Annotated in this window: 117 protein-coding genes, 1 tRNA gene, 1 riboswitch and 4 other annotated features (2 of these 123 running past the window's edge); of the genes, 19 read left to right on the top strand and 99 right to left on the bottom strand. The window is 47.4% G+C overall.

The window, feature by feature from the left end:
• The 7 genes in view from argF to argC are tightly spaced (at most 24 nt apart) and all read right to left on the bottom strand, a layout consistent with a single transcriptional unit that may run on beyond the window.
• Positions 1-575, bottom strand: partial view of an ornithine carbamoyltransferase gene (argF, locus tag ACTRXG_RS03585; RefSeq protein ID WP_474262030.1) — the 5' portion only. 376 nt of this gene lie to the left of the window's left edge; the window shows 575 of its 951 coding nt (coding positions 1-575); it begins with the start codon at positions 573-575; the stop codon falls past the left edge of the window.
• A 3-nt stretch (positions 576-578) separates the two neighbouring features.
• Entirely contained in the window at positions 579-3743 is a 3165-nt protein-coding gene (locus ACTRXG_RS03580) for a carbamoyl phosphate synthase large subunit (RefSeq protein ID WP_474284054.1), read from the bottom strand.
• Positions 3736-4815 (bottom strand): carbamoyl phosphate synthase small subunit, encoded by a 1080-nt coding sequence (locus ACTRXG_RS03575; RefSeq protein WP_474262028.1) that lies wholly within the window; start codon positions 4813-4815, stop codon positions 3736-3738. Before ACTRXG_RS03575 ends, ACTRXG_RS03580 begins: the two co-directional genes overlap by 8 nt.
• Positions 4816-4839: 24 nt before the next feature.
• Positions 4840-5997, bottom strand: a complete 1158-nt coding sequence (locus tag ACTRXG_RS03570; RefSeq protein WP_474284053.1) for an acetylornithine transaminase — start codon at positions 5995-5997, stop codon at positions 4840-4842.
• Between the two features lie 13 nt (positions 5998-6010).
• Positions 6011-6799 (bottom strand): acetylglutamate kinase, encoded by a 789-nt coding sequence (argB, locus tag ACTRXG_RS03565; RefSeq protein WP_474284052.1) that lies wholly within the window; start codon positions 6797-6799, stop codon positions 6011-6013.
• Between the two features lie 21 nt (positions 6800-6820).
• The gene (gene argJ, locus ACTRXG_RS03560; protein ID WP_474284051.1) at positions 6821-8053 is read right to left on the bottom strand and encodes a bifunctional glutamate N-acetyltransferase/amino-acid acetyltransferase ArgJ; all 1233 of its coding nucleotides are present in this window, start codon (positions 8051-8053) and stop codon (positions 6821-6823) included.
• A gap of 16 nt (positions 8054-8069) precedes the next feature.
• Positions 8070-9101 (bottom strand): N-acetyl-gamma-glutamyl-phosphate reductase, encoded by a 1032-nt coding sequence (argC, locus tag ACTRXG_RS03555; RefSeq protein WP_474262024.1) that lies wholly within the window; start codon positions 9099-9101, stop codon positions 8070-8072.
• Between the two features lie 363 nt (positions 9102-9464).
• Here argC and ACTRXG_RS03550 point away from each other — a divergent pair, with 363 nt between their 5' ends.
• Positions 9465-10301: a Cof-type HAD-IIB family hydrolase gene (locus tag ACTRXG_RS03550; protein WP_474262023.1), complete on the top strand. Its 837-nt coding sequence runs from the start codon at positions 9465-9467 to the stop codon at positions 10299-10301.
• A 32-nt stretch (positions 10302-10333) separates the two neighbouring features.
• Positions 10334-10786: a GNAT family N-acetyltransferase gene (locus tag ACTRXG_RS03545; RefSeq protein ID WP_022793227.1), complete on the top strand. Its 453-nt coding sequence runs from the start codon at positions 10334-10336 to the stop codon at positions 10784-10786.
• A gap of 33 nt (positions 10787-10819) precedes the next feature.
• Here ACTRXG_RS03545 and ACTRXG_RS03540 read toward each other — a convergent pair whose 3' ends face one another.
• Entirely contained in the window at positions 10820-11386 is a 567-nt protein-coding gene (locus ACTRXG_RS03540) for a helix-turn-helix domain-containing protein (protein WP_474262022.1), read from the bottom strand.
• 67 nt (positions 11387-11453) lie between these two features.
• Here ACTRXG_RS03540 and ACTRXG_RS03535 point away from each other — a divergent pair, with 67 nt between their 5' ends.
• Positions 11454-12164 (top strand): AzlC family ABC transporter permease, encoded by a 711-nt coding sequence (locus ACTRXG_RS03535; protein WP_474279210.1) that lies wholly within the window; start codon positions 11454-11456, stop codon positions 12162-12164.
• Positions 12161-12463 carry an AzlD domain-containing protein gene (locus ACTRXG_RS03530; RefSeq protein WP_474284050.1) on the top strand — a complete coding sequence of 101 codons (303 nt, stop codon included), beginning with the start codon at positions 12161-12163 and terminating at the stop codon, positions 12461-12463. Before ACTRXG_RS03535 ends, ACTRXG_RS03530 begins: the two co-directional genes overlap by 4 nt.
• 34 nt (positions 12464-12497) lie before the next feature.
• Here ACTRXG_RS03530 and ACTRXG_RS03525 read toward each other — a convergent pair whose 3' ends face one another.
• The 5 genes from ACTRXG_RS03525 to ACTRXG_RS03505 form a co-directional block, all read right to left on the bottom strand.
• A complete protein-coding gene (locus tag ACTRXG_RS03525) occupies positions 12498-12968 on the bottom strand; it encodes a BsuPI-related putative proteinase inhibitor (RefSeq protein ID WP_474284049.1) in 471 nt (156 codons plus the stop codon).
• A 28-nt stretch (positions 12969-12996) separates the two neighbouring features.
• Positions 12997-13842, bottom strand: a complete 846-nt coding sequence (locus ACTRXG_RS03520) for a YitT family protein (protein WP_322526440.1) — start codon at positions 13840-13842, stop codon at positions 12997-12999.
• Between the two features lie 30 nt (positions 13843-13872).
• Complete coding sequence (locus ACTRXG_RS03515; protein WP_474284048.1) at positions 13873-14628, bottom strand: alpha/beta fold hydrolase; 756 nt, start codon at positions 14626-14628, stop codon at positions 13873-13875.
• Positions 14629-14792: 164 nt separating this feature from the next.
• Complete coding sequence (locus tag ACTRXG_RS03510; RefSeq protein ID WP_022793220.1) at positions 14793-15107, bottom strand: hypothetical protein; 315 nt, start codon at positions 15105-15107, stop codon at positions 14793-14795.
• 180 nt (positions 15108-15287) lie between these two features.
• The gene (locus tag ACTRXG_RS03505) at positions 15288-15659 is read right to left on the bottom strand and encodes a rhodanese-like domain-containing protein (RefSeq protein ID WP_474262017.1); all 372 of its coding nucleotides are present in this window, start codon (positions 15657-15659) and stop codon (positions 15288-15290) included.
• A 127-nt stretch (positions 15660-15786) separates the two neighbouring features.
• On the opposite strand from ACTRXG_RS03505, the gene ACTRXG_RS03500 reads away from it, so the two are divergent.
• Positions 15787-16686 carry a PucR family transcriptional regulator gene (locus ACTRXG_RS03500; protein WP_474284047.1) on the top strand — a complete coding sequence of 300 codons (900 nt, stop codon included), beginning with the start codon at positions 15787-15789 and terminating at the stop codon, positions 16684-16686.
• 1 nt (position 16687) lies between these two features.
• On the opposite strand, the gene ACTRXG_RS03495 is transcribed toward ACTRXG_RS03500, so the two are convergent.
• Both ACTRXG_RS03495 and ACTRXG_RS03490 read right to left on the bottom strand, forming a co-directional pair.
• Complete coding sequence (locus ACTRXG_RS03495) at positions 16688-17563, bottom strand: fumarylacetoacetate hydrolase family protein (RefSeq protein WP_474279218.1); 876 nt, start codon at positions 17561-17563, stop codon at positions 16688-16690.
• 21 nt (positions 17564-17584) lie between these two features.
• Positions 17585-18151 (bottom strand): hypothetical protein, encoded by a 567-nt coding sequence (locus tag ACTRXG_RS03490; protein ID WP_474279989.1) that lies wholly within the window; start codon positions 18149-18151, stop codon positions 17585-17587.
• A 162-nt stretch (positions 18152-18313) separates the two neighbouring features.
• Between ACTRXG_RS03490 and ACTRXG_RS03485 the strand changes: the two genes are divergently transcribed.
• Positions 18314-18754 carry a hypothetical protein gene (locus ACTRXG_RS03485; RefSeq protein WP_474262013.1) on the top strand — a complete coding sequence of 147 codons (441 nt, stop codon included), beginning with the start codon at positions 18314-18316 and terminating at the stop codon, positions 18752-18754.
• A 47-nt stretch (positions 18755-18801) separates the two neighbouring features.
• Here the strand turns inward: ACTRXG_RS03485 and accB are convergent, their stop codons facing one another.
• From accB to accC, 3 genes are read right to left on the bottom strand one after another with little or no spacing between them, the layout of a single operon-like run.
• Complete coding sequence (gene accB / locus ACTRXG_RS03480) at positions 18802-19287, bottom strand: acetyl-CoA carboxylase biotin carboxyl carrier protein (RefSeq protein ID WP_474284046.1); 486 nt, start codon at positions 19285-19287, stop codon at positions 18802-18804.
• Between the two features lie 29 nt (positions 19288-19316).
• The gene (locus ACTRXG_RS03475) at positions 19317-19949 is read right to left on the bottom strand and encodes a TetR/AcrR family transcriptional regulator (protein WP_474284045.1); all 633 of its coding nucleotides are present in this window, start codon (positions 19947-19949) and stop codon (positions 19317-19319) included.
• Positions 19950-19972: 23 nt separating this feature from the next.
• A complete protein-coding gene (gene accC, locus ACTRXG_RS03470; protein ID WP_474284044.1) occupies positions 19973-21334 on the bottom strand; it encodes an acetyl-CoA carboxylase biotin carboxylase subunit in 1362 nt (453 codons plus the stop codon).
• Between the two features lie 241 nt (positions 21335-21575).
• Between accC and ACTRXG_RS03465 the strand changes: the two genes are divergently transcribed.
• From ACTRXG_RS03465 to ACTRXG_RS03455, 3 genes are all read left to right on the top strand, one after another.
• The gene (locus ACTRXG_RS03465; RefSeq protein ID WP_474279220.1) at positions 21576-22433 is read left to right on the top strand and encodes a dimethylarginine dimethylaminohydrolase family protein; all 858 of its coding nucleotides are present in this window, start codon (positions 21576-21578) and stop codon (positions 22431-22433) included.
• Positions 22434-22451: 18 nt separating this feature from the next.
• Positions 22452-22742 (top strand): 4a-hydroxytetrahydrobiopterin dehydratase, encoded by a 291-nt coding sequence (locus tag ACTRXG_RS03460; protein WP_474284043.1) that lies wholly within the window; start codon positions 22452-22454, stop codon positions 22740-22742.
• Positions 22743-22931: 189 nt separating this feature from the next.
• Positions 22932-25247 (top strand): bifunctional diguanylate cyclase/phosphodiesterase, encoded by a 2316-nt coding sequence (locus ACTRXG_RS03455; protein ID WP_474284042.1) that lies wholly within the window; start codon positions 22932-22934, stop codon positions 25245-25247.
• Between the two features lie 40 nt (positions 25248-25287).
• Here ACTRXG_RS03455 and ACTRXG_RS03450 read toward each other — a convergent pair whose 3' ends face one another.
• Positions 25288-25731 (bottom strand): DUF2188 domain-containing protein, encoded by a 444-nt coding sequence (locus ACTRXG_RS03450; protein WP_474284041.1) that lies wholly within the window; start codon positions 25729-25731, stop codon positions 25288-25290.
• A 277-nt stretch (positions 25732-26008) separates the two neighbouring features.
• Here ACTRXG_RS03450 and ACTRXG_RS03445 point away from each other — a divergent pair, with 277 nt between their 5' ends.
• Complete coding sequence (locus tag ACTRXG_RS03445; protein ID WP_474262005.1) at positions 26009-26464, top strand: DUF948 domain-containing protein; 456 nt, start codon at positions 26009-26011, stop codon at positions 26462-26464.
• The gene (locus ACTRXG_RS03440; RefSeq protein ID WP_322526456.1) at positions 26457-26765 is read left to right on the top strand and encodes a YtxH domain-containing protein; all 309 of its coding nucleotides are present in this window, start codon (positions 26457-26459) and stop codon (positions 26763-26765) included. The genes ACTRXG_RS03445 and ACTRXG_RS03440 overlap by 8 nt, the downstream gene beginning before the upstream one ends.
• An 18-nt stretch (positions 26766-26783) precedes the next feature.
• Here ACTRXG_RS03440 and ACTRXG_RS03435 read toward each other — a convergent pair whose 3' ends face one another.
• From ACTRXG_RS03435 to ACTRXG_RS03405, 7 genes are all read right to left on the bottom strand, one after another.
• On the bottom strand, positions 26784-28508 hold the full coding sequence (locus ACTRXG_RS03435) for a pyruvate oxidase (protein WP_474284040.1): 1725 nt from the start codon (positions 28506-28508) through the stop codon (positions 26784-26786).
• 132 nt (positions 28509-28640) lie between these two features.
• Positions 28641-29132 carry a preQ(1) synthase gene (gene queF / locus ACTRXG_RS03430; RefSeq protein WP_474279228.1) on the bottom strand — a complete coding sequence of 164 codons (492 nt, stop codon included), beginning with the start codon at positions 29130-29132 and terminating at the stop codon, positions 28641-28643.
• Between the two features lie 13 nt (positions 29133-29145).
• The gene (gene queE / locus ACTRXG_RS03425; RefSeq protein WP_474284039.1) at positions 29146-29865 is read right to left on the bottom strand and encodes a 7-carboxy-7-deazaguanine synthase QueE; all 720 of its coding nucleotides are present in this window, start codon (positions 29863-29865) and stop codon (positions 29146-29148) included.
• Positions 29866-30306 carry a 6-carboxytetrahydropterin synthase QueD gene (gene queD, locus ACTRXG_RS03420; protein ID WP_474284038.1) on the bottom strand — a complete coding sequence of 147 codons (441 nt, stop codon included), beginning with the start codon at positions 30304-30306 and terminating at the stop codon, positions 29866-29868. It lies immediately after the preceding gene.
• Entirely contained in the window at positions 30303-30974 is a 672-nt protein-coding gene (gene queC, locus ACTRXG_RS03415) for a 7-cyano-7-deazaguanine synthase QueC (RefSeq protein ID WP_474262001.1), read from the bottom strand. The genes queD and queC overlap by 4 nt, the downstream gene beginning before the upstream one ends.
• Positions 30975-31143: 169 nt before the next feature.
• Positions 31144-31680 carry a dCTP deaminase gene (gene dcd, locus ACTRXG_RS03410; protein WP_474284037.1) on the bottom strand — a complete coding sequence of 179 codons (537 nt, stop codon included), beginning with the start codon at positions 31678-31680 and terminating at the stop codon, positions 31144-31146.
• Between the two features lie 155 nt (positions 31681-31835).
• Entirely contained in the window at positions 31836-32099 is a 264-nt protein-coding gene (locus tag ACTRXG_RS03405) for an IDEAL domain-containing protein (protein ID WP_474284036.1), read from the bottom strand.
• Positions 32100-32475: 376 nt separating this feature from the next.
• Here ACTRXG_RS03405 and ACTRXG_RS03400 point away from each other — a divergent pair, with 376 nt between their 5' ends.
• Complete coding sequence (locus ACTRXG_RS03400; protein WP_474261998.1) at positions 32476-32868, top strand: YhjD family protein; 393 nt, start codon at positions 32476-32478, stop codon at positions 32866-32868.
• A gap of 79 nt (positions 32869-32947) precedes the next feature.
• On the top strand, positions 32948-33601 hold the full coding sequence (locus ACTRXG_RS03395; RefSeq protein WP_322526465.1) for a potassium channel family protein: 654 nt from the start codon (positions 32948-32950) through the stop codon (positions 33599-33601).
• A 126-nt stretch (positions 33602-33727) separates the two neighbouring features.
• On the opposite strand, the gene ACTRXG_RS03390 is transcribed toward ACTRXG_RS03395, so the two are convergent.
• A complete protein-coding gene (locus tag ACTRXG_RS03390; RefSeq protein WP_474261997.1) occupies positions 33728-34201 on the bottom strand; it encodes an RrF2 family transcriptional regulator in 474 nt (157 codons plus the stop codon).
• A 131-nt stretch (positions 34202-34332) separates the two neighbouring features.
• Positions 34333-35691, bottom strand: a complete 1359-nt coding sequence (gene mgtE, locus ACTRXG_RS03385) for a magnesium transporter (protein WP_474261996.1) — start codon at positions 35689-35691, stop codon at positions 34333-34335.
• Between the two features lie 125 nt (positions 35692-35816).
• Positions 35817-35984, bottom strand: a riboswitch (M-box (ykoK) riboswitch).
• Between the two features lie 134 nt (positions 35985-36118).
• On the opposite strand from mgtE, the gene ACTRXG_RS03380 reads away from it, so the two are divergent.
• Complete coding sequence (locus ACTRXG_RS03380; RefSeq protein WP_474261995.1) at positions 36119-37015, top strand: LCP family protein; 897 nt, start codon at positions 36119-36121, stop codon at positions 37013-37015.
• 27 nt (positions 37016-37042) lie between these two features.
• Here the strand turns inward: ACTRXG_RS03380 and ACTRXG_RS03375 are convergent, their stop codons facing one another.
• Entirely contained in the window at positions 37043-37642 is a 600-nt protein-coding gene (locus tag ACTRXG_RS03375; RefSeq protein ID WP_474261993.1) for a CPBP family glutamic-type intramembrane protease, read from the bottom strand.
• Positions 37643-37717: 75 nt separating this feature from the next.
• Complete coding sequence (locus tag ACTRXG_RS03370; protein ID WP_474284034.1) at positions 37718-38356, bottom strand: SDR family oxidoreductase; 639 nt, start codon at positions 38354-38356, stop codon at positions 37718-37720.
• Between the two features lie 124 nt (positions 38357-38480).
• Here ACTRXG_RS03370 and ACTRXG_RS03365 point away from each other — a divergent pair, with 124 nt between their 5' ends.
• Genes ACTRXG_RS03365 through ACTRXG_RS03355 form a run of 3 tightly spaced genes read left to right on the top strand, consistent with a single transcriptional unit; the run spans position 38481 to position 39205 of the window.
• The gene (locus tag ACTRXG_RS03365; protein ID WP_474284033.1) at positions 38481-38705 is read left to right on the top strand and encodes a DUF1659 domain-containing protein; all 225 of its coding nucleotides are present in this window, start codon (positions 38481-38483) and stop codon (positions 38703-38705) included.
• A gap of 32 nt (positions 38706-38737) precedes the next feature.
• Positions 38738-38962, top strand: a complete 225-nt coding sequence (locus tag ACTRXG_RS03360) for a DUF2922 domain-containing protein (protein WP_474284032.1) — start codon at positions 38738-38740, stop codon at positions 38960-38962.
• 54 nt (positions 38963-39016) lie between these two features.
• Positions 39017-39205 (top strand): hypothetical protein, encoded by a 189-nt coding sequence (locus tag ACTRXG_RS03355; protein WP_474261984.1) that lies wholly within the window; start codon positions 39017-39019, stop codon positions 39203-39205.
• Between the two features lie 28 nt (positions 39206-39233).
• Here the strand turns inward: ACTRXG_RS03355 and ACTRXG_RS03350 are convergent, their stop codons facing one another.
• From ACTRXG_RS03350 to ACTRXG_RS03090, 53 genes are all read right to left on the bottom strand, one after another.
• A complete protein-coding gene (locus tag ACTRXG_RS03350) occupies positions 39234-40415 on the bottom strand; it encodes an FtsW/RodA/SpoVE family cell cycle protein (protein ID WP_474284031.1) in 1182 nt (393 codons plus the stop codon).
• Positions 40416-40607: 192 nt separating this feature from the next.
• Positions 40608-41060 carry a chemotaxis protein CheW gene (locus ACTRXG_RS03345; RefSeq protein ID WP_474261980.1) on the bottom strand — a complete coding sequence of 151 codons (453 nt, stop codon included), beginning with the start codon at positions 41058-41060 and terminating at the stop codon, positions 40608-40610.
• Positions 41061-41072: 12 nt separating this feature from the next.
• A complete protein-coding gene (locus ACTRXG_RS03340) occupies positions 41073-43043 on the bottom strand; it encodes a chemotaxis protein CheW (protein ID WP_474284030.1) in 1971 nt (656 codons plus the stop codon).
• 211 nt (positions 43044-43254) lie between these two features.
• Positions 43255-43911 carry a phosphate signaling complex protein PhoU gene (gene phoU, locus ACTRXG_RS03335; protein WP_474261976.1) on the bottom strand — a complete coding sequence of 219 codons (657 nt, stop codon included), beginning with the start codon at positions 43909-43911 and terminating at the stop codon, positions 43255-43257.
• A gap of 22 nt (positions 43912-43933) precedes the next feature.
• A complete protein-coding gene (pstB, locus tag ACTRXG_RS03330) occupies positions 43934-44752 on the bottom strand; it encodes a phosphate ABC transporter ATP-binding protein PstB (RefSeq protein WP_474284029.1) in 819 nt (272 codons plus the stop codon).
• Between the two features lie 28 nt (positions 44753-44780).
• On the bottom strand, positions 44781-45680 hold the full coding sequence (gene pstA, locus ACTRXG_RS03325; RefSeq protein ID WP_474261974.1) for a phosphate ABC transporter permease PstA: 900 nt from the start codon (positions 45678-45680) through the stop codon (positions 44781-44783).
• On the bottom strand, positions 45681-46631 hold the full coding sequence (pstC, locus tag ACTRXG_RS03320) for a phosphate ABC transporter permease subunit PstC (RefSeq protein WP_462865526.1): 951 nt from the start codon (positions 46629-46631) through the stop codon (positions 45681-45683).
• A gap of 85 nt (positions 46632-46716) precedes the next feature.
• Positions 46717-47715 (bottom strand): PstS family phosphate ABC transporter substrate-binding protein, encoded by a 999-nt coding sequence (locus ACTRXG_RS03315; RefSeq protein ID WP_474284028.1) that lies wholly within the window; start codon positions 47713-47715, stop codon positions 46717-46719.
• 183 nt (positions 47716-47898) lie between these two features.
• Positions 47899-48639 carry an MBL fold metallo-hydrolase gene (locus tag ACTRXG_RS03310; RefSeq protein ID WP_474284027.1) on the bottom strand — a complete coding sequence of 247 codons (741 nt, stop codon included), beginning with the start codon at positions 48637-48639 and terminating at the stop codon, positions 47899-47901.
• A gap of 67 nt (positions 48640-48706) precedes the next feature.
• Positions 48707-48991, bottom strand: coding sequence for a 50S ribosomal protein L27 (gene rpmA / locus ACTRXG_RS03305; RefSeq protein ID WP_022793178.1), 285 nt, complete (start codon positions 48989-48991; stop codon positions 48707-48709).
• Between the two features lie 6 nt (positions 48992-48997).
• Positions 48998-49336: a ribosomal-processing cysteine protease Prp gene (locus tag ACTRXG_RS03300; RefSeq protein WP_474261969.1), complete on the bottom strand. Its 339-nt coding sequence runs from the start codon at positions 49334-49336 to the stop codon at positions 48998-49000.
• 2 nt (positions 49337-49338) lie between these two features.
• Positions 49339-49647, bottom strand: coding sequence for a 50S ribosomal protein L21 (rplU, locus tag ACTRXG_RS03295; protein ID WP_322526483.1), 309 nt, complete (start codon positions 49645-49647; stop codon positions 49339-49341).
• Between the two features lie 11 nt (positions 49648-49658).
• Positions 49659-49731, bottom strand: a sequence feature (ribosomal protein L21 leader region).
• 38 nt (positions 49732-49769) lie between these two features.
• A complete protein-coding gene (locus ACTRXG_RS03290) occupies positions 49770-51284 on the bottom strand; it encodes an Rne/Rng family ribonuclease (protein ID WP_474284026.1) in 1515 nt (504 codons plus the stop codon).
• A 68-nt stretch (positions 51285-51352) separates the two neighbouring features.
• The gene (locus tag ACTRXG_RS03285; protein WP_022793174.1) at positions 51353-51526 is read right to left on the bottom strand and encodes a hypothetical protein; all 174 of its coding nucleotides are present in this window, start codon (positions 51524-51526) and stop codon (positions 51353-51355) included.
• Positions 51527-51734: 208 nt separating this feature from the next.
• Complete coding sequence (minD, locus tag ACTRXG_RS03280) at positions 51735-52532, bottom strand: septum site-determining protein MinD (RefSeq protein WP_319631120.1); 798 nt, start codon at positions 52530-52532, stop codon at positions 51735-51737.
• Positions 52533-52612: 80 nt separating this feature from the next.
• A complete protein-coding gene (minC, locus tag ACTRXG_RS03275) occupies positions 52613-53305 on the bottom strand; it encodes a septum site-determining protein MinC (RefSeq protein WP_474261965.1) in 693 nt (230 codons plus the stop codon).
• A 111-nt stretch (positions 53306-53416) separates the two neighbouring features.
• A complete protein-coding gene (gene mreD / locus ACTRXG_RS03270; RefSeq protein WP_474284025.1) occupies positions 53417-53941 on the bottom strand; it encodes a rod shape-determining protein MreD in 525 nt (174 codons plus the stop codon).
• The gene (mreC, locus tag ACTRXG_RS03265) at positions 53938-54879 is read right to left on the bottom strand and encodes a rod shape-determining protein MreC (protein ID WP_322526487.1); all 942 of its coding nucleotides are present in this window, start codon (positions 54877-54879) and stop codon (positions 53938-53940) included. The genes mreD and mreC overlap by 4 nt, the downstream gene beginning before the upstream one ends.
• Before the next feature lie 26 nt (positions 54880-54905).
• Entirely contained in the window at positions 54906-55949 is a 1044-nt protein-coding gene (locus ACTRXG_RS03260; protein ID WP_474284024.1) for a rod shape-determining protein, read from the bottom strand.
• A 327-nt stretch (positions 55950-56276) separates the two neighbouring features.
• Complete coding sequence (gene radC, locus ACTRXG_RS03255; RefSeq protein ID WP_474261959.1) at positions 56277-56960, bottom strand: RadC family protein; 684 nt, start codon at positions 56958-56960, stop codon at positions 56277-56279.
• Positions 56961-57002: 42 nt separating this feature from the next.
• Entirely contained in the window at positions 57003-57758 is a 756-nt protein-coding gene (locus ACTRXG_RS03250; RefSeq protein ID WP_474284023.1) for a prepilin peptidase, read from the bottom strand.
• A 103-nt stretch (positions 57759-57861) separates the two neighbouring features.
• Positions 57862-59154 carry a bifunctional folylpolyglutamate synthase/dihydrofolate synthase gene (locus ACTRXG_RS03245; protein WP_474284022.1) on the bottom strand — a complete coding sequence of 431 codons (1293 nt, stop codon included), beginning with the start codon at positions 59152-59154 and terminating at the stop codon, positions 57862-57864.
• A gap of 58 nt (positions 59155-59212) precedes the next feature.
• Positions 59213-61852, bottom strand: a complete 2640-nt coding sequence (locus tag ACTRXG_RS03240) for a valine--tRNA ligase (protein WP_474284021.1) — start codon at positions 61850-61852, stop codon at positions 59213-59215.
• Between the two features lie 40 nt (positions 61853-61892).
• Positions 61893-62108 (bottom strand) — a binding site (T-box leader).
• A gap of 49 nt (positions 62109-62157) precedes the next feature.
• Positions 62158-63471, bottom strand: coding sequence for a glutamate-1-semialdehyde 2,1-aminomutase (gene hemL / locus ACTRXG_RS03235; protein ID WP_474284020.1), 1314 nt, complete (start codon positions 63469-63471; stop codon positions 62158-62160).
• A 102-nt stretch (positions 63472-63573) separates the two neighbouring features.
• A complete protein-coding gene (gene hemB / locus ACTRXG_RS03230) occupies positions 63574-64566 on the bottom strand; it encodes a porphobilinogen synthase (RefSeq protein WP_474261949.1) in 993 nt (330 codons plus the stop codon).
• Positions 64567-64577: 11 nt separating this feature from the next.
• On the bottom strand, positions 64578-65324 hold the full coding sequence (locus ACTRXG_RS03225; RefSeq protein ID WP_474284019.1) for a uroporphyrinogen-III synthase: 747 nt from the start codon (positions 65322-65324) through the stop codon (positions 64578-64580).
• The gene (gene hemC / locus ACTRXG_RS03220) at positions 65324-66259 is read right to left on the bottom strand and encodes a hydroxymethylbilane synthase (RefSeq protein WP_474262073.1); all 936 of its coding nucleotides are present in this window, start codon (positions 66257-66259) and stop codon (positions 65324-65326) included. The genes ACTRXG_RS03225 and hemC overlap by 1 nt, the downstream gene beginning before the upstream one ends.
• A 35-nt stretch (positions 66260-66294) precedes the next feature.
• A complete protein-coding gene (locus tag ACTRXG_RS03215) occupies positions 66295-67125 on the bottom strand; it encodes a cytochrome C assembly family protein (protein ID WP_474261945.1) in 831 nt (276 codons plus the stop codon).
• A 15-nt stretch (positions 67126-67140) separates the two neighbouring features.
• A complete protein-coding gene (gene hemA / locus ACTRXG_RS03210; RefSeq protein ID WP_474284018.1) occupies positions 67141-68541 on the bottom strand; it encodes a glutamyl-tRNA reductase in 1401 nt (466 codons plus the stop codon).
• Between the two features lie 210 nt (positions 68542-68751).
• Entirely contained in the window at positions 68752-69333 is a 582-nt protein-coding gene (gene yihA, locus ACTRXG_RS03205) for a ribosome biogenesis GTP-binding protein YihA/YsxC (protein WP_322526498.1), read from the bottom strand.
• On the bottom strand, positions 69320-71653 hold the full coding sequence (gene lon / locus ACTRXG_RS03200) for an endopeptidase La (RefSeq protein ID WP_474261942.1): 2334 nt from the start codon (positions 71651-71653) through the stop codon (positions 69320-69322). Before lon ends, yihA begins: the two co-directional genes overlap by 14 nt.
• 232 nt (positions 71654-71885) lie before the next feature.
• Complete coding sequence (gene clpX, locus ACTRXG_RS03195) at positions 71886-73160, bottom strand: ATP-dependent protease ATP-binding subunit ClpX (RefSeq protein ID WP_022793156.1); 1275 nt, start codon at positions 73158-73160, stop codon at positions 71886-71888.
• Between the two features lie 327 nt (positions 73161-73487).
• Positions 73488-74825: a trigger factor gene (tig, locus tag ACTRXG_RS03190; protein ID WP_474284017.1), complete on the bottom strand. Its 1338-nt coding sequence runs from the start codon at positions 74823-74825 to the stop codon at positions 73488-73490.
• A gap of 144 nt (positions 74826-74969) precedes the next feature.
• The gene (locus ACTRXG_RS03185; protein WP_474284016.1) at positions 74970-75989 is read right to left on the bottom strand and encodes a tetratricopeptide repeat protein; all 1020 of its coding nucleotides are present in this window, start codon (positions 75987-75989) and stop codon (positions 74970-74972) included.
• A 149-nt stretch (positions 75990-76138) separates the two neighbouring features.
• Positions 76139-76729: a 3-isopropylmalate dehydratase small subunit gene (leuD, locus tag ACTRXG_RS03180; RefSeq protein WP_462865561.1), complete on the bottom strand. Its 591-nt coding sequence runs from the start codon at positions 76727-76729 to the stop codon at positions 76139-76141.
• A 12-nt stretch (positions 76730-76741) separates the two neighbouring features.
• A complete protein-coding gene (leuC, locus tag ACTRXG_RS03175; RefSeq protein ID WP_474261939.1) occupies positions 76742-78157 on the bottom strand; it encodes a 3-isopropylmalate dehydratase large subunit in 1416 nt (471 codons plus the stop codon).
• 17 nt (positions 78158-78174) lie between these two features.
• Positions 78175-79263: a 3-isopropylmalate dehydrogenase gene (gene leuB, locus ACTRXG_RS03170; protein ID WP_474284015.1), complete on the bottom strand. Its 1089-nt coding sequence runs from the start codon at positions 79261-79263 to the stop codon at positions 78175-78177.
• Between the two features lie 37 nt (positions 79264-79300).
• Positions 79301-80854, bottom strand: coding sequence for a 2-isopropylmalate synthase (locus ACTRXG_RS03165; protein WP_322526505.1), 1554 nt, complete (start codon positions 80852-80854; stop codon positions 79301-79303).
• A gap of 4 nt (positions 80855-80858) precedes the next feature.
• Positions 80859-81863, bottom strand: a complete 1005-nt coding sequence (gene ilvC, locus ACTRXG_RS03160) for a ketol-acid reductoisomerase (protein WP_474261936.1) — start codon at positions 81861-81863, stop codon at positions 80859-80861.
• 30 nt (positions 81864-81893) lie between these two features.
• Complete coding sequence (gene ilvN / locus ACTRXG_RS03155; RefSeq protein ID WP_322526507.1) at positions 81894-82412, bottom strand: acetolactate synthase small subunit; 519 nt, start codon at positions 82410-82412, stop codon at positions 81894-81896.
• On the bottom strand, positions 82409-84136 hold the full coding sequence (ilvB, locus tag ACTRXG_RS03150; RefSeq protein WP_474261935.1) for an acetolactate synthase large subunit: 1728 nt from the start codon (positions 84134-84136) through the stop codon (positions 82409-82411). Before ilvB ends, ilvN begins: the two co-directional genes overlap by 4 nt.
• A gap of 129 nt (positions 84137-84265) precedes the next feature.
• Positions 84266-84518: a binding site (T-box leader), on the bottom strand.
• 37 nt (positions 84519-84555) lie between these two features.
• Positions 84556-85461: a branched-chain-amino-acid transaminase gene (gene ilvE / locus ACTRXG_RS03145; RefSeq protein ID WP_474262072.1), complete on the bottom strand. Its 906-nt coding sequence runs from the start codon at positions 85459-85461 to the stop codon at positions 84556-84558.
• A 373-nt stretch (positions 85462-85834) separates the two neighbouring features.
• Positions 85835-85911, bottom strand: a tRNA-Arg gene (locus ACTRXG_RS03140).
• A gap of 72 nt (positions 85912-85983) precedes the next feature.
• Positions 85984-86514: a metallophosphoesterase family protein gene (locus ACTRXG_RS03135; protein WP_474279957.1), complete on the bottom strand. Its 531-nt coding sequence runs from the start codon at positions 86512-86514 to the stop codon at positions 85984-85986.
• Between the two features lie 41 nt (positions 86515-86555).
• Positions 86556-87152, bottom strand: coding sequence for an XTP/dITP diphosphatase (locus ACTRXG_RS03130; protein WP_474284014.1), 597 nt, complete (start codon positions 87150-87152; stop codon positions 86556-86558).
• Positions 87153-87929, bottom strand: a complete 777-nt coding sequence (gene rph, locus ACTRXG_RS03125; protein ID WP_474261932.1) for a ribonuclease PH — start codon at positions 87927-87929, stop codon at positions 87153-87155. It abuts the gene before it with no gap.
• On the bottom strand, positions 87898-88767 hold the full coding sequence (racE, locus tag ACTRXG_RS03120; protein ID WP_474261931.1) for a glutamate racemase: 870 nt from the start codon (positions 88765-88767) through the stop codon (positions 87898-87900). The genes rph and racE overlap by 32 nt, the downstream gene beginning before the upstream one ends.
• A 235-nt stretch (positions 88768-89002) precedes the next feature.
• Positions 89003-90724 (bottom strand): phosphoenolpyruvate--protein phosphotransferase, encoded by a 1722-nt coding sequence (gene ptsP, locus ACTRXG_RS03115; protein ID WP_474261930.1) that lies wholly within the window; start codon positions 90722-90724, stop codon positions 89003-89005.
• Positions 90724-90987 carry a phosphocarrier protein HPr gene (locus ACTRXG_RS03110; protein WP_298783538.1) on the bottom strand — a complete coding sequence of 88 codons (264 nt, stop codon included), beginning with the start codon at positions 90985-90987 and terminating at the stop codon, positions 90724-90726. The genes ptsP and ACTRXG_RS03110 overlap by 1 nt, the downstream gene beginning before the upstream one ends.
• 332 nt (positions 90988-91319) lie before the next feature.
• Positions 91320-92117 carry a succinate dehydrogenase iron-sulfur subunit gene (gene sdhB / locus ACTRXG_RS03105; RefSeq protein ID WP_322526515.1) on the bottom strand — a complete coding sequence of 266 codons (798 nt, stop codon included), beginning with the start codon at positions 92115-92117 and terminating at the stop codon, positions 91320-91322.
• Positions 92117-93895: a succinate dehydrogenase flavoprotein subunit gene (gene sdhA, locus ACTRXG_RS03100; RefSeq protein WP_474284013.1), complete on the bottom strand. Its 1779-nt coding sequence runs from the start codon at positions 93893-93895 to the stop codon at positions 92117-92119. Before sdhA ends, sdhB begins: the two co-directional genes overlap by 1 nt.
• A gap of 39 nt (positions 93896-93934) precedes the next feature.
• A complete protein-coding gene (locus ACTRXG_RS03095; RefSeq protein ID WP_474261928.1) occupies positions 93935-94546 on the bottom strand; it encodes a succinate dehydrogenase cytochrome b558 subunit in 612 nt (203 codons plus the stop codon).
• A gap of 387 nt (positions 94547-94933) precedes the next feature.
• Positions 94934-96283: a TrkH family potassium uptake protein gene (locus ACTRXG_RS03090; RefSeq protein ID WP_474261927.1), complete on the bottom strand. Its 1350-nt coding sequence runs from the start codon at positions 96281-96283 to the stop codon at positions 94934-94936.
• Between the two features lie 106 nt (positions 96284-96389).
• Between ACTRXG_RS03090 and ACTRXG_RS03085 the strand changes: the two genes are divergently transcribed.
• A complete protein-coding gene (locus tag ACTRXG_RS03085) occupies positions 96390-96776 on the top strand; it encodes a DUF2507 domain-containing protein (RefSeq protein WP_474284069.1) in 387 nt (128 codons plus the stop codon).
• Positions 96777-96830: 54 nt separating this feature from the next.
• On the opposite strand, the gene uvrC is transcribed toward ACTRXG_RS03085, so the two are convergent.
• The 12 genes from uvrC to ACTRXG_RS03025 all read right to left on the bottom strand — a co-directional run bounded on the left by uvrC (position 96831) and on the right by ACTRXG_RS03025 (position 111350).
• Positions 96831-98618 (bottom strand): excinuclease ABC subunit UvrC, encoded by a 1788-nt coding sequence (gene uvrC / locus ACTRXG_RS03080; protein WP_474284012.1) that lies wholly within the window; start codon positions 98616-98618, stop codon positions 96831-96833.
• Positions 98619-98719: 101 nt separating this feature from the next.
• Positions 98720-99034 carry a thioredoxin gene (gene trxA / locus ACTRXG_RS03075; RefSeq protein ID WP_022793132.1) on the bottom strand — a complete coding sequence of 105 codons (315 nt, stop codon included), beginning with the start codon at positions 99032-99034 and terminating at the stop codon, positions 98720-98722.
• Between the two features lie 110 nt (positions 99035-99144).
• Positions 99145-99735 (bottom strand): TetR/AcrR family transcriptional regulator, encoded by a 591-nt coding sequence (locus tag ACTRXG_RS03070; protein ID WP_474261925.1) that lies wholly within the window; start codon positions 99733-99735, stop codon positions 99145-99147.
• Positions 99736-99986: 251 nt separating this feature from the next.
• Positions 99987-100385 (bottom strand): DUF350 domain-containing protein, encoded by a 399-nt coding sequence (locus ACTRXG_RS03065; RefSeq protein WP_322526574.1) that lies wholly within the window; start codon positions 100383-100385, stop codon positions 99987-99989.
• A gap of 26 nt (positions 100386-100411) precedes the next feature.
• Positions 100412-102769: an endonuclease MutS2 gene (locus tag ACTRXG_RS03060; RefSeq protein ID WP_474261924.1), complete on the bottom strand. Its 2358-nt coding sequence runs from the start codon at positions 102767-102769 to the stop codon at positions 100412-100414.
• A 23-nt stretch (positions 102770-102792) separates the two neighbouring features.
• Positions 102793-104508, bottom strand: a complete 1716-nt coding sequence (gene polX, locus ACTRXG_RS03055) for a DNA polymerase/3'-5' exonuclease PolX (RefSeq protein WP_474284011.1) — start codon at positions 104506-104508, stop codon at positions 102793-102795.
• A gap of 137 nt (positions 104509-104645) precedes the next feature.
• The gene (locus tag ACTRXG_RS03050; protein WP_462865588.1) at positions 104646-105218 is read right to left on the bottom strand and encodes a CvpA family protein; all 573 of its coding nucleotides are present in this window, start codon (positions 105216-105218) and stop codon (positions 104646-104648) included.
• A gap of 5 nt (positions 105219-105223) precedes the next feature.
• Positions 105224-105475, bottom strand: coding sequence for a cell division protein ZapA (gene zapA / locus ACTRXG_RS03045; RefSeq protein ID WP_022793126.1), 252 nt, complete (start codon positions 105473-105475; stop codon positions 105224-105226).
• Between the two features lie 117 nt (positions 105476-105592).
• Complete coding sequence (gene pheT / locus ACTRXG_RS03040) at positions 105593-108016, bottom strand: phenylalanine--tRNA ligase subunit beta (protein WP_474284010.1); 2424 nt, start codon at positions 108014-108016, stop codon at positions 105593-105595.
• Between the two features lie 15 nt (positions 108017-108031).
• A complete protein-coding gene (pheS, locus tag ACTRXG_RS03035; protein WP_474261919.1) occupies positions 108032-109066 on the bottom strand; it encodes a phenylalanine--tRNA ligase subunit alpha in 1035 nt (344 codons plus the stop codon).
• A 48-nt stretch (positions 109067-109114) separates the two neighbouring features.
• Positions 109115-109333 (bottom strand) — a binding site (T-box leader).
• A 55-nt stretch (positions 109334-109388) separates the two neighbouring features.
• Positions 109389-110156, bottom strand: coding sequence for a TrmH family RNA methyltransferase (locus ACTRXG_RS03030; RefSeq protein ID WP_462865592.1), 768 nt, complete (start codon positions 110154-110156; stop codon positions 109389-109391).
• 105 nt (positions 110157-110261) lie between these two features.
• On the bottom strand, positions 110262-111350 hold the full coding sequence (locus ACTRXG_RS03025) for a M42 family metallopeptidase (RefSeq protein ID WP_474281655.1): 1089 nt from the start codon (positions 111348-111350) through the stop codon (positions 110262-110264).
• Between the two features lie 266 nt (positions 111351-111616).
• Here ACTRXG_RS03025 and ACTRXG_RS03020 point away from each other — a divergent pair, with 266 nt between their 5' ends.
• Entirely contained in the window at positions 111617-112024 is a 408-nt protein-coding gene (locus ACTRXG_RS03020) for a sigma-w pathway protein ysdB (RefSeq protein ID WP_474261916.1), read from the top strand.
• A 45-nt stretch (positions 112025-112069) separates the two neighbouring features.
• On the opposite strand, the gene rplT is transcribed toward ACTRXG_RS03020, so the two are convergent.
• From rplT to thrS, 4 genes are all read right to left on the bottom strand, one after another.
• On the bottom strand, positions 112070-112423 hold the full coding sequence (gene rplT / locus ACTRXG_RS03015; protein WP_298783507.1) for a 50S ribosomal protein L20: 354 nt from the start codon (positions 112421-112423) through the stop codon (positions 112070-112072).
• Positions 112424-112464: 41 nt separating this feature from the next.
• Positions 112465-112668 carry a 50S ribosomal protein L35 gene (gene rpmI, locus ACTRXG_RS03010; protein WP_022793119.1) on the bottom strand — a complete coding sequence of 68 codons (204 nt, stop codon included), beginning with the start codon at positions 112666-112668 and terminating at the stop codon, positions 112465-112467.
• A gap of 42 nt (positions 112669-112710) precedes the next feature.
• Positions 112711-113322, bottom strand: a complete 612-nt coding sequence (gene infC, locus ACTRXG_RS03005) for a translation initiation factor IF-3 (RefSeq protein WP_322526529.1) — start codon at positions 113320-113322, stop codon at positions 112711-112713.
• 196 nt (positions 113323-113518) lie between these two features.
• A protein-coding gene (thrS, locus tag ACTRXG_RS03000) for a threonine--tRNA ligase (RefSeq protein WP_474261915.1) crosses the window boundary here: on the bottom strand, positions 113519-113970 show its end. The gene runs 1489 nt beyond the window's last position; the window shows 452 of its 1941 coding nt (coding positions 1490-1941); its start codon lies off the right edge, out of view; the stop codon is at positions 113519-113521.

The raw sequence follows: 113970 nt of genomic DNA, 5'->3' as shown, positions 1-113970 counted from the left end.
GGCGCTGCGAGCACCGCGTCCATTCCCATTTTGATGCTTGCTATGATCCAGGAATGGGCGACATTGTTTCCGTCTCCGATAAAAACACTTTTCAGGCCCTCGAAGCTCCCTTTCCGCTCCTGCACAGTCAGCAAATCAGCAAGTGCCTGGCACGGGTGATACAGATCCGTAAGGGCATTAATTACCGGCACATCTGCATGCTCTGCGAGTGCTTCGACTTTCCCATGATCGTTTGTGCGGATCATCAACGCATCAACGTACCTCGAAAGTACTTTGGCTGTGTCTTTGATCGGCTCCCCGCGGCCGATCTGCATATCGCGGGGGCTCAGAAACAAAGAATGGCCTCCCATCTGAGTCATAGCTACCTCAAAGGACACTCGGGTTCTCGTCGACGCATTTTCAAAAATCATCCCGAGGGAGCGATGCGCCAGATGATTATAATACGCAGCAGGATTTTTCTTCATGTCTGCTGCCAGCTCCAGCAGTTGTTTGATTTCCTCCGCGGAAAAATCAAGCAGCGTTAAAACGCTCTGCTGATTCAGAGTTGAGGCGGAATTATTCAGATTTGTTGCCATTTGCTACACTCCTTTTTCGGACAAAGCGTAATTTTGGAGCCACGACTCAATTGGTGCAGGCAGCTCCGGCGCCCCTTGAATGGCCTGAACCATCACACTCAGCGTGCGTGCATTCGTTACGATCGTTTTACGTTCAATTAATGCTTTCTGACGACTCTCTTTTCCTGTTTTATGCCCGATCTCCGGAATACTGATTAATGCTGAAGCATCCTCTGAGTAAATCCATTCATCAAACGGCGTCTGCTGTGGAAACACTAATGTGTAACCCAGGCCTTCAAGCTTGTCCAGGGATGGTTTTGCTTTTTCATATTCCCCGTCAGCAATTTCGCAATAGACACTTCCGGTTTTTTTGAATAGAAGAGGGATTTGCGTTTCTGACCAGGCAAATGCTTTCTGAAAGGCTCCGGAAAGATCTTTTGATATGCCGATCAGCTCCCCAGTGGATTTCATCTCTGCTTCGAGCACCGGGTCAAGTCCGCTTAATTTATCGTTGGAAAAGACCGGGGCCTTCACTGTGTAATAGCCCGGCTCTTCGTGGAGCCCTTTCTCATTTGTCCATGTTTTAAGTGAATGGCCGAGCAGCAGGTGCACCGCTCCTTCAATCACTTTTTCGCCGGTGATTTTGGCAAAGACCGGTACCGTGCGCGATGCTCTTGGATTTATTTCAATCACATACAATTCGCCGGCGTCGTAGACGAATTGGATATTAAAGATACCGTGAAAATCCATGCCCTCCGCAATTTTCTGCGTATAGTCCACCAGAAGCTGTTTAATCTCTGCACTGATACTGAATGGTGGAGTTACAGCCATGGAGTCGCCTGAATGAACACCTGCTTCCTCTACGTGTTCAAATATACCGGGTATCCATATGTCTTTGCCGTCTGTTAATACATCCACCTCAAGCTCTGTGCCCGGCTTATAGGAGTCGATTAATATTGGATACTCAATATCATTGGCTGGATCTTCGATATATTCCACCAGCTCTTCTTCTTTGGTCGCAATCGCCATCCCGCGGCCGCCGATGACGTAGGAAGGTCTGAGAAGCACCGGATAGCCGATTTCTTCCGCCTGCTTCAGCGTTTCCTCTCTGCTGTGGCCGGAGACGCCCGGAATATGAGGAACGTTCACATGCTGCATAAACTGGTAGAAGCGGTCCCGGTCCTCGAGCTGATCAATAATATCGGACGTTGTGCCGAGCACTTCCATTCCTGCTTGTTCAAGTGATTCAGTCAGCGCGATCCCCGTCTGGCCGCCAAGCTGTACGATTACTTTCGTTACGTGCTCTTCTCTGGCTACGTGAAGCACATCCTCAGGTGTGAGCGGCTCAAAGTACAAATGATCCGCCATTTCAAAGTCAGTGCTCACCGTTTCAGGATTGTTATTTACAATTACCGCTTCGTAGCCGGCTTCTTTCAACGCACGCGCCCCGTGCACCGAGCAGTAATCAAATTCAATGCCCTGTCCGATCCGGATCGGGCCGGAACCGACGACCAGCACTTTATTTTCGACCGGTTCGGCCTCGCGGTCGCTTTCCTTGTACCAGCTGGAATAGTAGTACGGTGTTTCTGCGGTGAATTCCGCTGCGCACGTATCCACCATATGATATGAAGGGAACATATTTAACTGTTCCCGCAGCTCAAGTATTTCTCCGATTTTTATTCCGGACAGGGCGTGCAGCTGTTCATCCGTAAAACCAGCCTTTTTCCATACCAGCAGCTGCTCTTCGCTCCACTCTTCCCAGGAAAGCTCTGCAATATCTTTTTCTTTTTGAATAAGGGCGGAAAAGGTCCGAAGGAAAAAATACTGAATACCGGTTTTTTCATGAATTGTTTCCATATCCCCGCCGCGGCGAAGCCATTCCATAATGTAAAAGAATCGCTTATCGTTCTGCTGCAGGATTTCGTCTAAAATATCTTCATCAGCCGTTTCTTTGCATTCCGGTAAAGCAAGCCCGTCAAGTTTGATTTCAAGCGACCTTACCGCTTTCTGCAGAGCCGCCTCCAGATTTCTTTCAATGGCCATGACTTCCCCTGTCGCCTTCATCTGCGTGCCAAGGGTGCGGTCTGCGTAGGAAAACTTATCAAACGGCCAGCGCGGAAATTTCACTACAACATAGTCAAGTGCCGGTTCAAAGCTTGCATACGTATGCCCGGTAACCGGATTCAACAGCTCATGCAGGTGATACCCGATGCTGATTTTGGCCGCCATGCGGGCAATCGGATATCCGGTTGCTTTAGAAGCAAGAGCGGAAGAACGGCTCACTCTCGGGTTTACTTCGATCAAATAGTACTGCTTGCTGACCGGGTCGAGCGCAAACTGGATATTGCATCCGCCCACAATCCCAAGTGCCCGGATAACCTTTAACGAGGAGCTCCGAAGCATCTGGTACTCTACGTCCGTCAGGGTCTGGGATGGGGCCACCACGATGGAGTCTCCGGTATGAACGCCTACAGGGTCGATGTTTTCCATGTTGCACACGGTGATGCACGTGTCATTGGCATCCCGCATCACTTCGTACTCAATTTCTTTAAACCCGGCTATGCTCTTTTCTACCAGGCACTGATGAATCGGGCTTGCCTCCAGCCCGCCTTCGATAATATAACGAAGCTCTTTTTCATTCTGGGCAATGCCGCCCCCGCCTCCACCGAGTGTGTACGCCGGGCGAACGATAATCGGGTATCCGGTTTTCTCCGCAAACGCGAGTGCTTCTTCTTTTTTTTCAACTACCTCGCTTTCAGGCACCGGTTCGTTTAGTTCGTGCATGAGCGCACGGAATGCTTCTCTGTCTTCTCCCTGCCGGATGGATTCGATCGGCGTACCGAGAAGCTTCACCCCATGCTTTTCGAGCGTCTGCTGTTCGGAAAATGCAAGCGCGAGGTTTAAGCCAGTCTGTCCGCCAAGGGTGGCAAGCACTCCGTCCGGATGCTCCTGTTCAATGATCCGCTCCACTGTTTCTACGGTAAGCGGCTCAAAATATACTTTATCGGCACAGGTATTATCTGTCATTACAGTTGCCGGGTTGTTATTCAGCAGGATTACTTCAATATTTTCTTCTCTAAGCGCCAGGCATGCCTGGGTGCCTGAATAATCAAATTCCGCAGCCTGCCCAATGATGATCGGGCCGGAGCCGATCACCAATACTTTATTTATTTCTTTATCTCTAGGCATAGGTGGCTTCTCTCCCTTTATTCTCTATCGTTTCGAGAAATTCATCAAAAATTTCTTCGCTGTCTGCCGGACCCGGATGGGCTTCCGGGTGAAACTGAGCTGTCATGATTGGAAACTTCGTATGCATCATGCCCTCTACCGAACCGTCATTGACATTTTTGTACTTTATCCGGAACGACTCTTTTGAAAGAGACGCATCCGTGACAACATAGCTGTGGTTTTGAGAGCTCATAAATACTTTGTTCGTTTCCAGGTCCTGTACCGGCTGATTGGCACCGCGGTGACCAAAACGAAGTTTTTCTGTGTTTCCGCCAAACGCAAGCGCGAGGAGCTGGTGCCCCAGGCAGATGCCCAAAGTCGGGTAGGTTTCGGCAAGCTCCTTATAAGTGCTCAAGTACTGTTCAAGCTGCTTCGGGTTGCCGGGACCGTTGGAAAACAGCAGGCCATCAGGCGCCAGAGCTTTAATGGCTTCCTTCGTCGTATCGTAAGGCACAATCGTAACCTTGCATCCTTTTTTGTTCAGCTGATCCACCATCGACTGTTTGTAGCCAAAGTCCATTAATACTACGTGCCGGTCTCCGCTGCCGATCGTTATCTGTTTATCCACCGTTACAGTATCAATCACATCGCGCTCTCCGAGCGGCTCGTATTCTCCGACATTCACAGACTCTGGATCCCCGGTCATTACTGCTCCCATATCGCCTTTTTCCCGGATATTTTTGACCAATGCCCGCGTGTCCACGTTTTCCATAACGGGAATTCCGGCTGCAAGCGCTGCCTCTGCCAGCGTCTGGTCTCCTTCATAGTGACCCGACGTAGCGCAGGCTTCGCTGACAATGATACCTGCCGGCTGCGGCTGCGTACTTTCATTATCTGTTGGATTCACACCGTAATTTCCGATTAGCGGATAAGTAAAAACAACTATCTGTCCGTGAAAGGAAGGGTCTGTCATCACTTCCTGGTAGCCGGTCATTCCTGTGAAAAATACAATTTCTCCATACGTATCCGGAAAGGCTTGCTGCCAGCTGCCTTCAAATATTTCGCCTGTTTCCAATTTTATATAACTTTTCATCTACAAACCCTCCTGGTACGTTTTTTATTTTTCAAGCACCTCTGTTAGTGCTGCTGCGGCTTTTTCCAAGTCATTGTGCGAAATTGTCAGCGGCGGCAGAAGTCTCAGCGTGTTAGGTCCTGCAACAATCAGCAGAAATCCTTTTTTCTGCATGGCGAGCACGTAAGGTGCCGCGCTGTCGGTAAGCTCTATGCCGATCATAAGTCCCGGGCCGCGTATTTCTTTCACCACGGGCAGGGAGGAGATTTTTTCTTCAAGAAGCTTCGTGAAAAAGTTTCCCTTTTCTGCTGCCATCTTCGGGGCGTTGATACTCATAAGCTTCTGGAGCGTCCCTTCTACAGCAGCCATAGCCAGCGGATTTCCGCCAAATGTGGAGCCGTGCGAACCGGGTCCGAAGGCTTCCTGTAAATATCCTTTGCCGATCATCGCTCCTACCGGAAATCCGTTACCAAGAGCCTTTGCCGTTGTTACAATATCAGGATCCACGCCTGCCTGCTCATAGGCAAACATCGTGCCGGTTCGTCCCAGGCCAGTCTGTACTTCGTCTACTACCAGCAGCGCTCCGTGCTGCCTGGCAACCTCCGCGGCTTTTTGAATAAATGCCGGGTCTCCCGGAATGACACCGCCCTCTCCCTGCACCGGTTCAAGCATAATTGCCGCGGTGTTTTCATCCACAGCCTTCTCCAGTGCATTCACATCGTTATACGGTAAATATTCAAAGTCTTCGAGCATGCGGCCGAAGCCTTGATGAATGGCATCCTGGCCGGTTGCTGCCATGCTTCCGTATGTCCGCCCGTGAAAAGACTGGACAAAGCTTTGGATTTTCGTACGCCCGGTATATTTTCTCGCGCACTTTATAGCTGCTTCATTTGCCTCCGTCCCGCTGTTTGCAAAAAATACAAGATCTAAGCCTGTAAGCTTCGTCAAAAGCTCTGCAGCACGCTCCTGCTGTTCATATTGAAAAAAATTGGAACCGTGCCATCCAGCGTGCAGCTGTTTCTCTACATGCTTTATCACATCGGGATCACCGTGGCCAAGGTTGACAACGCTGATGCCAGCCATTAAGTCCGTGTATTCTTCACCCTCTTTATCCGTTACGGTACAGCCTTCCGCATGCGAAAAAGTGAGTTCCCATCTTTTATAAGTTTCGAATAGATGTGATTTCTGTTCTGTCTGCTGCATGGTTCTCCTCCTTTCAAGTCAGGGACGGAGCCTGGACCTGTTCTCTTATGATTGCTGTTCCCTTCAGCTTTCCGCCTGCTTCGTCTGTATGTCCGTCCGCACCGGCAATAACGACCTTTTCCAAATCCCCGGTCAGGCTTGCTGCTGCCGCCTGGACTTTCGGTATCATTCCGCCGTAAATTTCTCCATCGTGAATGTGCTGCTCGAGCTTTTCTACATGAATATAGTCAGCTTTGCTTCCGTCAATAAGCACACCTTCAACATCTGTAATAAACAGAAGCTCTTTTGCGCCTACTGCCTGTGCGACAGCCGAGGCAGCCGCATCAGCATTCACATTTAATTTTTTTCCGTTTTTATCCGCTGCAATAGGAGCGATCACCGGAACGAATCCGCTTTCCAGCATAGAGTGTATGCAGGAGGTATTAACGTTTACGACGTTGCCGACGAGCCCGAGATTCTGATCCGCCACCTGTTCTGCTTCCAGAAGCCCTCCGTCAATACCGGACATGCCAAAAGCCGGAGCACCGGCGGACTGAAGGGAGGAAACGAGGCATTTGTTCACTTTTCCGGAGAGAATCATTTCTGCTACTTCAAGCACCTCGGGCGTTGTTTTTCGCAGCCCGTTTACGAACTCACACTCAATCTGCATCTGTTCAAGCATACGGTTGATTTCAGGGCCTCCCCCATGCACAAGCACCGGATTCATGCCTTTTTCTTTCATCGCAGCTATACTTTTGAAAAACTCAGCTGTTAGTTTGTTTACCGTGGAACCGCCGCATTTGACTACAGTGATGCTGTTCATGCTCTTCTCCTCCTTCTTTCCCTACGTCCGGTATCCGGCGTTAATTCTTACATAATCATACGTCAGGTCGCATCCCCATGCTTTGCCGCTTCCATTGCCCACGTGGAGGTTCACCGTTATCTCCACCGTGTCATTTTCCAGATACGCTTTTGCATCCTCTTCGGAAAAATGCACCGGAGTGCTTGCTTTCAAGGTTTCTACCGGCCCTACGGATATATCCACCGTATCCGGATCAAGCTCTACTTCACTGTAACCGAGAGCGACAATCACCCGTCCCCAGTTGGCGTCTGTGCCGTATACAGCGGTTTTCACCAGGTCTGATCCGACAATCTGCTTGGCTGCCTGGCCGGCTTCTTCATCTGTAGCAGCACCTTCGACCTTCACTTCGATCAGCTTGGTGGCCCCTTCCCCGTCTCTCGCGATCTTTTTCGAAAGGGATTCACATGTCTCCTTCAATCCGGTAACGAACGCGTTCCAATCAGGGTGACCGGGGTGCAGCGGGCTGTTTTCCGCCTTGCCGCTCGCCATGACGACTACCATGTCATTCGTTGAGGTATCGCCGTCAATCGTAATCCGGTTAAACGTTTTGTTCGTTATTTCTGAAAGCGCCGTCTGCAGATGAGCGGACTCAATGGCAGCGTCCGTCGTTACAAATCCTAGCATTGTAGCCATGTTTGGATGTATCATTCCGGAGCCTTTCGCTACGCCTCCGATAAACACTGCTTTATTGTCCACCCATGTCTGAAAGCATGCGTGCTTTCCAGCAACATCCGTCGTCATGATTGCTTCATTAAAATCCTGCGCCCGTTCGAATCCGGTTTCCGGCTCGAGGTGGGCAATGCCTTCATTTATTTTCTCCATCGGCATCGCTTCGCCGATCACACCGGTAGAAGTGACCGCTACCTGATGTTCCGGCAGACCGAATTTTTCGGCACTGTTTTTTCTCATGGTATAGGCATCCTCGAGCCCCTGTCTTCCTGTACATGAATTGGCGTTCCCGCTATTGACGACGATTGCCCGAAGCTTTCCCTCTTTGGCAATGCTTTCTTTCGTCACCTGCAGCGGTGCTGCCTGGATTTTATTCAACGTATATACAGCGGCACTCGACGCTGGCACGTCACAAATAATAGCTCCGAGATCTTTTCTTTTTCTTTTGACCTTTGTATGAATACCCGCTGCGGAGAAACCGGCAGGACTTAAAATGCTTCCTCCCGATACTTCTATTACCTGCTCTGTTGTCGATGCCTCTACCATGATTTTTCTTCCTTTCTTATGGATAAACCGGAAGCTGAGAAATTCCTTCCTTCTCATCTGCTCCCAGCATCACATTCATATTTTGTATCGCCTGCCCCGAGGCGCCTTTAACTAAGTTATCAATTACTGAAACCACCGTCAGCCGGTTGGTACGCTCGTCCACTGTCCAGCCGATATCGCAAAAATTACTTCCATATACTTCTTTAGTTGCTGGAAATGCTTTTTCTCCCCGTATTCTAACGAAAGGCTCCTTGTCATATGCCTGATGAAGCAGCTCTTCAATATGACCGCTTTTCGTCCCTTCGGTAAGCGGCATATACATAGTAGCTAAAATCCCCCTCGTCATCGGCACCAGGTGAGGGCTGAACGTAACGGGGTGATTTCCACCTGTATGCATGTCCAGTGCCTGTTCGATCTCTGGTGTGTGCTTATGCTCATTCACTTTATAAATTTTAAAATTCCCATCCATTTCACTGAAATGAGTGACCGCTGATGGCGTCCGACCCGCTCCTGTAGTGCCTGTTTTTGCATCAATGATGATATTCGAAGGATCAATCACGTCCTTATCCACCAGCGGCAGAAGGCCAAGAAGCACTGCTGTCGGATAGCATCCCGGATTTGACAATAGAGAAGCTTCTGCCACTTCGTTTCTGTTCCATTCCGTCAAACCATAGACGGCTTCCTGAAGCAGGGATTCCGGTGCGCTTTGACGCTGGTACCACTGTTCGTAAGTTCCTGCGTTCTTCAGCCGGAGATCCCCGGACAAATCAATCACCCTCGTGTGTGCTGCAATAGCTTCGCTCCATTCCGCTGATATACCGGGCGGGGTCGAAAGAAATACAACGTCATATGCGGACCAGTCAGCTGCCTCAAGCGGCTTCAGAATTTCATTATATAAATCTTTCATATGCGGATACATATCAGAAAGCTTCGTATTTTGCTTCGAGGAGGAGTAAACATCTATTTGTTCAACGCCGCGATGCTGGGCCAGCATGCGTATTAACTCCACTCCTCCGTAGCCAGTTGCTCCAATAATAGCTGTATTCATAAAGTTGCACCTCTATTTATCTTTATACAATATGTTCTGGTGATTATTATAAGTCTGAATATATATTAATGCAACTGTATTTTTATTTTTTCTTCATATTTTTTCATTTCCGTCATAAGCTGAGTTTATTAAGCTTTTTCTAATTGTTCAGCCTTTTTCCGGGGAATATAGTTTATGTATGAAAATGTACAATTGATGTATAAATGAGTAGAATGCTTTCATCTTTTTTATCACGTGGCAGGTATTCCTTTTCTTTTCTTTTTGCTTTTGTTCCAGTAAAATAAAGAGCGGATCGTGAAAGACGCTGTTTCTATACAGTCGTACAGACGCATTTATATTTCCACCAGGAAAGAAGAGGTTTTTATGAAAAAACATTTGATAGCTCTTGATCTAGACGGGACGCTTTTAAAAGATGATAAAACAATTTCCACAAAGACCTGGAAAGTAATCCAGCAGGCTAAACAAGCCGGGCATACAATAGCTATCGCTACCGGCAGACCATACCGCGCCAGTAAAATGTACTACCAGCAGCTCGGCCTTTCCACGCCTATCGTTAATTTCAACGGAGCCTATGTTCATCATCCGGCCGATCGCTCTTTCCGCTCCTTCCATGAACCGCTTGACCTGGATCTTGCCAGGACAGTGATTGAGACCTGCCGCAAGCTAAATGTCCAAAACATGCTTGCTGAAGTTCTCGATGACGTGTACATGGATGAGCATGATGAATCCTTTATTGATCTTCTGGCTTTCCAGGGACCGGTAACCGGAGCCGGAAGACTTGAAAGAGTGCTTCCGAACTCTCCTACTTCCCTGCTCGTGTATCCACAGGAAGGGACAGCAGAACGCCTGCAGGATCTGCTCTCATCCAGTGAAGCCAAGGGCATGCATCAGCGCTCGTGGGGAGAGCCTCACCATATGATTGAAATAATAAAAAAGGGAAATCACAAAGCAAACGGCCTCGAAAAAGTCGCTGCCTATGCGGGGCTCTCAATGGAGGATGTAATTGCTTTCGGGGATGAGGATAATGATCTGGAAATGCTTGAAGCCGCTGGGACCGGGCTTGCCATGGGAAATGCGAGTACAGCTACAAAATCAGCGGCCAATGAAGTCATTGGTTCAAATGAAGAAGACGGCATCGCCCATTATTTAGAAGAGCGGTTAAAGCTTTCCGCGGACGACACAGTGCTTTTTAAAAATTAAACGCGTGATTTTAAATAAGGATGTGTTCAACGATGCAGGTGTATAAAGTACCTACAGATACCGAACAGTATGTGAGAAATCAAATAGCAGATCTGCTTATGGGGCAGATGGATTCCATCGGCATGAAGGATGCTTACCGGTTTCTACAGCGGGCTATCGATCTTTCTCTTGATTCCGACTCCACCGCCCATATTTTTGTAGCTGAAACGGAGGAACAGATTGTCGGAGCTGCTTTTTTAAATATTGGCATCAGTCTTGAAAAGGGAGGGTATTATGTCTGGCTGAATGATCTCTACGTGGATCAGCAGTACCGGAACCGGGGTATTGCCAAGAAGCTTCTGTTAAAAATTATTTACTGGGCAGAGCATAATGACATCAAAGGCATTGAATTGGAAACCGGAGTGAACAACGCAGCCACAAAAGCATTGTATAATTCCCTCGGCTTTTACGACGTTATTTCCAAACGTTACGGCTTCCGTTTTTAAGTTCTGTCTTCCCTTTAAGGGGGAAGGCTTTTTTTATTGCCGGTAAGCGGTATAAAAAAGCATAAGAACGCCTTTGACTTTTTCCGAAGCGGTATTAATATAGGCGTGAGAGTGATCCGCCCGGAAACGCAGCGCGTCCCCCGGCTTCATTAATTGTTTACTTTCCTCTTTCGTCTGTACCTCCATCTGCCCTTCGTGCACAAAAATGTATTCCTCTACTCCGAATGGGTGGGCAGAAGAATAATGGCTTCCCCAAGGAGCCAGCACAAATTCATACCATTCGACTGGAGCCTGTTCGTGTTTGGAAAAAATATTCCGGACTGCGTAGCCGTTCTCCCCTTCGAGCCAGGCAGCTTTATCAGCGGAAACAAATTCAATGTCCGGCCGCTGCTGCTGCAGAAATGCGGAAAACCCTACACCCATCCCTTCTGCAATCTTCCACATCGTCGTAATCGTCGGATTCGATGCCCCGCGCTCAATCTGTCCAAGCATCGGTTTGCTTACTCCTGTTGCTTCAGACAGTCTATCCAGACTCCACCCACGCTCATGGCGAAGCTGTCGTAATGTTTTGCCAATTTCTTTCCCGATTGATTCTTTCATTTTTTCACCTCTGTTGTATAATATAACATACAAATGTAAAATATAATTAAATAGAGAGGAGGCCCTTATGAGTAATACAGCTGCATTAGAACACTCCTGGGCCAACGGCCTTACGCAGGGTCTTCCTATCGCCGCCGGTTATGTACCTGCTGCTTTGGGGTTTGGTCTGCTTGGTGCCAACAGCGGTCTGTCCATATTTGAAACAGCACTTATGAGTATTATCATTTTTTCCGGTGCCGCCCAGTATATGGCTATTGGGCTGATTACTGCCGGGGCTGGTTTATACAGTATTTGGATTTCCACGTTTCTCATAAATATCCGGCATTTATTAATGAGCGCTTCTGCCAAACAATCTCTTTTCTCAGACTCTAAATGGAAACAGGCGGTTTTAGCATTTGGATTAACAGACGAAGTCTTTGCGTTGATCTCTTCCAGAAGGAATAAAACGACCGTATTTTTCGGGATTGGGGTCTTTTTGGCAGCATATATCAGTTGGGTTGCTTTTTCATGTGCCGGATATTATTTTGGCGCCTTCTTTCCCGGTTATCTGCAGATCAGCATGGATTTTGCTTTATATGCCCTGTTTGCCGCACTATTGTTTCCCGCAATTTTAAAATACCGGATGGCCCTTTACACCGCTGGCTTAAGCGCAGCTATCAACACGTTTCTTGGGATCTGGCTTTCTTCAGGATGGGCTATTCCAGCTGCAATGACAGCCTCAGTCATTATTGTCGTATATGTCAGTTCCTTTGAGCAGAAAAAGAGGGATCGGCCATGAACATGCTTCTTTTAATCATTGGAATGGGCGTTATTACATACGTAACGAGAGTGGTCCCTTTCTTTTCATTAAATATTAACCGGCTGCCCGTTTCCGTGCAGCAGGCACTCCAGTTCATTCCGTATGCAGCGCTCGGAGCTCTTCTGCTTCCGGGAGCCCTGCGTTCCCCTCCTGATGCCTGGTTCGGCATGCTCGGTCTCTGCATTGCCTTTTTGATCGCTTTTATAGGCGGAAGGTTCACTGCTATCATTTGCGGTACTATCGGTCTGCTTTCTCTTGCTGCTTTTTTTATTTATTGATACTAAAAAGCAGGAGCTTTGCCAGCTCCTGCTCTTACGGGGCGTCGGACGTTTCCAGAGCCGGGGTATCCAGATTTTCAGCAAGGATCCGGAATTCTGCCTGATACGACTTTTCAGGATCGAGAAGGTCTGCATCAAGCTCTCCGTCCCACCTTCGTATGTTTCCGGCATTGATCTCCACAGATTTCTCCACCTGCGTAAACACCTTTCCCTCCGAATAAATATAAACTGGTTCGGATACGCCCTCTTCTTTAATAATAACTTCTATTTCCTGGCCATCCGGGAAATCCAGCTTCATTTCTCCGCTGCCCGTATTTTCAAATTCCAAATGCCAGGCGTTGCTTTCAGTGTCCAGAGTGCCGGCAAGCTCCCAATCCTTTTTTGTCATTGAAGCTTCCTGACTTCCGGCGGAAGGCTCTTCAGCAGTCTGTTCGCTGCCGCACGCAGCGACAGGGAGCATACAGAAACATACCAGTACTGCAGCTAACCACTTTTTTACGGCCATCTCTCTCACTTCCCGACTTTTATTTTGATTAGTCGTCTTTACGGAACAGCCCGAACACCGTTGTCGTGTTAATAATGTTTGTGAATGCCTCCGGATCTGCTTCCTGCACCACCTGCTGAAGCGTGTACATTTCGTACCGTGTAATCACTGTCATTAATATTTCTTTTTCGCTTGCATCAAATCCTCCCCGGGCAGGAATCCGTGTGATCCCCCTTGTCAGATTTTGATGAATGGCATCCCGCATCTCGTCCGGGTTTTTCGTTACGATTAAAGCTGTAAGCTTTACGTGTCGTGTGTGAATAGTATCTATGACCCTTGATCCGACATACAGTGTTACCAGGGTGTATAAAGAGCTTTCCCAGTTGTACAGAAAGCCGGCTGCTATAACGATGACCCCGTTCAGCAGCATGAAATACGTACCGACCGGACGGTCTCCCATACGTGCCAGCACCAGGGCCACAATATCCAGGCCGCCCGCAGAAGCCCCCCACTTCAAGGCTACGGCAGCTCCTGCAGCTGTAATTGCCCCGCCAAAGACACTGTTTAATAAAATGTCTCCCGAAAGTTCCGTAATAGGTATAAGATCAAGAAAAAACGTTGTCAGCGCTACGTGCAAAAAGCTGTAGAACGTAAACAGCCGTCCTACTTTAAACCAGCCGAGCATAGCAATCGGTATATTGATCAGAAACAAAAGTACGCCGGTGGAAAGCGGAAGAAAGCCTGCAATAATCTGCGCAATCCCCGTAGCTCCACTCGCAAATACATTTGCCGGCTCCAAAAACAAGTTCAGGCCGACTGCCATAATCAAAGCCCCGAATACGATAACCAGGACACGTATGACTTCCGATACGATAGATGAATGGCTTGTAAGCATAGTTGTCCTCCTTTCTACTGCACGTTTACTTTAAATACGGGAGGCGGCCCATTCTGAGGCTGCGATCATCCCTTCTCTCGTTACTTTATGACCCGCTTCCTGCTGCAGATAATAGGCCTGCCCCGCTGAAGTTCTATCCGGAAGACGTTCATAAAAGCGATACGATAATTCATAAGGGACAACGTCATCTTCTTTTCCATGCCAAAAAAAGATAGGTTTTGCTTCCACTTTAGCGGGATCAAGGGAAAGATCATACGTGGCCAGTTTGTCTAACAAATCCTGCTCCTCACGTGCCGAGAGCTCCCAGTCAGACGTTTTCTTTAATGAACGTATCTGTTCTTCAGCCATTGCTTTCCAGGATGGCGACCCCATCATGATCATGCCTCCCTGAATCCACTCGAAGGACTTGAGCGCTCCGCATGAAATGATTCCTCCCATAGAAGTACCGGAAACATACACCCGGCCGCTGTCAATCCATTCATATGTAGTCATTTCATTCAGCAGAGCTTCAGTTTCCTCCACCGCCTGCATGACAATATTCCAAAAGGCATAGGTTCTACTGCCAGCGTCCATATCGCCTTCACGTTCTCCGTGATGAAGAGCATCCGGAAGCACTACCCGCAGCCCTCTTTCTGCCAAATAATAGGCGAAGGAAAGATTCTGCTCTTTACTGCTGCCAAGGCCATGCCAGAATAAAACCGTCGGCTGCGGATGATGTTTATCTGCCTGTTTAGAAATATGCAGGCTGGGAATATCTGCGATCATTTGCTTTTCGATAGTAATCATGCCAGTCCATCCTTTACAGCCGTTATAGTAGTACACTCTGAATATTGTACCCCAGTAAAGCAATTATTGAAAAGACCGAAGCCTTCCATTTCCTTCAATCATCTTTAGGAACATAAAAAGACAGCTGCGTGCATTAAGCACTTCGACAGCTGTCTTTCCGTTGCCTATTTTTCATCTTTTTCCTTTGCTGTCCGGAGGGGTTCTTCCTCTTTTTCCTCTGCTTCTTCGTAATGAAGGACAGAGTATTGAGCACCTTCAGAAACCATTTTGTTGTCTTCAAAATCCTGAGGGTTCGGGTTACCTACAGTTTCATTCAATTCTTTATCTTCTTCTTCTTTCGTTTTGCCGCCTACTTTAGCCGCTGTTCGTTTTGATACATCTTTCACCTGCGCTCTTGTTTCTCCGTCTTTAAGGAAATAAACGGCTGCGCCAACAATCAGTGCTGTCAATACGGTCCATAAAATACTATTTTTCTGCATACATACGCCTCCTGTCTCAATCAACTGTATTCAATGCTCTTTTTTGCTATTTCCCAAATCAATTAATACTAAACCCTTCATCTTTATAGAAAAGAAGACACATTCAGCTTTTTCAGTGAGAATTATGATAGCTGTTATATTAAAAAAGCTGCAGAAATTACTCTGCAGCTTTCTTCGCGATTATTTTTTATATAAATCGTTTACGTCCTTTAACGGATTTTCCATGCCGGAATTCGTTTCTTCATCCCAGGCGAGCATCCCACCGGCAAAATTATAAACATTTTCAATGCCATTGTCCTGAAAATACTGGGCCGTATGCTGGCTTCTTGAACCGCTTCGGCAGATAAAAACGTATGATTCATCTTTTTTAAACTGATCGATCACTTCAGGGACCTGATTCATCGGAAGAAGAGGCACACCCGGTATATGACGTTCTTCATATTCGCCCGGCTCTCTTATATCAATCATGATCGGTGTTTTTTTACCGTTATTATATTGTTCTTTCAGTTCGTCTACATCCAACTGGCGGATTCCTTCTAAATCGTAAGCCAATGTCGTTCATCCTTTCTATTTTAGCTTTCTGGGTCATTCTATCATCTGGGCGCCAATTCGTTAAAAGTCTTATACCTTAGAATAATGCGTGTCTGATACAATAATGTAAGAATAGGAGGCGGTCAGCTTGCAAAATGATATTATTTCGCTATTTCCAGAAGCAGTGCCCCAGGAGCAATGGAAGGAAATCAACCAGCCCGAACAACACCTTTATTACAGGCTTCCGGATGGTGCACAATTGGCTATTCCCATTCATTCACTCTCGATCCGGGAAAAGCAGCTGCTCGAAACTGTGCTCACGCCCGTATCCCCCGGGAGCCGGGAAGACTCTCCCTGGGCTGCCTATCTTCAGGCAAAAAGTGATACGCTTCCTGAGCATATTCCCAGTCCGTTTCGTTTTTTATTTCTTGAAGGCTCCAGCCTTTACCGCTGGAAAAATGATATTTACGATACTCTTCTTGAATATTACCAGCGCTCTGTCATTCTTACCGTCCTCGGGGATGAAAAGCTTCTTGCTGTTATCCCGGATGATGACTCAGACGAGGAGGAAGTATTCGAGGCTCAGGAATTATCAACACTGCTGATGGGAGACACGATGGTTGATGCCTCTGTTTATTGCGGAAGAAAGGTATACCGCAGTGAAAATATTCGTTTAATTTATCAGCAGGAACAGGAGATGTTTTCATTTCTTCAGGAGCAGCAGCCTTCCAGACGCTCTTTTGCCCCATTTGAAGCGCTGCCCTGCATTCATATGGTTGAAAGTACCCGGTTCTCTAAAAAAGAACTTTTCCATTATGCTCTAAGCGGTCTCGAACAGGATGAAGAATTAATGCACACTCTTTATACTTTCTTCCTCGAAAACTTAAACAGCAGCGCCACCGCCAAAAGGCTCCACCTGCACAGGAATACGCTGAAATACCGCCTCGACAAAGTGACAGACCGGCTTGGCATCGACGTCAAACAGTTTCTGCACGCTGCCCCGCTCTTTTTACTTCTTCAGGCGCAGTATGGTTCGGGTATTGCATAGGCTATAATTTTTTTACTTTATTGGAGAGCGTACCAATCGCCTTCACATGAACGTCTACAGCATCCCCGTCCTTTAAATACTTAGGAGGATTGAACCCCGAGCCGACACCAGCCGGTGTACCCGTGGCAATAACATCACCCGGGCGGAGCGTCATACCCCTGGATAACTGTTCGATCAGCTCTTCAATATTAAAGATAAGATCCGACATACTGCCCGACTGTCTTTTTTCTCCATTTACGTAAGTTTCGAGCTTCCAGTCTGACGGCTGGCCGGAGGGGCCGACGGTAACATACGGGCCGATTGGACCATACGTGTCCCCGCTTTTTCCAAGGAAGAACTGCTGGTGCCGCTTTTGTACGTCCCGGGCAGTGATATCGTTGAACAAGGTGTACCCGAATACATAATCCATTGCATTTTCTTTTGAAATCTGCCGTCCCGCTTTTCCAATGACGACAGCTATTTCCCCTTCATAATCCAGAGCTTCTGTGAAAGATTCGTCCAGCTCTATCATTTCGCCGTGTGCGATTAATGACGAAGAAGATTTTGTAAACACCAGCGGTGCCTCCGGAGCATTTTGTGCCCCCATTTCAGCAGCGTGATCAGCGTAATTTTTTCCGATGCAGATAATGTTCTGCCCTTCCCGGTTAACCGGCGGGAGCACGTTTACACTTTCGGCAGCATGTGTCTTGAATTGGTGACGGCTTTCTGTATAGTCCTTCCACCGCTCTACAAGCAGTGCTTTTCCGTTAACGGTTTCTTCGAGCCATTTTCTCAAATCCCCGTCTTCGCCAATTTCTAAATCAACATACACATCAAATTCTTCATCGTACCCGGCAAGAAAAGAATGGCCGTTTTGTTCTACTGCTGCGATCCGCATGATTATTTTCCTCCTTGAACACTATTCTGTATGCTCAGCTTCAATCGTTACTCCGTCAAGCTCAAGGCTCTCCCCGTTCAGCAGACGGCTTTCGGCCTCCTGGGCGGGTGCCCGCCATTCCTGCTCGTATGCTTCTTCAAACTCTACGCGGGAATGGTTAAAAAACAGGCCATTTCCAGCTATATAAGGCTCGTACGATTCCAGAAATGCCTCTTCATCAGTTACCTGGACACGGACGAGAACATCACTGCCCTCCCACTGGTCGTTTTTATAATATCCAAAAGCATACACGTTATCGAGTACCGCGTAAGAACCCAGGGGAATAATTGCTTTTGTTTCCTGAGCTTCTTCAAGGCTGTCTGAGGTTATTAATTGTTCCCCCGGCTGCAGGCGGTCGGCAAAGCTGAAGCTCAAATAAAAAAATAATCCCACCATAAAAACAGCGAGTAACGGGGAAAGCAGCCGCTCTATCCGCTTTGACCGGTTAGCGCCAGCCCGGTGCAGCGCATACGCTGCCACTCCTCCTATCACTAGTGTAACAATGGCGCAGATGACATAAAAAACCCAGGGAGTTATTGTCCAAATCATTGTCTAATCCTTTCTTTGTACCTTCGTTAAAAATTCCTTTCCTATCGTACCATATCCTCCCTTCCCATCAGAAACAGAAGCTTTTCCCTTCAATCATATATACGGGTTTAGTTCTATATGAAAGCGGTAATACAAACTTAAATACCTCAGGGGGGATCGTTGATGAATAAACTGCATACCTCACTGGCTGTCTGGGCGCTCTTTTTGTTTGTTATGGCTTTTGTCCTCCCCTTTACGACAAACGGCGGCAGTACTCTGGCTGATTTAATGCACAGCTATACGATCTATGGCTTTTTTTCCCTCGTACCAATTATTGTTTACGGCACTATTCTTTCGATCTGTTCAGACTGGATCACCAACCTTTTCTTCAGGCGCATCCCCGAAGTCTCCCTCGTTCTGCACATGATTGGCGGAGCTTTTGTTTATGTTTTTTCCCAGCACTGGAACATCGCACTCATGGGCATTTTCGCTGCTGTTCTGTTTTTTACACTCGACCAGCTGTTCGTCCTCTGGCACCAACGTTTTTCCTTTATGGCAAACGTTCCTTTTGTTCTCAGCTTCAGCAGTGTCCTTCTGATGTTTATCGGTGCTTCTTTTTCCTGAACAGATACAAATATGCTCCGGGGCTTCTCAGTCCCGGAGCATATTATTTATGAAGGGTTCACCCGGAAAAGAGGCTGCCCGTATTCTACTAACTCTCCGTCCTCTACTAAGATCTCTGCTATTTCTCCAGTGACCTCTGCTTCAAGCTCGTTCATTAACTTCATTGCCTCTACGATGCAGACGATGGTGTTCGGCTTAATCGCCGCCCCTTTTTCCACATAAGCTCCTGCTTCCGGTGAAGGTGAGCGGTAAAACGTGCCTACCATCGGTGATGTAATTTCATAATAATTGGACTCCGCTTCCTTTTCCCTGTTGTCTTCCGGCGTTTCTTCCTTCTTCGTTTCAGACTGCTGCGGCGCCGGCTGGGCTGCTGGCTGCGGCGCCGGCTGGACGCTCTGCTGTGCCACAGGACGCATCGCTGCTTCTTTACGTATAGTAACCTTTTCTTTCATATCGTTGCGGATCTCGAGCTCTCCAACGGAGGACTCGTCCACTGCCTGAATGAGCTCTTTGATTTCTTCAATGGAATACATTAGGGTTCTCTCCTCTCAAAAATAAACACTTACACATGCGTTGAATTCAAGAAAAAACGCTGGTACTTTTGCTGTTTTCTGGCTTCTTCGGTAAGGACCGCATTCATCACGAGATCGCCAAATATGTTCGCGATATCCTGAAGTGAGTACAGGCCGGTTGATTTGTACCACTTGTATGTCCAGTTCATCATTCCAAATATCGCCATCGACGTAATTGGCACTGGGAGCTCCTTTCGGAACTCTCCTTCTTCAATACCGTTTTCGACCAATTGAAACATCGTGTTCTTGTATTCATCCCGTTTGGCTTCGAGCCGCTTGAAATAATCTGAAGACAAGTGCTTTCCTTCCTGATAAAACACTGTTACATGCGGACGGTACACTTCAAACATACGGACAAACGAGCGTATTACCTCATATAACCGCTCGGCCGGTGTGTCATATCTGGACTGCACTTCGTCTGCCTTTGTAAGCACATAGGTAATGAATGATTCATGAATAGTGTACAAAAGTTCTTCTTTGGACGTGAAATTGTGATAAAAACCGCCTTTAGATGTATGGCTTTGTTTCACAATGCGATCGACGGTGACCGCATGGAAGCCAAATTCTTCAAACAGCTCCAACGCTGCATCCGTAATCCGCTTTTTTGTCGATCTGGTCGCCATCGATCCTTCCGCCTTCCTATATGCTAGACACTGCTTTCTTCTTCCATAATAGAATGGGTGTCCAAAAAGTTTGTAGTAAAGTTTCCGGAAATAAAATCTTCATGGTTTAAAAGCTTCAGGTGAAACGGGATCGTCGTATCCACTCCGTCTACGACGAATTCAAGCAGCGCCCGCTTCATCCGGGCGATCACTTCTTCCCTGTTTTTTCCGCGGACGATCAGCTTGGCTACCATTGAATCGTAGTAGGGAGAAATTTTGAACCCTGTATACATCGCACTGTCCACCCGTACACCCAATCCGCCTGGAGGCAGATAAAGTTCAAGTTTCCCAGGAGAAGGCCTGAAATTTTTTGCCGGACTTTCTGCATTGATTCTGCATTCCATCGCCCATCCCTCAATTTCAATTTCATCCTGCTTCACCTGCAGTTCATGGCCGGCTGCTGCATAAATTTGTTCTTTGATTAAATCAACACCGGTCACTTCCTCTGTCACGGGGTGCTCCACTTGAATTCTCGTATTCATCTCCATAAAATAAAACTTTTTATGGGCATCCAAAAGGAATTCCACTGTGCCCGCTCCGCAGTAATCAACTGCTTTTGCAGCCTGAACGGCGGCTTCCCCCATTGCTTTTCTCGTTTCTTCATCGAGAGCCGGTGACGGCGCTTCTTCTACAAGCTTTTGGTGGCGTCTTTGGATCGAACAGTCTCTTTCTCCTAAATGGATAACGTTTCCATGACTGTCTGCCATAACCTGAATTTCTATATGCCTTGGCTCCACGACCAGCTTCTCCATATAAACTCCGGCGTCACCAAAGGAGTTCTCTGCTTCCTGACGGGCCATCTGGATGCATTTGTCCAGGTCTTCAGCGGCATGAGCTGCCCGCATTCCTTTTCCGCCGCCGCCGGCAGTAGCCTTGATCATCACTGGATAACCGATCTCTTCTGCAAGTGCATGAACATCCGTATTTTCATCGAGCAATCCATTGCTTCCCGGCACAACCGGTACTCCTGCATCCCTCATTGTTTCTCTTGCCACGTCCTTCGTTCCCATCCGGCGGATAGCTTCCGGAGAAGGGCCGATAAACGTAATATCGTGGTCTGCACAGATTTCGGCAAATTCAGCGTTCTCTGCTAAAAAACCGTATCCCGGGTGGATCGCTTCAGCTCCTGTTTTTAAAGCAGTGGAAATTAAATTAGTCATTTTCAAGTAGCTTTCTGAGGAAGCATACGGTCCCACACAGTAAGCTTCGTCTGCCATGTGGACATGGAGGGCATCCTTATCCGCTTCAGAATATACGGCTACAGTTTCAATCCCAAGCTCCCGGCAGGCTCTTATAATGCGAACTGCGATCTCGCCGCGGTTGGCTATTAATATTCGTTTAAACATACTTCGTGCCTCTCTTTCTGTAAACAACCAGCGGCTGATTTCCGGCCCCGCTGACGATCTATCTCGAAAACCCTTGATATGTAAGGATTTTTCATAATTATACTACCCTTCATTTTATTCCTTTTGTCAATTCTTCTCAACAATTTTTTTAAAACTTTTCTTTTCTTTCCGTTAAGCATACATAATTCCCGTCGTTTTGTCTGGTATAATGTATGCTTAAAGAGAAAAGGAGCGGGTTCTTTTGACCAACACTATTACTGCGTATGTTGAAGATGAATATTCTGTTTTAGCCGATGTTATCATGTGCGAGCCCAGGCATATGGCTATTAAAGAAGTAATAAATGAAATGCAGAAGCAGCACGCTTCCGCCAATATCGATATAGAAAAAGCAGTTTTTCAGCATAAACAGCTTACAGCTGTCATTCAGGAATTCGGCGCTTCTGTACATTTTCTGCCTGCCTCCGCTTCTCTCCCCGAACAGGTCTTCACCCGGGACATTGGGTTTGTGATTGATGATCAATTGTTTTTATCAAATATGGGTACTTCTATTCGTTCGGCAGAAACCACGGCTTTAGCGGACTGGTATGAACAGCGTTACGGCCCGTGTACACATTTAAAAAGCGGCACCATCGAAGGCGGGGACGTTATGCTTTCAGAGAAGCTTCTTTTTGTCGGGCAAAGCTCCCGGACATCTAAAGAAGGCCTGGACGAACTTCAGAAAGCGTGTCCTGATAAGCAGATTATACCGGTACATTTCGATAACCGCCATCTGCATCTGGACTGTATATTTAATATTTTGGACAGTGCTACTGCTATTGCCTATGAAGCAGCCTTTGACACGGAGAGTCTGGAAGCAGTCAAGCAGTATTTTAATATTATTTCTGTACCTGAGGAGGAACAGAGCCGGCTGGGGACTAATGTATTCTCTCTCGGGCGCCGCCATGTCATCTCACTGCCGGAAAATATGCATGTTAACAAACAATTACGGGAATACGGTTTTATAGTTCATGAAGTGTCCTACGATGAAATTATAAAATCCGGGGGCTCTTTCAGGTGTACTACTCTCCCTTTGAGGCGGGAGAGAAAAAATCATCAATAAGGAAAGGAACGTGGAACAATGATCATGTCTGCAGAAGAAATTCAAAACGAGCTTAGCAATCTGCCAAAATGGAATAATGACGGGGACAAGGCCATTGTACGGGAGTATAAATTCTCTAATTATCTGGATGGTATTGAGTTTGTTAAAGAGGTGGCAGCGCATGCAGAAAATGTGCAGCACCATCCCAAAATTACCATTGATCATACCCAGATTACTATTTCTTTTACCACTGTAGACCAGGGCGGCGTCACCGAAAAAGATTTTAACGCTGCGAAGGAAGTAGAACGACTTGCCGAAGACATCCAGTAACTCGCGGATTTTCTTTTCAATAATTTGTATATAGACAGCTGCCGGATGAAATTCCGGCAGCTGTCTTTTCATAAGACTAAAGTCACAAATAATACATATCTTTATACAGCCTTTTGTGTCATTATATATGTAACAGAGATACTTATATAATAATGAGCAGTCAATCAGCTGCGGAGGAGTTGATAAGAAATGAGAATAGGATCTTACGGCAAGGCTCATGCTCTTATCAGCATCGCCGTTTTTCTCGCAGTCATGGCTTTTATTTTTTACCCGATGCTGATGGCGGACGCCGATAGCTTTGACCGGCACAATGCCCTTGAGGATGTTGGACAGGTCCAGGCAGCTGTTGAACAGGATATTGCTTCCATGCACGCTTTAAATGAAGATTGGGCCACCTGGGACGATTCTTTTCAGTTTATGACAGACCAGCATGAAGAGTACATACATACAAATTTGCAGAATGATACATTTATTAACAACGGCGTAAACATCATTATGTTCGTTAATAAAGAGCTTGAAGCCGTCTACGAAAAAAAAGTGGATCTGCACAGCCAGGAAGAAGGAGATATAAGCCGTTCGCTCCTCTCTGGAGTACAGAAAGAATTGCAGAAGTCCGGGGATGAGCGGACTTTTCTGACTGGAAGCGGCTCCGGCGCCCATTATTTTTCTATTCAGCATATTCTGCCGAGCGACGGGACTGGAGACTTTAATGGTTATTTAGTTATGGGAAAAACAGTTGACGACAGATATATAGATACTGTGGGTGACTTGTTCTCCTTCCCGATCACTCTGCAGCCAGGAAATGGACCGTCCGGTACGGCCATTACTTCTGAAGATGCGGACACTATCGAAGGCACCTGGACAGCTGAAAACGCAGATGGCCGTTCTGCTTTCCAGCTGGAGGTAATGAAAGACCGGGTATACTCCTCCGAACTTTCCGATACCGTGAATACAATGGTTTTTTTCATGCTTGCTCTGCTGCTTGCCTATTTCGCACTGACATACTCGCAGTTTAAATTCCTTGTGGAAAGACCGATTACTTCTTTATCAGAGCAGTTGAAGCATATTCGTCTCCATCATCTGCTTTCCCACAGGGTTTCTTTAAAACACCGGCCGGCCAGGGAATTAAAAGAGCTGGAGGAATCTATGAACAATATGCTTGAGCGTTCGGAATACGCTCACCTTGAAGTTACACATATGGCATATACAGACCACCTCACCTCTCTGCATAACCGTCATTATGTGCAGGAAGCTTTTCCAGGGTTTCTTGAAAACCATAAAAATAACACATTCGTTCTATTTTTTGACCTTGATGGGTTTAAACGAGTTAACGACAGCTGGGGGCACAGGGCAGGTGATGAATTAATCCGACAGGCTGCCGCCAGGTTAAACAGCATGTTTACCGGTCCTGATTCAATCACCGCCCGCCTCGGGGGAGACGAATTTGTTGTAGTTACAGCAGCCGAAAGCAGAGAACACCTCGCTGGCGTACTCGAAGAGGCCGTGACTTTTCTTAATAAACAATACTATTTTGACGATAAAGCTACGTTTATTTCAGCCAGTGCCGGGGTGAGCTCTTTTCCTGACGATGGGGAAAGCTTTGACATTCTTTTAAAGCATGCCGACACCGCTATGTACGAGGCTAAAAAGAATAAAGACAGCAGAATTGTCTTTTATGATGAGTTGTCTCTTAATGATGATTATCAATTTTCTCTGGCAATAAGAAACGACATTATGTTTGCTCTCGAAAAAGAAGAATTCCATCTGGAATTCCAACCGATTATGGAGCCGGAATGCGAGAATGTGGACGGGGCTGAAGCTCTTCTTCGCTGGAAACATCCGGTTTACGGAAGCATTTCCCCCGCCACGTTCATACCGCTTTTAGAAGAAACAGGAGATATTCACGAAGTCGGCTCGTGGGTGATTCATTCTTCGCTTAAGGAAGCCCAAAAGTGGAGAGCCTCCGGCTTCCCTTCCATCAAATTGTCTTTTAATGTGTCTAAAATACAGATTCAATCGCTTGATTATCTTATGGACTCCCTTGATAGCGCGCTGGCAGAAACAGGCTTTGCGCCTCATCTTCTGCGGGCGGAAATTACAGAGGACAATATCGATTATGATCCTCAAATGACTATTGATTTTATTACACAGCTGCAGCAGCGCAGAGTGAAAGTTGCGCTCGATGATTTTGGGGTGGGAAGCTCTTCACTGCATTCCCTCCGCGACCTTCCTATCAATCTGGTAAAGCTCGACCGCAGCTTTGTACGCCATATTCCTTCCACGACCTTTGATACAACGCTTTTAACTGGCATTTACCGCCTCATTGAAGAGCTTGATCTCGATGTCGTTACGGAAGGAGTGGAAAATGCCGCGCAGCTGGAATTTGTGCAGCAGTACAGCACCTCTTACGTCCAGGGATATTATTTCAGCCGGCCGGTGCCTTCAGTAGAGCTGGTTGCTTTCATGAAAGAAAAAAATAAAAAGGATCCCTCCTTTATACATTGAAAAGAGCAGCTGCCTAATATACAGCTGCTCCCTCTTTTATTTAATAGGAATGCCTTTTTTCTACTGTCCCATCTTTTTTGTAAATAATGGCTTCTGTTCCTTTCTTTTCTGCCACTTCTTTTGCACGTTCGATAGCTTCTGATTTGCTGCCATAGACAATATCCGGTTTTTTCGCACTTTTTGCCCGCACAGCCCATCCGTCTTCATGTGCTTCTACCAGCTCTGCTTTTTCCATCAGTTCCGGATCCGAACCACTTTCTTTATCATCACGGGACTTAGGATCTTCCTCCTCCATGAATTCCGTCACTTCTTCTTTAGAAGCATTGCTGTACCATTCTTTTGCCTGTTCGGTTGCAATTGGAATTGCACGGCCTTCATCGTATCCATCGTCGAGCATCGAATTGGCTATATCAATTGCTTTTTTCTTTACCGGCTTGTCCAGGTTTTTTAGGGATGAAGGGTAGTCATTCATCGTCCATGGCATGTTTTTTCCTCCTCATCATTTTTGTTACGTTTCTTTTCCCATATTATGTGCATACAAAAACAGGATTTTCTCCAGAAGCTCTCTCTTTAATTTCTCCAAACCCCGGCTTCTTTCCGGAAATTTATAATAGAATCTGTTTAGGGCTCTGAAAAGCAGGGTACGAGAGAGTTAGACACTATTATATGGTCCGCACGCCCTGGTGCTCTGCCATGAATCATGGTACCATTTATTAGGCTGTAGGATTAATCGCATTTATTGTAAGGAGGAATGGTGAATCATGGGTATGATTGGCGGCATAGCTCTACTAATCATCGCGGTAGCTTTTGCAGTATTAGTTATTTTCTTAGCACGTGTCTTAAGCAACCTCACTAAAACATTAAATGGGGTGAACGAAACAGTAGACAAACTGCCTGAGCAACTCGACCAGGTAATGAATCAATCGGAGCTGATTTTACATAACAGCAACGAGACGATTCTGGATGTAAATGAAAAGCTCCACTCGTTGAGTCCGCTGTTTTACATTGTTGGCGACGCCGGGGAAGCTTCCAGAAAGCTCACTTCAAGCCTTGTTGATATGACAGCAGGCATGAAAAAGAGTTCCACCGAAGGCAAAGGCAAAGTGAATGAGCAGGCTCTTGGCGGCCTTTACGGCAGCCTTGCTTTAGGATACTATATGTACCAGAAGCGCCAGGCCATTAAGGACTGGAAAGAGGAGAATACAGGAAATGCATAAAAAAAGCCTCTGGTCGGGAGTTGCTGCTGGCTATGCTGTGTCAGTGCTTACCAGTCTGCTCACCGCTCCGAAAAGCGGGAAAGAATACCGCCGCAAAGTATCTTCCGGAGCAGGAGCTGTCCAGCAGACGCCTGCACGGGTGAAAGGGAAAGCAAAAGCCCGGTCCGACAAGCTGTATGAATCCGGAAAAATCCGGTATGAACTGCTTCACGGCAAACTCGATAATATCCGTCTGGAAGCCCGGATCAAAGGTGCATCAAGTATGCAGTATCAATCAATGCAAAAACCAGCTGATGAATAAAATCAGCTGGTTTTTCTTTTATTTTTTTATTCGTTTCCATCCTTTTTTCAAAGGCGGCAGCGAAATTTCTCCACGCTCAAAAACATTTTTAATAATAAATTCGCTGTAATGTACCGCCTGCTGGTAAGAAATCCGGCCGGGAAGAGGCGGCTGCATATCCACGACGCAGTCAATAACTACGGGTCTGGTGGCAAGCACTGCTTTTTGCAGCGCCTCATGCAGTTCGGTTTTTGTTCTGACCCTGTATCCTTCACCGCCGCAAGCTTTGGCGAATCCCGCAAAATCAATACCGCTGATGTCTGTTTCCGTATCCAGATGGCCCATCTGCTGCTGCTCGTATTCAATCATTCCAATTTTTTCGTTATTAAATACGACACAAATCATTGGAAGCTGATACTTTACGGCAGTGGCAAAATCCTGCATCCCCATGGCAAAACCACCATCCCCGGCAAGCATGACTGTCTGCTTTTCAGGCCAGGCCGCTTTGGCGGCAATCGCACCGGGAAGGGCGCACCCCATCGTAGCCATCCACCCTGATATTACAAACTCCTGTCTTTTCAGCTTTAAATAACGAGCAGCCCATACGGTGACATTTCCAACATCGACAGAGACTACAGCGTCTTCCTCCAAAAACTGCTGTACTTCATGAATCACCTGCGGCGGCTGCAGCCTGTCTGTTTCTTCTGTCATATCTTTTTCGAGCTCGTTCCACCACTCTTTTCTTTTTTCTTTATATTTCTGCATAAAGGCAGAAGGCTCCCGGCGTTCGAGATTTTCCGTATACCACTGAAGCACAGGTCCGAGTTCAGAGACTAAACCTACAGTTACAGGATAGTATTTTCCGATCACTCTTGGATCGATATCGATTTGTATTGCTTTAGTGTTTTTCGGCATAAAATCACGATAAGGAAAGGAAGTGCCGGCCAGTATTAACAAATCGGCCTCCTGCACCGCTTCGTATGACGGCGTTGTGCCAATCTGGCCATTCTGTCCAAGACTGTGCTCATGCTCATCCGGAACAACGCTCTTTGCAAGAAGCGTAGATGCTACTGGTGCCTGAATATGTTCAGCAAACGCCAGCAGCTCATCAGTGCTGTGCCTGGCCCCTTTCCCCGCCAGAATCACTGGCTTCTGCGCCCCGTGCAGCAGCCTCGCGGCCTCCACCATATCTTCCTTCTCCGGGCGTATCTTCGGCCTCGCAAACACGCCGGAAGATATCGGGGCTTCACGTTTTATTTCTTCAGCCGAAACATCATCCGGGATTACGAGCACAGCTACTCCTTTTTCTGTGTAGGCAGCACGTATCGCCTGATGCAGCATGTCCGGGAGCTGCTCGGCACTCTGGACACTTTCATTAAATACACTAACATCAGCAAACATCTGGTTCAGCTGGATTTCCTGAAAATTGTCTGTGCCGATGATGGACGTATCAACCTGTCCGACCAAAGCAAGTACCGGCACTTTATCTCTTTTCGCATCATACAGGCCGTTTAATAAGTGAACTCCTCCAGGTCCGGCAATCGAAGAACAAACGCCCAGCCTCCCCGTCAGCTTCGCATAGGCAGCAGCGGCAAGGGCTCCCGTCTCTTCATGACGGATCTGGATATATTTCAGACCGTCTTCATCCTTCCGTAATTCTTCCATCAATTCATTGATGGAATCTCCCGGCATGCCATACAGATGGCTAACGCCCCATTCCTTAAGTATTTCCACCACTTTATTTCCCGCTGTTTGATTCCCCATCGTCCCTGCTCCTCCTGTTTTCACAAATTTTCATAATTACTTATTTCTCTACCCCTCTTCTTATTTACTTCAAACCTTTACCGCTCTTGTCCTCTTCCCTATAGAAAAAGCCTCTCCCTTGTCGGGAAAGGCTTAGCGGTTGTCTACCGGCTCAGGATACAAATCATGCTGAAACAGCCGGTTTTCTGCAAGCTGCTCGTATTTAGTTCCGGCTCTGCCGTAGTTTACAAATGGATCAATCGAAATACCGCCGCGCGGAGTAAATTTACCCCATATCTCCAGATAACGGGGGTCCATCAGCTCTACCAGGTCGTTTACGATTGTATTAATCGAATCTTCATGAAAGCCACCGTGATTTCGGAAGCTGAACAAATACAATTTCAGCGATTTGCTTTCCACCATTTTTTCGTCCGGAATGTAGCTGATATACAGCGTGCCAAAATCCGGCTGCCCTGTTTTCGGGCAGAGAGTGGTAAATTCCGGACAATTAAATTTCACAAAATAATCCCGGTACGGGTGGGTGTTTTCAAATGCTTCAAGCAGAGAAGGGTCATATTCAAATGTATACGCCGTTTTTTCACTTCCCAGCTGATCTAACTGCTCAATATCGTCTCTTTCCGGCATGTTCTTTTCCTCCTTATACTCCCTGTTTGTTTCCCCAAAGAAGCGTATGCAGCTGCGGCAGCACCCGCACTCCGTTCAAACGCTCCTCCTGCAGAACTTTTTCTGTAAGCCATTCGTATTTAGCAAGCAGATGATCTCTCAGTTTCTCTACCTGCGGCGTTACAGTATCGTCATTTCCCACCTGCAGATACATTGTTACAGCGGGATAACGCTCATGTACTTCCATCGCGTAATTCAGATCGCTTTCATCAAAAACAACTACCTTCAGACTGACTTCTTTTTCTCTGCGCGGACACAGTTCTTTCATATAATAATCCAGCCTGGTCCAATCCGTTTTCATCAGCGAACTCGGCGGCTTCGGGGAAACTGTTACCTCATCGATTTCCTTCACCCAGTCATTCCAGATCGATCCCTGTGTTTCAATCGCTGTCTCGATACCGTGTTCCTGTAAAAGCGCTACAAGTTCTCCGAGACCGGGATGCATAGCCGGATTGCCTCCGGAAATAGTGACATGGTTAAAGCTTCTGCCGCCGGCTTCTTTTAATTTTTCATAAATGGCTTCCGCACTCATCGCTACAGCCTTTTGTGATCCGTCCCATGTAAAGGCGGAATCACACCAGGAGCACCGGTAGTCACAGCCGCCGGTGCGTACAAACATCGTTTTTCGCCCGATAACCATGCCTTCGCCCTGGATCGTCGGACCGAATATTTCCAGTACAGGTGTTGGTTTCATTTAGGCAAAGTCCTCCTCTTTGGGCCGGAACACCGCATAGCTTGTCGGAGTCTCTCTGACGAGTACCTGAAGGCATTTAGGTTTATTCGACGTTTCATCGAGCTTCTGCTGTACTTTTTTCCAGATCACCTGCGCGACTACTTCCGTTGTCGGATAAGCAGCCTCGGTTTCTTCACTGGCAAACTCCGGGTGATCATTCAACAGAGTATGGTCATATCGTTTATGGATCCATTTTTTTAAAACGGTAAAATCAATTAAAAACCCGTTCCGGTTCAATTCATCACCGGCAACTGTCACGTTAATTGTATAGGTGTGTCCATGCACCCGGCGGCACTTTCCCGCTTCTTCAGAAGGAATATAGTGTGCCGCACTTAAATGCATATCCTTGTTTAATTCGTACCGGTAGTTGTGCGGCCACTGTGGATAATACGAATAAATCATAATTCTTTCCTTTCTTTTTGTTCCATATATTGCTCGTAGCCTGCACGGCGCAGTTGACAGGCCGGGCATTCCCCGCAGCCGTCCCCCGGTATGCCATGATAGCAGGTGAGCGTTTCATTCTTTACGTATTCAAGCCTCCCGAGCTGGTCGGCAAGCCCCCAGGTTTCTTTTTTATCGAGCCACATCAAAGGTGTATGCAGCACAAACTCTTTTCCAATAGCCAGATTTAGCGACACATTCAATGATTTCACAAATACATCCCGGCAGTCCGGGTATCCGCTGTAATCTGTCTCACATACGCCTGTCACAATGTGTTTTGCCTTTTTCTGCGAAGCAAGAATCGTCGCAAAAGAAAAGAACAACAGATTCCTGCCCTCTACAAACGTAGAAGGAAGCTCCCCGTCTTCTCCCGCCTCTACTTCAATATCGTCGCGAGTCAGCGCGTTCGGTGCCAGCTGACTTAAAAGACCCATATCCAGTACATGGTGCTCAACATTTATATCCTCAGCAATTCGCTTTGCTACTTCTATTTCCTGATCGTGCCGTTGTCCGTAAGAAAAAGTTACGGCAATGACCTCTTCAAATTGTTCCAGTGCCCAGAACAAACAAGTAGTACTGTCCTGTCCCCCACTAAAAACAACGACCGCTTTGTCATTTTGAAAACCCAATTGTTATTCCTTCTTTCCACCAAAACATTTCACAGCGCTCCCATTATAACATCTTTTTTCGCCTGTGCCTCTGCTTACGCTTACCTCGAAAAAACCCGTGAACAGTAAAGGTCACGAGTCTTTTAAATCATTATTTCTCATTTCAGCTATGTATTAGCCCCGCGCAGTTTTATTCGTTTTCCTGATCCAAAAAGGCGTGACTTCCCATCGCATTCCGCTGTCCCTGGTATTTGCCCGCATAAGGAGAACCGGCTTTTTGATCCATCTCAGCGAAAACGAGCTGTGCGAGCCGCCTGCCGGACGTTAAACGAATAGGCAGACGATTGGCGTTATAAAGCTCAAGCGTGATTTCCCCTTCAAACCCCGGGTCCACCCAGCCTGCATTTTGAATAAAGAGTCCCATCCGTCCGATAGAGCTTCTTCCTTCCACAAAGGCTGTAATATGCTGGGGAAGCCTGATGTATTCTTTTGTGGTCGCAAGCAGAAACGAATGCGGGGGAATAATTACCTCATCACTTTCAAATTCCACATATTTAGCGGGCCGGTCCAGTTGAATGGACTCGATAGCGTTCTCGTCGATTTTCAGAAAGTGAGTACCCAGACGAATGTCCACCGATGCCGGCTGGATCTGATGGTCCTCTAATGGATCAATACTAAGATCGCCCTGTTCCATCATTGAACGGATTGTTTGGTCGGAAAGTATCACCAGCTCTGCCTCCTTCGCTTTTCTTTTCTTTCCCAGTATAAAGAACAATACAAAAAAACGCCAACACCGTAAAGACCGGCAGTGACTTTTTCTGATTTGTTATGACATGAAAAAAACACCCTTCAGGGAAGCCCAAAGGGTGCTGATATAAATCTTCATTCAAATTCAAGCTCTAATTTATAGCCTTGTTCGAATAATACTTTGCCATCTTTATATTCGCTCATCAATTCTTTATAAGCCTCTGTCCATTCCTGAAAAGCTTTTTCGTCATGCATATCCAGGGAGTCATCAATTTTTTGCAGAAGCCGCTCTCTGTTAAATTCAAACACAGCATACTCCATCATCATTTGAGCATATAGAGACTGAAGAATCTGCCTTGAAGGTCTTCTACCATTTTGAATTGGTTTCACTTTTTTCATAAAATGCTGCTCATGAGTTGGATGTAACATATTCGCCGAACCCCCTGTTCTTATTGCAGCACCCGCCGGGCGCTGATCTTTTTTAAAGCGGGCGACGCGCGCATGGCCTCCCAATGCCTATCTATTGATTGCCAATAAATTTTGTGTGTACTGCACTATACCCACCTTTGACGCCAGTAAAACTAATTGTCCGACAACTCCAAGAAGAATAAAAGCTTAATGTATCCGCTTACATAACTTCATTATAGACCATTTCCTGCAAAAATTCGAGCTATACAATTCAAAAAAATTCGGAGCAAATGAAAAATCTTATTGAAAAACGGGAACATGTATTCGTATAATGAATTTAATCATGCAACGCAAGGGGGAGAACAGAATGGTTATAACAGAAAAAGAACATATCGTTATCCATTATGCTGTCCTCCTTCCGATTGTAAAAAAAGTACTGACGCTCGATACACAGGCGCTTAAATCTTCTGACGTCCGCCTGCAGGAACCCTACGAACGGTTGTTTCAACAGGCTTTCGATACTCTTGGGCACGACCTCGATCAGCTGCGTCTCTACATGAAAAAAAAGAATATAAGGGTCGTTTTTGAAGAAAATGACGGTGTTTTCACACACTACGTGTACTATCTTAACAGCGGCTCAGGCCGGACCTCTCATTTAAACGCTAATTTAAAAAAACAGACAGAGCGCTGCCTTCATCTTTATTTCTCCGGCCGTTCCGCTTTATCAGACGATCAAGTCCTTCATCCGGCTCCCGTTTGACAAATCACGACTGCGGCGGTACATTAACGATACAATTACAGGAAAACGACCCCAAGCTTCAGACAAAGGAGAACGCCGTGTGAAAAAACAATTTGCCATTATCGGTCTCGGGCGATTCGGTGTCAGCGTCAGTACAGAATTGTACAAGCTCGGTCATGACGTGCTGGCCATTGACAATAATGAAGAAAAACTCGACGACATTACCAATCATTCTACGTACAGCGCCGTCGCCGACGGCACAGATGAAAAAGAACTAAGGAACCTGGGGATTACAAATTTTGATCACGTGATTGTCGCTATTGGTGATGATCTTCAGGCAAGCATTTTATGCACTCTCTTATTAAAGGAGATGGACATCCCTTCGGTCTGGGTAAAAGCGCAAAACTTTCACCACCACAAGGTTCTCGATAAAATCGGGGCAGATAAGATTATCCACCCGGAGCATGACATGGGCAACCGTATCGCCCAGCACCTCGTTTCTGACCGTGTCATTGACTATATTGAGCTCTCCGCAGAGTATTCCATTATAGAGATTACTGCACCAGCATCCATGCATAAAAAGACCCTCGCCCAGCTCGATATCCGGGCCAAATTCGGGGTTACCGTTCTCGGCATCCGCCGCGGCAAAGAGGTTAATATATCACCCACAGCCCAGGACCGCCTTTTCAAAGAAGACGTGCTTATTGCTATCGGTCACAATAACGACCTGCGGCGCTTTGAAGAGACAAACTAACCTTCAGAGTATGAAAAGAAGCAGCAGTCCCGTTTCAACAGGGCTGCTGCTTTATTATGTATAATTGGTTTCCTGGATGATTAACGAATGTCACCGTGACCGGGGCAAGCACGATGATATCTTTTCTTAAGAAAAAGAAATCGGCGGCTGATTTTTTGCCGTTGAAGCTGCAAACAGAGCATGAAGCATTTCCTTGTTTACTGTGAGGTCTTTGACCGTATACTTATCGAGTACCGACAAATACGCTTTCAAAGCCTCTCCCAAAACACCCTGGAGCCGGCATCTGCCTGCTAAAATACACTGGTTCGATTCTGGATCAAAGCATTCCACCAGCGTCAGATTATCTTCTGTCTGCCTTACAAGCCAGCCAATGTTAATTTCTTCCGGTTCTTTGGCCAAACGAATTCCTCCGTTCCGGCCTTTCACCGTGTGAATGACGCCAAGCTTCGACAGCTCATGCCCAACCTTAGTCAGATGGTTGTACGAAATGGAGTATGCAGTCGATATTTGTTTAATACTATGCAGGGACTCGTCTTCATCATGAGCGGCCAGGTACATTACCATCCGTAATGCATAATCCGTATAGGTTGTTAACTGCAAAGCCCTCGCTCCTTTTCATCCAGGATAGTGATAGTTTATCACACCGCGCAATTGTTAATCTAATTAACTGCCCACAAAAAAGAAGAGACAGCGTCTCCCCTTTTTTCATTATTCTTTTTAAAAATCTGTTCTTAAATGCTCTGGATGAGCGACGAAGCTACTGTGAAATAAATCAGCAGGCTGATAATATCAGTGAGCGTTGTAATGAACGGTCCTGAAGCAATGGCAGGGTCGAGCTTCAGCTTGTTGATTACAAGCGGCACCAGCGTGCCGATAACACTAGCCACTCCAAGTGAAATCATGATGGAAAAACCGACAATTACTCCTATCAGGGGCTCCCCGTAAAAAAGATACAATAAGATCGTAATCACAATTCCTGAGGCCACCCCAATCATAATTCCCGTGGAAAATTCCCGGCTGATCGTACGCCACAGCCCTTTTCGTTCAATGTTTCCCGTTGCAAGCGCACGCACAGACACAGCAAGCGACTGCGTGCCCGTGTTTCCGGCTGACCCCATAATCATCGGAATAAACGCGGCAAGCAGAACGACACTTTCGAGGGTGCTTTCAAACCAGCCGATTACCTGGGCTGTAAACAGCCCTAAAAACATCAGCAGGATAATCCAGGGAGCACGGAGTCTGGCTGCTTTAAATGCATTAACACTCACATCTGTGGAACCACGGGACCCGGAGATTTCTCCAATGTCTTCCGAAGCTTCTTCTGCGAGCACATCGAGTGCATCATCCACGGTTACAATTCCCGCAAGCCTCCCTTCACTGTCTATAACAGGAGTTGCCAGAAAATCATACTTCTGTATCAGCTGGGCGACCTCTTCCTGGTCATCATCTACGTGGACAGACACGACACGGCTGCTCATTACCTCAGAAACCGTGCGGTCTGAGTCTGCTACAATCAAGTCACGGATCGAAGCGACACCTGCCAGCTTCTCCTCTTCATCCACTACATACAGATAATAGATCGTTTCTGCATCCGGGCCCTCCCGCCGCAGATGGTCAATCACTTCATCAATTGTATCCGTTGCTTTGATGGAAACAAATTCTTTTGTCATGATGGCACCGGCCGTTTTATCTTCATAGGCGAGCAGCTCCCGGACGTCATTGGCGTCCTCCTGATCCATCGCCTGCAGAATATGTGTCATCTGCCTCGGCTCAAGCTCCCCCAGAAAGTCGGCAACATCATCTGCATACATATTATTGTATACTTCGGCAGCATACTGATCGTTCAGCTGCAGAGCTACTTCCTTTTGCACTTCGGGTTCAAAGCTGTCGAATACTTCAGCGAATTCTTCCGGGGACAAAAACTTATACACTACTGCCCGTTCTTCATCAAGCTCAAGAAAAACTTCTGCCTGGTCTGCAGGGTGCAAATCCAAAAATAATTCACGAAACGCTTCTATGCGCTCCTGCTGCAAAGACTCCGCTATTAATTCCACGAATTCCTCCCGTGCCTGTTCGTTTAATTTCTCCATCCTTTTTCCTCCTCTCCAGGCCAGACACGCAGCTGTACTTCTTCCGTCTGACACTTATTTCAAACAAAAAACGCCTTCCACCGTTGGGAAGACGTGCATAATCAGCCAGTCATCGTATATGCCCGTTCTGTTCCCCTTCGTCGAGCTTTAGCACTGCATAGCGTAGGAATATATTATCCAGCTTCATTAGAAAACACCTTAATTCGATGGATTCTGTTGACCCATTGGCGTCTTTAGACATTTTTGGGCATAAGCTTGTATCTACACAGGAGCCTCACCTAACGAGATTATAAATAGCAGTAACGTTGAATATAACGTTACGCTCTTTTTTTGTCAACGCAGGGAGCACCCTTGCCTACTGGATATATTCCCTTTTCTGCCGATATAAAAATAGAGATTTTGACTTTTACAGACAGGACGTCCAACTATGCGAAACGTATACTTGTTTTTTATGATTACTTTCCTGCTTACATGCTTCCTATCTCTCGGCGGACTCTTTTACTATTATTACACTATAACTGCTGGACAAAAAGAGAAAATCACCACGGAAACAGCGCCGGAGGATTTTTCTACTGTTTCCGGACCTCAGATTATTCTAATAGCGGGGACAGATAAAGAAGAGACAGTTTCCCGCGCTGATGTAATTATGATTATCTCTATCCATTCCGGGAACGAATCCACGCTGCTTTTTAATATTCCAAGAGACACTAAGGTTTCCATTCCAGGAAGAGACAGTATGGATAAAATAAATCATGCCTACAGCTATGGAGGCATGCCCTTACTGAAGAAAACAGCGGAAGAATTTCTGGACACCTCCATCGATTTTACCGTCGAAGCTGATATGGAAGGGTTCCGGGAGGTGGTTGATGCTTACGGCGGAGTTACAGTGCAAAACGATTTGGAATTCGTCAAGGACGAAGGAGAGCCTTTCACCTACACGAAGGGAAACCTCCATTTAAATGGCGAACAGGCATTATATTACGTCCGCATGCGCAAGCAGGACCCACGGGGCGATCTGGGTCGGAACCTCCGCCAGCAGCAGGTGCTCGAAGCACTTCTTGAAAAAGCAAAAAGTCCGGCTACGCTCCGTAAAGCGGAAGAACTGCTTTACGCCCTCGGTGACCACATACAGACCGATATGACGTTTCAGGATATCCGCAGCTTTTCTTACCACTATACTCCTGCCCTCACCCAGATCCAGACGACTGAAATTCATGGAGCTTCTGCTGAAGAGAACGGGGTAAGCTATTATCTCGTTTCTTCGGAAGAGCAGGAGAAAGCACAGCTCCGCCTGGAGCGTCACCAGACTGGCAAAAGCTACTGACATTTCCGCCCCGCCGGTTCAGAGTGATTATTCCTGAAGTGCTTCACTTCGTTTCCAAATCAGAAAGGAGACCGCATTGTATCCGGCATGAGCAGCCGCAGCCCCCCACAGCGTTCCCTGCCATAAAAGCAGGCCTCCGAGCAGCAGGCCCAGGACAAAAATCCATGCATGAATCAGCTGCTGACCGGCGTATTGAGGCACATGCACCAGCATGAAAATAAATGAAGTAACGCATAAAGCAAAGATGTCCGGCAGTACAAGCACCAGTGTTCCAAGCATTGCTGCCCGAAACAATATTTCCTCTGATACTGCCGCTCCAACTGTTACAGCCCAAAAGCTCCCCCGCCGGCGGATCAGTTCTTTTAAGAGATCGGTATATGTGTTGTCCGGCACGGCAAACCACTGCTTTTTATACGCCCCCCAGGCGAAAAATCCTGCCGCTATTCCCGTGCAGGCTCCGGTGAGACTATCGGCAGCAGCTGTATTAAAGGAAAATAAGCTGTTTATGTATGTTAAAGTTTCCCCCTGAAACACAGCAGCAATGATAACAATACCAACTGCAAACAGCAGGAAAAAGTTTAACCATAGGGCACGCCCGGAAATCCGGGGGCCTGAACTGTTCGTCATGGCGCTTTTGCCTCCCATGCGGTTATTATGTAAAAACAGCCGGCTGCGTTGGGCCCCGGCTGTTTGCTTTCCTTCCTATAATTCGTTGAGCGCTGCAATAATTTCCTGGTCGCCGCTGATCAGATCAAACTTTTTGCGGATAGTACCAGGTGTATCCAAAGATGCGGCGATCACTTTAGCCACATCAGCACGTGGAATTTCGCCTTTTTCATTCAGTTTTTGTTTTAACTGTACAGTGCCGCTCGGATCATCGTTTGTGAGCACTCCCGGCCGTACAATGGTATAATCAAGGCCACTTTCTTCAAGGTAATCATCGGCTACGCGCTTAGCAATAAAGTAATGGCGCATTTTTTCCGGGCCGTTTTCCGGTTCATCCGTATTCATCGAACTTACCTGAATGAAGCGTTTTACCCCGTGGGCTTTGGAGGCTTCCACTGATTTTCTCGACCCCCACAAGTCAATAATGGTGGTTTTATCCGGTCCTGTATGGCCGCCTGACCCAGCAGCAAAGACCGCTGCGTCTTTATCGGCAAACGCATCGGAAATATCTCCTTCCAAATCACGGACTACCGTTTCGTCCGCCCCAAGGCTCTTCAATTCTTCTGACTGTTCTTCTTTTCTAATTAACGCCGTTACGTGGTGATCCGTGTCCTTCAATTCTTTCACCAGGTGACGTGCAATTTTTCCGTTCGCTCCAATTACCAGTACGTTCATTGTAAATCCTCCTTCGTTTAACATTCCATGGTGATATTCCCATAACCTTCGTAAAATAAACACAGCTCCCTCCCCCCTTTTGCTTCGGCACGTCAATATATACGGTGAAAGGAGGTGAGACACAATGGCTCAATTAACAAAAACTGATCTTTCTTTTGAATTTTATTTAGGACCTGGCAAAGACGGCAGCGGTGACTACAAACGAAAAACATTCCGCAGCATAAACCCTGAAATTTCAGACGATGACCTCCAGGAAATTGCGGATGGCCTTGCCGCACTTCAGCCGTACGTTGTACAAAGCGTGCAGCGCAACAACGAGTACACCATGCAGGCTCCGGCCCCGTTGTAAAACGGCAGTAGCTTTAAATACAGGAGGTGAAGATGATGAGCAAGCAACTGCAGCTGCGTTTTGAAAGTGATTTCGGCAAAGCTACTACTCTTTCTATCGAAAACCCGGCAGAACCGGTGGATGAAACAGCAGTAGAGGCATTAATGGACACCATTATTGCTAAGGAAGCCTTTTTCACAAGCGATGGCATTGTTACTAAAAAAGTGTATGCAAGAGTCGTAGAACGAAACGTAGACACTATCTGGGAAACCAATTAATCCGATTCCCTCAGCCCCCTCGGCTGGGGGATTCTTTATAAAGGAGGATTTTTCATGGAGGAATGGATACAGCTGGCCGGAGACCAGGGAGCGGCTGTTGCACTTGCCTTTTTTCTTGTTTACCGGATGGAGCGTAAACTCGATACTCTCATCTCGGCCGTGCAAAGGCAGAGCGAACAGCTTTTCTCATCTTCGGGAAGAGCCAGAGCCCCAAAGAATTCCATGCATATCAAAAAACCATAAACAAAAGCCAGCCGGATTTCGGCTGGCTTTACTGATTTTTGTGGTGGGCAAAGAAGTAATTTTTTGAATGATAGCGTACACTCATTACGATACCTAAAATAAACATGGTGCCGACAAGCGAGCTTCCTCCGTAGCTGAGCAGTGGAAGCGTAAAGCCGGTGACCGGCAGAAGGCCAAGGCTTTGTCCGATATTTTGAAATATCTGGAAAGCAAACAATCCAATAACACCTGCACAGATGTATTTGCCGTAAGCGTTATGCGACCGCATGCTGATCAGAAGAATTTGATACAGGAGCACAAAATAAAGGGTGATGACCATCGCACCGCCCAGAAAGCCGTGAACAGAACTGATCACAGCAAAAATGAAATCCGTGTGGGCTTCCGGGATATACACCTGGTCCCCGTCGTTGCCAAACAGCCTTCCGGAGCCGATGGCAGTCAATGCTCTTGCTGTCTGAAAACCTGCGTCCTGATTTTCAAACGGATTCAGCCATCCCTGGATTCTGCTTACCTGATAAGGGTCCATATTGGAAAATACAAATCGCTCCATCAAATTAGGAAACTGAAAAAAAGAAATGACAAATCCAAGTATCGCTAAAAGTGGAGCGCCGATAGCTACTGTCAATATTTTGTAGGAGATCCCCGAAACCACCAGAAGAGAAACAAAAATAGCTCCTACGAGCATCACACTCCCCATGTCCGGCTGTGTTGCCAGAAGAAGAATGACCGGGAGGGTGGGTAGAAACATTTTCCCTATAAGTATAAAATCAGAGCGCATGTTTTTGCTCCCGCTGTACTCTGTATGGTGATTATAAATGATAGCACTGAGCGTCAAGATCAGAAAAATTCTCATAAATTCTGCCGGCTGAAACTGGCCGAGACCGGGGATTACATACCATGACTGTGCCCCGTTAATCACTGGGGCAATGCTTGACGGGGCAACTAGCAGCCCTGCTAAAAGAGCTAGCCCAAAAGCATATAAAAACCAGTGCAGTATCAGATAATACTCAAAATCAAAATGTATAACTACCATCATAATAGCGAATGCCAGCACGAAAAAGATAATCTGCTGGATCATAAAATTGCCTTCGTATTGTTCGAGCTGCTGAGCCTGAAAAATATAGAAACAACTGACTACTGCGAATAAAAACAATACAAACATCATATTGATATCATACTGCTTTTCTTCGGTTGATTGATGTAAACTCATGGAAGCATGTCCCCATTATATAAAATTTCGAACGCACGCTGCCTGGCGCCGCTGTTAACATCATACCTTGTTCTATCTGCGGCGTACAGTCCTGTGAAAATATTTCCACTATCCGCCCTATTCCCTAATTTATTTTTCACACATATGAAAAAGGGCTCCTTCTCCTATATTAAAGGAGAACAGCCCTGGGAATCAAACAGACGCCGTTTCCAAGGATTCGGCTACTGCATGCACATTTAAAAGAGTAAATACGCGGCTTTCTTTTTTGATTACGTTTTTTAAATACATTTGTTCTTCTTTCGACACCGCTTGAGGAGGCGCGTCGATTTCACTTTCAAACACGTCCATCACATCGTTTGCCGCATCAACGATCAAGCCGATATGATTGCCTTCAAGAGCTAAAATTAAAATCCGTGTTTCTTCTGTATACGGGACTTCTTCATAGGAAAGTCTTTTTCGAAGATCAATAATTGGAATAATGACACCCCGCAAATTAATGACGCCGCGTATACTTTTTTCAGCATTTGGTATACGGGTGAAATTCTGCATTCGTTCAATCGACTGGACATGATTTACTTCAACGCCGTATTCTTCGGCCTCCAATCGAAATATAATGACTTTTTTTACAACATTTTCTTCCGTCATAATACTTCCTCCTTACAATAGAGCGTTTGTGTCTACAATTAATGCTACATTACCGTCTCCGAGAATCGTGGCTCCTGATATGGCGCGTACGTCCCGAAGGTAATGGCCGAGTGATTTCAATACAACATCCTGCTGCCCGATAAAACTGTCGACAACCAGAGCGGCCATCTTTTCTCCTTTATGCACGACTACGACCGAATAATTTTCACGGTCCCACTCCCGTTCCACCGGAATTTCAAATACATCCTCCAAAAACATTACTGGAATAATATTTCCGCGAAAATCGATCATTTTCCGTTTGTGCACATAAAAAATGCTGCTGCTCTTAATACTTGCTGTCTCTACGATAGAAGTAAGCGGCAGTCCGTAATGCTCTTCACCCACATCCACAAGCATCACATCAATAATCGACAGTGTCAGGGGAAGCTGAATACTGAATTTGGTTCCGCGTCCTTTTTCAGAATGCACACTGATGACGCCGCCGAGTGATTCAAACGTATTTTTTACTACGTCCAAACCGACCCCGCGCCCTGACAGGTCAGTCACTTCATCAACAGTGCTGAATCCTGCTGAAAAAATGAATTGATGCACGTCGTAATCCGTCAGCGTATCGGCGTCCTCGGCAGCGATTACGTCATTTTCCACGGCCTTTTTGAGTACACGTTCACGGTCAATTCCGCCCCCGTCATCCTCAATTTCAATATACACATGATTGCCGCTGTGATAAGCACGAAGCTCGACATGACCCTCTTCCGGCTTGCCGTTCTGCTTTCTGTTTTCGGGCATTTCAATTCCATGATCGATCGAATTTCTTATAAGATGAACAAGCGGGTCCCCAATTTCATCAATAATCGAACGATCCAGTTCCGTCTCTGCACCAATGACTTCGAGCTCTATCTTTTTGCCAAGGTCTCTTGACAGGCTGCGCACCATCTTCGGGAAACGACTGAACACCTGATCCACCGGTACCATCCGCATATGTAAAATAATTTCCTGCAGGCTCCCGGTCGTCCGTGACATTCTTTCGACTGTTTCTGTCAGTTCGCTGCTTCGTATTTCCTCCGATATACGCTCAAGACGCCCCCGATCAATAACCAGCTCTTCAAAAAGGTTCATTAATTTATCCAGCCGGTCAATATTAACCCGGATGGTTTTGTTCGTCTCTGTACGTTTACGTTCCAGTGAACTGGTTTCATTTACTTCCGGAGCCGGTTTTTCGACCAAACCTTCCTGATGGTCTGTGCTGCCCGTTATTTCAATTTCCTCTGCCACCACTGTTTCAATTTCCGAAATTGAAGCCACCTGGTTGATCAGGTCTTCCTTTGCAGCGGTCGTTACTACTGCTGTGGTAAATGCGTTATCGAATCGCTCCGCTTCAATATCTGAAGCCTCCGGCACTGATTTAATAACGTGACCGTCTGCTTCAAGAGCTTCAAATACCATGTAGGCACGTGCTGCTTTTAGCATGGCATTCTCCTCAAGGGTCACATGCACTGTATATGCCTGCATACCACTTTCCACGGACTGGGCGATCACTGCCCGGTCGTATTCATTCCAATCCATGTCAATGCCATTCTTTTCTTTTGTCCCCTGCTCTGCCCCGGGCCGGGTGCTTTGACCAAGCAGCTTTTCCGTAATAGCCTGTATATCCTTTTTCCCCTCACCGCCGGAAGCGATATCCTCTACGATTTCTTCAGCAACATCTGCTGCTTCAAGAAGTACATCCATCGTTTCTGCATCTGCAAGCCTCGTTTTTTCACGCATTTGGTCGAGAACATTTTCCAGAGCATGTGTAACATTCGTCAAATCCTCATATCCCATCGTGCCGGCCATGCCTTTCATCGTATGGGCCGAACGAAAAATTTCCCCTATGATCGTTTCATCCTGCGGCTGCTTTTCCAGCTCCAGCAGGTGAACGTTAATCGCCTGAATGTGCTCCTGGCTTTCTTCAATAAACATATCCAAATATTCTGTATGGCTCATGCCCGTACCTCCGCCTTTTGAACTCAATACTAGTTGATAGTGTGCTGCAGCTTCTTCTCTTTTTATATCGACAGACTGGAGCAGGTATTTGAGATAACAGCCGGTTAAAATTTTTTCTTTCAGCCCCTTCTCTGCCTTCAAGTTTGCAAAAGAGCTCCATACAGTACAAAAAAGCCTCCGCTATCAGGCGGAGACTGCATTGTATGCATTTCTAATTTAAATCAAAATGGTGCCCGTTCACTTCATAAACGACCCATTCTGCCAAGTTCGTCGTATGATCTGCAAAACGCTCAATATAACGCCCGATAAAAGACAGCTGAGTAATGTCTTCCAGCAGCACTTCATCCGCACTTTGCCGAAGCTGCTTCTGTATAAACAATTTATACTTACTGTCCACGTGATCATCCAAAGAAGCGACTCGCTGGGCATGCATCAGTTCCTGATTGTCATATGCCTCCATCGCCTGGTCAAACATCTGCCTGGAAATTTCCGCCATATCAATTAACTGGTCAATATCCTCCCGGCTTCTATTTTCGCTCAGCCTGGCTGAAGCTTTTGCAATATCCACTGCGATATCGGCCATGCGCTCGAGATCGCTGGCCATTTTTAAAGCAACAATACACCTGCGCAGATCTGTAGCCACCGGCTGCTGCTTGGCAATTGTTAATGTCGCCGCATCCATGATTTTCAATTCCATGGAATTGATATTTTTATCATCTGTAACAATTTCCCGGACAAGTGACTGATTATCATTGGTTTTTAACGCGAGCAGCGACTGCTCGAAAGCATACTTCACATATTTGCCCATGTCGAGTATTTCCTGCTTTAAATACGTTAAGTCCTGCTCATACGCCTTTCGAACGCCCATTATTCAACCTCTTTCTTCCGGCTCAGCCGAATCTGCCGGAAATATAATCTTCTGTCTCTTTTTTCGCCGGCGATGAAAAGATTTTATCTGTTTGATCATGCTCTACAATAACACCGTTTAAGAAGAAAGCAGTATTGTCTGAAATGCGGGCTGCCTGCTGCATATTGTGGGTAACAATGACAATCGTATAGTCTTTTTTCAGCTCCTGGACCAGCTCTTCAATCTTCAGCGTAGAAATTGGATCCAATGCAGAAGTAGGCTCGTCCATTAAAATGATGTCAGGTTCAATTGCCAGACAGCGCGCAATGCATAGACGCTGCTGCTGACCACCGGAGAGCCCGAAAGCATTTTCTTTCAGCCGGTCCTTCGTTTCATCCCAGATAGCCGCTTTTTTCAAGCTTTTTTCCACGATCTCATCAAGCGTTTTTTTATCCTTGATGCCATGAATTTTCGGACCGTATATTACATTTTCATAAATCGATTTGGGAAACGGGTTCGGGTTTTGAAACACCATCCCTACTTTAGTACGAAGATACTCGACACTGAAATTCTTTGAAAAAATCTCATTTTCCCGGTACTTAATGGAGCCGTTCGTTTTTACAATCGGATTCATTTCAGTCATCCGGTTTAAGGTTTTAATAAATGTCGATTTCCCGCAGCCCGAAGGTCCGATAATGGCTGTCACGGACTTTTCCGGAATCTCCATCGAAATATTCTGCAGCGCGTGGTTGTCAGCGTACCAGAGATTCAGCTGGTCTACGTTGTATGCAAGCGGCGCTTTTTCCTCTGTATTGAAATTGTCGTTTCCCTCTACTGAACGGTTTTCATGCTTAGTCTGCATAGTGCTTCCCCTTTCTTTGGTCCTTATATTAAAAGCGTTTTTGGAATTTAGTCCGGATAAATACAGCAATGGAGTTCATGAAAAAGAGCATGAGCAGTATGATAATAATGCCTGCCGCTGCAATGTTTTGAAATTCCTCCTGCGGACGTCCGGTCCAGTCATAAATTTGCACCGGCATGGCGGTAAAGTTGGAAAACAGATCTGATGGTGTGGAAGCAACATATGTCAGTGCACCAATTACCAGAATTGGGGCTGTCTCCCCGATTGCCCGCGAGAGTGCCAGAATAGTTCCTGTCAGTATTCCTGGAAGAGATGTAGGAATAACAATCCGGAAGATTGTCTGCCATTTAGTTGCCCCCATAGCATAGGAGGCCTGCTTGACGTCTGTCGGAACCGCGTTAATAGCCTCCCTGGAGGCAACAACGATAATAGGAAGAACAAGCAGAGACAGGGTCAGGCCCCCTGCAAGAACACTTGCTCCAAGCCCCAGAAGACGATTGAATATCGTAAGTCCCAATAGCCCGAAGACCACAGAAGGAACGCCCGCAAGATTGGAAATATTCGTTTGAAGAAGGTTGGTGAATCTGTTTACCGGAGCATATTCCTCCATATAAACAGCTGTGCCGACTCCTAAAACAAAAGAAAGCGGTGCTGCTACCATCATCAACCAAATCGTCCCTGCCAGCGCAGCAAGCATTCCTGCATCCTCTGCGTTTCTTGAAGCAAAGTTTACGACAAGGCCCCAGTCTAAAAAACCAATTCCTTGAGTGAGTATTCGTATCAGCAATACGAGAAGCATCGCTATGCTAAAAGCCATAGCGGCAAAACAAAGCCCTTTAAACGCCTTATTCCAAATATGCCTTTTGCCCAGCCGCTGAGTATTTTCTTCGTATGCTTCCTTAGGTGCTGTTGTATCTGCAAATTTCATTTAGTAATCCTCCCGGAATCGTCGAGAAATGTAATGAGCCAACAGGTTCATCGCCAGGGTGAACACAAATAATGTCATACCTACAGCATAAATACTGTAATAAATCGGTGTTCCAAAACCAGCGTCTCCTTTGACCACCTGTACAATGTACGCTGTCATTGTCTGCACCGCTCCTGTCGGGTCAATTCCCATACTCGGGCTTGCACCGCCTGCCACTGACACAATCATTGTTTCACCGACAGCACGTGAAACGCCGAGGACGAAGGAGGCAATGATTCCCGATAAGGCGGCCGGCATAACTACCTTCACCGTGACCTCCATGCGTGTGGCCCCTAAAGCGAAAGCCCCTTCCCGGATCGAATTCGGCACCGAGCTCATTGCATCCTCTGAAAGGCTTGCAATCATTGGAATAATCATAACGCCTACTATAATCCCTGGACTTAATGCGTTAAAGACATCCACGCCGGGGATAACGGCCCTTAGAATCGGCGTCACAAAAGTAAGAGCAAAAAAACCATAAACAATAGTTGGAATACCAGCCAATACTTCTAAAACTGGTTTAACTGTTTTACGGACTTTTTCTGAGGCATACTCACTCAAATAAATGGCAGCTCCCAGCCCAAAAGGAATAGATACCATCATGGCAATACCTGCAATCATTAACGTACCGTTCACTAATGGCCAAATGCCGTACTGCGGCTCTGAAAAGAATGGATACCATTCAGTGGAAGCAAAAAAATCAGCAAATGGCACCCCCCGGAAAAAGGTTACTGTTTCAAACAGTAGAGTGAACACGATACCTACAGTAGTTAATATCGAAATAATTGCACACGATAAAAAGATAGCCGGCATCAATTTTTCCATAAAGCTTGAAGAGCCGGAGCCTTTTGTTTTCTGTTCGATTCTTTCGCTGATCGAGAGCTTTGAACGATCTTCCATTTTGCTGTCCATCCCCTTAACAGATGATTTCTTTCAGGCAAGTACAAAAGCAAGGAAGTCAAAGCTTCCTCGCTTTTTGCCCTTTACTGCCTTTTATTTACTCTCCGGCTACTTCATCAATTTTTTCTTCGTTTTCTTCATAAGCACTGTCAGGTGCTGCTGCATAGCCTACTTCCTCTGCCAGATCACCGGCGTTTTCATTGGCAAAGCGCACATATGCTTCTACATCTTCATCATCTTCCACAGAAGAGTTTTTGAAGTAAGTAAACAGTGGACGTGCCAGTGGATAAGATTCATCAGTGATCGTTTCAGGCGAAGGCTCTACAGCTTCTTCATCGTCATCTGTAACTGGTACAGCTTTTAAATCATCTTCGTTTTCACTGTAGTAGGAATATCCAAAGAACCCAATAGCTCCCTGGCTGCCTGATACCCCGTTAACGAGAACGTTGTCGTCTTCGGACGTTGAAGCGTTACGGGAAAGATCATCGCCGCCAAGCACGTTCTCTACGAAGTAATCATGAGTGCCGGAATCCGTACCCGGAGCATAAAGGTCCAACTCTTCGTCCGGCCATTCTTCGTTAATATCGGACCACGTTTCTGCATCGCTGTCGTCGGAGTAGATCTGGTCGAGCTGATCATAGGTCAATTCATCCACAAAATCATTTTCCGGATTTACAGCAACAGTGATACCATCGTAGGCCATCGTAAGTTCAGTGTATTCAATTCCTTCATCCTCAAGGGCCTGCTGCTCCTCTTCAGAAATTTCACGGGAGGCGTTGTTAAGGTCCGTTTCGCCAGCAATGAAACGCTCAAAACCGCCACCGGAGCCAGAAACACCCACCGGTGCGTCTATATCTTCATTTTCTTTACCGAATTCCTCCGATACGGCTTCCATAATTGGAAAAACCGTGGAGGAACCATCAATAGCAATATCTCCGGAACCGCCGCCTTCCTGGCCTGCGCTTTCTTCTCCGCTTCCTTCACTGTCGGAGCTTTCTTCCGAGCCGCCGGGTTCTTCTCCCCCACCGCCACATGCGGATGCAAATACTGCCATTGACGCTAATGTTGGAACCATCCATACTGTTTTGAGTTTCAAAGCAACTTCCTCCTCTTTGTTTATGTACTAATGGCAAAGCAACTCTTTTTGCTCCCAATGCTTAGTATAGGACTTAATTGTTAAGAGAAAATAGTTTGATTGTTAAGAATATGTAAAGGTGCATGCGGTACCGCTTTCATTTAAACGAAAAAAATCATTTCCCGGAAGAAATGATTAACTGCCTCAGCTGATATTTATTTTAAGTCCGCCTGCTGCGAGCTCCACAGGTCCTGCGAAAATCCTTTCTGCTTCTCTTTTCAGCTGCGTATGGTCTCCGAAATGAGGCAGGTGGGTTAATATTAATTTACCTGCTTGAGCCCTTTTGGCGAGCTCCGCTGCTTCCTCTGAATTCATATGGCCGGCGAATGACCCGTCCTGCCCGGCATAAAAGCTGGATTCGGCGATAAGCACATTTACCTGCGCAGCCGCCTGCTCGAGCTCTGGTATATATGAAGTATCTGCAGTGAAAAATAGGCTGCCGGCTGCGGTTTCAATCCGAAACCCAAAGCAGGGGACGGCGTGTTTTACAGCTGTAGGAGTAATAGTGAACGGCCCGGCGGTAAAAGGCTCCTCTGCCCGGTATTCTGTCGGCTGTACGGCTTCTTTATAAAACAGGCGCTGAAAGCCTTCTTCATCCTCCCGGTGCGCGTAAACCGCGGTCTCATGCTGCTTTTCCGGCCAGAGGACCGGTTCGAGCAGACGATAGTACTGGAAAGCTCCGAAATCACCCACATGATCCTGATGATAGTGGGACAGCAGTACGGCGTCGATGCCGCTAAGCTCTGTGTAATGCTGAAGCTGGGAAATCACTCCGCTTCCACAGTCGAGCAGCAGCTGAAAACCATCTTCTTCAATCAGATAACCGGAAGCCGCTTCCCCGGCTTCCGGAAACGCATGCCAAAAGCCAATAATTGTTACCTGCATCTTTCGGTCCCCTTTCAATAAAAAAATCCGTTCAAACAGAAAATATCTGTTTGAACGGATGCGAGTCTTATGCTTCTTTTGCATAAACGCTCACGCGTTTACGTTTTTTTCCGACACGCTCAAATTTCACAACACCGTCGATTTTGGAGAAAAGAGTATCGTCTCCACCTTTACCGACATTGTTGCCGGGGAAAATTTTCGAACCGCGCTGGCGGACGAGGATAGAACCACCGGTTACGTGCTGGCCATCGGCGCGCTTGGTACCCAAACGCTTGGAAATGGAGTCACGACCGTTTTTTGTACTACCTACCCCTTTTTTCTGAGCAAAGAACTGCAGGTCTAATTTCAACATCAACATTCACCTCCTATGCTCTTCAATTGATATAAATTCACCGTACTGATCAGCAATGGTCTCCAAAGAGATAATCATTCCCTCTGCCAAAAGCTGCATTTGACGCTTATCCTCTTCGGTGCTTTCTTCCGGAAGCACGCACTGAAAATAACCGCCTTCTTGGCCTAAATCCACTACGGGATCAGTATGGCAGAGAGATGCCATCGCGTTTACAGCCCCAAAAGATACTGCCGAAGCGCCGGCACATACCAAATCGTAGCCGTACGGCCCTGACTCAGCATGGCCGGTCATGGTAACAGAACGAATACGCTCTGCCCCGTCACGGCTAACAGTGACCCGTATCATAACTACGCGTCAATGCTGTTGATTGTAACTTTTGTGTAAGGCTGACGATGGCCCTGCTTACGGCGGTAGTTTTTACGTTTCTTGAATTTGAAAACGATGATTTTTTTGTTACGGCCCTGTCTTTCTACTTTGCCTGTAACTTTAGCTCCCTCAACAAAAGGAGAACCAACTTTTACATCGTCGCCTCCGACAAATACTACATTGCCGAACGTCACGTTCTCTCCAGCTTCTGCGTCTAATTTTTCAACGAAGATAGTCTGGCCTTCTTCTACTTTTAACTGTTTTCCACCAGTTTCAATAATTGCGTACATCTCTGCACCTCCTAATCACTTAGACTCGCCAATACAGGTGCCTTTCCAGGGCTTAAACCTGTTCTTGTGCGGTTGTAGTTTGGGTGCTTCCAAACAACTAACGTTACAAATAATAGCATATATTAAAAACGAAAGTCAATTCCCCGCTGCTTCATTTGAGCCTTCAATGCCTGATTTCTTTGTTCCGCCACTTCAAGGCTTCCCGCGTAGCGGACAACGACCTCCTGCTCCTTTGGTTCAGAAACGATAAACAAGCGGCCCGGGGCTATTTGCTGAAGATCATCATACAGTGCCCTTCCTTCCCTGAGGAGCAGTCGGTCCGGGACTTCCAGTACGATCGCATCCACGTCTTCTTCCATCCACGCACCAAGCATTCGTTTTGATCTTTCCACCAGTTCTTTTTCCGACAGCCTCCACCCTTTGCCGTACTCTGTGCCGTAAGGTTCGAGCAGGTGTTCTTCGAGACTCTGACGGGAACGCTGGCGGGTCACCTCCACAACGCCAAGACGGGAGAAGCCGGCAATCCGGATTTTTTGTGGGTCTTCAGCAGCTTTTTCTTCCAATACCTGCATTAAATGCTGCCGGTCTTTTTCTTCGTTCATCCGTATAAAGTCAATCATTATCATCCCGGAGAGATTTCTGACACGCAATTGATGCATTACTTCTGTGGCAGCTTCGAGGTTTGTTTTTACAATTGTGTGCCCGAGATCATGTTTTCCGGTAAACCTTCCCGTATTCACATCAATGGTAATACACATTTCTGTTTTTTCGATCTGTAAAAATCCTCCGCTTTTCAGCCACGCTATAGGCTTTAAGGCGCGCTCGAGATCAACTTCCACATTTTCTTTCGAAAAAATATTTTCCTGGTTCTCAAAAAGCACAAATTCTGGACGCTTTTCGGGCTCCCATCCGCTGAATTGTGTTTTTGCCGTCTCAATCGCTTCTCTTGTGTCCACAGCGACTCTTTTCACATATTCCAGAGGAGCATATGTCAGACATTTTTTTAAAAAGTACTCCTCCTGCGATACCTTTCCCGGAGAGGACAGCTCTTCCCCCCGAAGCACCATCTCCTGCCAAAGGCTCTGCAGTTGGGAGACTTCCTTCTTTATTACATCCAGAGACTGGTCCGTGCCCTCCGTACGCACAATCAGGCCGTCTCCGTTCAACGGCAGCGCTTTTTCCTGTTCGAGCCATTCTTCCTTTACTGCCCCTTCCACTTTTTGTGAAATAAACAGTCCCGGCTCATCCGGAAGATACACGCAGTATTTTCCCGGCAGTGACAAATTTTCCTTAAGCTTGGCTCCCTTGCTGGCCGTTTCTTCCTTCACGACCTGAACAAATAAATATTCGCCCTTTTTGATAAAATCTTTGATGCCCCGCTGCTTTTTTTCAGCAAGCGGCTCTTTCAGCAGCCGGTACGCCATAATATTGTCCCGGTGCAGGTATCCTTTTTTCCCTTTGCCGATATCTATGAATGCAGCATCCATGCCCGGCAGCACGTCCACTACTCTTCCTTTATAGATATCTCCGGCCGCCGTGTCATCCATTGCCGACTCAAAAAAGAACTCTTTCACTCTTCCATTATGTTTCAGGGCCGCTCTTGCTTCCCCGGCTTTCATATTTGCAATTAATTCCATTGAACGTTCCTCCAGTGGCACATTTCTTTCCAAAAGGAAAAAGACTGCCACATGATGGTGGCAGTCATTCAGTTAGACTTATTTTCTTCTCTGACCTTCGCTTTTTCATGAAGCAGGGCGATCTGCGTTGTAAGCCGCTTCAATTCCTGTTCGGAAGCCGCTTCCTGCATTTGTTTATTTAAAAGTGCCAGTTTTTGGCGTTCTTCATCGGAAAGATAAGGGTGCTTTTCTATAACAGTCATCAGTGATTCCTCCTCCGCGCATTCGGATAGATAATCGAAGCCTTTCATTCTGTAAAAACCTTTATAAGAAAGACAGGCGATTCGGGAATCAACTCCAAAACAGCATGCCCTTTCGTTATTATTATACCACGCAGCTCTTAAAGAAAACAAAATTGACTCCTCTGCACAAACAAAAAGGACAGGAAGCATACTCCCCGTCCTTAACCTGTTATGATTTTATTCCGAATAAACTTTTCACTTTGGAGAAAAAGCTTTTCTTTTCTTCCACTGCCATAAGCGGCACCGATTCCCCGAGCAGCCGGCGGGCAATGTTCCGATACCCAAGCGAAGCTCTGCTGTTTGGATTCATCGCAATCGGCTCCCCTTTATGTGCTGCTTTTAACACATGCTCTTCGTCTACAATCATGCCGAGCAGATCCACTGCGAGTGTAGCTACGACGTCTTCCACATCCAGTACGTTGCCTTCCCGTGAAAGATCACTCCGCACCCGGTTCACTACCAGCTTTGGCGGTTCAATATCTTCGTTTTCAAGCAAACCGATGATCCGGTCAGCATCTCTCACGGCTGCCGTATCCGGAGTGGTAACAACGATCGCTTTGTCCGCGCCGGACACAGCGTTTTTAAATCCCTGCTCAATACCGGCCGGGCAATCGATAAGAATAAAATCGTATTCCGGGCGGAGCGTTTCCACGATTTCCTCCATTTGTTCGGGATTCACCGCAGATTTATCCTTTGTCTGTGCTGCCGGCAGCAAATGCAGGCAGTCGAACCTTTTATCCCGGATCAATGCCTGCTGCACCTTGCAGCGTCCTTCCGCAGCATCCACCAGATCGTAAATGATCCGGTTTTCCAGACCCATAACGACATCCAAATTCCGAAGTCCGATATCTGTATCAATCAAACATACTTTTTGTCCCTGCAGTGCAAGTGCTGTACCGATGTTGGCAGAAGTCGTGGTTTTCCCGACTCCGCCTTTTCCGGATGTAATTACTATTGCCTCTCCCACCAACGGTTCCTCCTTTCAGACCTTACATGCTTCTCATTCCGGCTAACGGTGTCCGGAAGTTGTTTTTCGGCCTGACATGCTTATGTATATGAGACCGAGCGTAAATAATGCCCGAGCATTTTTGTTTCCTCAAATGCAATTGCCTTATATTCTTCTCCGGTAACATACGCATACCCCGGGCCTTCAATCGCAGGCTTCTGCTCCTGCTTTTCATGCTTTTCCGGCGCGTAGAAATACGTATCCGAGATAGAAATTTGTTTAGGAATCATCACAGAGGCACACACCACAGCATGACTTTCTCCCTCTGTGCCGGCTCTCGCTATTCCTTTTAATGCACCGATAACATAGATATTACCCGTTGCTTCAACCACTCCGCCGGGATTAACATCGCCAATAATAAGGATGTCGCCTGTTTTGCGGAGTACCTGCCCCGAACGGACAATCTGTGTGACAGACGTTACTGTTGCTTTTTCAATTACCTCTTGTGCTTCATCCTTTGTTATCACGTTCGAATGAACCTCATGCACCCGCACTGAACCCGTTTTGTTCAGAACTTCCGTAATTTCTTCTTCGTGACTTTTACTCAAATAACGGTTCCCGGCGTCCACACGGACTTCTACTTGCGGCCCGTTTTCAAACAAACGCTGCTCCCGTTCAATCTTCTTCTTCAATTCCTCAAGAAGTTCATGATAAGAGCACTGATCATTTAATACAATGGTTAGTCCTTCTTTAGTACCTTTGATCGTTACATAATTTCCATTGTTATTCGTCATATTTTCACCCCTGAACCCTTAAGCGCTCTCCATTCTTAGTAAATGTCGTTCTTTCCATTATACGGTTTCATTTCACAGGAATAAACAGCAAACCACTTCTTTTTTAAAAAATTATCGCTGCCTGATTTTTTCTTCGTCTTCAATCCATTCAAAAATACGGCGGAAAGGAACGAGCAGCAGTAAAGCAGCAGCCCCGTTAATAAGCCACGAAGCAATCATCCGCTTTACTAAAAACTCTCCGAAGGAAAGTTCGGCAATGCCCAGCAAAAAATAAATAAAATAAATCAGCAGTTCAAATACAAAAAGCGCACAGAATATGATAAGCCACTGCCATCCATAGCTGTTCCGGACCACCGGCAGAGAATAGGAGCTCACGTACGCAATGAAGCCGAAGCAGAACGTATAAACACCGAGAATCTGCGTGTACGTGAAATCATAGAGAAAGCCAACGAAAACACCTGCCCATACTCCTGCAACCGGGCCGCGGTATATGCTGGTCAAAATCACTCCAATAAGCGCAAATCTCGGCATCCACACCCATCCACTTTCATTTTCCTGTGGAAAGAGGATTTCAAACCATGTTCCTTCAATAAGAAATAAACAAAAGATTGCTACGGGGATAAGAAAGCGTGTCATGAGCCCCCGCCGCCTTCTTCACCGACTGGATCCACGGCTTCTTCCTCTTCGTCCTCCTGCTCCTGGTCTTCTTCGAGCGAAGGAAATTCTTCACTCAAATCTTCAATATTCCGGTCCAGAACATTTACATACGTCAAATCACTGAAGTCTGCCGCTGGTTCAATAAGGGCGTTATACGTTAAACCGTATTCATCGGGCTCCACGCTCTCTACTTCCCCGATTGGAATACCGCTTGGAAACGCTCCGCCCATTCCTGAAGTAACTACCTGCTGACCTTCTTCGATTTCTGCATCACTGCGGATTTTCCGGAGCATTAGGCCGTCCCGGTCTTCATCCCATCCTTCAATGAAAGCATTAACCGTTTCATCACCGGCGGTCACACTGGCGCTGATACGGTTTGTCCGTTCCCCGTCCGATAATAATTGGACAGTGGAGGAAAATTCAGAAGCCTCAGCCACACGTCCGATAAGGCCTTCATTTGTAACTACGGCCATATCCTGTTCAATACCGTTCTGGGTGCCCTGATTAATACCTATGGTTTGTGTCCAGCGGTCTGGGTTCCGGTAGACGACAAGCGCCTGGCGGCTTTCATAGTCGCTCAGCATTTCCTGCGTATCTGCCGATTCACGGAGCGTTTCATTTTCCTGCCGGGTGTTTTCAAGCTCTGCCGAAGTGGCAGCATACTTTTCCAGCTGTTGTTTCAGGGTTTTATTTTCCTCGTATGTATCCAGTAAATTTTCCACAGCTTCAAAGCGATTAGCTGCAAAGTGAGCCGGGCGGCTGATGGTCGATTGAAAAACGCCTACAGAGTCTCTCACGAACTCTTCCGGCCACGGCACCGATTCCCGTTCCCTCATGGAAAACCCTACGAGTATAACAAGAAGAATAATGCTTACCATCAAGATGATCAATCGCTTGTTGTTAAAAAAGTGCGGCATGGTTCCCCACCTACTCTAAAGATAGATTAAGCATTCCGTCCTGAGCGGGATGTAATTCCTGCTTTCGAGCGGAACAAATGAATATTTTCCAAAGCGCGTCCTGTACCAAGTGCCACACAATCCAGCGGCTCCTCCGATACTAACACCGGCATGTTCGTTTCTTCGCTGAGAACCCGGTCAATGTGCTGCAGAAGAGCCCCTCCTCCTGTTAACAGGATACCACGGTCCATAATATCCGCTGCTAATTCCGGCGGCGTCTGTTCAAGTGTACTCTTCACCGTATCAATTATAGTCGAAACCGTGTCTTTCAGACATCCTGCGATCTCTTCAGAGGTAATTGTAACTGTTTTTGGAAGTCCGGTCACTACATCTCTTCCGCGGATTTCCATTGTATCATTGTCTTCATTTTCTGCGGGAGGTGCAGCAGCACCAACTTCAAGCTTAATGGCTTCCGCGGTACGCTCTCCCACCATGACGTTGTACGTTTTTCGGATATAATGGATGATCGCTTCATCCATTTCATCTCCGGCAATGCGGATCGATTGACTCGTGACAATTCCCCCAAGGGAAATAATAGCCACCTCTGTCGTTCCACCCCCGATATCAACGACCATGCTTCCTGTAGGCTCCCACACAGGCAGATCGGCTCCAATCGCTGCTGCAAACGGTTCTTCGATCGTGTAAGCCTCTCTTGCCCCTGCCTGTTTGGTGGCATCCTCCACGGCTCTCTTTTCAACTGCCGTAATACCTGACGGCACACATACCATTACGTTGGGCTTTCTGGAGAATATTGAACGTTTTTTTACCGACTGCCCAATAAAATACTCCATCATGGTTGCCGTTGTATCAAAATCAGCAATGACGCCGTCTTTCATTGGGCGTATTGCCGTAATGTTTCCCGGCGTGCGCCCAATCATATTTTTCGCACTGCAGCCTACAGCTTCAATATTCCCCGTATCTGTCCGCATAGCCACTACCGAGGGCTCACGAAGAATGACTCCTTCTCCTTTGGCGTAAACGAGCGTATTTGCCGTACCTAAATCGATCCCCAGGTCTCTCGTTCCAAACATCTATGTATATCTCCTCTCGTCTTGCAAAATACACGGTCATTCTTTTCAGCAGGTATTGTTCATTAGGTCATCTAACGATTTATTATGTTGGATTATGCCTTTTCCGGCACGTCCTGTATTTCCATATGTAGCGGGCACGTCCAGCGGTCCCTGGATGAATGATCTCATCTTCGGGGTTTCCGTTCTTCTGACGCTCTCCCGTTATTATGCATTAAAGCACAGCCGCTCCTGCATGCACTATTTTTTATTATACTGAAAAATATTTGAAAAACATAGGGTCAATGCACCTGTTTTTTTAGGATAGGCTTATTTTCACAACTTCCAGTTTTACATAAACCCCTGTTCTTTCATACTCTTGAAGCACTGATCGCCGACAATTACATGATCGAGCAGTTCGATGCCGAGCAGCCTTCCGCATTCTGCCACCCGTTTAGTCACCTGAATATCCTCACTGCTTGGTGCCGGATCGCCGGAGGGGTGATTATGAAGGCAGATAATTGACGCTGCCGATCGCCGCAGCGCTTCTTTGAACAGCTCTCTCGGGTGGACGATACTTGAATTCAGGCTGCCGATAAATAATGTCTGCTTATGGATAATTTGATTTTTAGTATTCAGGCACAGTACGACAAAATGCTCCTGCTGTAAAAACCTCAAGTCTTCCATCATATATTCCGCTGCGTCTTCAGGTGAACGCACAACGTACCTGTCGGGATATGAATAGCGAAAGATACGTTTTCCCAATTCCAGTGCTGCCTGCAGCTCCAGGGCTTTTGCTTTTCCAATCCCCGGAATTTCCATCAGTTCCTCCCTGGTGGCTTCTTTCAGTAACGGCAGAGCATCGAAACGCTCCATTACCTCGGCAGCCAGTTCCAGAACCGGTGCCTGCTTTGTACCTGTGCGCAGGAGCACAGCCAGCAGTTCCTGTTCCGTCAGTGCCTCTGCTCCTTTTTGTTCCATTTTCTCGCGGGGTCTGAACAGTTCTGTCCCATCGGGGATTGCAGTCGTTTTCATCATTGATCGTCTCCTTTATATGTGGGGGGGTTAAAACGGGGGTTATAAAAAAGCCAGGTACCATTTCAGGCATGCTTCTCCGGCAAATAAAGTAAATAAACTTCCGGCTGCAATGGCAGGCGCAAACGGGAATGGCGTTCCTTTTTTGAAAATGCTCAATGGATATAGAAGAAAAATAACGATAGAAGCGATGAACACAGCAGCTATAAAATTAACAGCAAGAAGGTAAGGGCCAAAGAAAAACCCGAGAACAGTAAATATTTTCAGGTCACCTCCACCCATTCCTCCCCTCGTAGCCAGGATAATGACTGATAAAAGAAATAAGCCGGTGAATGCACCTATGAAGCTCCCGCTCCAGGCAGGCTCCTCCAGCCAGAAAAATTTTAACAGCACCGCTCCAAGAAAAAACAAAAACGATACCCGGTCCGGAATGATCATAGCTGTAATATCACTGATGGTAATAATAAAAAGGTAGGAAATAAGAAGTAAAGCTGCAGCGAATTCTGCAGTTAGTCCGAAGCGGACATAAGCGAGGAAAAACAAGACGCCGCCGGCGCCTTCCATAAGAGGATAAATTGCGGAAATACGGTTTTTGCAGAAGCGGCATTTACCGCCCAGATACAAATACGAACAGCAGGGGACTAAATCTCTTTTTTTAATCGGCTGGATACATACCGGGCAGCGCGATGGGGGCGACCACACGGATCCGCCGACAGCCAGGCGCATGCCTGCGGCGTTACAGAAAGAACTCACTACCATCCCTGCCGCTGTAAAATATACAGCGAGCAATACGTTCATCACAACACCTCTTCCATTTTTTTCTTATTATAGCATGGTTTCCCTTTAATTAGCTCAAAAATATAATAAAAAGCAGAAGCCGCATGCTTCTGCCTTCGCTTTCTTATTGACTCCACTCCTGCGTAAGCTGGGAGATGAAATACAGGGAGCCGGCAAACACAATTACGTCCTCCTGGTCCCGGGCTGTATTTGCTTTTTCCCATGCTTCCTGCCAGCTTGATGCTTTTTGAACATCTGCTGTATTCGCTTCCGCAATATCCTCCGGTGCTGCTGCCTGCGGAAAATCAAACGGAACTGCCGTGATGGATTCTATCTCCAGGCCGCCCAGCTGATCAAGCACCGGCGCTTGTAATTTGTCCGTTTTCATTCCGACAATAAAATGAAACCGGCTGTTTGGATAATGCTTAGCCAACGCTTCTTTAAGACTTTTCATTCCTTCTTCATTATGAGCACCATCGAAAAGAACATGCTCTTCGCCAGGCGCTTTTTCAAGTCTCCCCGGCCAGGCAGCTTTTTTCAGGCCGGCACGAATGTGCTCATCCTCTGCGGGCAGCGCGTAATACATTTTCAGGTAACGCGTTGTAATTACTGCTGCTGCCGCATTCTCCACCTGGTGCTCCCCGAGCATGGAGACTTCGAGGTCTTCCATATCTCCGAGAAGGGAGTAAAAGGAAAACCGGGTTCCTGACTCTAACGGTTCGAGGCGGCGAACGTGAAACTGACGGCCAAGCTGATAAAATTTCGAACGCTGGTAATCGGCAGCTTCCTCAAAAATGCCGGCAAGCTCTTCATTCTGCTCACACGTCACTACAGGCACTCCGCCTTTAATAATGCCGGCTTTTTCCCGGGCTACTTCTTCGAGCGTATCTCCAAGTATTCCCTGATGGTCGTGCCCAATATTTGTGATAACGCTCACCATCGGGTGGATGGCGTTTGTGGCGTCCAGGCGACCGCCAAGTCCAACCTCCCATACGACTACGTCCGGAAACGTTTTTCTGGCAAAATACATTGCCGCAATGACGGTAATCACTTCAAACTCCGTCGGTGATCCAAATGGCGTTCGGGCAATGCTTTCCACTACCGGACGAAGAACGACAGCCAGCTCCAGAAAATCCTCTTCGCTGATCGGTTCTCCATCTGTCGCAATACGCTCACGAAAATGATGGATATACGGTGATGTGAACGACCCGCAGACAATGCCTGCTTCTGTCATAATATTTCTCGTAAATGCTGCGGTGGATCCTTTTCCATTCGTTCCGCCGATATGAATGCCTTTCAGCCGGCGTTCCGGGTTACCGACGGCTTCAAGCATCATATTCATACGGTCAAGCCCCGGGCGGATGCCGAACGTTTCGAGTGAGTGCACCCATGCTTCTGCTTCCTTGTATGTGTGCAAAGTAGACCTCCCTTTAAACAGCCATGCTGCACGCCCCCAGTCCGGGGGCGTCTGCTGCTTAGCTTTTTTGCAGTTCTTCCATTCTGGCTGTTACTTTTTCTCTTTTTTGTTCGTAATCCTTCTGCTTTTCTTTTTCTTCCTCGACGACGTGCGCGGGAGCTTTGCTGACAAATCCTTCGTTGTTCAGCTTTTTCGTGACCCGCTCCACTTCTTTATCGAGCTTGTCTTTTTCCCGCTGCAGCCGCTCTATTTCTTCATCTACATTAATCAAACCTTCAAGCGGCAGAAAGATTTCCGCGCCGCTCAATACGTGGGAGATGGATTTTTCCGGAGCTTCCAGCGCTGCATCGATAGTCAGCGTTTCCGGGTTTCCAAACCGTACAATATAGTCACGACCACGTTCGAGTCGTTCCGAGGCCTGGCTGTTGGACGGCTTCAGGCTCATCGGTACTGCTTTGGACGGCGGAACGTTCATTTCCGCCCGCGTATTCCGGACCGAACGAATAACCTCCTGAATTAATTCCATATCACGTACCGCTTCCTCGTCAAACAGCTGCGAATCCGCTACCGGCCAGGAAGCACTCATAATCGACGTTCCTTCGTGAGGAAGATGCTGCCAGATTTCCTCCGTGATAAACGGCATCATCGGATGAAGCATGCGCATCGTCTGGTCAAACACATGAACAAGCACAGACTGAGCCATGCGTTTTGGCTGTTCGTCTTCGCCGTACAGCGGAAGCTTGGCCATTTCAATGTACCAGTCACAGAGGTCATCCCAAATAAAGTTATAGAGCGTCCTTCCGGCTTCCCCAAACTCGTATTTCTCCATCAGCTCGGTGGCGTTCTGCTTTGTTTCCTGCAGACGGTGTAAAATCCAACGGTCCGCAATCGTTTTTGTGCCTTCGAGCTCGATGTCTTCCGCCGTTACACCTTCCACATTCATCAACGTAAAACGGGCGGCGTTCCATATTTTATTGCCAAAATTCCAGTTGGCCTCTACTTTTTCCCACTGGAAACGAATATCGTTACCCGGGGTTGTACCCGTTGCGAGCAGAAAGCGCAGAGCATCCGCCCCGTACTGATCGATAACATCCATCGGATCTACTCCGTTGCCGAGGGATTTACTCATTTTCCGTCCCTCACTGTCACGTACCAGCCCGTGAATAAGCACGTCCTCAAACGGGCGTTCACCGGTAAACTCCAGCCCCTGAAAAATCATTCGCGACACCCAGAAGAAAATGATGTCGTAGCCGGTCACAAGAGCACTGGTCGGGTAGTAGCGCGCATAGTCCGAGCTTTCTTCCGGCCATCCCATCGTGGAAAATGGCCATAAAGCCGAGCTGAACCACGTATCAAGCACGTCCTCATCCTGTTTCCATTCATCCGGATTTTCCGGTGCCGTGCGTCCGACATAAATTTCGCCTGTTTCTTTATGGTACCAGGCGGGAATGCGGTGTCCCCACCAGAGCTGGCGGGAAATACACCAGTCCCGGATGTTTTCCATCCACTGCAGATACGTCTTTTCAAAGCGTTCCGGCACAAAGGTTACTTTTTCTTCCTTCTGCTGAAGTTCTACTGCCTGTTCCGCAAGCGGCCCCATGTTTACAAACCACTGTGTGGAAAGATATGGCTCAACCACTGCACCGCTCCGTTCAGAATGACCAACAGAGTGCATGTGCTCTTCGATCTCAAACAGAATATCCTCGGTCTGCAGATCCTTCGTCAGCTGCCGGCGGCAGTCAAAGCGGTCCATGCCCTCGTAGATGCCAGCATTCTCATTCATGCTGCCGTCTTCATTCATCACAAGTACACGCAAAAGATCATGACGATTGCCCATTTCAAAGTCATTTGGATCATGCGCTGGCGTGATTTTCACTGCCCCCGAACCAAAATCCATGTCCACATAGTCGTCTGCGATGATCGGAATTTCTCTTCCGATGATCGGCAGTACAGCCGTTTTCCCGATGAGATGCTTATAGCGATCGTCCTCCGGATGTACCGCGACTGCCGTGTCCCCGAGCATCGTTTCCGGACGGGTCGTTGCTACTTCGATCGAGGTATTTTCACCTTTAACCGGGTAGCGCATATGGTAAAAGTGACCCTGCACTTCTTTGTATTCCACCTCGATATCTGAAAGCGCCGTCTGTGTTTCTGGATCCCAGTTGATAATGTATTCGCCCCGGTAGATAAGCTCTCTTTCGTACAACGAAACAAAGACTTCACGTACCGCTTCCGACAGGCCTTCATCAAGCGTGAAACGCTCCCTCGAATAATCGAGTGAAAGCCCGAGCTTGGCCCACTGGCTGCGGATGAAATCTGCATATTCCTCTTTCCATCCCCACGTTTTTTCCAGGAATGCTTCCCGTCCAAGCTCGTAGCGGCTCGTGCCTTCTTCCTTCAGCTGAGCCTCGACCTTGGACTGGGTGGCAATGCCGGCATGGTCCATGCCTGGCAGCCATAAGGTGTCATAGCCCTGCATGCGTTTCATGCGGATTAAAATATCCTGAAGCGTCGTGTCCCAGGCATGCCCCAGGTGAAGCCGGCCGGTCACATTCGGCGGCGGGATAACAATGGTATACGGCGTACCGTCTGTCTGTCCTGCTTCAAACTGTCCTGTTTCTTTCCAGAAGTCGTACCAGCGGTTCTCTGTTTCTTTCGGATCGTACTTTTTCGCCATTTCTGTTTCTTGTTTTCCCATATAAATCCCCTTTCTTCTCATAAAAAAACTCTTCATCCCGAGTAAGGACGAAGAGTTTTCGCGGTACCACCTTAATACCTGCGGCAGCGCAGGCACTTTCCCATAACGGCGGTTACCGTCTTTTCTTACTGTATTCGTTCAGAAAAGAAGCTCGAGGGCGACTTTCCGCACGGGTCGTTAAAGAATCTCTCAGCCCAGGATCCTTTTTTCTGTACAACGAACCTGCGTGCGTACTCCTCCCTGTTTCTGCATTTATTATTAATATTGATTTAGTGTCTTTATTTTACGAAACCAGGACGCATGCGTCAACTATCTTCCCCGTGTTCTTTATTCGCAGCAAGGCTTGCAAAGACACGGTCAGCCGCCTCAATGGTCTTATCGATATCCTCTTCACTGTGTTCTGTTGATAAAAACAATCCTTCGAACTGCGAAGGCGGAAGTGAAATGCCTTCTGCCATCATTCCGCGGAAATAACGCGCGAACATTCCCAGATCAGATTTCTTCGCAGAAGCAAAATCCACTACAGGTTCATCGGTAAAGAACAGGCCGATCATCGCTCCAGCACGGTTGATCTGATGAGGGATTCCATGCTTGGAGGCTGCGCGGTTCAGTCCTTCTTCAAGCTGGGCTGCCCGGGCACGGAACGTTTCATAGCTGCTTTCATCCACCTGCCTGAGTGTTTCAAGTCCGGCTGTCATCGCCAGTGGATTGCCGGAAAGAGTGCCTGCCTGATAGATAGGCCCGTCCGGGGCAATATGCTGCATGATATCGGCACGGCCTCCGTAGGCGCCTACTGGAAGCCCACCGCCGATGACCTTTCCAAGACATGTGAGGTCGGGAGTCACACCGTAGTGGCCCTGGGCACTGTTATAGTCCACCCGGAAGCCGCTCATAACTTCATCAAAAATCAGTAGACTGCCGTACTGCTCCGTTATATCACGAACGCCTTCGAGAAATCCTTCACCCGGGGTGACAACACCCATATTCCCGGTAACAGGCTCGAGGATGACACCGGCGATTTCATCACCGTATTCATCAAATGCCTTCTGCAGACTGTCGAGATCGTTGTACGGAACGGTAAGCGTGTTCTGGGCGATCGAGCCGGGAACACCTGGACTGTCCGGCAGACCAAGAGTCGCCACTCCCGAGCCGGCACGAATGAGTAGAGAGTCTCCGTGGCCGTGATAGCAGCCTTCCATTTTCACGATTTTGTCCCTGCCCGTAAATCCTCGGGCCAGACGAAGCGCACTCATTGTCGCTTCCGTACCGGAATTCACCATCCGGACGACCTCAATGGAAGGTACACGGTCCACGACAAGCTCTGCAAGCCCCGCTTCTGTTACGTGCGAAGCGCCAAAGCTCGTGCCTTTTTCAGCCACAATTTTTAAACTGTCCACAACGTGCTCATTTGCGTGGCCGAGAAGAAGCGGCCCCCAGGACATCACGTAATCAATGTATTCATTGCCGTCGATATCTTTAATGCGGGATCCTTTGCCTTCGTCCATATAAACGGCCGGATGGCCGACAGATTCATATGTCCGCACGGGGCTGCTGACTCCGCCCGGCATTACTTTTTTTGCGCGTTCATGTGCATGTATTGAATTATGATACGATTTCATGTCATACCTCCTGGATACTTAAAAGTTATCTTTTTTGCTATTCCCGTACTTAGTATAACGAAAACAAGCCCTGGACTGAATACCTTCCAGAGCTTGTTTCTATTATTTATTGTCTTCCTGCATATAGCGGACAGCGTCCTTGGCGAAATACGTCACAATCAGATCAGCTCCAGCACGCTTCATGCTTGTGAGCTTTTCCATGACAATATCCTTTTCGTTCACCCACCCGTTCTGGGCGGCGGCTTTAATCATCGCATATTCCCCGGAAACGTTATAAGCCACCACTGGATAACCGGTGCGCTCCTTCACTTCTCTTACGATATCGAGATAAGCAAGGGCCGGCTTCACAATGAGAAAATCGGCTCCCTCTTCGACATCAGTTTCCGCTTCTTTTAACGCTTCAAGCCGGTTCGGAGGATCCATCTGATACGTTTTCCGGTCCCCAAACGAAGGAGTGCTGTGAGCCGCGTCACGGAAAGGGCCGTAAAAAGCGCTGGCATATTTAACCGTGTAGGACATAAGCGGCACCGTGACGTGCCCTGCTCTATCAAGTCCTTCCCGGATAGCCGCTGTAAAGCCATCCATCATGTTCGACGGCGCAATAATGTCTGCTCCGGCTTCCGCCTGGGAGACCGCGGTTTCTGTTAGGTTTCTCAGTGATTCATCGTTATCCACGTAGCCGTTATGAATTACCCCGCAGTGCCCGTGGTCTGTATACTGGCACAGACAGGTATCCGCAATCACCGTTAATGCCGGATGATTTTCTTTAATCTGCCGGATCGCCCGCTGGACAATTCCGTCTCTTAGAAACGCCGGGGTTCCTTCTGCATCTTTTTCTTCCTCATGAGGCACGCCAAACACGATGACGCTCGGAATACCGAGGGCTTCCAATTCGTCCATTTCCGTATCCAAATAATCCAGGGAAACGTGATAGACCCCCGGCATGGACGGCACTTCTTTACGCACATTTTCCCCTTCGACGACAAAAATAGGATAAATCAAATCGTTGGGTCTTAATTCATTTTCCCTTACCATTGCTCTTATACCTGGCGTTGTCCGCAACCTGCGGTGCCGGCGGAAATGTAAATCAGCCAATGTGAAGCCTCCTAAGTAATTTCCTTGGTTTTTTCTATCATTCCTTCAACAGAATGAATTTCTGCTTCGTACACATACTTGAACCCGCTCTCGCGGGCAGCGCGTCCGGTCGATGGGCCGATTGCCACTACGGGAATAGTCAAAAGCGCCTGCCGGTAATCTCCTGCAAGCCGATACAGTGCATCTACAGAGGAAGGGCTCGCAGCCGTCAGTACGTCCACTTCCCGGGTCTTTAAGACCGTCTGCAGAAGAGCCCCATTTTTTTCTTCCGGTACCGTCGTATACAAATGCCATACCCATACGCTGATGCCCCGGGCCGTAAGTGAGCGGTACAAGGTATCAGCTGCCTGGGCGCTTTGGGGAAGAAGCACATTCTCCCCGCGGCCGATCACTCGTGCGGCTGATTCAGCTAACGAAACGGCTTTATATTTTTCCGGCATCAGCTCTACATGAAAGCCTTCCTGTTCCAGCGCTTGCTTGGTCTTGGGCCCCACAGCAGCTGTTTTTAAGCCTGGAGGGATACCCAGACCATACCGCTTTTGCCACTCCGCCAGATAATAGACGGTATTCACACTGGTTACCAGCATCCAGTCTATATCTCCGCTCTGCCACCGCTCTGCTATCGTCTTTTCCCTGCCCCGTACCGGTACGGTCGTAATAACCGGAACCGCTTTGACACAACAGCCTGCAGACTGAAGACCCTGCACCAGACTTGCATTCTGGCCGGCTCCTCTTGTCACCAGTACTGTTGCTGTCACTATTCTTCCCCCATCTCTTCCCGGGCCTGTTCCAGAATTTCTTTGCCGCCCCGTCCAAGCAGGGCGTTTGCGGCTTTTCTGCCCATTTCTTCCGGATTGTCACCCGTGAGCTTTTCTTTTAGTATTTTGCGTCCATCCGTGGATCCAATCATGGCGGTTAATTGTACATTACCCTGCTTATTAAGCGTGGCGTATCCACCAATCGGCACCGCACATCCTCCCTCTACGGCTTTCAGGAAGGCCCGCTCTGCAGCAACACATACCGCTACCGGTTCATCATGAAGGTGTTGAATGATCTTTAATATATCTTCGTCCCCGCTGCGGCATTCAATACCAAGTGCGCCCTGCCCTACGGCCGGCACACACATATTGGGCTCGAGAAATTCCGTGACAATCTCATCGCTCCAGCCCATGCGCTCCAGGCCGGCGGCGGCTAGAATAATAGCATCAAAGCTTTCCTCACGCAGCTTCCGGAGCCGGGTTTCAATATTGCCCCGAATCCACTGGACGTTTAAATCCGGGCGCTCTGCTTTAATTTGGGATGTGCGTCGCAGACTGCTCGTACCAACTACTGCTCCAAGCGGCAGATTATGAAACTTCACATGATCGTTTGCAATATAGGCATCCCGCGGGTCCACCCGGTTTGTGACGGCGCCGACCTCAAAGCCTTCCGCCATCTCTCCCGGGAGATCCTTCATGCTGTGTACGGCTATATCGATCTCGCCATCTGCAAGCGCCTGCTCAATTTCCTTTACAAACAGGCCCTTTCCGCCAACTTTAGATAGCGTCCGGTCCAGAACACGGTCACCTTTTGTAGAGATTTTTTTCACTTCAAAACGATAAGGAAGGTCCAGCTTTTCAAGCTCCTGCTGCACCCACTCCGTTTGTTTTAATGCCAGATTACTTTTTCTAGTGCCCAGGGTAATTGTGCGCATGCGTTTAGCCATTCCTTTCTAAGCATCCATAGTTATTATAAGTACCATATATGAAACTGACTCAAATCACTGGAAATAAAATAGTTAATGAGTAAAACAAAAAAACAGGCAACGTTTAAAAGCGCCATCCGGTACCCGCGCCAGTGATGAACGGCCAGTAAATATATATACGTACTGTAAAAGCCAAGCAGAATGATCGAACCGATAACTTTTGCGTCCTGCCAGGGGAGAGAGTCGTACCATTTCCCTGCCCAGAGAAAACCAAACACCAGCCCCGCGAATAAAAGAGGGACTCCAATCACCGTGGTCGTTCCCGCCAGCTTTTCCATTTTCGGCAGGTTTTCCATTCTGATTAACCGTTTCCCCCACTGCTTCCTTTTTAAAAGCTGATGCTGCAGCACATACATTGCGGAGAATACAAATGCCAGGGTAAATGAAGCATAAGAAAGCAGAATAAAAATAATATGCACCACGAGTGTCTCAGACAAGAGCAGCGTTTCAAGCTCATTTGGAATATCGCCGTTAAACGAAAAAGAGCTGAACGTCATCAGCAGAAATCCGATCACATTTAAAAAGAAAACCAGTACATCCATTCGAAAAAACCAGTTCACGATAAGTGAAATGGTCACAAGCGACCACGCATAGAAATACATGCCTTCAAAAGGCGTGATTACTGGTGCACGATCATACATAAATATTCTAAGTACTAAAAAGGCCGTCTGCGAAGTCCAGACAATAGAAAGCAACCAGAAGGCGAGTCGGTTCACCTTCCGGTTGGTTTGAGAAAAATCAACGAAGTAGCAAAGGACGCTCAGGCCGTATAGTACAATCGTTACGATATAAATAATTCCCTCGGCTGCAACCATCCTGACGCCCCTCTCTTAGGAACGAACAGCGACATCTGTCGCGTAAGCATATGGAGGGCGGAACCCGCGTGATTCTCTGGAGGCATTCCATTCCTCTTCCGCCTCTTCCTTGCGTATTTGGCGCTCCTCTGCTGCTCTTGCTTCTTCTACTTCCTCTTCAAGAGCAAAGATTTCGGTAAACAGCTGCAGCATTTCTTCTGCATCGTTGTTATCAGCCATTTCTTTAGCTTTCGTTATCGGATCCTTGATCATTTGATTGATAATGCTTTTTGTGTGCTTACGCAGCACTTTCTTTTCCCGTTCGGTCAGCTCCGGAAGCTTCCGTTCCACACTATCCATGGTATCTGCCTGAATAGCCAGAGCTTTTGTCCGAAGAGCTGAAATCACCGGTACCACTCCAAGAGTATGCACCCAGTCCTTGAAATCCGAGACTTCAGCATGGATCATTCTCTCCATCAGTGCTGCAGCTTTTTTGCGTTCTTCCATATTGGAATTCACAATATCCTGCAGATCATCAATGTCATACAAAAAAACGTTATCGAGCTGATTCAATGCTGGGTCCAAATCTCTTGGAACCGCAATATCAACCATAAACAGCGGTTTGCCTTTTCTTTTTTTGCTGGCAGAAGCCACCTGCTCCTTACTCAGCACATATGAATCCGAACCCGTGGAAGAAATTAAAACATCTGCCTGCCAAAGCGCATCAGTCAGCTCCTCCATTGGTTTTGCTTCGCCGTTAAACTGCGTGGCAATCTGTTCTGCTTTTTCATACGTGCGGTTAAACACTGTCACTTCGGCAGCACCGCCGGAGTGCAGATGCTTAGCTGTCAATTCGCTCATTTTTCCGGCACCCAAAACAAGCACCCGCTTGTTTTTGAACGAGCCGACGACTTTTTTACCAAGCTCAACAGCTGCATAGCTGACTGATACAGGATTGTCGTTAATTTCTGTTTCGTGATGGGCCCGTTTGGAATACGTGACTGCACGTTTAAACAGTTCATTAAATATCGTGCCGGTCGTTTCATTCTCATGCGCTGTAGCAAGGGCATTTTTCACCTGGCCCAGTATTTGTGTTTCACCAATCACCATGGAATCAAGACCGCTTGCAACCTGAAACAAATGCTGCACCGCTGCATCATTTTCGCGTATATTTAAAAATGGGCCAAAGTCTTCCTGTGGCATTTCGAACCAGCGGCCCAGAAATTTTTTCACAAAATGTCTTCCTGTATGCAGCTGGTCGACGACTGCATACACCTCTGTCCGGTTACAAGTAGATACGATGACGCATTCCAGGATGCTTTTCATGTCACGAAGCTCCTGCAGTGCCTGAGGAAGTGTATCCTCCTGAAAAGCCAATCGCTCTCTCGTTTCAACTGGAGTTGTTTTATAGTCTAATCCAGCGACAATAATATGCATGTTCGTATCTTCACCCCCTGCGTCATCAGTACCATGTTTAATGCAACCACCAAATGTTCAACTCTATTTATACGTTCCACTCTTCACACAACCCATTGTATCACACAACTATTTGTCTTTTGGCATTAATTTGTGAACAACGGCTGACAGTTTTTCTTCTGTATCTTTCTTTTACTCACCGTTCCAATGTATATCTTCCACATATCATTTTCAAATAAACTGCTCAATGGCCCGCCACGCTTCATCTTTACCCTGGGCGGTTTCTGCAGAAAACACGACCGTCTGGTCCTCCGGCTTCAGCTTAAGTGTTTCTTTAACACGCTTTAAATGGCGCGGACGTTTATTTTTCGTAATTTTGTCCGCTTTTGTTGCAATAATAACTACCGGCAGCTCATGAAATTTCAAATAATCGTACATGGCTATATCATCTTTTGTCGGCTCGTGGCGAAAATCGATAATCATAAAAGCAGCTTTCAGCACCTCTCTGCTTTTGAGATACTCCTCCATCATTTCGCCCCAGGCTGCCCGTTCGCTTTTTGATACTTTCGCATATCCGTAGCCGGGAACGTCTACAAACAAAAAGCGGTCTTCGATATTATAAAAGTTGAGCGTACGTGTTTTGCCGGGCTTTGAAGAGGTCCGGGCCAGATTTTTTCTCGCTAACAGGGAATTAATAAACGAAGACTTCCCAACGTTGGACCTTCCGGCCAGAGCTATTTCCGGAAGTCCTCCTTCAGGGTATTGCTTAGGGCTGACCGCGCTTATAACCAGCTCCGATTTATGAACTTTCATTTTTCTCCTCCAATGCTTCTTTTAACACTTCATCGAGATGCTTCACCGTGATAAATGTAATATCTTTTTTGATGCTCTCCGGTATATCTTCTAAATCTTTTTCATTATCGGCGGGGATTAGAATCGTCGTCAGTCCAGCCCGGTGGGCGCTCATTGATTTTTCCTTCAGTCCGCCGATCGGAAGCACTCTGCCGCGCAGAGTAATTTCGCCGGTCATCCCTACTTCCTTTTTCACTTTCCGGCCGGACAATGCGGACACCAGGGCTGTTGCAATCGTAATACCGGCAGAAGGTCCGTCTTTGGGAGTGGCCCCTTCCGGAACGTGAATATGAATATCCCATTTTTCCTGAAAGTCCGGATCGACGCCCCACTCATCCGCTTTGGAACGAATATAACTGAATGCTGCCTGCGCGGATTCCTTCATGACGTCGCCGAGTTTTCCGGTTAACTGCAGCTGTCCGTTTCCTTTTGCGAGAGACACTTCAATAGATAAAGTCGTTCCACCGGCAGCTGTATAGGCAAGACCGGTAGCCGCTCCCACCTGGTCTACCTCTTCTGCACGTCCGTAGCGGTACCGCGGACGCCCAAGCAGTTCTTCGATTTTCGCCGGCGTTACTACTACTTTTTTGTTTTCTCCCATCACAATCAGCTTTGCTGCTTTCCGGCACACCGCTGCAATTTCTCTCTCGAGTCCACGGACTCCTGCTTCTCTTGTATACTCGCGTATGAGTTTCAAAAGAGCTCCCTGGCGGAACTGGATGCTTCCTTTGGTTAAGCCATTTTCTTTAATCTGCTTTTCCACAAGATGATTTTTGGCAATGCCTTCTTTTTCAATTTCGGTGTAACCGGCAATGCGGATGACCTCCATCCGGTCGAGCAGCGGCTCAGGGATCGTGTTCATATTGTTTGCCGTGGTAATAAACATCGTTTTGGAAAGATCATAAGGCTCTTCCACATAATGATCTTCAAATGTATTATTTTGTTCCGGGTCAAGCACCTCAAGCATTGCTGAAGACGGGTCTCCCCGGAAATCACTGGCCATTTTGTCGATTTCATCAAGCAGAAATACCGGATTGATGGTCCCGGCTTTTTTCATTCCCTGAATAATACGTCCGGGCATAGCACCGACATAGGTTTTGCGATGCCCGCGAATTTCTGCTTCATCCCGGATGCCTCCAAGACTCATTCTGGTGAAATTACGGTCGAGCGAACGAGCAATGGAACGTGCCAGGGAGGTCTTCCCAACACCCGGCGGCCCTGTCAGACATAGAATCGGGCCTTTCACTGATTCTGTCAGCTGCTGCACGGCTAAATGCTCAAGCACCCGGTCCTTCACTTTTTCGAGTCCGTAATGATCTTCATCGAGAACCCGCTGGGCACGCTTAATATCGAGCTGGTCTTCTGTTTCCTCATACCACGGTATATCCACAAGCCATTCGATATATGTTCGGATAACGGAAGTCTCTGCAGAAGCCCCTGGCATCTTTTCATAGCGGCGGAGCTCCCGCTCAGCTTTTTCCTGAACCTGTTCGGGCATTTTTGCCTGCTGAATTTTTTCTCTGAGTTCATCGACTTCACTTTCTTTTCCGTCCGTCTCTCCGAGTTCTTTTTGGATCGCCCGCATTTGTTCGCGCAGGTAGTATTCACGCTGCGTTTTTTCCATTGATTTTTTCACGCGCTGCCCAATTTGATTTTCAAGACCTAATACTTCCTGTTCTTTCTGCAGAATATCGATAATTTTACGCAGACGCTCCGAGGCGGTGAATTGTTCGAGCAGCTCCTGCTTCTCTGCCACCTTCAACGGCAGATGAGAGCTGATCATATCAGCGAGCCGGTCGGCCCCTGCAATGTCCTGCACCGATTGGATCGTTTCACTGGAAATGCGCTTAGAAGCAGTCGCATACTGTTCAAAAGCTTCCAGCGCCTTTCTCATTAACGCCTGTTCCTCAGCCGAATCTGCGTTCTCTTCCGTAGGCAGTACTTCCATTTCCACTTCAAAAAAAGCGTCCTTATCGATAAATTCTTTTATCTCTGCGCGCTCCAGACCCTCCACAAGTACACGGATGGTTCCGTTTGGAAGCTTAAGCATCTGCTTAATTTTTGCCACCGTACCGACATGGTACACATCAGCTTCGCCCGGATTATCTACTGATAAATCTTTCTGTGTTACAAGCAGAATCCGGCTGTCTTTCGCATTCGCCTGCTCAAGGGCTTCCACCGATTTATCCCTACCCACATCCAAATGGAGCACCATCGACGGGAACACCAGCAGCCCGCGAAGTGGCAGCATCGGTATGGAGATCGTTGTTGTATTTGGCATTCGCTAACACCTCTATTGTCAAATTATGTTCGTTTGCTGTGCAGTGATGCGGTTGTTACGTACTAAAGGTATACTATTTATTTTATCCTATTTATAAAATTACTGTCTATGAAACATTACTCATTGACAGGAAGTCGTCTATAAATGCTATGTATAAATAATCAGAACCCCCGCACCATACGGATGCGGGGGTTTCTGTATAAGGTCCCTTTTCATTCAGGCGAAAAACCGTTTATGCACTTTCTTTTGGTTTGTACTGTTTTAACGTTACTTCTTTGCCATCTTTTGTTTTCAGAAGAGGCGACCCATCACTATCTACGCTTTCTGCTGTAATAGTGCAGGAAACAATTTCTTCTTTAGAAGGCAGATCATACATTACATCAAGCATAATTCCTTCGATGATGGAACGCAGACCACGTGCTCCGGTCTTCCGTTCAATTGCTTTCCGCGAAATCGCACGCAGCGCGTCTTCGGTGAATTCAAGCTCAACTTCATCCATTTCGAGCAGTTTCTGATACTGCTTGACGAGCGCGTTTTTCGGCTGGGTCAGGATCTCAATCAATGCTTCCTCGTCTAATTGCGACAGGCTGGAAATAACAGGGATCCGGCCGATAAATTCAGGAATAAGACCATAGCGCAGCAGGTCTTCCGGAAGAATACGGCTCATGTATTCATCGTGGCCCATTTCAGCATTTTCAGACTCTGCTCCAAAACCGATAATTTTACGGCCAAGGCGTTCTTTTACAATCTGTTCGATGCCATCAAACGCACCACCGCAGATGAAGAGCACATTGCTCGTATCGATCTGGATAAATTCCTGATGAGGATGCTTTCTGCCTCCCTGCGGAGGAACACTGGCTGTGGTGCCTTCCAGAATTTTCAGAAGCGCCTGCTGAACCCCTTCCCCGGATACGTCACGGGTGATGGAAGGGTTTTCCGACTTACGGGCTACTTTATCGATTTCATCGATGTAAATAATCCCTTTTTCTGCTTTTTCTGTATCATAATCAGCTGCCTGGATCAGCTTCAGCAGAATGTTTTCCACATCTTCACCCACATACCCTGCTTCTGTTAAGGAAGTTGCGTCTGCGATCGCAAACGGAACGTTCAAAATACGGGCCAGCGTCTGCGCTAATAGCGTTTTTCCGCTCCCGGTCGGGCCTAAGAGTGCTATATTACTTTTAGCCAGTTCCACGTCGTCGGTTTTCTTTGTGGAATTCACACGTTTGTAGTGGTTATAGACAGCTACAGAGAGCGATTTTTTTGCTCTTTCCTGGCCGATGACATAATCATCGAGTGTTTCATTGATTTCGTACGGCTTCGGAATTTCTTCGAATTCCACTTCTTCTTCTGAACCTAATTCTTCTTCCACGATCTCCGTGCACAGTTCGATACATTCGTCACAAATGTATACACCGGGCCCGGCGACCAGTTTACGAACCTGATCCTGAGTTTTTCCACAGAAGGAACATTTCAATTGTCCTTTTTCTTCATTGAATTTAATCAACTGGTTCACCCCTCACCTAAATATGAAACAATTAAAGCAGTGTCATGTATACAATCAATCCGTATGATTAAGCCCTTCGATGACTTTTCTCAACGCGGCATATTCTCTGCTCTGTCTAAACACAATTATTAATTCTTCGTTTACTATATAGGAAGTTTTTAAATAACACAATTATTGCGCTTGAGTTGAATTGTATCATACTTTCCTATGGAAATCGAAACAATACCCTTTAGTCAGAGCGGCCGGAACATGCTGATTTTTGACCGTTTCAGGCGGAAAAATCCTGAAGGCATACTTCACCCTCAGGATTTTTGCAGCATTTCTGCTTTATTCGTTTTCTGCTTCTTCAGCTTCCGGTTCTTCTTTCTTCGGTACAGTTTTGCTGTGCTCAACCAGATAATCGATAGCACGCTGCAGACGAAGATCCTGCTTCAGCATATCCACGCCGCCCTGCATTTCGATAAGGCTGCGAATTTCTTCTTTATCGCGCTGATACATATCAGCCATTTTTTGAAGTTCGTTTTCCACATCTTCTTCACTTGCTTCGAGGTTTTCCTGCTCAGCTACAGCTTCAAGAGTCAGATTCATCCGTACGCGCTTTTCAGCTTCCGGCTGGAACTGCTCTTTCATTCCTTCTTCGTCCGTACCAGTAACCTGCTGGTACATTTCAAGAGTCATTCCCTGGGACTGGAGGCGCTGGCTGAATTCCTGAAGCATGCGGTCAGATTCTGTATTGATCATTGCCTGTGGAATTTCTGCAGAAGCTTTCTCTGCTGCTGCTTCAACTACAGCATCGCGCTCGTGATGTTCTTTTTCATGCTCACGGTCGTGTTCGAGCTGATGGCGTACTGCCTGTTTAAGCTCGTCGAGCGTTTCTGCTTCATGCTCTTCTACGTCTTTCGCAAATTCATCGTCGAGCTCTGGAAGCTCTTTACGCTTGATTTCGTGAAGTTTAACATGAAAGACAGCTTCCTGCCCGGCAAGATTTTCAGCATGGTACTCTTCCGGGAAAGTAACTGTAATATCTTTTTCTGTGCCCGGCTGCATCCCTACAACCTGCTCTTCAAATCCTGGAATGAAGGAATTAGAGCCGATTTCAAGCGAATGGTTTTCCGCACTGCCGCCTTCAAAGGCTTCACCGTCGACAAAACCTTCGAAGTCGAGTACAGCGGTATCTCCGTCCTGCACTTCGCCCTCTTCCACTACGGCAAGATCTGCGTATTTGCTTTGAAGATTTTCAAGCTCCTGGTTTACTTCTTCTTCTGATACAGAAGTATCGAACTCTTCTACTTCCAGCCCTTTAATTTCGCCGAGTTCTACTTCCGGCTTTACAGTTACTGTAGCAGTGAATTTCAGGTCTTTGCCTTTTTCCACTTCTTCCACATCGATTTCCGGGCGGTCCACTGGCTCAATACCCGCTTCATCAACTGCTTCGGCATAAACATCCGGAAGCAGGATGTCGAGGGCATCCTGGTATAGAGACTCTACTCCAAAACGGCTTTCGAAAAGCTTCCGTGGTACTTTCCCTTTACGAAATCCTGGAATAGATACATCGTTTTTCACTTTATCAAATGCTTGATCCAGAGCTTTGTCAAACCGTTCCGATTCTACGTCTACGGTTAAGACTCCCTGGTTTCCTTCTTTCTTTTCCCAACTGGCATTCATTCAAATTCCCTCCAAATAACTAGGTTCTACCGTGTAAACAACTACCCTATTATAACATAACACTAAACCATTTCAATGAATGATTCATTTTCCGCTAAACTTACTCCCACAAGGGATTAAACATCACTTTCAAATAGGGGCTTTTCAGATTTCCTGAATGAACCCCTGGATTCTTTCGTATTCCTGCTGCATCGATTTAAAGCTTGGTTCAGCTACTCCGTAAAAACTCCTGATAGTCTGTTCGTCCGGGAGCGGCTCAAACTGCCGGAACGTCTCATAATGCAGCACTGCTGCAAGCACTTCAATCTGAACCGAAGGAGGAAAGGGATAGTAATACAATAGCAGCTGCTGCAGCAGCTCTTTCGCGTGCTGCAGAAGTACTGGATCCTTGTCCCCGAGTGAACGGTCGAGCAGAAACGAGGACTCTTTATATGAGCTGCTTTCTTCTAAAGCCGGAAGCGTTGACGGAGCGAACTCCCCTTTCCTGCCCAGCTTCTGTACCCAGACGGCGTCTTCGACCCGCCAGTCCTTCAGAAGCAGAAGAAGGAAGCTTTTCATTAATGGCGATGTCTCCGGACGGCCCAACAGTTCTCTTATTGCAGGCATCCATTTTTCCGGCCCTTCTTTTCGAAGTACATTTAACACATGAAGCTTCTGGTCCTCCGTCCCCATTTGAAGCACCATTTCCCATTCCACCGGAAGCGAGGAGTGTACCTCAGGCGTTGTATCATATTCTTCCGTTTCTGCTTCCATCTGAGTCATGCCGTCGGCCAGGGCATATAATTCCTGGAACTGTTCTCTCAGATGGGCAGGCACTTCTTTTGTATTCTGCACTTCATCCAGCGTTTCAATTACCTGGTCGTACCTGCCAAGCTGGGCTAACACCGGTACGTATACGTGCAGAATTTCGATGAAGTCACTGGTGTTGTCTTTAAGCAGTTCTTCTGCCCACCCCGCTGCTTCCTGCAGCTGTCCTGCTTCCGCATAAGCTAAAAGAAGACCGTAGGAGGCGTCCGGGTTATCACTCTCATGAAGCAGTGCCTGGCGAAAAACATGTACAGCCTGCTCTTTTTCCCCGGACTTCAGCTGTTCGAGTCCCTGCTTAACCAATTGCCCGGCTGTTCCGGGGAAAGAAACAACCTTCTGATTCAGCCTTTTATCCATCTGAAGCCTCCTTCTTTGCAAATCCGCTATCCAGTAGATCGTAAACCTTTTGTATGGGCAGACCAAATAGTATATGTATGTATGAATAACCGCGTTCATTAGAGCTTAATGTAAAAATGAAGACGGCCGCTGTGGGCCGCCTTCCCCCGTTAAACTTTGACCCGTTTTTCATAAGCTTCAATATCTTCTTCATATTGAAGCGTAATACTAATTTCATCCCATCCGTTTAACAGCATTTCCTTCCAATAGGGATCTATCTCAAATGTTGCCTGAAAATCGGCATCCTTATCAAAGATTTGCTGATCCTGTAAATCTACTGTCAAGTGGTATTCTTTATCATTCCCATTCTGCATCAGTTCATAAACCTGATCTTCGGGCAGCCTTACCGGCAGTATCCCGTTTTTGACGCAGTTATTGTAAAAAATATCTGAATAACTGGGAGCAATAATAACGCGAAACCCATAGTCCTGCAGAGCCCACGGGGCGTGTTCCCTCGAAGAGCCCGAGCCAAAATTATGATCGGCAATCAAAATTGAGGCATTGGCTGCTGACGGGTAGTTCAGCTCAAACGAAGGGTCTTCTTCTCCATCTGACTTGAAGCGCCAGTCGAAAAATAAAAACTGGCCGAACCCGGTACGTTCTACGCGTTTCAGAAACTGCTTCGGAATAATCTGGTCCGTGTCCACGTTTGCCCGTTCAAGTACTGCCGTGTTTCCTTCGTGCACTGTGAGTGCTTCCATGCTGCCACCTCCTTATGAAGAAATCGTTTGATCTAATTTTCGTACATCCACAAAGTGTCCATAAATAGCAGCCCCTGCTGCCATAGCCGGACTGACCAGGTGGGTTCTTGCACCTTTTCCCTGTCTGCCTTCAAAATTTCTGTTGGACGTGGAGGCACAGCGCTCTCCCTCCGGCACAAAATCAGGGTTCATACCAAGGCACATGCTGCACCCGGAGTCTCTCCACTCAAATCCAGCTTCCTTAAATACCTGATCGAGTCCTTCTTCCTCTGCCTGCATTTTCACCTGCTGGGATCCGGGCACTACCATCGCGCGGATACCGTCGGCTACTTTGTTACCGCGGATAATTTTAGCAGCCTCACGAAGATCTCCGATACGTGCGTTGGTACAGGAACCAAGAAACACATGCTGCACATGAATATCTGTAATTTTCGTCCCCGGCTCCAAAGCCATGTAGTCAAGCGATGTTTTGATCACTTTTTTCTCCGTGGCACTTTTTCCATCTTCCGGGTAAGGAACCGTACCGTGAATACCTACACCCTGGGACGGGTTGGTTCCCCAGGTCACCATCGGTTCAATTTCATCTGCAGGGATCACTACGCGCTCGTCGTATTCAGCTCCTTCATCTGTAGCAAGCTGACGCCACTGCTCCACTTTCTCCTCAAATTCTGCACCTTCCGGCACGAACCGGCGGCCCTTCAAGTAATCGAACGTCACCTGATCCGGGCTGATCAGGCCAGCACGAGCCCCGGCTTCGATGGACATGTTACAGATCGTCATCCGCTCTTCCATCGTCAGACCGCGAATTGCCTCACCGGTATATTCCAAAACATAACCGCTGCCAAAATCAACACCGAATTTAGCGATGATCGACAAAATAATGTCCTTCGCTGTGACCCCGGTGCCCAGTCTCCCGTCCACGTGGACCTCCATCGTTTTAGGAGGAGACTGCCAAAGTGTCTGAGTGGCAAGCACATGCTCCACTTCACTTGTGCCGATACCAAAGGCAAGGGCTCCAAAAGCTCCGTGGGTCGACGTATGGCTGTCGCCGCACACGATCGTTTTCCCTGGCTGGGTCAGTCCGAGCTCTGGACCGATAATGTGGACGATGCCATTGTTCGGGCTGTGAATGTCAGCAAGCTCCACCCCAAATTCCTTACAGTTGTCAAACAGCGTATCGATCTGTTTTTTTGAAATGGCATCCGTAATAGACTCCCGGTTCAGCGTCGGTACGTTATGGTCCATAGTCGCAAAGGTCAGGTCCGGACGCCTCACCGGACGCCCGCTCAGCCGAAGGCCTTCAAATGCCTGCGGGGACGTGACTTCGTGGACCATATGAAGATCAACATACATTAAATTCGGTTTGCCCGCTTCGGCACGAACAGCATGTTCGTTCCAAATTTTATCGATGATTGTTCTCGGCTTCATGGAACTTCCTCCTTTTATTATTTTCCTGCCAGCCGTGCAATATGACTGCACACGGCTTTTGTGACTTCTTCCGTTGAGGCAGCAGATGTTTTACCTCTGCTTAAGTCTGCCGGAAGCAGACCTTCTAAGAGGACCTGTTCAATAGCTTCCTCCACTACATCCGATTCCCGCTGAAGTCCAAAGGAATACTTCAGCATCATTGCACTCGAAGCAATCGTAGCCAGAGGATTCGCTGTTCCCTGTCCGGCGATGTCAGGAGCCGAGCCATGGACCGGCTCATATAAAGCGGGCTTTTCACTGCCCATGCTCGCAGACGGAAGCATGCCGAGTGAACCTGTCAGCATCGACGCTTCGTCGCTTAAAATATCCCCGAACATGTTTTCCGTGACGATGACGTCCAGCTTTTTCGGATCATACATAATCTGCATGGCCGCGTTATCCACTAGCATATGCTCAAGCTCCACATCCGGATAGTCTTTAGCTGTTTCTTCAGCCGTTTCCCGCCAAAGGCGGCTTGATTCAAGAACGTTTGCTTTGTCGACTGATATTACTTTTTGCGTGCGTAAACGGGCAATTTCAAAGGCCTGCTGAACAATTCTCCGGATTTCTGATTTTTTATAAACCAATGTGTCCACCGCTGCTTCTTCGCCGTCGATAGTCCGGCGTTCTCTCGGCTCCCCGAAATAAAGTCCTCCGGTCAATTCCCGGACAATCATTACATCGACTCCGTCGACCACTTCTTCACGCAGGGGTGAACTGTGCAGCAAACTTTTGAAACTGCGGACCGGGCGCAGATTGGCAAACAGTCCTAACTCTTTCCGGATACGGAGCAGTCCTTTTTCCGGACGTTTTTCTCCCGGAAGGTGGTCCCACGCCGGGCCACCAACTGCACCGAGCAGAATGGCATCGCTTCTTTTACAAATATCGAGCGTGTGGGCAGGGAGTGGATCATCGTAATCATCCACTGCTCCTCCGCCAATATCTGCATATTCAAATGTGAATGAATGGTTAAACGATGTTTCAATCTGCTTCAGCACCTGTGCTGCTGCCTCTACTACTTCCCGTCCGATACCGTCACCGGGCAGGATCGCAATCTTTTTTTCCATTTCGATCTCTCCCTTGTCCGCTGCTTCAGTAATTATTTTATGGCGTGGATATATTTGCTACTTTAGGCTGATTTTCTGCACGACGCTGGTTTAACACCCGGTTCACAGCGTTAATATACGCTTTTGCGGAAGCTTCAAGTACGTCGTTATCTGTGCCGCGTCCACTGGATTCCGTTTCTTCAAATGCCAGCCGTACAAATACTTCTGCCAAAGCGTCCCGGCCGCCGGTCGTGGACTGGATACGGTAATCCTGGAGCGTAAAGCCTTCCCCTACAATTTTTTCAAGCGTGTTGTAAAGGGCCTCCACGCTGCCCGAGCCAGTACCTGCGTGTTCGATACGCTCTCCTGCCTGATCCAGCACCGTAACTGTGGCTGTCGGTATATTTGAGGTGCCGTACGTCACCTGCAGTGTCTCAAGAGAATAATATTTCATTGCATCGCCGGCTTTTTCATCGGCCATCAAAGCAAAAATATCTTCATTTGTAATTTCTTTTTTCTTATCTGCAAGCTCTTTGAATGATTTAAATACTTTGTTGATCTCTTCTTCGGTTGCATTGTAGCCGAGTGAAATAATCTTTTCTTTAAAGGCGTGACGTCCAGAAAGTTTGCCGAGCACCATCCGGTTCGCTTCTACACCGACGAGCTCAGGCGTAATAATTTCATACGTGGATGTTTCTTTCAGCACGCCATCCTGATGAATCCCTGATTCATGGGCAAATGCGTTGTCGCCTACAACGGCTTTATTGTTTGGAACCTGCATCCCCATCAGTGAACTGACAAGGCTGCTTGTCCGTTTAATTTCGTTCAGTGTAATATTGGTGGATTTACCGTAAAAATCATTCCGGATATGAAGAGCTACAGCAATTTCTTCCAACGAAGCATTGCCTGCACGTTCCCCGACCGCATTAATCGTGCATTCCACCTGTTCGGCGCCGCCTTCTACAGCAGCCAGCGAATTAGCAGTAGCCATGCCGAGATCGTCATGACAGTGCGCAGACAGTACAGCTTTATCTGCGTTCGGCACTTCGCTTTTAATATAGCGGAACATGCTGCGAATCTCCTCCGGCATAATAAATCCGACCGTGTCCGGCAGATTTACTACGTCTGCTCCGGCATCAATGACTGCTTCGACAACTTCTGCCAGGAACGGAAGCTCAGTCCGGCAGGCATCCTCTGCAGAAAACTGGACTTTGGCAAAACGCTCTTTTGCATAGCGTACTGCGTTAACCGCTGTCTCAATCACCTCTGCCTGGGTCATATGAAGCTTATGCTCACGGTGGATGGGGGAGGTGGCCAAAAATACGTGGATTCTTGGCTCTGCTCCTCCTTTTAACGCTTCCCAGCAGGCATCGATATCAGAAGTCAGCGCCCGGGACAACCCGGTTACTGAACTGTTTTTGACAGTATCCGCAATTTCCTTCACAGAACGAAGATCGCCTTTAGAAGCGGCTGGAAATCCCGCTTCAATAATATCAACACCCAGACGTTCGAGCTGTTTCGCAATTTGAAGCTTTTCTTCAAAGTTCAGGTTGACGCCCGGCGTCTGCTCTCCATCTCGAAGCGTCGTATCGAAAACGTTAATGTTTTTCACAGCATTACACTCCCTTGGAATTTGGGTTAACAAACGGCATCATTTCGCGGAGTTCGCGGCCTACCTGCTCAACGAGGTGATTTCTTTCACGGGCGTTGGTAGCGTTGAACTCTGGGCGGTTCGCCTGATTTTCCGCGATCCATCCTTTGGCAAAACGGCCAGTTTGAATATCAGTCAGGATGCCTTTCATCGCCTGTTTAGTATCTTCTGTTACGATGCGTGGACCAGCCTGAAAATCTCCCCACTGAGCGGTATCTGAAATGGAATAGCGCATGCCTTCAAGGCCGCCTTCATACATTAAATCAACGATCAGTTTCAGCTCGTGCAGACACTCAAAGTAGGCAATTTCCGGCTGATACCCGGCTTCAACAAGCGTTTCGAATCCGGCTTTAACAAGCGCGGACGTTCCGCCGCAAAGAACAGCCTGCTCTCCGAAAAGGTCAGTTTCTGTTTCTTCCTGGAACGATGTTTCCAAAATTCCGGCACGTCCCGCACCGATTTGTTTTGCATAAGCAAGCGCAGAGTCTGTGGCGTTTCCACTTGCGTCCTGGTACACAGCATACAGAGCAGGCACTCCGGCTCCCTGTTCAAATGTCCGGCGCACGATATGTCCCGGCCCTTTCGGCGCTACCATGAACACGTCCACATCTTCCGGCGGCTGGATCTGGCTGAAATGAATATTGAAACCATGCGCAAACGCGATCGCTTTTCCAGCTTTAAGCTCCGGCTTGATTTCTTCTGTGTAAATCGTCGGCTGATACTCATCCGGAAGCAGGATCATGATAACGTCTGCTTTCGCTGACGCTTCTTTTACCGAATATACTTCAAATCCATCTTCCGACGCCTTGTCCCACGACTTTCCTTGACGGAGCCCAATGATAACGTGAACGCCGCTTTCCCGGAGGTTTTGTGCGTGAGCGTGCCCCTGTGAGCCATACCCTACGATTGCTACTGTTTTCTCCTGGAGTGCTGCCTCATTTACATCGTTGTTATAAAATACCTTTGCCATTGCTGGAACCTCTCCTTTTATGAATACTCATTAATTAATAATGGAATACCTGGTTTGATCACTGCTTTTTTTAGTAGCCCGTTGAAAGGCTGTCACACCCGTCCGGGCCATTTCTTTAATGCCGTAAGGCCTTAACAGGTCGATGAGCGCTTCCACTTTCGGGGTATCCCCGGTCACTTGAATCGTGACGCTTTCTCTTCCCACATCGATAACTGTGGCCCGGAACGGGGCAATTAAATCCGATATTTCTCCACGCTGGCCGGAAACTGTCATGACTTTAATCATCGCAAGTTCTCTGGCTACAATCGCTTCATCGGTAATATCACGGACTTTTAATACATCCACCTGCTTATTCAGCTGCTTGATGACCTGGTCTAGCCCCCGCTGGTCGCTCACATTTACTACAAATGTCATCCTGGACACTTCCGGGTTTTCCGTCATTCCAACCGTAATGCTTTCAATATTAAAATGACGGCGGGCAAACAGACCCGTAATGCGGTTCATCACTCCTGTTGTATTGTTTACTGTCGCTGTAATGGTCCGCCTCATGGTTTCACTCCTTCCATTTGATGGTGCCCCTGCCCGGGAGCGATCATCGGATACACGTTTTCTTCTTCGTGCACTCTGCAGTCGATAAGCACCGGGCCGTTGTAATTGAATGCTTCTTCAAGCACTCCCGCTACTTCATTTTCGTCGGTAATTTTATACCCTTTAATATCATACGCTTCCGCCATCTTCACGAAATCCGGCTGGATCGGAAACAGGGAGTTGGAATACCGTTCTTCATAGAAGAGCTGCTGCCACTGGCGGACCATACCGAGGGAAGCGTTGTTGACCAGAAGTACTTTCACCGGAAGGTTCAGCTCCTGCAGGATGGAAAGCTCCTGCATCGTCATTTGGAAGCCGGCGTCTCCCAGAATAGCTACCACCTGACGGTCCGGCTCGGCAAACTGGGCACCGATAGCGGCTGGAAAACCGAAGCCCATCGTTCCAAGACCGCCGCTTGTTACCCAGGCGTTCGGATGATCGAATTTGTAATACTGGGCTGCCCACATCTGATGCTGGCCGACGTCCGTGGTGATGATTGCTTCACCGTTTGTTTTTTCGTAAACAAGCTCTGTAAGCTTTTGCGGCTTAATATATTCAGAGCCTTCCTTGTACCAGAGCGGGAACTCCTGCTGCCATTCGTCCACTTTCATTCTCCAGCGCACGCTTTCGCCCGGCTTCGGGTTCACTTCATTTAACAGGCGCAATGCTTCTTTGGCGTCTCCTACTACCGGAATATGCGTCTCGATGATTTTACCGATTTCTGCCGGATCAACGTCAATATGGGCGACTGTTGCCTGCGGGGCAAAGTGCTCGAGATTGCCGGTGACACGGTCATCGAAGCGGGCACCTACATTGATAAGCAGGTCGGCTTCATGGAGAGCCATATTGGCTGCGTACGTTCCGTGCATCCCCGCCATGCCGAGTGCCAGCTCATGAGTGCCTGGAAAACCGCCAAGTCCAAGAAGTGTAGAAGCGACTGGGATCTGCTGCTGTTCAACAAATTCAAGCAGTTCCGGGGAAGCTCCGGCATGTAGAATGCCTGCTCCTGAAAGTATAACCGGGCGTTTGGCTTTCGATACTGCCTCAGCAAGCTTACGGATTTGAAGCTTGTTCGGCGTATACGTTGGCTGGTACCCGGGGAGATTCGGCTCGTCGTCGTAATGAAACATCCCGGAGGCAATGGATACGTCTTTAGGCAGATCGATTACGACTGGTCCCGGACGGCCGGTAGTAGCAATATGGAATGCTTCCCGGATAATTCTCGGAAGGTCTTCCACCGTTCGAGCCTGGAAATTATGCTTTGTGATCGGCATCGTAATGCCCAGGATGTCCGCTTCCTGGAAGGCGTCCGTACCAATCACTGATGTTGCCACCTGGCCGGTCACAACCACAAGAGGGAGAGAATCAATCATGGCGTCGGCAATGCCGGTTACCACATTTGTAGCTCCGGGTCCTGATGTTACTACACAAACACCGGGCTTCCCTGAAACTCTTGCGTACCCTTCTGCTGCATGAATGGCGCCCTGCTCATGACGGGAGAGGATATGCCGGATACCGGTACGGTAGATTTCATCGTACGTCGGAAGAATGGCTCCGCCGGGATAGCCAAAAATGGTATCTACATTTTCCCGGGCCAACGCCTGGATCAGCATGCTTGAGCCACTCATTTCCTGGTTTTCATCTTTCAATTCGCGCCCTTTTACTTCTCTCACTCTTGTGTTCATACTCGCTCCTCCTTTTATACTCAAATCACTTTTTTCTCCATGCCTGCTTCAATGCCGCCACCCTTAAAAAGGACCTCTCCGGATAATAAAAAACGCCCTTTCACCTCCAATAGACAGCTGCTGCTGCTCTAAAGGGGCGAAAAGACGTCTGCTTTTCACGGTACCACCCTTTTTTACAATAAGCTCGCACTTATTGCCTTAAGAACCGTTTTTCCGGTTCGGTTTGCCATAACGGAGGCCGTGTCGGCATCCGGCCTTCCTTACTCAGGTTCAGGAAAGCTCTCAAGGGGGAGTTCAATACGATTTCCTGCTGCTCTTTCAGCCACGGCAGCTCTCTGTGAAGGAAAATCTATTATTTACTGGTCCCTGTCGTCGATTTATCAATACTATTTAATTATATTGTACATCTAATCAGGCAATTAGCCAATCTCTATGCGGGAATTGTCTGAATAAACTTTTACTCCGTCTTCTACTACCTTTTGTCTGAACGCGCGCAAGAGCCGGTTCGTCTCTTCTCCCGGCTGGCCATCGCCGATTACTCTTCCATCTACCTTTACAACGGCGATGACTTCTGCAGCTGTCCCGGTCAGAAAAACTTCTTCTGCGGTGTAGACATCGTGCCTTGTAAACGCTTCTTCGCGCACATCATATCCCATATCCTCGGCCATTTCCAGAATCGCCTGCCGGGTGATACCCTCTAAAGCCCCGATGTACCCTGGGGGTGTCATCAGCACGCCGTTTCTAATAATAAAGATATTGTCTGCGGAGCCTTCCGCCACATAGCCCTGGTCGTTAAGCATTAAAGCTTCACTGACCCCTGCAAGGCTTGCTTCCATCTTCACCAGTATATTATTTAAATAATTTAATGATTTCACTTTCGGACTCAGCACATCCGGCCGGTTCCGCCGGGTAGCGACTGTCACAATCTCAAGACCGTGCTCGTAAAATTCTTTTGGATAGATTGCAAGCTCCTCTGCTATAACTATAATAGAAGGGTTCGCACACGATGCCGGATCCAGGCCAAGATTTCCTACACCTCTTGAAACAACAAGCCGGATATAAGCATCTTCAAGTTTATTTTTCTGCAGCGTCTGCCTGATAATTTCCGTCATATCTTCTTTTGATTGAGGGATATCAAGCATAATCGATTTCGCAGAGTGGTATAAACGCAAGAGGTGTTCATCCAGTTTGTAAATATTTCCGTTATATACGCGAATGCCTTCAAAAACACCGTCGCCGTATAAAAAACCATGATCATATACGGAGATTTTGGCATCTTCCTTTTTGACGAACTCTCCATCCAAAAATATCCATTGTTCCGCCACTGATATCACCTCTGCGTCCCTTCAATCTATCGTCTGCCTTCTTAATGCACAGGGTAACGTGTACACCCTCAAAAGGCAAATGTTCTTTCTCTGAATACATTTTTAACGTTTGACGTATATATTACGCCGAATACAGTTTATGGTCAACCATTTTGTATAAACTTTTTAGATAATTTGTACTTCTGCATCAGATATATGCTCTATTGTCCATGATCTCGAAATATAATCTGACACTTTTCTTTTCTAAAGCCCGAGAAAAAGTACCCTGAAGCGTTTTCTCCGGCTTCTTTTCCCGCTGCCGGAAATAAATAAAAAGAGACAGAAAAGGAGATCCCCTTCTGTCTCTGAACATATCATTAATTAAATTAGGAAATGGTGTCCCAGGCAGGACTCGAACCTGCGGCCTACAGCTTAGAAGGCTGTTGCTCTATCCAGCTGAGCTACTGGGACATCTGTTTTTTGCGACATTCATTATGTTAAAATATTTTTCCTTAAAAGTCAATAAAGGTTTCCGGAGGGATTTTATTCTCCCTCTGGAAACGGAAAGCTTTGCGAAAGTTCAAGAAGCTCGCTGCCTGACTCTCTTTCATAGAAATGAACGTTGATCGACTGGCCCTGGTTAGAGACATTTACGATAGCATATGTCTGTTCAGGACGCTCCTGTGGGAGAAGCAGGCTTCCTGGATTCACAAAAATCGTTCCATCCTCCTCAAACGCCCCAGCTATATGAGTATGCCCGGAACAAACCAGATCGGCATTGATCTGCTCAGCCTTGGAAAAGAGCGAAGCATAAGACGTTTTCACCTGGTACAAATGACCGTGGGTAAGGTACGTTTTAATATGGCCTACGTCCACTGTTAATTCATCAGGGAAGTTTCCCGGACTGTCTACATTGCCCTGGACGATATGCACATCGTTTAACAGTTTATTTTCAGGCGATGCTTCCGAATCTCCGCAATGCAATACAGCACTTACCTCACCCTGATGACGGTCAAGTACCTGCTTTAATACTTCTTCACTTCCATGATTGTCGCTTACCACTAAAATGTCCATTCGTTCTGCCTCCAGCTCTCTATGATTCGTAAAAATTATTTTCAGTCGTCCTGCAGAAGATTTTTTCCCTGGACCCGTAGCTTTTCAAGTGCATTGCCCCTGTGGCTGATACGGTGCTTTTCTTCTGCAGTCAGCTCTGCCATCGTTTTCCCGTAGTCCGGCAGGTAAAACACAGGATCATAACCAAAGCCGTTATCTCCAGCTTTCGCTTCTGCTATCTCCCCTTCACATGTTCCCGTAAATGTATGCACGCTGCCGTCTGGAAATGCCACAGCCAGCACACATACAAAACGGGCACTCCGCCCGCCACGGGGCACCTGCTTCATTTCATGCAGCACTTTTTCTATATTCGCTTCATCATCTTTTTCTTCTCCTGCATAACGAGCGGAGTAAACACCCGGACGTCCATCTAAGGCGTCAATCTCCAGCCCGGAATCATCTGCAACTACCGTGCAGTTGAGATGATCTCTTACAGCCTCGGCCTTAATAATCGCATTCTCTTCAAAGGTGGCTCCGGTTTCTGGAATGTCATCAATATTTTTCTCCAGTAACGATTCCACTTTATACCCGCTGCCAAACATGTGTTCAAACTCTTTGACTTTTCCCGGATTTTTCGTAGCTATTACTACCGTGTTCATTTATAACTCCCTTCCGCTGTCATCGTCTGAAAAGCTCTCCTGGATAGAAGCTGCCGCAGGCCCGATAACCTGCTTTTGAAGCTGGATGATTTCATACATTCCCGCCTCTGCAGAGTCGAGCATACTGTTAAGCTGTCTTCTTGTGTACGAGGCTTCTTCGCCCGTGCCCTGTACTTCCACGTACTCGCCTTTTCCCGTCATTACTACGTTCATATCTACATTTGCCTGTGAATCTTCTGCATAGGCAAGGTCGAGGATCGTTTCCTGTTCCGCGTTAAGCCCTACAGAAACAGCTGCTAAATAATCTGTAATAGGGAAGCCTTTAAATTTCCCCAGCTCATGGTAGGACTGCACAGCCATAGCGAGAGCAATAAAAGCTCCTGTCACCGAAGCCGTACGCGTTCCCCCGTCTGCCTGAATCACGTCGCAGTCAATCCAGACGGTGCGTTCCCCGAGAAGCTTCAGGTCCACGACCGCACGGAGAGCCCGCCCGATTAAGCGCTGGATTTCCATCGTTCTTCCGGTAAGCTTGCCCCGGGCCGCTTCGCGGATATTACGGGTTTCTGTTGCTCTTGGCAGCATCGAATATTCGGCTGCGATCCAACCCCTCTTCTCTCCGCGCATAAAAGGCGGAACCCGTTCTTCAATACTCGCTGTACAAATTACCTTTGTCTGTCCAAAGGATATAAGTACTGAACCCTCCGGATGCTTTAAATAATCTGTTTCAATTTGAATAGAACGAAGTTCATTCCATTCCCTTCCGTCCAATCGATTCATACAATCTTCCTTTCTTTTCACTTCCGGCAAAACGGTCGTCATTATCGAGTTGAATAGACACGACCTGCTCTATATCCTGGTCCATCCATTGGTTTGCTATACTCCGAAATTCTTTTTCGGGCCCGGTCGTGTAAAACCTGTGAAACGGAGGGGTTTCTCCCGTATTTAACGTTTCATGATAATTAAGCAGTGTGCTTACTTCCCTGGCTGTTTCATCACCGGATGAAATTAACTGGATGTCCGGTCCAACCGCTTCCTGAATTACGTCTTCGAGCAGCGGATAATGAGTACAGCCTAAAATCAGCGTATCATATGAAGCTTGTTTTAAAGGCAGCAGTGTCTGCTTCACAATATCAAGAACGGCTCTGCCCTCGTACTGCCCCTGTTCTACGAGCGGTACGAAGGGCACGCAGGCAAGCGAGGTGATTTCGACCTCTTCATTAATAGATTTCAACGCCCGTTCGTAAGCACCGCTGTGAATGGTTCCGCTAGTGCCAATCACTGCTACCTGATCTGTTTTTGTCACCTTCAACGCGGATATAGCCCCCGGTGTTATCACACCTATGACCGGAATATCCAATATTTGTTTTACTTCCTCAAGCACCACGGCCGTTGCAGTGTTGCACGCAATCACAAGCATTTTAATATTTTCAGACTGCAGCCGTGCAATCATCTGCCAGGTGAACTCCCGTACTTCTTCAATCGGACGAGGTCCGTATGGACACCTGGCAGTGTCCCCTATGTATATCATTTCTTCTTTCGGCAGCTGCCTTAAAATTTCGCGGGCAACAGTCAGGCCTCCAAGACCTGAATCAATAACGCCAATAGGTTGTTTCATATTCGCTTCTCTCCATTTTCAGACCTTGTTATCCGGCTTGGATACCAAACAGGCTTTCTAACCTTTCCTGTGTGAATCCTGAGCTGCTGACAATTTTATAATTTCCGTTCAACAGCTTATTCAACTGAAAAACATCAACTTTTTCAGTATACAAGAAAATACACGTTTCATCACCCACAAAAAAGCCCGGAACCTACCAACGGTTCCAGGCTTTTTGTATTTTTCTCATTCCAGCTTATTGAATGACAAATCCTCTGCTCTCAACAAGTTCAGCAATTTCATCTGCTGTGGAACATTTCATTGCTTCCTCTACGAGACCCTCTGCGTCCGTTTTTTTCAATGAACGGAGCTGGGTTCTTGCTGGAAGTACTGAGGTCGCACTCATACTGAATTCATCCAATCCGAGTCCTAAAAGAAGAGGAACCGCTACAGGCTCGCCGGCCATTTCGCCGCACATACCTGCCCATTTGCCTTCTTTATGAGCGGCATCGATCACATTTTTAACTAAGCGAAGGATTGCCGGGTGATAAGGCTGATACAAATGAGCTACTTTTTCGCTCATACGGTCTGCAGCAAGTGTGTATTGGATCAAGTCGTTTGTCCCAATACTGAAGAAATCCACTTCTTTGGCAAAAATTTCTGCTGCTGCCGCCGTGGAAGGAATTTCTACCATAATACCTACTTCAATATCTCCGGAGACCTCGATGTTTTCATCCTGCAGCTCTTTTTTGGCTTCTGCAAGCATCGATTTTGCTTCACGCACTTCTTCTACTGTTGCCACCATCGGGAACATTATTTTTAATTTCCCATAAGAACTGGCCCGCAGCAGAGCACGCAGCTGCGTCCGGAACATATCCTTCTCTTCAAGACAGAGACGGATCGCACGAAAGCCGAGAAACGGATTCATTTCTTTTGGCAGGTCCAGATAAGGGAGCTCTTTGTCACCACCGATATCAAGTGTACGTATAACGACTGGCTTCCCTTCCATACGCTCAAGCACTTCTTTGTAAGCTTCGAACTGCTCTTCCTCGGAAGGAAGTTCATTTCTGCCCATATACAAGAACTCTGTCCGGTACAAACCGATACCTTCAGCACCGTTAGCCAGGACACCGTCGAGATCATTCGGGGTGCCGATATTGGCTGCTAATTCCACCGTATGGCCGTCGTCTGTTTTTGTCGGTTCGTTGACCAGTTTTGCCCACTCTTCTTTCTGGCGGTTAAACTGCTCCAGCTTTTCTTTATACTCCTGCACTTCATCGTCGCCCGGATTGATGATTACCCGGCCTTCAAGGCCGTCAACAATCAAAAGATCGCCCTGATTAATCGTGCCCGTTGCTTCTTTCGTTCCAACTACAGCCGGAATTTCCATCGATCTGGCCATAATCGCAGAGTGGGAAGTACGCCCGCCGATGTCTGTAGCAAAACCCTGCACATATTCATTCAGTTGAGCAGTATCAGACGGGGTCAGATCATCAGCAATAACGACTACTTCCTGATCAATTGTTGCCAGGCTGGTATTTTCGAGACCAAACAAATGCATAAGTACACGCTTTGACACATCCCGGATATCTGCAGCACGCTCTTTCATGTATTCATTATCCATGTTCTCAAACATATCTACATACATGTTCGCTACTTCACTGAGAGCGTATTCTGCATTGGCACTTTCCTCCGTAATTTTACTGGAGACACCGTCCATAATCTCAGGGTCTTCCAGCACGAGCAGGTGTGCAGAGAAAATCTCAGCCTGATCTTCTCCCATGTCCTGAAGTGTTTTTTCTTTAATAACCTGAAGTTCCTGCTTGGACTCCTGGACTGCTTCTTTAAATCTTGCAATTTCGTCCTGGGCGTTATCCACCGGTTGTTTACTTACATCCAATTCCGGTTGTTCCAAAAGGAAAGCTTTTGCAATCGCTATTCCTTTCGAGGCAGCAATTCCGGTCAGGCTGGCACTCATTATTCTCCAAGCCCTTCTTTAATCACTTGATCCACTGCTTCCATAGCGTCTTCTTCGTCGTTGCCTTCGATTTTAACCGTGACCTCGGAGCCTTTTCCAACGCCAAGAGACATAACACCCATGATGGATTTAAGGTTTACCGATTTGCCGTTATATTCTAAAGAAATATCTGAAGAAAACTGACCGGCTTTGTTTACGAGCTGTGTCGCTGGGCGCGCGTGGATTCCTGTTTCGTTTGTAATAGTAAATGTTTTTTCCTGCATGATTCATACCCCTTTTCAATATAGATCGCTTTCACTAAGAAATGCGCACCATGTACGTTTTTCTCGAAAGCAGGCTTTTTATATTGTACTTCACCCTTAATAAAGTCGCAACTGCGAACTACTCCATAAATCCAGAGCGTACGGTGCACTACTATTATCAGCGGTTTCAGTATGTAAATACTTCTACATTGTACCACTCTGATTTAAGGGAAACAAGAACAGACGCAGTGGCCGCCTTCTTCAAAAAGACACCAGGTTTTTCCGACTCGCCAGGAAGATCATTTTCATAAACCATAAATCAAAAGACAGCCCGGAGGCTGCCTTTTGATCAATTAGTTCCCGCCGCCAAAAAAGTTTTTAAACGACTGAATATTTGTTTCGCGGTTCATTGCTGCAATGGAGGTCGTTAAAGGAATGCCCTTCGGACAAACTTCCACACAGTTCTGGGCGTTACTGCAGCCGCTGATACCGCCCTCACCCATCAAGGCTTCCAGACGCTCGGATTTGTTCATTTCCCCGGTCGGATGGGAGTTGAACAAGCGAACCTGGGAAATAGCCGCAGGACCGATAAATGAAGAGTCATCGTTTACGTTCGGGCAGGCCTCGAGGCATACTCCGCACGTCATACATTTGGAGAGCTCATACGACCACTGGCGTTTATTTTCGGCCATTCTCGGTCCGGGACCAAGATCATACGTACCGTCAATTGGAATCCATGCTTTAACCTTTTTCAGGGAATCAAACATCCGGCTTCTGTCCACCTGAAGGTCTCTCATTACCGGGAATGTCTTCATCGGCTCCAGACGGATCGGCTGTTCAAGCTGATCAATCAGGGCCGTACAGGACTGGCGGGCTGTACCGTTTACAATCATCGAGCATGCGCCGCATACTTCCTCGAGACAGTTCATATCCCAGATAACAGGATTGGCCTGGTTACCCTGGCTGTCGACAGGGTTTCTGCGGATTTCCATCAGTGCGGAAATAACGTTCATATTTTCTCTGTAAGGAACTTCAAATTCCTGATCATAGGAAGGACTGTCCGGGTCATCCTGCCGGGTAATAATAAACTTTACTTTTTTAGTATCGGTTTCTTCTGCGTTACGCGTTTCTTGCGCTTGTGCATCACTCATTAATTACTTGCTCCCTTCTCAGAAGATGCTTTTCCTTGGGAATAATCCCGTTTTCTCGGCTTGATCAGCGAAGTGTCAACCTCTTCGTACTCAAATTCCGGATGATTGGTCTGCGGATTGTAATGAGCCTTCGTTGTTTTCAGGAAGTCTTCATCATTACGCTCCGGAAACTCAGGCTTATAGTGAGCACCGCGGCTTTCATTACGGTGATAAGCTCCCAGAGTCATCACGCGGGCCAGGTGGATCATTCCTTTAAGCTGACGGGTGAACATTGCGGCATGGTTATTCCATTTGGAGCTGTCATGCATGTTAATGTTTTCCCAGCGTTCGAGAAGCTCCTGGAGTTTATCGTCTGTTTCGAGCAGCTTATCATTTGCCCGGACCACAGTCATGTTGTTTGTCATCCATTCACCGAGTTCATTATGAAGTGCGTAGGCATTCTCAGTGCCGTCCATGTTCATAATTTTGTCGAACTCCTGCTGCTCTTCCTGTTTCTTTGTTTCAAAAAGCGAAGAAGAAAGATCTTCCGCTGATTTTTCCAGGCTGTTGGCATACTCCACCGCGTTCGGCCCGGCAACCATCCCGCCGTATATAGATGAAAGCAGGGAGTTTGCTCCGAGGCGGTTACCGCCGTGCTGGGTGTAGTCACATTCCCCAGCAGCGAAAATACCCGGAATGTTTGTCATTTGGTTATAGTCAACCCACATGCCGCCCATCGAATAGTGTACGGCAGGGAAGATTTTCATTGGCACTTTCCGCGGATCATCGCCCATGAATTTTTCATAGATTTCCATGATCCCGCCAAGCTTCACGTCGAGCTCATGCGGATCTTTATGGGAAAGGTCCAGATAAACCATGTTTTCTCCGTTAATACCAAGTTTTTGGTTAACACAGACATCAAAGATTTCACGTGTTGCAATGTCACGCGGAACCAGGTTACCGTAAGCCGGATATTTTTCCTCCAGGAAGTACCATGGCTTACCGTCTTTGTATGTCCAGATGCGTCCGCCTTCTCCCCGCGCAGATTCACTCATCAGACGGAGTTTGTCATCGCCAGGGATGGCAGTAGGGTGAATCTGGATAAATTCACCGTTGGCATAATTGACGCCCTGAAGATAAAGCGATGAGGCGGCAAAGCCAGTATTGATCATGGAGTTCGTGGATTTACCGAAAATGATGCCGGGTCCGCCAGTAGCCATAATGATCGCGTCAGCCCGGAACGTTTCAATTTCCATCGAACGCAGGTTCTGGGCAGCAATCCCTTTACAGGTCTGCTCCTCATCCAGAATAGCTGAAAGAAATTCCCATCCCTCATATTTGTTGACCAGGCCTTCCACTTCATAACGGCGAACCTGCTCATCGAGCGCATACAACAGCTGCTGGCCGGTCGTTGCTCCGGCGTAAGCTGTACGGTGGAACTGGGTGCCGCCGAAACGGCGGAAGTCGAGCAGTCCTTCAGGGGTCCGGTTGAACATAACGCCCATACGGTCCATCAGGTGAATGATCCCCGGAGCTGCTTCGGTCATAGCTTTCACTGGAGGCTGGTTTGCAAGAAAGTCGCCCCCGTATACAGTATCGTCAAAGTGCTCCCACGGGGAGTCCCCTTCCCCTTTTGTATTGACGGCACCGTTCATGCCGCCCTGAGCACAGACAGAGTGAGAACGTTTTACCGGTACAATTGAAAACAAGTCCACTTGAGAACCTGCTTCAGCGGCCTTGATTGTTGCCATCAGTCCTGCCAGTCCGCCGCCTACGACAATAACTTTTCCATTACTCATGCGGATGTTTCACTCCTTTAGTTTATTTAAAAACCGATCTTATACGAATGCGAAAATAGCACGAAGGCCAATCACAGACATTGCTACGAAAACGGCCAGGGTGAAGTATGTTGCAGCCAGCTGGGCTTTTGGTGTAACCGTAATGCCCCATGTAACCAAAAAGGACCATAAGCCGTTTGAAAAGTGGAATGTAGCAGCCAGTATACCTACAATGTAAAATGCAAGCATCCATGGGTTCGCTACGATATCAGCCATCATCTGGTAGTTTACATCAGCACCGAAAAACTGTGCCTGCACCCATGTGTCCCAGACGTGCCAGGTAATAAACACTAACAGGAATACCCCGGTGATACGCTGGAAAATGTACATCCAGTTACGAAAGTAGCCAAAACGCTTCGCATTCGCCTTGCCCTGAAATACGATATAAAGTCCATAAATTCCGTGAAATAGTATGGGAATATAAATGAGAAACATCTCTAAAAAGATACGAAACGGTAAATTTTCCATAAAGTGAGCCGCTCCGTTGAACGCTTCAGCACTCCTGGTCGCGAAATGGTTTACTACGAAGTGCTGCATCAAAAATAGTCCAATTGGAATAATACCAAGAAGCGAGTGCAGCCTCCGGGCGGCAAATTCCTTATTTAAAGCCATATTCATCCTCCTCCATTAGCATAAAAATTCTCTCCATCCTGTTTTTCTGCATTGCTTTCTTTTCCGGCTCCATTACCCCCCTGCTGAACTTTCCACCGCCCGCACAATAAACAGAATTAAAGCTTCCTGTTTTATATGTACTTGTGTACCGGCCGTGTCTCCTGCCTCTTTTCCGTTTTGCAAAATGCATATGCATGCACGATACAACCAATTAGTCACAAAATGGAAAAGAATTATTCAAGGAATTGTGCGAAACGTTACGTTAATTGTACTCCCCCTAAAATTACCCGTCAAGAAAACGTATACAGCATCTTAAATGCATATTATTCATACTTTATGCGATTCACTTTCCCGGCAATTAAGAGAGCCGGAGAATTCCCTCTCCGGCTAACCAATAATTATGCGTTCTGTTGGATATCTATAATGTGATTTCGTTTCTTTCTTTTTCACTGAGAATAAAAACACCAGTATTCCCACCCGTCCGATGAACATCAGGCACATGAGCAGGACATGGCTTGGTGTGGAAAAATCATCCGTCAGCCCAGTCGAAAGCCCGCAGGTTCCGAAGGCCGAGCTTGTTTCAAAAATAATATCAATTAATTCCACTTCCGCATTGCCACGTTCAAATGCACTGATTAGAGTAATCGCAGCCAATAAGCCTACAATGAAAAAGGATATAACAATAAAGGTCCGCTGCTTATCCTCCGGGTCAATCTGGCGGTTAAACACTTTGACATCCGAACGTCCAAGCGCAAAGCTCCGAATCGTTAAAAACATTACAGCAAGCGTCGTCGTCCGGATGCCTCCTCCGACACTCGACGGACTCGCCCCAATAACCATCAGGCCGGACATCAGCAAAAGAGTAGGCAGAGAAAACGCCGAAACATCCATTACCGATAAGCCGGCACTCCTGGTCGTCGCTGAGTTAAACATCGAAAAGAAAAACTGCTGATGCCAGGCCATACCGTCATAATAAAAGCCAAATTCAAGTGCCCATATGCTGACGGCCCCGAGCACAAACACGAGAAAATACGTGGTAGTCGTCACTTTCGTAAACAGACTGAAATTAAACCGCTCCCTGTTTGTCAAATATTCTCTGACCTCCATCAGAACCGGAAAGCCAATTGCCCCGGCAAAAATCAGGGTCAGGACGACAAACAGGACATAGTAGTCCTCAGCAAATGGGATCAGCGACTGTCCCGTTACATCAAAGCCGGCATTGGTAAAAGCACTCAGTGCGGCAAATCCGCCCTGGTAATAAGCTTCCCATGTCGAGTCAAAATAACGAAGAAAGTATGTACCGAGTATCAGCATACCCATTGCTTCAATTCCTAAAGCAAGAAGCAATATATTTCTCATCAGCTTGACCATGCCTGAAAACTTATACTGATTTTGGTCAACCATAATCAGTAACCGCTGGGATAAATTAATTTTTCTTCCAAAAACCATCCACACAAACGTGCCCAGAGACATAATTCCAATGCCGCCTACCTGCATCGCCAGTGCCAAAAACGTAATCCCAACAGCGCTCAGGGTGTCAGATACCTGGATGACTGTCAGACCTGTTACGCTCACGGCGGATACTGAGGTAAACAAAGCTTCTATATATGTTAATTCATGCCCCGGCTGATGCGAGATCGGAAGCCAGAGCAGTAAGCTGAACAATAGCATTGAAAAAACGTAGGCACCGATGATCATGCGAAATGGTGTCATTTTTTCTGCAAAAATATTTTTCATATCGGTCCCTCCGTCATAATCGTGCATTAGTATATCATGTATGATTTTGGGAATCTATAGAGATTTCCAACTCCAGCATGTATAATATTAGGTGAAGAAAGTGGTGATGGAAATGGAAGAAGAAACAAATAAACCGGCTCCCTCCGGATACGAATTACTGCGGAAAAATGTTCTTCCTGATATTTTAGGCTCCGACGAGCATGCGATATTATACTGGGCCGGCAAACAGCTCGCCCGCCGCTATCCATGCAGCACCCCCGGAGAGGTCGCTGATTTTTTCCGTAATGCCGGCTGGGGAGAGATTGTATGGAAAAAAGAAAGAAAAAAAGACGTGATTGCTGAACTGTCTGTTTACGAAAAGGAAGATTCGTTCACGAAAGCTTTAGAAGGCGGATTTTTGGCAGAACAGTGGTCAAAAATGAAGGATACATACGCGGAAACTTACATAGAAGAAAAGAAAAAATCCACGACTATGCATATAAAATGGGAGTAACCTAAACCAGACCGCATAGCAAAACGTTCGCTGAGGCGCCTCAGCGAACGTTTTTTACTTCGAAAGTGTGGAGTCCTCCTCCAGCTTTTTCATCAGCTCCGTAATAACGTCATCCGGGAGCGAAAGGTGTTTAAAATCCTCAAAGGATGCCTCCTTCATTTTTTTCACGGAACCAAAATGCTTTAGAAGCATCTGCTTGCGCTTTTGTCCGATCCCGTTGATATCGTCCAGAAGAGAGGAAAACATCGTTTTTCCGCGCGTCTGACGGTGAAAGGTAATTGCAAAACGGTGCACTTCATCCTGCACACGCTGCAGCAGATAAAAGGCGGAGCTGTGCCGCTCAAGGGGCACTCTGACAGCCTCTTCTCCCATTATAAGCTCCGAGGTGCGGTGCTTATCGTCTTTGGCAAGTCCCGCTACCGGAATATTTAAACCAAGCTCATCCTCGATAACGCTGACGGCTGCACTCAACTGGCCTTTCCCGCCATCAATAAGAATCAGATCCGGCAGTGCTGCTCCGTCTTTTAAGAGGCGGATGTATCTTCTGCGCACAACCTCGCGCATGGACGCATAGTCATCCGGCCCCTTTACATCCCGGACCTTATACTTTCTGTATCCTTTTTTCCAGGGCTTGCCGTCCACAAAAGTAACCATTGCCGCTACCGGATCTGTACCCTGGATATTCGAGTTGTCAAAAGCCTCCATACGGTAAGGAGTATCAATGCCCATTGCTTCACCGAGCTGTTCCACCGCTTTAATTGTCCGTTCTTCATCCCGTTCAATTAATGCAAAGCGGTCGCTGAGCGCCTGCCGGGCATTTTTTTCTGCCAGATCAAGCAGCTCCCTTTTTTGGCCGCGCTTTGGCTGCTGGACCCGGACGTTTACGAACTGTTCAGCCATAGAGGCATCCACCGAGCCCGGAATAAATATTTCCGACGGCTTCATATGCTGCTCCTGCATGTAGAACTGGCCTAAGAATGTAAGAAAATCCTCCTCCGGCTCCTGATACATTGGAAAAAGGGAAACGTCCCTTTCTATCAATTTTCCCTGTCTCACAAAAAATACCTGCACGCACATCCAGCCTTTGTCATAGCTGTAGGCAAACACATCGCGGTTCACCTGATCCTTTACAGACATTTTCTGTTTTTCCATCACAGAATCAATATGCTGTATTTGATCCCTCAGCTCTTTGGCACGTTCAAACTCCAGCTGTTCAGAAGCAGTTTCCATTTTCGTTTGAAGTTCCGCCCGGATTTCATGGTGGCCGTTGTTTAAAAACCGTGCAATCTGCTGAATCATATCGTCGTACTGGTCCCTCGTCACCGTAAACTCACACGGGGCCAGACACTGGCCGATATGATAATACAAACAGACCCGGTCGGGCATCGTCCGGCATTTACGCAGTGGATATAATTGATCAAGCAGCTTCTTCGTTTCATTTGCCGCCCCGGCGTTTGGGTACGGACCAAAGTATTTTCCGCCATCCTTTTTAATTTTTCTCGTAATGATCAGCCGGGGATGCTCTTCGTTGGTGATTTTAATATACGGGTAGGATTTATCGTCTTTAAGAAGCACGTTGTATTTTGGTTCGTATTTTTTAATTAAATTCATTTCAAGGATTAATGCTTCCAGGTTGGAAGAGGTCATAATATATTCAAAATCGGTAATTTCCATTACGAGCCGCTGGGTCTTTCCGTCGTGCGACCCTGTGAAATAGGATCTCACCCGGTTTTTCAATACCTTTGCCTTACCTACGTATATAACGGTGCCGTGTTTATTTTTCATTAAATAGCAGCCGGGCTGATCCGGCAGAATAGCCAGCTTTTCTTTTAATTGAGTCATGTGCCCAACCCCTCTTGGCGTGTAATATCTATGGTGTTCCTTTCCTTTTTTAAATCAGAAGAAACAAAAACTGCCGGCCCAGAGACCAGCAGTTTCGTGTTTTACAAATGTTTGTTCAAAAGCTCCACCAGTTGTTCCTTAGGCTGGAAGCCGACAACCTGCTCGACGACTTCGCCGTCTTTAAAAATCATTAGTGTTGGAATACTCATTACGCCGTATTTTCCGGCTGTTTCCTGGTTTTCATCAACGTCTAATTTAGCAATTTTAATCTGCTCGCCCATTTCGGTGTCGATTTCTTCGAGCACCGGAGCGATCATTTTACAAGGTCCGCACCAGGGTGCCCAAAAGTCCGCAAGTACTACACCATCAGACGTTTCACCTGCAAAGTTTTGGTCCGATACATTGACAATAGCCATGAATGGTTCCTCCTTTATATCTCTATCCTTGCATTTATTCTTCGTTATTATAGCATTCCCGTGCTTTACTGGCTAACGTTTAGCTTAAAATTTTTAAAGGCTCCATCTGATTATATTTCCGTCTTCAGTGCCTGATAAACTATTTCCGCAAGGGCCGGCCCCTGGGCTGCCAGTGAATAGCTTCCTTTTTCCATTACCCATGTCGTAATCGCTTCATTGAGTATGCCGACAAAACAGATTCTTCCGATTTCAATGGAAAGCGAGCGAGAAAAAACCTGTTCCTCTTTTCCCCTCTTTATAATATCAATAACCGCCTGAAAAAACGGGGATAGTATGCGCTGCATGTTGTCATGAATCTCACCCTTTGTCTGCAAAAGTTCAAAATGGGCAAGCGTAGCAAGCTCCGGCCGGCCTTCCATGAATTCAAGCTGCAGCTGGGCCATTTCAAACAGCTGCTCTTTAACAGAAATATCCTTTTGCATGATTATTTCAAGCTTCTGCATGAATTCCTGCATTTTTTCCTCGAAAATGGAAATTAATATGTGCTCTTTATTATTAAAATACAAATAAATCGTGCCGTCTGCCACCTTTGCCTCTTTAGCAATATCCGACACCTTAGCCTGATGATAACCATGTTCAGCGATTACTTTGATTCCCGCCTCAATAATCTGTGCATGTTTCCTGTTTGGATTTTTCCCCATATATATCTGCCACCCTTTCAAACAAAACCATCCATCATGCCGGTTCCTGCTTCACCCAACCGATATAATGCCTTTAAAAACGCCTCACTCCCGTAACAGAGTAAGGCGCTTCATTGCGTTTGGGTAATACTGGCACAGTATTTTAGTTAGTTATAAATGTACATAATCCATAAAGGGATGTCAACCAAAATGCACATACATAGTCCTAATTAATTAACTATTTGTGGATTTTTCGTTACATTTTCTTCTATTTAAATGATAATTCCGGCACCTATTACAAAAGAAACCCCTACCGAAATAATAAAGGAAATGATTCCCACTGCACGGTTATCTTTGCTGATTTCCTCATCCACCTTAAACATGGGAGTAAGAAATTCAAATATTAAATAGCTTAAAATTAATAATACAAAACCATAAAAACCCCATAGAAGCATAAACAGGATACCGTCGTTATGCATGATGGAATAATGAAGAATGTTGGAAACCCCAAACAGTTTCCCGCCCGTCGCCAGGGCGACAGCGATATTTCCTTTCTTGATTTCTTCCCAGTTACGGTAAGGAGTAATAATTTCAAATATCCACAGAAAAATTACCAGGGAGAGTACAGCAACGCTGAAGTTGCCAGCTGTATTTATAAAAGCATTATCCATCCACGCATCCACGTGCACCCCTCCGCTTACTTAAGTTCTGCCACCGTGTTACCGATGCCGCCTTCATTCATCCCGCCATCCCTGGTTGATTTTACGCTGGGATGGTTTTTCAAATATTCTTTTACACCCTTGCGTAGAGCGCCGGTGCCTTTTCCGTGAATAATATGGACTTCCCGGTAACCGGCGAGCACTACTTCATCGAGGTATTTTTCGAGGCGCTGTACGGCGTCTTCGTATCTTTCCCCGCGCAGGTCCAGTTCGGGCTTTGCCGGGGCGGCTGTAGAAGTCGTGGCGACCTGACGTTTAGGCTCTTTCACGGGCTCTGATTTGAGCTTTTCCATTTCTTCGGGTTTCGCTGTCATTTTCATGATGCCAAGCTGCACCTGAAATTCCTTGTCATTTACCTTTTCTACAATATGTCCACGCTGCCCGAAGCGAAGCACCTTCACTTCATCTCCTACTTCAAAGGTACGTTCTTGCTGGGCTTTTTGTTTCACCTGTTTCTGCTTTTTGGTCATCGCAGGAGCTGCCTGTTCCATCTGCCTGCGGGCTTCGATCAGGCGGTGTTCTTTAATTTCCGCGCCTTCCTTCTGCATCTCCTTCAGCTCGGCAATAATTTCCTCCGCTTGGGCTTTCGCCTTATCGACTTCGCTTTTTGCTTTACCTTCTGCGTTCGCAATAATCTGATCCCGTTTTTGCAGCACTTCATTCCAGGCAGTATTCAGCTCCTGCCAGAGCCTGGACGCTTCCTGCCGGAGGTCATCTGCCTCCTGCCATGCCGATTCTGTTTCTTTTCTTTGTTCATCCAGAGAAGCAATCATCGTTTCGACCTGCTTTGTATCTGTGCTCATTTCTTTTTCTGCATTGGAAATAATAGAATCCGGCAGGCCGATCTGCCTTGAAATAGCAAACGCGTTGCTTCGGCCCGGTACACCTACGAGCAGCCGATACGTTGGCCTCAATGTTTCCACGTCAAATTCGACACTTGCATTCATTACCCCGTCACGGTTGTACGCATACCCTTTCAGTTCACTGTAGTGCGTGGTAGCAATCAATCTGCCCCCGGCTTCCTGGACATAGTCCAGAATGCTGACGGCAAGAGCCGAGCCTTCCTCCGGATCGGTGCCGGCGCCTATCTCATCAAAAAGCACAAACGATTCGCTGTCCACCTGCTTGACGATATCTACAATGTTCGTCATGTGGGAAGAAAACGTACTTAAGCTCTGTTCAATCGACTGTTCATCTCCAATATCGGCAAACACTTTCGAAAATACAGCGGCTTCTGCTTCTTCTTCTGCGAGGACAAACAGCCCTGACTGGGCCATGAGCGTCAGCAGACCAGCCGTTTTAAGTGTCACGGTTTTACCGCCCGTATTGGGGCCGGTAATGACAAGCGTTCCAAACTCTTCCCCAAGCTCCAGGTCAAGCGGCACCATTTCTTCCGGGTCAATGAGCGGATGCCGTGCCTCCATGAACCGGAACCTTCCTTCATTGTTCAGCTCCGGCTGCACCGCTTTCTGATCTCTTGCATAGTAGGCTTTGGCAAATGTGAAATCGAGCTCGGTCAGCGTATTCATATTTACCAGAATCTCTTCCCCGTCTTCAGCAATATATGAAGACAGTTCCTGGAGAATTCGCTCAATTTCCCGCTGTTCTTTCAGTCTTGCCTCTCTTAGTTCGTTATTCATCGAAACGACCGCCTGCGGCTCAATGAAAAGAGTAGCCCCTGTGGACGACTGGTCGTGAACAATACCGCCAAATGACGAACGGTATTCCTGTTTTACCGGCAGCACGTACCGGTCGTTGCGTATCGTTACGATGGAATCAGACAGGCGTTTTTGCTGGTCCGGCGACCTGGTGTACTGTTCAAGCTTCGAACGCACCGATGACTCGAGGCTTCTCATCTGCTGCCGGAGTCCGCGCAGGGCGGAGCTTGCACTGTCTAGCACCGCCCCGTTTTCATCTATACAGTCACGGATCTGCTTTTCAATCTCGGGGAGAGTCACTATCTGCCGCACCAGCCCCTCAAGCAGCGGGAGATCCACCGTCTCTTCTGTCATATCCAGAATAAACGACCGTATCCGGCGGCCGGCATACAGGGTGTCCGAAACCTCTGTGAGCTCGCCGGCGTTCAGCATCCCGCCGATTTGAGCCCGGCGCACATGGGCATGAATCTGGCGTATGCCGCCGAGGGGTGCCTGTCCCCGAAGCCGTATTACTTTGGCTGCTTCCGCGGTGAAGCTCTGTGCTTCCTTCGCTTCCGCAAGCTCCCGGTAGGGCTGCAGCCGTTCAATCCGTTCTTTGGCAAGAGTGGAGCCGGCATGAGCCTGCAACTGCTCTTTCATTTTTTCGTATTCCAGCACACGGAGTGTTCTATCATTCAACAATGCTCACCTCTTTGGTTGTTCTATTGTTTCTTGCGCTTCAGCCATTTTTTTAACTGCTCCGCCGTCATTGTATTTATGATCTGCTCTGGCTGAAGAAGCGCTTTTTTGGCAATGGATATGCCTACGTCCATATGATCAAGCATACCAGGGTTGTGGGCGTCCGTATTGATTGCAATAAGAACATTATGCTCAGCAGCCTTTCTCAGCCATTCAGCCGAAAGATCCAGGCGGTTGGGATTGGCATTCAGCTCCAGCGCTGTGTTTGTTTCGCCCGCCCGTTTCATCAGCCGGTCTACATCTACTTTGTATCCGTCCCGTCGTCCTAAAAGTCTTCCCGTCGGATGGGCAATAACATTTACTTCCGGATGCTCCAGCGCCTGTTCCATCCGGTTCATAATTTCTTTTTCTGTCTGGGAGAAGGAGGAATGGATGGAAGCAATTACGACATCAAGCTCTTCGAGAACTTCATCCTCAATATCGAGCGTTCCGTCGGGCCGGATATCCATTTCAATACCGGCAAATATCTGAATATTTTTTTCTTCTTCTCTGACGTTACGTATTTCTTCTATCTGCCTGCGGATTCTTTCTTCGTCCAGTCCGTGGGCGACCCGCAGGTATTTAGAATGGTCCGTAAGAGCCAGCCATTCGTAGCCGTGTTTCTTTACTTCCTCCACCATCTCACGGATGGAAAGAGACCCATCGCTCCACGTAGTGTGCATATGAAGATCACCGCGGATATGCTTCTTTTCTATATATGAATACGGCTGCCGGAATTTATCCGTTTCATCTCTCCCCAGGCGCGCTTCGGGAGGAATAAAGTGCAGACCAAAGTGGCCGTAAAATTCGGTTTCATTCTGAAACGTAGTTTTGCGTCCATTCTGATCTTCAATGCCGTATTCACTTAATTTTTCGTTTCGTTCCTTTGCGAGCTGCCGCATTTGTACATTATGGTCTTTAGAACCGGTGAAATGATGCAGGGTGCTTGCAAAATCTTCTTCCTTTACCAGGCGAATATCTACTTGAACATTATATTCCCCTTTAATTTCAATGCTGACCTTGCTTGTACCGTCATTAATAACCTTCGTTATTTCGGGCATCTCCACCAGCTGTTTGCGGACATTTTCGGCGTTTTCCACACTCATAATATAATCCAGGTCCTTCACCGACTCTTCCACCCGGCGCAGACTTCCAGCCCGCGCATACCTTTGCACCCCTTCCACTTTTTCGAGGGACGCTTCAAGCTTTTCGGCCATTTCCAGCATATAGGCAATCGGCAGTCGCTCCGGTCGCTTGCCTTCTTCTGCGAGCGCTTCGAGTATTTTCTGCTCGGTTTTCGCCCCGAACCCTTCGAGATTCTGTACTTCATGAGTTAAACACGCCTGTTCAAGCGAGTCCCGGTCCGTTATGTCGAGCTCCTGATAGAGCTTCGACACTTTTTTTCCTCCCAGTCCAGGCAGCTTCAGCAGCGGAATTAATCCCTCCGGCACTCCTTCTGTCAGCGTCTGCATCAGTTCTGTTTCCCCGTTGTTGTCCCGCCATTCTTTTATCAGCGCAGCTGTGCCTTTACCGATGCCTTTTAAGCTGCCAGCATCTTCAATTTCATTTAGTGAACGCTCATCATATTCAAGCGCTTGAGCCGCTTTACGGTAGGCAGAAATTTTAAACGGGTTTTCCCCCTTGATTTCCATATATACAGCAATTGTTTCCAAATGGCCGATCAGATCTTTTTTATTCATGCTATTCTCCTCCACATGTCAGCTTTAATCATGTTAGGCATTCTTTTTTGAGTATAACGGGAGTTAATAATTCTGTCTAAGCTCACGCCGCCGGGCTGAAGACATAAAAACAGACTTCCCTGTGAAACACAGGGAAGTCAGCCTTCATTCTCTATTGGGCCGTCCATGTTCCCGGGGTCTGCCGGCATGATTTGCTCGTACCAGCCGGAAAGCCATGGGGTTTCATGTAATATAAAGCTGGCGACTGCCGAATTGTTTATTACCGGCTCAAGAGCCGGAAACGGCATCAGCATAGCTGCAGCCAGCACAACGAATAAAATTACGTACGTTTCGAGCACCCCAAGCACACCACCAAGCCAGTAATTAATCGTTCTAAGCACCGGAAGTCTGGCAATGCCGCCTGCTGCTCCGGTTAAAAAGCCGGCGATGATGCGGGTGCCGATAAACAAAAGAAGAAAGGCAATCGAATAATAAAACAAGCTGCGGGTATCAAAAGCAGCCAGGAACGTCCCTTCCGCCTGCTGGCCGAATGGGTAGGGGATCCATTGTTCTAAAAACTGCGCGACTTCTTCATAGAATAAAAACGCAACAATAAACGCTGCCACCAGACTGACAAGGCGAAGCAATTGAAGAACAAAGCCTCTTTGAAGCCCTGTAAAAAAGCTTCCGATTAAAATCACAACAAGCAGAACGTTTATTACTATTTCCATAGCCATTATCCTTCAGAATCTTTGTCCTTGTTTACTTCTTCTTTGAGTTTTATATAGTCATCCACTACGTTTAAAGCCGTCAATACCGCCAGGCGGGTCGTATCCAAATAAGGATTGTATGCTTTATACTCTTTCATTCTCTTATCTAAATAATTGGCGACCTGATTAATATGCGAGGGTTGTTCATCACCGACAATCGTGTACTGCTGGCCGTATATTGTAACCGTAGTGCGTTTTTTACTTTGATCATCAGCCACGTCTTCCGCCCCCTGTTCTTGAATGTGCCTTTTCCTTAATAGTAACAGAATAAAAAGGCTCTGAATATCTTTCCCTTTACAGGCCCTTTTTTAAACCGGGAGATGCCCGGCAGCTGTTTACTGCCTGAGCTCTGCCCCGGTTTTTTCTTCAAGCATGCGAAGCACCTGGTTGTGCGCGGAGCTGACCTCTTCATCGGTCAGTGTTCTTTCCGGATCCAGGTAGACCAGCGTGAACGCCAGGGATTTTTTGCCGGGCGTTAGATTCTCGCCCTGATAAACGTCAAACAGGGAGGTGCTGTACAGCGTGCTTCCACCTGCGGACTCAATGACTTCTTTTACTTCAGCTGCAGGCACATTTTCATCCACAACAATCGCAATATCACGGGTAGTGGAAGGGAAGCGCGGAAGCGTTTGATAACGAACCGGCGTTTCCACCGCCTGAAGCAGGGAGGTTAAATCAACCTGCAGGGCATACGTTTCGGCTATATCCCACTCACCAGCCGTTGTTGGGTGAATTTGGCCGACGTATCCCACCGTTTTTCCATCCAGCTGTATGTCTGCGGTACGGCCGGGGTGCATATCACTGTGCTCTGCCAAAGTGAACGAAGCACGGCTTTCTACGTGCAGCTCTTCAAGAATGCCTTCAGCAATTCCTTTCATCACGTAAAAGTCTGCATTTTTTGTTTCTCCCTGCCATAGGTGGCTTTCCCATCTTCCGCTTACTACCGCAGCAAGCATAATACGTTCTTCCGGCTGTACAGCAGCATTCTCTTCTTCGGAAAGAAACACCGAGCCCATTTCAAACAAAGCGATATCTTTCGTCTGGCGGTTGCGGTTATAGCTGACTCCTTCAAGAAGCTGAGGAATCAGGCTCTGCCGCAGTACTCTGCGGTCTTCGCTCATTGGCATGGTTACTTCCATCGTATACTTTTCCGGGTACAGCGTGAAACGGGAAGCTGAGCTGGCAGTCGTCAGGGAATAGGTGACAGCTTCACTCAGCCCGGCACTTTCCAAAAAGCGGCGTACTGTCCGCTTTCTTTTCTGTTCGGCAGTCAGGCTTCCGGCCGTTGTAGCACCTTTAGGAAGTGTACTCGGAATGTCCTGATAGCCGTGCATCCGAGCGATTTCTTCAGCCACATCCTCTTCAATGCGGATATCCGGGCGGCGGCTTGGGATATATACTTCGATACTGCTCGTTTCCTTGTCGGCGGTCTGAAAGCCGAGACGTTCGAGAATACGGACCATTTCTGAACCGCTGAGCTCCATTCCAAGCAGCTGATTGATACGGCGATCACTCACCCGTACCCAGCGGCCGCCCGGCTCCCGGTGGTCCTCCTGCTCGATACCCTGAAGCAAAGTGGCGCCCGCATATTCAGCGAATAAATGCGCCGCCCGGTCTGCTGCCTGCTCCACTCTCTCCGTGTCGAGCCCCCGCTCATAACGGACACTTGCATCGCTTCGTATCCGCGTATCCTTTGACGCCTGGCGGATCAGGGACGGGTGAAACAGGGCTGCTTCGAGCAGAATATTTGTTGTCTGATCGCTCACCTCTGAGTGTTCTCCACCCATTACTCCTGCAAGGGCTGTCGGCTTTGTACCATTGGTTACGACCAAATGCTCCGTGGAAAGATGATGCTTATTACCGTCGAGCGTCTGTATTTCTTCATCTTCGAACGCTCGTCGCACGAGCACTTCGTCGGATCCGAAGGCGTCAAAATCAAACGCATGCAGCGGCTGCCCGTATTCAAGCAGCACATAGTTGGTAATATCCACGACGTTGCTGATCGGCCGGATGCCCGCGGCCATCAAGCGGTTCTGCATCCAGTACGGAGAAGGCTTCACCTGAATGTTTTCAGCGATTCTTGCTCCGTAATAAGGAGTGTCCTCCCCGTTTTCGATTTTCACATTAACCGCTGCTGAAGCAGGCTTTTCGCTTTCTTTTACCGAAGTCACAGGGAGCCGGACGGTCCGGTCCAGCTGAGCTGCCACTTCGTAGGCGACCCCGAGGATATTCAGGCAGTCGGCACGGTTTGGCGTAATATCCAGATCCATCACTGTATCGTCCCAGCCAAGAGCTTTTACCGCATCCGATCCCGTCTCCGGATCCTCGTCAAAAACGAAAATGCCTTCAGCCACATGCTTAGGCACCAGCTTGGCTTCCACGCCGAGCTCCTGGAGAGAACAAATCATGCCGTTGGACTGCTGGCCGCGGATTTCCGTTGCTTTAATTTCCATCCCCCCAGGCAGAACGGTGCCCGGCTTTGCCACTACGACCTTCTGTCCGGCTGCCACGTTGTCAGCACCGCAGATGATCTGTACTGTCTCTGCTCCCTGATGCACCTGGCAAATGTTTAAGTTATCCGCATCCGGATGCTTTTCGGCTTCGGTAACATACCCGACCACGCATCCCTCAATCGGTTCGGCACGCCGGTACAGAGCGTCCACCTCTACACCTCCTGTAGTCAGGCGATCGGCAATTTCTTCGGGGGTAATATCTTCAATATCCACATAATCTTTCAGCCATTTATATGAGATCAACATATCTGCATTCTCCTTCTATACTCGAGTGAATTGTTTTAAAAAGCGCATATCGTTCGTGTAAAAATGCCGGATATCATCAATGCCGTATTTCAGTAGGGAGAAGCGCTCTACTCCCATGCCAAAGGCAAAGCCGCTGTATACGTCCGGGTCAAAACCGCTCATTTCCAGCACGCGCGGATGCACCATCCCGCATCCGAGAACTTCAATCCACCCAGTATGCTTGCAGATGCGGCAGCCTTCCCCGGCGCAGATACCGCATGAAACATCGAGTTCTGCAGACGGCTCGGTAAAAGGGAAGTAGCTCGGGCGGAGACGAATTTCTCTTTCCTCTCCGAAATATTTTTTCACAAATGTTTCGAGCACCCCTTTTAAATCACTCATCCGGATATTTTCGTCAACCATCAGCCCTTCGATCTGCATGAACTGGTGGGAGTGGGTAGCATCGTCATCGTCCCGGCGGTAGACCTTGCCCGGGCAGATGATTTTCACCGGCCCTTCGCCGTGGTGGCGTTCCATCGAGCGGGCCTGTACCGGCGACGTCTGTGTACGCAGCAGCAGATCACTGCTGACATAAAAAGAGTCCTGCATGTCACGGGCCGGATGATCTTTTGGCAGATTCATCGCTTCAAAGTTATAATAATCGGTTTCGACTTCCGGTCCTTCAGTCACTTCAAACCCCATACCGATAAAGATATCTTCAATTTCTTCCACAACGCTTGTCAGCGGGTGCTTCGCCCCTCGCTGGACCTTACGTCCCGGCAGTGTCACATCGAGCGTTTCTTTTTCAAGCTTTTCCTTTAATGCTTCGTCGGCAAGCGTTTTTGTTTTTTTCTCCAGACGCTCCTGAATAGCTTCCCGTACTTCGTTTCCTTTCTGGCCGACCACAGGACGCTCTTCCTTGGACAGCTGCCCCATCCCCCGGAGCACTTCCGTAATCGGACCCTTCTTCCCTAAGTATTTTACTCTCACCTGCTCTAATTCCTTTGTATCGCCAGCTTCTTCAATCTGCTGCAGCGCTTCCTGCTGCAGCTCCTCCAAGCGTTCTATCATATCCTGGTTCCCTCCATTTTTATGCCAAATAAAAAGAGCCCTCTCCCTGAAAGGGACGAAGGCTCGCGGTACCACCCTTGTTAGCTGCAGTGCACAGCTCACTCTCCTGTAACGACAGGTTCCGGCACGCTTTTCTTCCACAGGGAATACTCCAGCGGCTGCTCCGAAGCGAATTCACAAATCCTTACTGCAAGGTATTTTCAGTCAGCGATACCTTTTCCCTGTTCAGCAGGAAGCGATGCTACTACTCTTCATCTGCGCATTTGTGTTTATATGTTTCAATATGAATTATTATAGAAAAAGCCTGGCCCGATTGCAACCATCACCAATCTGTTTGCTTCAAGTGATACAGCAGAATGCCGGCAGAAACTGCCGCATTTAACGATTCTGCCTGGCCCGGAATCGGAATGTACAGGTTCTGGTCGGTCCGCTCGAGCCATTTCTTTTGTACGCCGGCTCCTTCGTTGCCAATGATTAACGCAAAGTAAGGCTGCGGCTCAAGTGCCGAATACGACGTACCTTCATCAAGCGAAGTGCCAAAGCACGGAATGTCCGTTTCCTGCAGCCATTCCAGCCATTCACCCAGGTCCTCCTGCAGTACTGGGACATGAAACAGTGAGCCCTGGGTCGCCCGGACCACCTTTTCGTTGTACGCATCCACCGTACCTGTGCCGAGAACGACTACCCCTTTTCCAAGCGCGTCAACCGTCCGGATAATTGTTCCCAGGTTACCTGGGTCCTGAATGCTGTCCACCAGCACGAAAAATGAATATCCGCCGCTTCTTACATTAGAAAATTCAGGAATTCTGCATACAGCTACAATATTTTTCGGGGTTTCCGTCGAGCTGATTTCTTTCATTACGCTTTCTGTTACCTCTGTGGCCGGTGTTGGAATTTCATTAAAAACCTGCGGCCACTCTTTATGCTCTTCAATGAAAATTTCTTCAATCCAGGCCTCCGACCGGACGGCTTCTGTCAGCGCGTGGTCTCCCTCAATTAAAAAAAGCCCTGACCTTTCACGTTCCTTACGCTTATGAAGTTTTTTTATCTCTTTTACTTTCGGGTTTTTTGCCGATTCTATCCGCTTCACTTCGCTGTCTCCCCCAGTATTTTCTCTCATCGTAGCACACTTTGACCCGCCGCAGAAAGAAAATAAACAGCCCTCCCGTCCCTCACGGACAGAAAGGCTGGTATTTTATGCTTCGTACGTTAACGAATCTACTGTGTCGCGGTCCAAACGCTTAGCAATTTCTACGATTAACTGCACGGCATGCTCAAAGTCATCCCGGTGCAGAATAGCCGCATGCGTATGGATATAGCGGGTCGGAATCGTAATGGCCATCGCCGGTACTCCTTCGCCGGATAGATGAATAGACCCTGCATCTGTGCCGCCGTTTGCCATCATGTCGAACTGGAAAGGAATTTCTTTCTCTTCAGCCACACCGACAACGAAATCACGCAGCCCTTTGTGTGCGATGACGGAGGCGTCCATCATAAGAAGCTGCGGGCCTTTGCCGATTTTCGCTCTGGCATCGTTACTTGTGACACCCGGCGTATCCCCGGCAATCCCTACATCGACAGCAAAGCCGATATCCGGCTGAATAAGGTTGGTTGCTGTTTTCGCTCCGCGCAGGCCGACTTCCTCCTGTACAGCACCGACGCCGTAAATTTCATTCGGATGGGATTCATTTTCGAGACGCTTCAGCACCTCAATCGCGATAGCACAGCCAATACGGTTGTCCCAGGCTTTTGCCATCAGCAGTTTTTCATTATTCATCACTTCAAAATCACATACCGGCACGACCGAATCTCCCGGACGCACGCCGAATGATTCTGCTTCTTCCTTGCTTGAAGCACCGATATCGATGAACATATCTTTAATTTCCATTGCTTTTTTGCGCTGCTCCGCCGGAAGAATATGCGGCGGCTTTGAGCCGATCACCCCGGTAATATTTCCTTTTCTCGTCATTACCTTCACCCGCTGGGCGAGCATCACCTGGCTCCACCATCCCCCAAGGGTCTGGAATTTCAAAAAGCCATTCTCATCGATTCCCGATATCATAAAACCAATTTCGTCCAGATGTCCGGTAATCATTAATTTCGGACCGCCGGCCTGTCCGGTTTTTTTAGCAATCAGGCTTCCCAGCCGATCGGTGCTCATTTCATCGGCGTAAGGAGAAATATACTGGGTCATTACTTTTCTCGGTTCCTGTTCGTTCCCCGGAACGCCGTTTGCGTCCGTGAGGTCCTTTAGCATCTGCAATGTCGGGTCTAATTCTGCCATTTCGTGCTGCCTCCTTTATGTACGGTTGTTTTACACACACATGCAAAGGGAAAATATTATTAATGCTGCGGGCTAATATTCTCATCCATACAAGCGGTGTGGTGCGGGTTCTTCCATATTCAGTATAAAGAACTTTGCCGCAGGGCTCAAACATAATCTATCATACCCTGGTGCCTGTGAAACTTTTTAGCAGACTGTGCGTATATATTAGAAATGAGAAGGCTTATGTACGCTTAATCCGATAGATGCAGAGGAGGGTGTAAAGATTGGGTATTCTTTTACGAGTGCTGCTGTTGATCGCTCTTATTATTATCATATACTCGTTTTGGAGATACTGGAATAATTCTAGGAGAAAGCTGGAAGCAGCTCACCATAAAAAGCAATTCTATCTGCTTGATGACCAGCAAAACGTGCGGAAAAATTTACTGGCGACCCATAAAGGCGTCATGTTTGAAGGCGAAAAATACGTAGGTACAACCGAAAAATCGTTTGAAGTCGTTACGATTTCGCTGTGGGTGATTGAAAGTGAGCATTTGCGCGGCTTCCAGCGCGAGGATTTCACCTTTCTCGAGCGGGAAATTTTATCCCTCTATCCGGAAGCTGCTATCGAGTGGAACAGCCCGGTGAAGGAGTTCATGCAGCAGCTTGAAGCAAAACAGCCCGAGAAACAATAAAAAGCGGAACGCCTGATTTACCGGGCGCTCCGCTTTTTTGTTTGATTATAAGTTTGATTTCGCTTTTTCAGCAAGCTCTGCAAAAGCTTTTTCGTCATTTACCGCAAGGTCTGCGAGCATTTTACGGTTCATTTGGATACCGCCCTGCTTCAGGCCATGCATCATGCGGCTGTAGGACAAGCCGTTTAAACGGGCTGCTGCGTTAATACGTGCAATCCACAGCTTACGGAATTCGCGTTTGCGCTGGCGACGGTCCCGGTAAGCATACTGCAGGGACTTCATTACCTGTTCCTGTGCTGTTTTAAACAGTCTATGCTTAGAACCTCTATAACCTTTCGCGAGTTTTAATACTCGTTTACGTCTGCGACGTGCCACATATCCGCCTTTTACTCTTGGCATCGTCAACCCCTCCTTAGCTTATCTTAATTATTTGGTCGTGCTTATTTTTTCGTTTTCGGCAGCAGTGTCTTGATACGCTTGTAGTCGGACTTGGAAACAAGCTCCGGCTTACGCAGGTTACGCTTTTGCTTTTGGGATTTATGCGAAAACATATGGCTCGTGAATGCGCGTGCGCGTTTTACACGGCCGCTTCCTGTTTTGCGAAAACGTTTTGCTGCTCCGCGGTGAGATTTCATTTTTGGCATAAGTGACATCCTCCTTTTTTAATATAACGGGCTGACCGCTGTCTACTCTTTACTGGATTCTTCTTTTTGCTCCCGTTCCTGCTCTGCTTTTGGAGCGAGCATGAGGAACATGCTGCGGCCATCCATTTTCGGCTTCGTTTCAATCGTACTCACGTCTTCACACTCTTTTGCAAACCGGTCAAGCACCTCTTTACCGATATCAGAGTGTGTGATCATACGACCGCGGAAGCGGATAGCTGCTTTTACTTTATCGCCTTTAGACAAAAACTTTCTTGCGTTACGCAGTTTTGTATTAAAGTCGTGTTCTTCAATGCTCGGGCTCAAACGAACTTCTTTCACGTTGATCGTTTTTTGCTTTTTCCGGGCTTCTTTATCTTTTTTCTGCTGTTCAAAACGATATTTACCGTAATCCATAATACGGCAGACAGGCGGTTTTGCGTTTGGAGCGACAAGAACAAGGTCAAGGTTTTCTTTCCCGGCCAGCTCTAAAGCTTCGTTTCTTGATTTTACTCCAAGCTGCTCTCCGTTAGAGTCGATGAGTCGAACTTCACGGGCACGGATGCCCTCGTTTACCTTTTGGTCCTTACGAATAATAAGCCACCTCCAGAAATTTAGTGCGCGGGGCTTCCACGCAAATACATACCATTGGCACAACGAAAAAACGTGCAGACACCCTCTAAAACAGAGAAGCGCCCACACGTATACAGAATATATGCTCTACACATTCAATATATTAGTAATAACCAGCCAACGTTTGTCGGTCAGGTGAGAAGCGGGCGCTTCTTCTTTAGGGATTAATTATTTTCACACTAGGACATCTTAGCACGGCCCCATTAGGACGTCAACCTTTTTATCGATATTCGTTGATAGCCGCTGTTACATTTTCCACGAAATCATTCAGCGGCTGTGAGTCCGAATCCTGCTGACCGTATCTGCGTACATTTACGGCGTTCGCTTCCTGCTCTTTGTCACCAAGCACAAGCATGTAAGGAATTTTCTGCGTCTGGGCTTCGCGGATTTTATAGCCGAGCTTCTCATCCCTTGTATCCACTTCCACCCGGACATCCGAGGCCTGCAGTGCCATTTCCACTTCTTTCGCGTAGTCAAGATGAACGTCAGGCGAGACCGGTATGATTTTCACCTGTACAGGGGAAAGCCACGTCGGCAGGGCGCCTTTGTACTCTTCAAGCAGAAAAGCGATAAAGCGTTCCATCGTAGACACAATGCCACGGTGGACGACTACCGGACGGTGCTCGCCGCCGTCGCTTCCCACATACGTGAGATCAAATCGTTCAGGCAGGT

It is taken from the genome of Marinococcus sp. LNSP9103-4 (assembly GCF_056034345.1).
This window is presented reverse-complemented; position numbering and strand designations above follow the sequence as displayed.

What these genes read in the sequence shown, in the direction of transcription:
- ACTRXG_RS03580 (WP_474284054.1), bottom strand. Translation starts at nt 3,743, where the DNA reads ATGCCTAGAGATAAAGAAATAAATAAAGTATTGGTGATCGGCTCCGGC.
- ACTRXG_RS03575 (WP_474262028.1), bottom strand. Translation starts at nt 4,815, where the DNA reads ATGAAAAGTTATATAAAATTGGAAACAGGCGAAATATTTGAAGGCAGC.
- ACTRXG_RS03570 (WP_474284053.1), bottom strand. Translation starts at nt 5,997, where the DNA reads ATGCAGCAGACAGAACAGAAATCACATCTATTCGAAACTTATAAAAGA.
- argB (WP_474284052.1), bottom strand. Translation starts at nt 6,799, where the DNA reads ATGAACAGCATCACTGTAGTCAAATGCGGCGGTTCCACGGTAAACAAA.
- argJ (WP_474284051.1), bottom strand. Translation starts at nt 8,053, where the DNA reads ATGGTAGAGGCATCGACAACAGAGCAGGTAATAGAAGTATCGGGAGGA.
- argC (WP_474262024.1), bottom strand. Translation starts at nt 9,101, where the DNA reads ATGAATACAGCTATTATTGGAGCAACTGGCTACGGAGGAGTGGAGTTA.
- ACTRXG_RS03550 (WP_474262023.1), top strand. Translation starts at nt 9,465, where the DNA reads ATGAAAAAACATTTGATAGCTCTTGATCTAGACGGGACGCTTTTAAAA.
- ACTRXG_RS03545 (WP_022793227.1), top strand. Translation starts at nt 10,334, where the DNA reads ATGCAGGTGTATAAAGTACCTACAGATACCGAACAGTATGTGAGAAAT.
- ACTRXG_RS03540 (WP_474262022.1), bottom strand. Translation starts at nt 11,386, where the DNA reads ATGAAAGAATCAATCGGGAAAGAAATTGGCAAAACATTACGACAGCTT.
- ACTRXG_RS03535 (WP_474279210.1), top strand. Translation starts at nt 11,454, where the DNA reads ATGAGTAATACAGCTGCATTAGAACACTCCTGGGCCAACGGCCTTACG.
- ACTRXG_RS03530 (WP_474284050.1), top strand. Translation starts at nt 12,161, where the DNA reads ATGAACATGCTTCTTTTAATCATTGGAATGGGCGTTATTACATACGTA.
- ACTRXG_RS03525 (WP_474284049.1), bottom strand. Translation starts at nt 12,968, where the DNA reads ATGGCCGTAAAAAAGTGGTTAGCTGCAGTACTGGTATGTTTCTGTATG.
- ACTRXG_RS03520 (WP_322526440.1), bottom strand. Translation starts at nt 13,842, where the DNA reads ATGCTTACAAGCCATTCATCTATCGTATCGGAAGTCATACGTGTCCTG.
- ACTRXG_RS03515 (WP_474284048.1), bottom strand. Translation starts at nt 14,628, where the DNA reads ATGATTACTATCGAAAAGCAAATGATCGCAGATATTCCCAGCCTGCAT.
- ACTRXG_RS03510 (WP_022793220.1), bottom strand. Translation starts at nt 15,107, where the DNA reads ATGCAGAAAAATAGTATTTTATGGACCGTATTGACAGCACTGATTGTT.
- ACTRXG_RS03495 (WP_474279218.1), bottom strand. Translation starts at nt 17,563, where the DNA reads ATGCGGATCGCAGCAGTAGAACAAAACGGCCATTCTTTTCTTGCCGGG.
- ACTRXG_RS03490 (WP_474279989.1), bottom strand. Translation starts at nt 18,151, where the DNA reads ATGATTTGGACAATAACTCCCTGGGTTTTTTATGTCATCTGCGCCATT.
- ACTRXG_RS03485 (WP_474262013.1), top strand. Translation starts at nt 18,314, where the DNA reads ATGAATAAACTGCATACCTCACTGGCTGTCTGGGCGCTCTTTTTGTTT.
- accB (WP_474284046.1), bottom strand. Translation starts at nt 19,287, where the DNA reads ATGTATTCCATTGAAGAAATCAAAGAGCTCATTCAGGCAGTGGACGAG.
- ACTRXG_RS03475 (WP_474284045.1), bottom strand. Translation starts at nt 19,949, where the DNA reads ATGGCGACCAGATCGACAAAAAAGCGGATTACGGATGCAGCGTTGGAG.
- accC (WP_474284044.1), bottom strand. Translation starts at nt 21,334, where the DNA reads ATGTTTAAACGAATATTAATAGCCAACCGCGGCGAGATCGCAGTTCGC.
- ACTRXG_RS03460 (WP_474284043.1), top strand. Translation starts at nt 22,452, where the DNA reads ATGATCATGTCTGCAGAAGAAATTCAAAACGAGCTTAGCAATCTGCCA.
- ACTRXG_RS03455 (WP_474284042.1), top strand. Translation starts at nt 22,932, where the DNA reads ATGAGAATAGGATCTTACGGCAAGGCTCATGCTCTTATCAGCATCGCC.
- ACTRXG_RS03450 (WP_474284041.1), bottom strand. Translation starts at nt 25,731, where the DNA reads ATGCCATGGACGATGAATGACTACCCTTCATCCCTAAAAAACCTGGAC.
- ACTRXG_RS03445 (WP_474262005.1), top strand. Translation starts at nt 26,009, where the DNA reads ATGGGTATGATTGGCGGCATAGCTCTACTAATCATCGCGGTAGCTTTT.
- ACTRXG_RS03440 (WP_322526456.1), top strand. Translation starts at nt 26,457, where the DNA reads ATGCATAAAAAAAGCCTCTGGTCGGGAGTTGCTGCTGGCTATGCTGTG.
- ACTRXG_RS03435 (WP_474284040.1), bottom strand. Translation starts at nt 28,508, where the DNA reads ATGGGGAATCAAACAGCGGGAAATAAAGTGGTGGAAATACTTAAGGAA.
- queF (WP_474279228.1), bottom strand. Translation starts at nt 29,132, where the DNA reads ATGCCGGAAAGAGACGATATTGAGCAGTTAGATCAGCTGGGAAGTGAA.
- queE (WP_474284039.1), bottom strand. Translation starts at nt 29,865, where the DNA reads ATGAAACCAACACCTGTACTGGAAATATTCGGTCCGACGATCCAGGGC.
- queD (WP_474284038.1), bottom strand. Translation starts at nt 30,306, where the DNA reads ATGATTTATTCGTATTATCCACAGTGGCCGCACAACTACCGGTACGAA.
- ACTRXG_RS03405 (WP_474284036.1), bottom strand. Translation starts at nt 32,099, where the DNA reads ATGAAAAAAGTGAAACCAATTCAAAATGGTAGAAGACCTTCAAGGCAG.
- ACTRXG_RS03400 (WP_474261998.1), top strand. Translation starts at nt 32,476, where the DNA reads ATGGTTATAACAGAAAAAGAACATATCGTTATCCATTATGCTGTCCTC.
- mgtE (WP_474261996.1), bottom strand. Translation starts at nt 35,691, where the DNA reads ATGGAGAAATTAAACGAACAGGCACGGGAGGAATTCGTGGAATTAATA.
- ACTRXG_RS03380 (WP_474261995.1), top strand. Translation starts at nt 36,119, where the DNA reads ATGCGAAACGTATACTTGTTTTTTATGATTACTTTCCTGCTTACATGC.
- ACTRXG_RS03375 (WP_474261993.1), bottom strand. Translation starts at nt 37,642, where the DNA reads ATGACGAACAGTTCAGGCCCCCGGATTTCCGGGCGTGCCCTATGGTTA.
- ACTRXG_RS03370 (WP_474284034.1), bottom strand. Translation starts at nt 38,356, where the DNA reads ATGAACGTACTGGTAATTGGAGCGAACGGAAAAATTGCACGTCACCTG.
- ACTRXG_RS03365 (WP_474284033.1), top strand. Translation starts at nt 38,481, where the DNA reads ATGGCTCAATTAACAAAAACTGATCTTTCTTTTGAATTTTATTTAGGA.
- ACTRXG_RS03360 (WP_474284032.1), top strand. Translation starts at nt 38,738, where the DNA reads ATGATGAGCAAGCAACTGCAGCTGCGTTTTGAAAGTGATTTCGGCAAA.
- ACTRXG_RS03355 (WP_474261984.1), top strand. Translation starts at nt 39,017, where the DNA reads ATGGAGGAATGGATACAGCTGGCCGGAGACCAGGGAGCGGCTGTTGCA.
- ACTRXG_RS03350 (WP_474284031.1), bottom strand. Translation starts at nt 40,415, where the DNA reads ATGAGTTTACATCAATCAACCGAAGAAAAGCAGTATGATATCAATATG.
- ACTRXG_RS03345 (WP_474261980.1), bottom strand. Translation starts at nt 41,060, where the DNA reads ATGACGGAAGAAAATGTTGTAAAAAAAGTCATTATATTTCGATTGGAG.
- ACTRXG_RS03340 (WP_474284030.1), bottom strand. Translation starts at nt 43,043, where the DNA reads ATGAGCCATACAGAATATTTGGATATGTTTATTGAAGAAAGCCAGGAG.
- phoU (WP_474261976.1), bottom strand. Translation starts at nt 43,911, where the DNA reads ATGGGCGTTCGAAAGGCGTATGAGCAGGACTTAACGTATTTAAAGCAG.
- pstB (WP_474284029.1), bottom strand. Translation starts at nt 44,752, where the DNA reads ATGCAGACTAAGCATGAAAACCGTTCAGTAGAGGGAAACGACAATTTC.
- pstA (WP_474261974.1), bottom strand. Translation starts at nt 45,680, where the DNA reads ATGAAATTTGCAGATACAACAGCACCTAAGGAAGCATACGAAGAAAAT.
- pstC (WP_462865526.1), bottom strand. Translation starts at nt 46,631, where the DNA reads ATGGACAGCAAAATGGAAGATCGTTCAAAGCTCTCGATCAGCGAAAGA.
- ACTRXG_RS03310 (WP_474284027.1), bottom strand. Translation starts at nt 48,639, where the DNA reads ATGCAGGTAACAATTATTGGCTTTTGGCATGCGTTTCCGGAAGCCGGG.
- rpmA (WP_022793178.1), bottom strand. Translation starts at nt 48,991, where the DNA reads ATGTTGAAATTAGACCTGCAGTTCTTTGCTCAGAAAAAAGGGGTAGGT.
- ACTRXG_RS03300 (WP_474261969.1), bottom strand. Translation starts at nt 49,336, where the DNA reads ATGATACGGGTCACTGTTAGCCGTGACGGGGCAGAGCGTATTCGTTCT.
- rplU (WP_322526483.1), bottom strand. Translation starts at nt 49,647, where the DNA reads ATGTACGCAATTATTGAAACTGGTGGAAAACAGTTAAAAGTAGAAGAA.
- ACTRXG_RS03290 (WP_474284026.1), bottom strand. Translation starts at nt 51,284, where the DNA reads ATGGAATTAATTGCAAATATGAAAGCCGGGGAAGCAAGAGCGGCCCTG.
- ACTRXG_RS03285 (WP_022793174.1), bottom strand. Translation starts at nt 51,526, where the DNA reads ATGACTGTTATAGAAAAGCACCCTTATCTTTCCGATGAAGAACGCCAA.
- minC (WP_474261965.1), bottom strand. Translation starts at nt 53,305, where the DNA reads ATGACGAATAACAATGGAAATTATGTAACGATCAAAGGTACTAAAGAA.
- mreD (WP_474284025.1), bottom strand. Translation starts at nt 53,941, where the DNA reads ATGACACGCTTTCTTATCCCCGTAGCAATCTTTTGTTTATTTCTTATT.
- mreC (WP_322526487.1), bottom strand. Translation starts at nt 54,879, where the DNA reads ATGCCGCACTTTTTTAACAACAAGCGATTGATCATCTTGATGGTAAGC.
- ACTRXG_RS03260 (WP_474284024.1), bottom strand. Translation starts at nt 55,949, where the DNA reads ATGTTTGGAACGAGAGACCTGGGGATCGATTTAGGTACGGCAAATACG.
- radC (WP_474261959.1), bottom strand. Translation starts at nt 56,960, where the DNA reads ATGAAAACGACTGCAATCCCCGATGGGACAGAACTGTTCAGACCCCGC.
- ACTRXG_RS03250 (WP_474284023.1), bottom strand. Translation starts at nt 57,758, where the DNA reads ATGAACGTATTGCTCGCTGTATATTTTACAGCGGCAGGGATGGTAGTG.
- ACTRXG_RS03240 (WP_474284021.1), bottom strand. Translation starts at nt 61,852, where the DNA reads ATGGGAAAACAAGAAACAGAAATGGCGAAAAAGTACGATCCGAAAGAA.
- hemL (WP_474284020.1), bottom strand. Translation starts at nt 63,471, where the DNA reads ATGAAATCGTATCATAATTCAATACATGCACATGAACGCGCAAAAAAA.
- hemC (WP_474262073.1), bottom strand. Translation starts at nt 66,259, where the DNA reads ATGCGCACAATTACCCTGGGCACTAGAAAAAGTAATCTGGCATTAAAA.
- ACTRXG_RS03215 (WP_474261945.1), bottom strand. Translation starts at nt 67,125, where the DNA reads ATGGTTGCAGCCGAGGGAATTATTTATATCGTAACGATTGTACTATAC.
- hemA (WP_474284018.1), bottom strand. Translation starts at nt 68,541, where the DNA reads ATGCATATTATTGTCGCTGGATTAGACTATAAAACAACTCCAGTTGAA.
- yihA (WP_322526498.1), bottom strand. Translation starts at nt 69,333, where the DNA reads ATGAAAGTTCATAAATCGGAGCTGGTTATAAGCGCGGTCAGCCCTAAG.
- lon (WP_474261942.1), bottom strand. Translation starts at nt 71,653, where the DNA reads ATGCCAAATACAACAACGATCTCCATACCGATGCTGCCACTTCGCGGG.
- tig (WP_474284017.1), bottom strand. Translation starts at nt 74,825, where the DNA reads ATGAATGCCAGTTGGGAAAAGAAAGAAGGAAACCAGGGAGTCTTAACC.
- ACTRXG_RS03185 (WP_474284016.1), bottom strand. Translation starts at nt 75,989, where the DNA reads ATGGATAAAAGGCTGAATCAGAAGGTTGTTTCTTTCCCCGGAACAGCC.
- leuD (WP_462865561.1), bottom strand. Translation starts at nt 76,729, where the DNA reads ATGGAAGCACTCACAGTGCACGAAGGAAACACGGCAGTACTTGAACGG.
- leuC (WP_474261939.1), bottom strand. Translation starts at nt 78,157, where the DNA reads ATGAAGCCGAGAACAATCATCGATAAAATTTGGAACGAACATGCTGTT.
- leuB (WP_474284015.1), bottom strand. Translation starts at nt 79,263, where the DNA reads ATGGAAAAAAAGATTGCGATCCTGCCCGGTGACGGTATCGGACGGGAA.
- ilvC (WP_474261936.1), bottom strand. Translation starts at nt 81,863, where the DNA reads ATGGCAAAGGTATTTTATAACAACGATGTAAATGAGGCAGCACTCCAG.
- ilvN (WP_322526507.1), bottom strand. Translation starts at nt 82,412, where the DNA reads ATGAGGCGGACCATTACAGCGACAGTAAACAATACAACAGGAGTGATG.
- ilvB (WP_474261935.1), bottom strand. Translation starts at nt 84,136, where the DNA reads ATGAACACAAGAGTGAGAGAAGTAAAAGGGCGCGAATTGAAAGATGAA.
- ACTRXG_RS03135 (WP_474279957.1), bottom strand. Translation starts at nt 86,514, where the DNA reads ATGGACATTTTAGTGGTAAGCGACAATCATGGAAGTGAAGAAGTATTA.
- ACTRXG_RS03130 (WP_474284014.1), bottom strand. Translation starts at nt 87,152, where the DNA reads ATGAACACGGTAGTAATAGCTACGAAAAATCCGGGAAAAGTCAAAGAG.
- rph (WP_474261932.1), bottom strand. Translation starts at nt 87,929, where the DNA reads ATGAATCGATTGGACGGAAGGGAATGGAATGAACTTCGTTCTATTCAA.
- racE (WP_474261931.1), bottom strand. Translation starts at nt 88,767, where the DNA reads ATGAAACAACCTATTGGCGTTATTGATTCAGGTCTTGGAGGCCTGACT.
- ptsP (WP_474261930.1), bottom strand. Translation starts at nt 90,724, where the DNA reads ATGAGTGCCAGCCTGACCGGAATTGCTGCCTCGAAAGGAATAGCGATT.
- ACTRXG_RS03110 (WP_298783538.1), bottom strand. Translation starts at nt 90,987, where the DNA reads ATGCAGGAAAAAACATTTACTATTACAAACGAAACAGGAATCCACGCG.
- sdhB (WP_322526515.1), bottom strand. Translation starts at nt 92,117, where the DNA reads ATGAGTGATGCACAAGCGCAAGAAACGCGTAACGCAGAAGAAACCGAT.
- sdhA (WP_474284013.1), bottom strand. Translation starts at nt 93,895, where the DNA reads ATGAGTAATGGAAAAGTTATTGTCGTAGGCGGCGGACTGGCAGGACTG.
- ACTRXG_RS03095 (WP_474261928.1), bottom strand. Translation starts at nt 94,546, where the DNA reads ATGGCTTTAAATAAGGAATTTGCCGCCCGGAGGCTGCACTCGCTTCTT.
- ACTRXG_RS03090 (WP_474261927.1), bottom strand. Translation starts at nt 96,283, where the DNA reads ATGAAAAATATTTTTGCAGAAAAAATGACACCATTTCGCATGATCATC.
- ACTRXG_RS03085 (WP_474284069.1), top strand. Translation starts at nt 96,390, where the DNA reads ATGGAAATGGAAGAAGAAACAAATAAACCGGCTCCCTCCGGATACGAA.
- uvrC (WP_474284012.1), bottom strand. Translation starts at nt 98,618, where the DNA reads ATGACTCAATTAAAAGAAAAGCTGGCTATTCTGCCGGATCAGCCCGGC.
- trxA (WP_022793132.1), bottom strand. Translation starts at nt 99,034, where the DNA reads ATGGCTATTGTCAATGTATCGGACCAAAACTTTGCAGGTGAAACGTCT.
- ACTRXG_RS03070 (WP_474261925.1), bottom strand. Translation starts at nt 99,735, where the DNA reads ATGGGGAAAAATCCAAACAGGAAACATGCACAGATTATTGAGGCGGGA.
- ACTRXG_RS03065 (WP_322526574.1), bottom strand. Translation starts at nt 100,385, where the DNA reads ATGGATAATGCTTTTATAAATACAGCTGGCAACTTCAGCGTTGCTGTA.
- polX (WP_474284011.1), bottom strand. Translation starts at nt 104,508, where the DNA reads ATGAATAAAAAAGATCTGATCGGCCATTTGGAAACAATTGCTGTATAT.
- ACTRXG_RS03050 (WP_462865588.1), bottom strand. Translation starts at nt 105,218, where the DNA reads ATGGAAATAGTAATAAACGTTCTGCTTGTTGTGATTTTAATCGGAAGC.
- pheT (WP_474284010.1), bottom strand. Translation starts at nt 108,016, where the DNA reads ATGTTGATCTCATATAAATGGCTGAAAGATTATGTGGATATTGAAGAT.
- pheS (WP_474261919.1), bottom strand. Translation starts at nt 109,066, where the DNA reads ATGATAGAACGCTTGGAGGAGCTGCAGCAGGAAGCGCTGCAGCAGATT.
- ACTRXG_RS03025 (WP_474281655.1), bottom strand. Translation starts at nt 111,350, where the DNA reads ATGGCAGAATTAGACCCGACATTGCAGATGCTAAAGGACCTCACGGAC.
- rplT (WP_298783507.1), bottom strand. Translation starts at nt 112,423, where the DNA reads ATGCCAAGAGTAAAAGGCGGATATGTGGCACGTCGCAGACGTAAACGA.
- rpmI (WP_022793119.1), bottom strand. Translation starts at nt 112,668, where the DNA reads ATGCCAAAAATGAAATCTCACCGCGGAGCAGCAAAACGTTTTCGCAAA.